The sequence below is a fragment of the Sphingomonas sp. Leaf231 genome (assembly GCF_001421995.1).
Classification (GTDB): Bacteria; Pseudomonadota; Alphaproteobacteria; order Sphingomonadales; family Sphingomonadaceae; genus Sphingomonas.
On sequence record NZ_LMLS01000001.1, the window covers coordinates 506806 to 618892 of the forward strand.

The 112087-nt window shown below is 67.2% G+C and carries 114 protein-coding genes, 1 tRNA gene, 2 pseudogenes and 1 riboswitch (2 of these 118 running past the window's edge); of the genes and pseudogenes, 35 read left to right on the forward strand and 82 right to left on the reverse strand.

Features of this window, described 5'->3' with window-relative positions; all coding sequences use genetic code 11:
• The 5 genes from ptsP to ASE95_RS02510 form a co-directional block, all read right to left on the reverse strand.
• Positions 1 to 1325 carry the 5' portion of a phosphoenolpyruvate--protein phosphotransferase gene (gene ptsP / locus ASE95_RS02490; protein ID WP_056630973.1) on the reverse strand. 943 nt of this gene lie to the left of the window's left edge, so the window shows 1325 of its 2268 coding nt (coding positions 1-1325); the start codon lies at positions 1323 to 1325; its stop codon lies beyond the left edge, outside the window.
• Between the two features lie 94 nt (positions 1326 to 1419).
• The gene (locus ASE95_RS02495; protein ID WP_056630977.1) at positions 1420 to 1752 is read right to left on the reverse strand and encodes a DUF3060 domain-containing protein; all 333 of its coding nucleotides are present in this window, start codon (positions 1750 to 1752) and stop codon (positions 1420 to 1422) included.
• 86 nt (positions 1753 to 1838) lie between these two features.
• On the reverse strand, positions 1839 to 2864 hold the full coding sequence (gene ruvB, locus ASE95_RS02500) for a Holliday junction branch migration DNA helicase RuvB (RefSeq protein WP_056630980.1): 1026 nt from the start codon (positions 2862 to 2864) through the stop codon (positions 1839 to 1841).
• 81 nt (positions 2865 to 2945) lie between these two features.
• Positions 2946 to 3230, reverse strand: coding sequence for a hypothetical protein (locus ASE95_RS02505; RefSeq protein WP_156347848.1), 285 nt, complete (start codon positions 3228 to 3230; stop codon positions 2946 to 2948).
• A 123-nt stretch (positions 3231 to 3353) separates the two neighbouring features.
• Positions 3354 to 4007: a hypothetical protein gene (locus ASE95_RS02510; RefSeq protein WP_443025428.1), complete on the reverse strand. Its 654-nt coding sequence runs from the start codon at positions 4005 to 4007 to the stop codon at positions 3354 to 3356.
• A gap of 106 nt (positions 4008 to 4113) precedes the next feature.
• Here ASE95_RS02510 and ispH point away from each other — a divergent pair, with 106 nt between their 5' ends.
• Genes ispH through rnhA form a run of 3 tightly spaced genes read left to right on the forward strand, consistent with a single transcriptional unit; the run spans position 4114 to position 6524 of the window.
• Positions 4114 to 5106, forward strand: a complete 993-nt coding sequence (ispH, locus tag ASE95_RS02515; protein ID WP_056630985.1) for a 4-hydroxy-3-methylbut-2-enyl diphosphate reductase — start codon at positions 4114 to 4116, stop codon at positions 5104 to 5106.
• Positions 5107 to 5112: 6 nt separating this feature from the next.
• Complete coding sequence (gene thrB, locus ASE95_RS02520; protein ID WP_056630987.1) at positions 5113 to 6066, forward strand: homoserine kinase; 954 nt, start codon at positions 5113 to 5115, stop codon at positions 6064 to 6066.
• Positions 6063 to 6524, forward strand: a complete 462-nt coding sequence (rnhA, locus tag ASE95_RS02525; protein ID WP_056630989.1) for a ribonuclease HI — start codon at positions 6063 to 6065, stop codon at positions 6522 to 6524. The genes thrB and rnhA overlap by 4 nt, the downstream gene beginning before the upstream one ends.
• Before the next feature lie 15 nt (positions 6525 to 6539).
• Here the strand turns inward: rnhA and ASE95_RS02530 are convergent, their stop codons facing one another.
• The 6 genes from ASE95_RS02530 to ASE95_RS02555 are packed head-to-tail and all read right to left on the reverse strand — an operon-like array spanning position 6540 to position 13821.
• On the reverse strand, positions 6540 to 7871 hold the full coding sequence (locus ASE95_RS02530) for an ABC1 kinase family protein (protein ID WP_056630993.1): 1332 nt from the start codon (positions 7869 to 7871) through the stop codon (positions 6540 to 6542).
• Positions 7872 to 7915: 44 nt separating this feature from the next.
• Entirely contained in the window at positions 7916 to 8755 is an 840-nt protein-coding gene (locus ASE95_RS02535) for an HpcH/HpaI aldolase/citrate lyase family protein (protein WP_056633012.1), read from the reverse strand.
• Complete coding sequence (locus ASE95_RS02540) at positions 8752 to 9204, reverse strand: MaoC family dehydratase (protein WP_056630997.1); 453 nt, start codon at positions 9202 to 9204, stop codon at positions 8752 to 8754. Before ASE95_RS02540 ends, ASE95_RS02535 begins: the two co-directional genes overlap by 4 nt.
• A complete protein-coding gene (locus ASE95_RS02545) occupies positions 9204 to 11057 on the reverse strand; it encodes an acetyl/propionyl/methylcrotonyl-CoA carboxylase subunit alpha (RefSeq protein WP_056633015.1) in 1854 nt (617 codons plus the stop codon). Before ASE95_RS02545 ends, ASE95_RS02540 begins: the two co-directional genes overlap by 1 nt.
• A gap of 5 nt (positions 11058 to 11062) precedes the next feature.
• The gene (locus ASE95_RS02550) at positions 11063 to 12658 is read right to left on the reverse strand and encodes a carboxyl transferase domain-containing protein (RefSeq protein ID WP_056631000.1); all 1596 of its coding nucleotides are present in this window, start codon (positions 12656 to 12658) and stop codon (positions 11063 to 11065) included.
• Positions 12655 to 13821, reverse strand: a complete 1167-nt coding sequence (locus ASE95_RS02555; RefSeq protein WP_056631003.1) for an acyl-CoA dehydrogenase family protein — start codon at positions 13819 to 13821, stop codon at positions 12655 to 12657. Before ASE95_RS02555 ends, ASE95_RS02550 begins: the two co-directional genes overlap by 4 nt.
• A 93-nt stretch (positions 13822 to 13914) precedes the next feature.
• On the opposite strand from ASE95_RS02555, the gene ASE95_RS02560 reads away from it, so the two are divergent.
• Entirely contained in the window at positions 13915 to 14760 is an 846-nt protein-coding gene (locus ASE95_RS02560) for a LysR family transcriptional regulator (protein ID WP_056631006.1), read from the forward strand.
• 25 nt (positions 14761 to 14785) lie between these two features.
• On the opposite strand, the gene ASE95_RS02565 is transcribed toward ASE95_RS02560, so the two are convergent.
• The 5 genes from ASE95_RS02565 to ASE95_RS02585 form a co-directional block, all read right to left on the reverse strand.
• On the reverse strand, positions 14786 to 15469 hold the full coding sequence (locus ASE95_RS02565; protein ID WP_056631010.1) for an alpha/beta fold hydrolase: 684 nt from the start codon (positions 15467 to 15469) through the stop codon (positions 14786 to 14788).
• The gene (locus ASE95_RS02570; RefSeq protein WP_056633020.1) at positions 15466 to 16503 is read right to left on the reverse strand and encodes an AbrB family transcriptional regulator; all 1038 of its coding nucleotides are present in this window, start codon (positions 16501 to 16503) and stop codon (positions 15466 to 15468) included. The genes ASE95_RS02565 and ASE95_RS02570 overlap by 4 nt, the downstream gene beginning before the upstream one ends.
• Before the next feature lie 85 nt (positions 16504 to 16588).
• The gene (locus ASE95_RS02575; RefSeq protein WP_056631014.1) at positions 16589 to 17890 is read right to left on the reverse strand and encodes a CitMHS family transporter; all 1302 of its coding nucleotides are present in this window, start codon (positions 17888 to 17890) and stop codon (positions 16589 to 16591) included.
• 58 nt (positions 17891 to 17948) lie between these two features.
• Entirely contained in the window at positions 17949 to 19427 is a 1479-nt protein-coding gene (locus ASE95_RS02580; protein WP_056631017.1) for an OprO/OprP family phosphate-selective porin, read from the reverse strand.
• Positions 19424 to 20494: an ABC transporter substrate-binding protein gene (locus tag ASE95_RS02585; protein ID WP_056631019.1), complete on the reverse strand. Its 1071-nt coding sequence runs from the start codon at positions 20492 to 20494 to the stop codon at positions 19424 to 19426. The genes ASE95_RS02580 and ASE95_RS02585 overlap by 4 nt, the downstream gene beginning before the upstream one ends.
• 101 nt (positions 20495 to 20595) lie before the next feature.
• Between ASE95_RS02585 and ASE95_RS02590 the strand changes: the two genes are divergently transcribed.
• Positions 20596 to 21261 carry a response regulator gene (locus ASE95_RS02590; protein WP_056631023.1) on the forward strand — a complete coding sequence of 222 codons (666 nt, stop codon included), beginning with the start codon at positions 20596 to 20598 and terminating at the stop codon, positions 21259 to 21261.
• Positions 21251 to 22642, forward strand: a complete 1392-nt coding sequence (locus ASE95_RS02595) for a sensor histidine kinase (RefSeq protein ID WP_056631026.1) — start codon at positions 21251 to 21253, stop codon at positions 22640 to 22642. Before ASE95_RS02590 ends, ASE95_RS02595 begins: the two co-directional genes overlap by 11 nt.
• 45 nt (positions 22643 to 22687) lie before the next feature.
• Here the strand turns inward: ASE95_RS02595 and ASE95_RS02600 are convergent, their stop codons facing one another.
• From ASE95_RS02600 to ASE95_RS02620, 5 genes are all read right to left on the reverse strand, one after another.
• A complete protein-coding gene (locus tag ASE95_RS02600) occupies positions 22688 to 23632 on the reverse strand; it encodes a glycoside hydrolase family 43 protein (RefSeq protein ID WP_056631030.1) in 945 nt (314 codons plus the stop codon).
• A 315-nt stretch (positions 23633 to 23947) separates the two neighbouring features.
• Positions 23948 to 24859, reverse strand: a complete 912-nt coding sequence (rsgA, locus tag ASE95_RS02605) for a ribosome small subunit-dependent GTPase A (RefSeq protein WP_235528146.1) — start codon at positions 24857 to 24859, stop codon at positions 23948 to 23950.
• A gap of 138 nt (positions 24860 to 24997) precedes the next feature.
• Complete coding sequence (locus ASE95_RS02610; protein ID WP_056631034.1) at positions 24998 to 25183, reverse strand: hypothetical protein; 186 nt, start codon at positions 25181 to 25183, stop codon at positions 24998 to 25000.
• A 224-nt stretch (positions 25184 to 25407) separates the two neighbouring features.
• Positions 25408 to 25626, reverse strand: coding sequence for a hypothetical protein (locus tag ASE95_RS02615; RefSeq protein ID WP_056631038.1), 219 nt, complete (start codon positions 25624 to 25626; stop codon positions 25408 to 25410).
• An 83-nt stretch (positions 25627 to 25709) separates the two neighbouring features.
• Complete coding sequence (locus tag ASE95_RS02620) at positions 25710 to 25916, reverse strand: cold-shock protein (RefSeq protein WP_056631040.1); 207 nt, start codon at positions 25914 to 25916, stop codon at positions 25710 to 25712.
• A gap of 773 nt (positions 25917 to 26689) precedes the next feature.
• Between ASE95_RS02620 and ASE95_RS02625 the strand changes: the two genes are divergently transcribed.
• Positions 26690 to 27826, forward strand: coding sequence for a metallophosphoesterase (locus tag ASE95_RS02625; protein ID WP_056631044.1), 1137 nt, complete (start codon positions 26690 to 26692; stop codon positions 27824 to 27826).
• A gap of 66 nt (positions 27827 to 27892) precedes the next feature.
• Here ASE95_RS02625 and ASE95_RS17190 read toward each other — a convergent pair.
• Positions 27893 to 28258 (reverse strand): annotated as a pseudogene (locus ASE95_RS17190) (TonB-dependent receptor plug domain-containing protein); the annotation flags it as partial.
• 17 nt (positions 28259 to 28275) lie between these two features.
• The gene (locus ASE95_RS02630; protein ID WP_235528147.1) at positions 28276 to 29154 is read right to left on the reverse strand and encodes a VOC family protein; all 879 of its coding nucleotides are present in this window, start codon (positions 29152 to 29154) and stop codon (positions 28276 to 28278) included.
• Between the two features lie 425 nt (positions 29155 to 29579).
• On the opposite strand from ASE95_RS02630, the gene ASE95_RS02635 reads away from it, so the two are divergent.
• Positions 29580 to 31064 carry an ATPase domain-containing protein gene (locus tag ASE95_RS02635; RefSeq protein WP_200918722.1) on the forward strand — a complete coding sequence of 495 codons (1485 nt, stop codon included), beginning with the start codon at positions 29580 to 29582 and terminating at the stop codon, positions 31062 to 31064.
• Positions 31061 to 33097, forward strand: coding sequence for a hybrid sensor histidine kinase/response regulator (locus ASE95_RS02640; protein ID WP_056631047.1), 2037 nt, complete (start codon positions 31061 to 31063; stop codon positions 33095 to 33097). Before ASE95_RS02635 ends, ASE95_RS02640 begins: the two co-directional genes overlap by 4 nt.
• Positions 33098 to 33265: 168 nt before the next feature.
• On the opposite strand, the gene ASE95_RS02645 is transcribed toward ASE95_RS02640, so the two are convergent.
• Entirely contained in the window at positions 33266 to 34606 is a 1341-nt protein-coding gene (locus ASE95_RS02645; RefSeq protein ID WP_056633032.1) for a glycoside hydrolase 5 family protein, read from the reverse strand.
• A gap of 257 nt (positions 34607 to 34863) precedes the next feature.
• Positions 34864 to 37353 (reverse strand): glycoside hydrolase family 3 protein, encoded by a 2490-nt coding sequence (locus ASE95_RS02650; protein WP_056631050.1) that lies wholly within the window; start codon positions 37351 to 37353, stop codon positions 34864 to 34866.
• Positions 37354 to 37642: 289 nt separating this feature from the next.
• Between ASE95_RS02650 and ASE95_RS02655 the strand changes: the two genes are divergently transcribed.
• Together ASE95_RS02655 and ASE95_RS02660 are read left to right on the forward strand one after the other, a co-directional pair.
• Positions 37643 to 39301, forward strand: coding sequence for a M28 family peptidase (locus ASE95_RS02655; RefSeq protein WP_056631053.1), 1659 nt, complete (start codon positions 37643 to 37645; stop codon positions 39299 to 39301).
• 11 nt (positions 39302 to 39312) lie between these two features.
• On the forward strand, positions 39313 to 40278 hold the full coding sequence (locus ASE95_RS02660) for an agmatine deiminase family protein (protein ID WP_056633034.1): 966 nt from the start codon (positions 39313 to 39315) through the stop codon (positions 40276 to 40278).
• Positions 40279 to 40458: 180 nt separating this feature from the next.
• Here ASE95_RS02660 and ASE95_RS02665 read toward each other — a convergent pair whose 3' ends face one another.
• The 3 genes from ASE95_RS02665 to ASE95_RS02675 form a co-directional block, all read right to left on the reverse strand.
• A complete protein-coding gene (locus ASE95_RS02665) occupies positions 40459 to 41976 on the reverse strand; it encodes a S10 family peptidase (protein ID WP_235528149.1) in 1518 nt (505 codons plus the stop codon).
• A gap of 107 nt (positions 41977 to 42083) precedes the next feature.
• On the reverse strand, positions 42084 to 43079 hold the full coding sequence (locus ASE95_RS02670) for a DUF1176 domain-containing protein (RefSeq protein WP_162234653.1): 996 nt from the start codon (positions 43077 to 43079) through the stop codon (positions 42084 to 42086).
• Positions 43076 to 44203, reverse strand: coding sequence for a DUF1176 domain-containing protein (locus tag ASE95_RS02675; RefSeq protein ID WP_082449469.1), 1128 nt, complete (start codon positions 44201 to 44203; stop codon positions 43076 to 43078). The genes ASE95_RS02670 and ASE95_RS02675 overlap by 4 nt, the downstream gene beginning before the upstream one ends.
• Positions 44204 to 44271: 68 nt before the next feature.
• Between ASE95_RS02675 and ASE95_RS02680 the strand changes: the two genes are divergently transcribed.
• Entirely contained in the window at positions 44272 to 45159 is an 888-nt protein-coding gene (locus tag ASE95_RS02680; RefSeq protein ID WP_235528151.1) for a 3-hydroxyacyl-CoA dehydrogenase NAD-binding domain-containing protein, read from the forward strand.
• A 69-nt stretch (positions 45160 to 45228) separates the two neighbouring features.
• A complete protein-coding gene (locus tag ASE95_RS02685; RefSeq protein WP_056631061.1) occupies positions 45229 to 46983 on the forward strand; it encodes a histidine kinase famiy protein in 1755 nt (584 codons plus the stop codon).
• A gap of 422 nt (positions 46984 to 47405) precedes the next feature.
• Here the strand turns inward: ASE95_RS02685 and ASE95_RS02690 are convergent, their stop codons facing one another.
• Complete coding sequence (locus tag ASE95_RS02690) at positions 47406 to 50198, reverse strand: valine--tRNA ligase (RefSeq protein ID WP_056633044.1); 2793 nt, start codon at positions 50196 to 50198, stop codon at positions 47406 to 47408.
• 105 nt (positions 50199 to 50303) lie between these two features.
• Between ASE95_RS02690 and ASE95_RS02695 the strand changes: the two genes are divergently transcribed.
• Entirely contained in the window at positions 50304 to 50696 is a 393-nt protein-coding gene (locus tag ASE95_RS02695; RefSeq protein ID WP_056631064.1) for a hypothetical protein, read from the forward strand.
• Between the two features lie 4 nt (positions 50697 to 50700).
• Here ASE95_RS02695 and ASE95_RS02700 read toward each other — a convergent pair whose 3' ends face one another.
• From ASE95_RS02700 to ASE95_RS02895, 40 genes are all read right to left on the reverse strand, one after another.
• Positions 50701 to 52737 (reverse strand): S9 family peptidase, encoded by a 2037-nt coding sequence (locus ASE95_RS02700; protein WP_056633047.1) that lies wholly within the window; start codon positions 52735 to 52737, stop codon positions 50701 to 50703.
• 597 nt (positions 52738 to 53334) lie between these two features.
• A complete protein-coding gene (locus ASE95_RS02705) occupies positions 53335 to 53964 on the reverse strand; it encodes a DUF2497 domain-containing protein (protein WP_056631067.1) in 630 nt (209 codons plus the stop codon).
• Positions 53965 to 53994: 30 nt separating this feature from the next.
• Complete coding sequence (locus ASE95_RS02710) at positions 53995 to 55524, reverse strand: TolC family outer membrane protein (RefSeq protein WP_056631070.1); 1530 nt, start codon at positions 55522 to 55524, stop codon at positions 53995 to 53997.
• Positions 55525 to 55535: 11 nt separating this feature from the next.
• A complete protein-coding gene (locus ASE95_RS02715) occupies positions 55536 to 56210 on the reverse strand; it encodes a protein-L-isoaspartate O-methyltransferase family protein (RefSeq protein WP_056631073.1) in 675 nt (224 codons plus the stop codon).
• Between the two features lie 338 nt (positions 56211 to 56548).
• Positions 56549 to 57619, reverse strand: a complete 1071-nt coding sequence (locus ASE95_RS17510; protein WP_156347849.1) for a hypothetical protein — start codon at positions 57617 to 57619, stop codon at positions 56549 to 56551.
• A 338-nt stretch (positions 57620 to 57957) separates the two neighbouring features.
• Positions 57958 to 58506, reverse strand: a complete 549-nt coding sequence (locus ASE95_RS02720; RefSeq protein WP_156347850.1) for a hypothetical protein — start codon at positions 58504 to 58506, stop codon at positions 57958 to 57960.
• A gap of 240 nt (positions 58507 to 58746) precedes the next feature.
• Positions 58747 to 59043, reverse strand: coding sequence for a hypothetical protein (locus tag ASE95_RS02725; protein WP_056631079.1), 297 nt, complete (start codon positions 59041 to 59043; stop codon positions 58747 to 58749).
• Positions 59044 to 59104: 61 nt separating this feature from the next.
• On the reverse strand, positions 59105 to 60517 hold the full coding sequence (locus ASE95_RS02730; protein WP_056631084.1) for an SGNH/GDSL hydrolase family protein: 1413 nt from the start codon (positions 60515 to 60517) through the stop codon (positions 59105 to 59107).
• 171 nt (positions 60518 to 60688) lie between these two features.
• On the reverse strand, positions 60689 to 61138 hold the full coding sequence (locus ASE95_RS02740) for a hypothetical protein (RefSeq protein WP_056631090.1): 450 nt from the start codon (positions 61136 to 61138) through the stop codon (positions 60689 to 60691).
• The gene (locus tag ASE95_RS02745) at positions 61135 to 61641 is read right to left on the reverse strand and encodes a TIGR02594 family protein (protein ID WP_056631092.1); all 507 of its coding nucleotides are present in this window, start codon (positions 61639 to 61641) and stop codon (positions 61135 to 61137) included. Before ASE95_RS02745 ends, ASE95_RS02740 begins: the two co-directional genes overlap by 4 nt.
• 17 nt (positions 61642 to 61658) lie before the next feature.
• Positions 61659 to 61982 carry a hypothetical protein gene (locus ASE95_RS02750; RefSeq protein WP_056631095.1) on the reverse strand — a complete coding sequence of 108 codons (324 nt, stop codon included), beginning with the start codon at positions 61980 to 61982 and terminating at the stop codon, positions 61659 to 61661.
• A complete protein-coding gene (locus ASE95_RS02755) occupies positions 61979 to 62593 on the reverse strand; it encodes a hypothetical protein (protein ID WP_156347851.1) in 615 nt (204 codons plus the stop codon). Before ASE95_RS02755 ends, ASE95_RS02750 begins: the two co-directional genes overlap by 4 nt.
• Complete coding sequence (locus tag ASE95_RS02760) at positions 62518 to 63117, reverse strand: hypothetical protein (RefSeq protein WP_162234654.1); 600 nt, start codon at positions 63115 to 63117, stop codon at positions 62518 to 62520. The genes ASE95_RS02755 and ASE95_RS02760 overlap by 76 nt, the downstream gene beginning before the upstream one ends.
• Positions 63118 to 63128: 11 nt before the next feature.
• Positions 63129 to 67322, reverse strand: coding sequence for a hypothetical protein (locus tag ASE95_RS02765; RefSeq protein ID WP_056631104.1), 4194 nt, complete (start codon positions 67320 to 67322; stop codon positions 63129 to 63131).
• On the reverse strand, positions 67310 to 67732 hold the full coding sequence (locus tag ASE95_RS02770) for a DUF6950 family protein (RefSeq protein ID WP_056631106.1): 423 nt from the start codon (positions 67730 to 67732) through the stop codon (positions 67310 to 67312). The genes ASE95_RS02765 and ASE95_RS02770 overlap by 13 nt, the downstream gene beginning before the upstream one ends.
• Positions 67725 to 68285, reverse strand: coding sequence for a hypothetical protein (locus tag ASE95_RS02775; RefSeq protein ID WP_056631109.1), 561 nt, complete (start codon positions 68283 to 68285; stop codon positions 67725 to 67727). The genes ASE95_RS02770 and ASE95_RS02775 overlap by 8 nt, the downstream gene beginning before the upstream one ends.
• Positions 68285 to 68851: a hypothetical protein gene (locus tag ASE95_RS02780; protein WP_235528152.1), complete on the reverse strand. Its 567-nt coding sequence runs from the start codon at positions 68849 to 68851 to the stop codon at positions 68285 to 68287. Before ASE95_RS02780 ends, ASE95_RS02775 begins: the two co-directional genes overlap by 1 nt.
• A gap of 20 nt (positions 68852 to 68871) precedes the next feature.
• Positions 68872 to 72096: a phage tail tape measure protein gene (locus tag ASE95_RS02785; RefSeq protein ID WP_056631115.1), complete on the reverse strand. Its 3225-nt coding sequence runs from the start codon at positions 72094 to 72096 to the stop codon at positions 68872 to 68874.
• A 6-nt stretch (positions 72097 to 72102) separates the two neighbouring features.
• Positions 72103 to 72360: a hypothetical protein gene (locus ASE95_RS02790; RefSeq protein WP_056631117.1), complete on the reverse strand. Its 258-nt coding sequence runs from the start codon at positions 72358 to 72360 to the stop codon at positions 72103 to 72105.
• Positions 72361 to 72386: 26 nt separating this feature from the next.
• Complete coding sequence (locus ASE95_RS02795; protein WP_056631121.1) at positions 72387 to 72911, reverse strand: hypothetical protein; 525 nt, start codon at positions 72909 to 72911, stop codon at positions 72387 to 72389.
• Complete coding sequence (locus tag ASE95_RS02800) at positions 72911 to 73378, reverse strand: phage tail tube protein (protein WP_056631124.1); 468 nt, start codon at positions 73376 to 73378, stop codon at positions 72911 to 72913. The genes ASE95_RS02795 and ASE95_RS02800 overlap by 1 nt, the downstream gene beginning before the upstream one ends.
• A 13-nt stretch (positions 73379 to 73391) precedes the next feature.
• Positions 73392 to 73799, reverse strand: a complete 408-nt coding sequence (gp17, locus tag ASE95_RS02805; protein ID WP_056631126.1) for a tail completion protein gp17 — start codon at positions 73797 to 73799, stop codon at positions 73392 to 73394.
• Positions 73796 to 74233 carry an HK97-gp10 family putative phage morphogenesis protein gene (locus ASE95_RS02810; RefSeq protein ID WP_056631131.1) on the reverse strand — a complete coding sequence of 146 codons (438 nt, stop codon included), beginning with the start codon at positions 74231 to 74233 and terminating at the stop codon, positions 73796 to 73798. The genes gp17 and ASE95_RS02810 overlap by 4 nt, the downstream gene beginning before the upstream one ends.
• Positions 74230 to 74550, reverse strand: coding sequence for a head-tail joining protein (locus ASE95_RS02815; protein ID WP_056631134.1), 321 nt, complete (start codon positions 74548 to 74550; stop codon positions 74230 to 74232). Before ASE95_RS02815 ends, ASE95_RS02810 begins: the two co-directional genes overlap by 4 nt.
• A gap of 2 nt (positions 74551 to 74552) precedes the next feature.
• On the reverse strand, positions 74553 to 74882 hold the full coding sequence (locus tag ASE95_RS02820; RefSeq protein ID WP_082449957.1) for a DUF2190 family protein: 330 nt from the start codon (positions 74880 to 74882) through the stop codon (positions 74553 to 74555).
• Positions 74883 to 74948: 66 nt separating this feature from the next.
• On the reverse strand, positions 74949 to 76988 hold the full coding sequence (locus ASE95_RS02825; protein WP_162234655.1) for a prohead protease/major capsid protein fusion protein: 2040 nt from the start codon (positions 76986 to 76988) through the stop codon (positions 74949 to 74951).
• A 17-nt stretch (positions 76989 to 77005) separates the two neighbouring features.
• Positions 77006 to 78511, reverse strand: coding sequence for a phage portal protein (locus ASE95_RS02830; RefSeq protein WP_056631144.1), 1506 nt, complete (start codon positions 78509 to 78511; stop codon positions 77006 to 77008).
• A 2-nt stretch (positions 78512 to 78513) separates the two neighbouring features.
• Positions 78514 to 78726 (reverse strand): phage head-tail joining protein, encoded by a 213-nt coding sequence (locus ASE95_RS02835; protein WP_056631147.1) that lies wholly within the window; start codon positions 78724 to 78726, stop codon positions 78514 to 78516.
• Positions 78726 to 80837 carry a phage terminase large subunit family protein gene (locus tag ASE95_RS02840; RefSeq protein ID WP_056631150.1) on the reverse strand — a complete coding sequence of 704 codons (2112 nt, stop codon included), beginning with the start codon at positions 80835 to 80837 and terminating at the stop codon, positions 78726 to 78728. The genes ASE95_RS02835 and ASE95_RS02840 overlap by 1 nt, the downstream gene beginning before the upstream one ends.
• Entirely contained in the window at positions 80837 to 81418 is a 582-nt protein-coding gene (locus ASE95_RS02845) for a hypothetical protein (protein ID WP_235528153.1), read from the reverse strand. The genes ASE95_RS02840 and ASE95_RS02845 overlap by 1 nt, the downstream gene beginning before the upstream one ends.
• Positions 81419 to 81740: 322 nt before the next feature.
• On the reverse strand, positions 81741 to 82385 hold the full coding sequence (locus ASE95_RS02850) for a hypothetical protein (protein ID WP_235528155.1): 645 nt from the start codon (positions 82383 to 82385) through the stop codon (positions 81741 to 81743).
• Positions 82386 to 82514: 129 nt separating this feature from the next.
• Positions 82515 to 85343, reverse strand: coding sequence for a phage/plasmid primase, P4 family (locus ASE95_RS02855; protein ID WP_235528156.1), 2829 nt, complete (start codon positions 85341 to 85343; stop codon positions 82515 to 82517).
• Between the two features lie 66 nt (positions 85344 to 85409).
• Positions 85410 to 85910, reverse strand: a complete 501-nt coding sequence (gene ssb / locus ASE95_RS02860) for a single-stranded DNA-binding protein (RefSeq protein ID WP_056631156.1) — start codon at positions 85908 to 85910, stop codon at positions 85410 to 85412.
• Positions 85907 to 86149: a DUF2312 domain-containing protein gene (locus ASE95_RS02865; protein ID WP_056633054.1), complete on the reverse strand. Its 243-nt coding sequence runs from the start codon at positions 86147 to 86149 to the stop codon at positions 85907 to 85909. Before ASE95_RS02865 ends, ssb begins: the two co-directional genes overlap by 4 nt.
• A gap of 257 nt (positions 86150 to 86406) precedes the next feature.
• Entirely contained in the window at positions 86407 to 86763 is a 357-nt protein-coding gene (locus tag ASE95_RS02870; RefSeq protein ID WP_056631159.1) for a hypothetical protein, read from the reverse strand.
• Positions 86763 to 87905, reverse strand: coding sequence for a DNA polymerase III subunit beta (gene dnaN, locus ASE95_RS02875; RefSeq protein ID WP_056631162.1), 1143 nt, complete (start codon positions 87903 to 87905; stop codon positions 86763 to 86765). Before dnaN ends, ASE95_RS02870 begins: the two co-directional genes overlap by 1 nt.
• The gene (locus tag ASE95_RS17920; RefSeq protein ID WP_162234656.1) at positions 87902 to 88534 is read right to left on the reverse strand and encodes a hypothetical protein; all 633 of its coding nucleotides are present in this window, start codon (positions 88532 to 88534) and stop codon (positions 87902 to 87904) included. Before ASE95_RS17920 ends, dnaN begins: the two co-directional genes overlap by 4 nt.
• A gap of 14 nt (positions 88535 to 88548) precedes the next feature.
• Positions 88549 to 88812 (reverse strand): hypothetical protein, encoded by a 264-nt coding sequence (locus ASE95_RS02885; RefSeq protein WP_156347852.1) that lies wholly within the window; start codon positions 88810 to 88812, stop codon positions 88549 to 88551.
• A 14-nt stretch (positions 88813 to 88826) separates the two neighbouring features.
• Complete coding sequence (locus ASE95_RS02890; protein ID WP_056631176.1) at positions 88827 to 89297, reverse strand: phage regulatory CII family protein; 471 nt, start codon at positions 89295 to 89297, stop codon at positions 88827 to 88829.
• Entirely contained in the window at positions 89294 to 89578 is a 285-nt protein-coding gene (locus tag ASE95_RS02895; RefSeq protein WP_056631179.1) for a carph-isopro domain-containing protein, read from the reverse strand. Before ASE95_RS02895 ends, ASE95_RS02890 begins: the two co-directional genes overlap by 4 nt.
• Positions 89579 to 89587: 9 nt before the next feature.
• Between ASE95_RS02895 and ASE95_RS02900 the strand changes: the two genes are divergently transcribed.
• The 11 genes and pseudogenes from ASE95_RS02900 (at position 89588) to ASE95_RS02930 (ending at position 94924) form a co-directional block, all read left to right on the forward strand.
• Entirely contained in the window at positions 89588 to 90358 is a 771-nt protein-coding gene (locus tag ASE95_RS02900; protein WP_082449477.1) for a S24 family peptidase, read from the forward strand.
• An 81-nt stretch (positions 90359 to 90439) separates the two neighbouring features.
• Positions 90440 to 90598, forward strand: a complete 159-nt coding sequence (locus tag ASE95_RS17515; RefSeq protein WP_156347853.1) for a hypothetical protein — start codon at positions 90440 to 90442, stop codon at positions 90596 to 90598.
• Between the two features lie 173 nt (positions 90599 to 90771).
• A complete protein-coding gene (locus ASE95_RS18415; protein ID WP_162234657.1) occupies positions 90772 to 90900 on the forward strand; it encodes a glycosyltransferase family 4 protein in 129 nt (42 codons plus the stop codon).
• Entirely contained in the window at positions 90900 to 91067 is a 168-nt protein-coding gene (locus tag ASE95_RS17520) for a hypothetical protein (RefSeq protein WP_156347854.1), read from the forward strand. The genes ASE95_RS18415 and ASE95_RS17520 overlap by 1 nt, the downstream gene beginning before the upstream one ends.
• A pseudogene (locus ASE95_RS18535) lies at positions 91067 to 91570 on the forward strand (DNA cytosine methyltransferase); the annotation flags it as partial. The gene ASE95_RS17520 and the pseudogene ASE95_RS18535, both read left to right, overlap by 1 nt.
• 238 nt (positions 91571 to 91808) lie before the next feature.
• Positions 91809 to 92240: a hypothetical protein gene (locus ASE95_RS18155; protein ID WP_235528219.1), complete on the forward strand. Its 432-nt coding sequence runs from the start codon at positions 91809 to 91811 to the stop codon at positions 92238 to 92240.
• 43 nt (positions 92241 to 92283) lie between these two features.
• Entirely contained in the window at positions 92284 to 92451 is a 168-nt protein-coding gene (locus tag ASE95_RS17525) for a hypothetical protein (RefSeq protein ID WP_156347855.1), read from the forward strand.
• 26 nt (positions 92452 to 92477) lie between these two features.
• On the forward strand, positions 92478 to 93149 hold the full coding sequence (locus tag ASE95_RS02915) for a hypothetical protein (RefSeq protein WP_156347856.1): 672 nt from the start codon (positions 92478 to 92480) through the stop codon (positions 93147 to 93149).
• Positions 93149 to 93649: a hypothetical protein gene (locus ASE95_RS02920; RefSeq protein ID WP_156347857.1), complete on the forward strand. Its 501-nt coding sequence runs from the start codon at positions 93149 to 93151 to the stop codon at positions 93647 to 93649. The genes ASE95_RS02915 and ASE95_RS02920 overlap by 1 nt, the downstream gene beginning before the upstream one ends.
• Entirely contained in the window at positions 93646 to 93927 is a 282-nt protein-coding gene (locus tag ASE95_RS02925; RefSeq protein ID WP_056631193.1) for a hypothetical protein, read from the forward strand. Before ASE95_RS02920 ends, ASE95_RS02925 begins: the two co-directional genes overlap by 4 nt.
• A complete protein-coding gene (locus ASE95_RS02930) occupies positions 93920 to 94924 on the forward strand; it encodes a tyrosine-type recombinase/integrase (RefSeq protein WP_156347858.1) in 1005 nt (334 codons plus the stop codon). Before ASE95_RS02925 ends, ASE95_RS02930 begins: the two co-directional genes overlap by 8 nt.
• A 5-nt stretch (positions 94925 to 94929) precedes the next feature.
• On the opposite strand, the gene ASE95_RS17530 is transcribed toward ASE95_RS02930, so the two are convergent.
• Entirely contained in the window at positions 94930 to 95586 is a 657-nt protein-coding gene (locus tag ASE95_RS17530) for a phosphoribosyltransferase (RefSeq protein ID WP_156347859.1), read from the reverse strand.
• Complete coding sequence (locus ASE95_RS17200) at positions 95583 to 96428, reverse strand: DNA-processing protein DprA (RefSeq protein ID WP_200918723.1); 846 nt, start codon at positions 96426 to 96428, stop codon at positions 95583 to 95585. Before ASE95_RS17200 ends, ASE95_RS17530 begins: the two co-directional genes overlap by 4 nt.
• Before the next feature lie 133 nt (positions 96429 to 96561).
• Between ASE95_RS17200 and ASE95_RS02945 the strand changes: the two genes are divergently transcribed.
• Positions 96562 to 96635: transfer RNA gene (locus ASE95_RS02945), tRNA-Cys, on the forward strand.
• 10 nt (positions 96636 to 96645) lie between these two features.
• Here the strand turns inward: ASE95_RS02945 and ASE95_RS02950 are convergent.
• The 4 genes from ASE95_RS02950 to ASE95_RS02965 all read right to left on the reverse strand — a co-directional run bounded on the left by ASE95_RS02950 (position 96646) and on the right by ASE95_RS02965 (position 99849).
• Complete coding sequence (locus tag ASE95_RS02950; protein ID WP_056631205.1) at positions 96646 to 97422, reverse strand: ABC transporter ATP-binding protein; 777 nt, start codon at positions 97420 to 97422, stop codon at positions 96646 to 96648.
• A complete protein-coding gene (locus ASE95_RS02955) occupies positions 97419 to 98381 on the reverse strand; it encodes a FecCD family ABC transporter permease (protein WP_056631208.1) in 963 nt (320 codons plus the stop codon). Before ASE95_RS02955 ends, ASE95_RS02950 begins: the two co-directional genes overlap by 4 nt.
• Positions 98378 to 99184 (reverse strand): ABC transporter substrate-binding protein, encoded by an 807-nt coding sequence (locus tag ASE95_RS02960; protein ID WP_235528159.1) that lies wholly within the window; start codon positions 99182 to 99184, stop codon positions 98378 to 98380. Before ASE95_RS02960 ends, ASE95_RS02955 begins: the two co-directional genes overlap by 4 nt.
• A gap of 99 nt (positions 99185 to 99283) precedes the next feature.
• Positions 99284 to 99463, reverse strand: a riboswitch (cobalamin riboswitch).
• A complete protein-coding gene (locus ASE95_RS02965) occupies positions 99463 to 99849 on the reverse strand; it encodes a (deoxy)nucleoside triphosphate pyrophosphohydrolase (protein ID WP_056631211.1) in 387 nt (128 codons plus the stop codon). It overlaps the preceding riboswitch by 1 nt.
• Before the next feature lie 391 nt (positions 99850 to 100240).
• Here ASE95_RS02965 and ASE95_RS02975 point away from each other — a divergent pair, with 391 nt between their 5' ends.
• The gene (locus ASE95_RS02975; protein ID WP_056631217.1) at positions 100241 to 100411 is read left to right on the forward strand and encodes a Flp family type IVb pilin; all 171 of its coding nucleotides are present in this window, start codon (positions 100241 to 100243) and stop codon (positions 100409 to 100411) included.
• A gap of 60 nt (positions 100412 to 100471) precedes the next feature.
• On the opposite strand, the gene ASE95_RS02980 is transcribed toward ASE95_RS02975, so the two are convergent.
• The 4 genes from ASE95_RS02980 to ASE95_RS17990 are packed head-to-tail and all read right to left on the reverse strand — an operon-like array spanning position 100472 to position 104206.
• The gene (locus ASE95_RS02980; RefSeq protein ID WP_056631220.1) at positions 100472 to 101422 is read right to left on the reverse strand and encodes an acetyl-CoA carboxylase carboxyltransferase subunit alpha; all 951 of its coding nucleotides are present in this window, start codon (positions 101420 to 101422) and stop codon (positions 100472 to 100474) included.
• 9 nt (positions 101423 to 101431) lie between these two features.
• Positions 101432 to 102328, reverse strand: a complete 897-nt coding sequence (locus ASE95_RS02985; protein ID WP_268795788.1) for a tyrosine-type recombinase/integrase — start codon at positions 102326 to 102328, stop codon at positions 101432 to 101434.
• Positions 102325 to 104088: a hypothetical protein gene (locus ASE95_RS02990; RefSeq protein ID WP_056631223.1), complete on the reverse strand. Its 1764-nt coding sequence runs from the start codon at positions 104086 to 104088 to the stop codon at positions 102325 to 102327. Before ASE95_RS02990 ends, ASE95_RS02985 begins: the two co-directional genes overlap by 4 nt.
• Positions 104069 to 104206, reverse strand: a complete 138-nt coding sequence (locus ASE95_RS17990; protein ID WP_200918724.1) for a hypothetical protein — start codon at positions 104204 to 104206, stop codon at positions 104069 to 104071. The genes ASE95_RS02990 and ASE95_RS17990 overlap by 20 nt, the downstream gene beginning before the upstream one ends.
• A 95-nt stretch (positions 104207 to 104301) precedes the next feature.
• Between ASE95_RS17990 and ASE95_RS02995 the strand changes: the two genes are divergently transcribed.
• The 3 genes from ASE95_RS02995 to ASE95_RS03005 all read left to right on the forward strand — a co-directional run bounded on the left by ASE95_RS02995 (position 104302) and on the right by ASE95_RS03005 (position 106874).
• Positions 104302 to 104865, forward strand: coding sequence for a shikimate kinase (locus ASE95_RS02995; protein ID WP_056631228.1), 564 nt, complete (start codon positions 104302 to 104304; stop codon positions 104863 to 104865).
• Positions 104862 to 105962: a 3-dehydroquinate synthase gene (gene aroB, locus ASE95_RS03000; RefSeq protein ID WP_056631232.1), complete on the forward strand. Its 1101-nt coding sequence runs from the start codon at positions 104862 to 104864 to the stop codon at positions 105960 to 105962. Before ASE95_RS02995 ends, aroB begins: the two co-directional genes overlap by 4 nt.
• Before the next feature lie 87 nt (positions 105963 to 106049).
• A complete protein-coding gene (locus ASE95_RS03005; protein ID WP_056631235.1) occupies positions 106050 to 106874 on the forward strand; it encodes an alpha/beta fold hydrolase in 825 nt (274 codons plus the stop codon).
• A 99-nt stretch (positions 106875 to 106973) separates the two neighbouring features.
• On the opposite strand, the gene ASE95_RS03010 is transcribed toward ASE95_RS03005, so the two are convergent.
• Both ASE95_RS03010 and eno read right to left on the reverse strand, forming a co-directional pair.
• Positions 106974 to 107288, reverse strand: a complete 315-nt coding sequence (locus ASE95_RS03010) for an FtsB family cell division protein (RefSeq protein WP_056631238.1) — start codon at positions 107286 to 107288, stop codon at positions 106974 to 106976.
• Between the two features lie 45 nt (positions 107289 to 107333).
• Entirely contained in the window at positions 107334 to 108614 is a 1281-nt protein-coding gene (eno, locus tag ASE95_RS03015; protein WP_056631242.1) for a phosphopyruvate hydratase, read from the reverse strand.
• 136 nt (positions 108615 to 108750) lie between these two features.
• Between eno and ASE95_RS03020 the strand changes: the two genes are divergently transcribed.
• The 5 genes from ASE95_RS03020 to ASE95_RS03040 all read left to right on the forward strand — a co-directional run bounded on the left by ASE95_RS03020 (position 108751) and on the right by ASE95_RS03040 (position 110838).
• Entirely contained in the window at positions 108751 to 109293 is a 543-nt protein-coding gene (locus tag ASE95_RS03020; RefSeq protein ID WP_235528160.1) for a hypothetical protein, read from the forward strand.
• 4 nt (positions 109294 to 109297) lie between these two features.
• Complete coding sequence (locus ASE95_RS03025; RefSeq protein WP_056631244.1) at positions 109298 to 109636, forward strand: phage holin family protein; 339 nt, start codon at positions 109298 to 109300, stop codon at positions 109634 to 109636.
• Positions 109633 to 109962 (forward strand): hypothetical protein, encoded by a 330-nt coding sequence (locus tag ASE95_RS03030; RefSeq protein ID WP_056631247.1) that lies wholly within the window; start codon positions 109633 to 109635, stop codon positions 109960 to 109962. Before ASE95_RS03025 ends, ASE95_RS03030 begins: the two co-directional genes overlap by 4 nt.
• Positions 109959 to 110420, forward strand: a complete 462-nt coding sequence (locus ASE95_RS03035) for a hypothetical protein (protein WP_056631249.1) — start codon at positions 109959 to 109961, stop codon at positions 110418 to 110420. Before ASE95_RS03030 ends, ASE95_RS03035 begins: the two co-directional genes overlap by 4 nt.
• Positions 110421 to 110610: 190 nt before the next feature.
• On the forward strand, positions 110611 to 110838 hold the full coding sequence (locus tag ASE95_RS03040; RefSeq protein WP_056631252.1) for a DUF4170 domain-containing protein: 228 nt from the start codon (positions 110611 to 110613) through the stop codon (positions 110836 to 110838).
• A gap of 906 nt (positions 110839 to 111744) precedes the next feature.
• Here the strand turns inward: ASE95_RS03040 and greA are convergent.
• Positions 111745 to 112087 carry the 3' portion of a transcription elongation factor GreA gene (gene greA, locus ASE95_RS03045; protein ID WP_056633067.1) on the reverse strand. It continues 134 nt past the right edge of the window, so 343 of the gene's 477 nt are visible here — the last part of the coding sequence; its start codon lies beyond the right edge, outside the window; it ends in the stop codon at positions 111745 to 111747.

Here is a 112087-nt window from a genome sequence, read left to right on the forward strand (position 1 = left end):
CTCGTCTCCGGCGCGACATCGCGCAGCGCGGCGTAGGCGGCCTTGCGCTTCTGCCGCGCGGCCAGTTTCGAATCGAAGGCCTCCTCCATCGCGCTGGTCGGGCGAACGGCGACGGTCCCCTCCGTCACGTCGAGCAGCAGCAGGTCGCCCTCACCGATCAGGGTGCGCACATCGCGCACGCGGCCCAGCACCGGCACGCCCATCGCGCGGGCGACGATCGTGACATGCGCCGTCAGCGACCCTTCCTCCAGCACGACCCCCTTCAGCCGCCGCCGGTCGTATTCCAGCAGCTCCGCCGGCCCCAGGTTGCGCGCGATAAGGATCGTGTCCTGCCGCAGGCCCAGTTGCGCGGCGGTGCCCATCTGGCCCGACACGATCCGCAGCAGCCGGTTCGACAGATCCTCCAGATCGTGCATCCGGTCGGCCAGCAACGGATCGTCGATCTGGCGCATCCGCTGCCGCGTGCGCTGCTGCACGCGTTCGATCGCCGCCTCGGCCGTCAAGCCGCTGTCGATCGCCTCGTTGATGCGGCGCGCCCAGCCCTCGTCGTAAGCGAACATCTTGTAGGTGGCGATCACCTCCTGATGCTCATCCCCGACGCCGAATTCTGCCTCGCGCGCGATCCGGTCGATCTGTTCTCGCATCTTGTCGAAAGCGGCGTAGACGCGGTGACGCTCGGCCTCGGTATCTTCCGCGACGGTATGCTCGATGTGGACGCGCGGCTGGTGGAAGACCGCGCAGCCCACCGCCATGCCGTCGACCAGTTTCTGCCCCGCGATGCGCGTGGAACCCGTCGATTGCGGGCGGTCGCGCGGGCTGCCCTGGTCGATCAGCCCGGCGTTCGCGATCAGCTCGCTCAGCACCATCGCGACGGTCTGCAACGCCTCGATCTCGACATCCTCGTACCGGCGCGGATCGGCATGCTGGACCGCCAGCACCCCGACGGCGCGTTCGCGGCGGATGATCGGGACGCCGGCAAAGCTGTGATAGCGATCCTCGCCAGTCTCGGGCTTGTAGGCGAAGTCGGGATGGCTGGTCGCCTCGTCCAGGTTCAGCACTTCGTTGTTCGCGGCGATGGTGCCGACCAGCCCTTCACCCAGCGCCAGCTTCGTGACGTGCACCGCCTCCGGCGAAAGGCCGCGCGTGGCGAACAGTTCCAGCACGCCCTCGCGCAGCAGGTAGATCGAACATACCTCGCTATCCAGCGCCTCGCCGATGATCTCGACGACCGAGTTCAGCTTGGCCTGCGCATTCGATCGCGCCGCCATCACGTCATGCAGGTTGACGAGGATTTCGCGGGCGGAGCGGGCGGCGGACACAGGCATTGCCTATGGCTATCAGACGGACGGCACGAGTGCCACGCAGCATTTCCGGCGTACGACCATCACGTCAGGCCGTGCGCCGGAACGGTGCCGATCCTTATTGCGCGCGGCGAATGCTGTTGCCGGCGCCGGTGCTGCTGATGCGCGGACGCGCCTTCTCCGGCGCGCGCCACGTGATGCGATTGCTGCTGCCCACCACCCGGATCGCCGATTTCGCCGACAGATCGACGCTGACGATGTTGCCGGCCCCCTCGACCGACAGCAATTCGCACGGCCCGTCGACGGTGATCCGATTGCTGGCGCCGGTGATGTGCGCCTCGCCGCCGTCGCAGTCCAGGCGCGATTCCTGCCCCGCGCCCTCGAACGTCGTCTGCGCCGCCGATGCGCCGGATAACGTCGCCGTGGCCAGCACCGTGCAGATAAGCATCATCGTCCGCATCGATTTCGTCCATTGTCATTGTCGGTGGCGCTTCATTCCACATCCGCCACGAAGTACAAAGCCGCGACACGGCGTGGTCAGTCGAACAGCCCGTCCTGCGAACCCGCCGGCGGGTTTAGGCCCAGGTGCTTCCACCCGCCCGCGTTCAGCACGCGCCCCCGCGCGGTGCGCGCGATCAGACCCAGCTGGATCAGATACGGTTCGATCACTTCCTCGACCGTGTCGCGCGGCTCGCTGAGCCCGGCCGCGAGCGTTTCGACGCCGACCGGACCCCCGCGATAGATGTCCGCGATCATCATCAGGTAACGGCGGTCCATCGCATCCAGACCCAGCCGGTCCACCTCAAGCCGGTCGAGCGCGCGATCCGCCATCTTCGCGTCGACCACCGCCACCCCGGCGACATTGGCGAAATCGCGCACCCGCCGCAGCAGCCGGCCCGCGATACGTGGCGTGCCGCGCGCACGGCGTGCGATCTCCATCGCGCCGTCGCGCGCGATGCCGAGTTCGAGCAGGTGCGCGGCGCGCGACACCACGCGCTCCAGTTCGTCGACGGTGTAGAATTGCAGGCGTACCGGAATGCCGAAACGATCGCGCAACGGGGTCGTCAGCAACCCTTGCCGCGTCGTCGCACCGACCAGGGTGAAGCGCGGGAGATCGATACGCACGCTGCGCGCCGACGGCCCCTCCCCGATCATCAGGTCGAGCGCGCGGTCCTCCATCGCGGGGTACAGCACTTCCTCGACCGCGGGTTGCAGGCGGTGGATCTCGTCGATGAACAGGACGTCGCCGTCCTCCAGATTGGTCAGCAACGCGGCGAGGTCGCCCGATTTCGCGATCACCGGACCGGATGTGGCGCGGAAGCCGACGCCCATCTCACGCGCGACGATCTGCGCCAGCGTGGTCTTGCCCAAACCTGGCGGGCCAAAGAACAACACATGGTCCAGCGCGTCACCGCGCCCCTTCGCGGCCTCGATGAACACGCGCAGGTTCTCGCGCGCCGCCTTCTGCCCGACGAAATCGTCGAGCGACTTGGGACGCAGCGCGGCGTCCACGTCCTCGACGCGGCGCGCGGGCGAGATCAGGCGGTCATCATCATCGGTCACGCTTCGTTCCGTAGCGATGCGTACGCGCAGGGCAAGTACGACGCACGATGCGCGGTCGTCGCCTGCCGCGGAACCCCGCGGTCAGGCGAGGCGATCGACGATCTGTCCCTGCCCCATCGATGGCGCGCCGCCGTAGGTGAGCGCACCGCCCCCCATGCTGGAGCGCAGCTTTTCCATGACGCGATCGAACTGGTCGAGTTGTTCGCCGGCGGTGCGGATCAGGCTGCCCGTGGAGCGCGTGCCCGGCTCCGCTGCGGCCGGATCGATCTTTGCCGGAGCCGGCGCGGCCGGCGTTTGTGGCGCCCGTGCGGGCGTCATCAGCCGCGTGGACGACATGGTGCCAGCGATGGAAGACAGGGTATTCACGTCCACGTTCCCTTGGTCACGTCGCGATGACGCGATCAACCCGCTACCTACGCCGCCAAACCTTTCACAAAGATTAGCGATTCAGGACAGATCGCCTGGCCTTGCCGCCGCAGCGACGTGCCGTCAGCGGGTGGCGTTGTAGCGTAGCTGATCCGGCGTCAGCTGGAAGCCGACCAGCGCCTCGAACGACGCAGAGGCCACCGCCTGGCGGATCTTGGGATCGGCGAGCGGGTCGACCGCCGCATCGTCGTCCCCCGCCTTGCGACGCCGGGTCAGGCGGTCGCGCACCTCCTGTGGCAGGGTCGCGGCGCTGCGGGCGACCGAACTGGTCGCCTCCGCGGTGGTGGTGGCCAGCCCCTGCCCGGCGTCGAAACGCAACCCGACCTGCGACACGCGCTTGGCGACCACCGCGCCGCCACCGCGGGTGACGACGATGAAATACGGCAGGGTGACGTCGCGAGGACCGTCGGTGCGGGTACGACGCGCACGCACGTCGAAAGTGACGCGGGTCACGACCTCCGCCCCCTGATCGTCGCAGGTAGAGCGGACGTTGCTGATCGTCGCGACGACGTCGATCGCGGCGGCAGCGCGACTGGCGGGCGGATCGAACATCGTCACGTCGCCCGTGCCGGCGGGGACGCCGACCGTCGGACATGCGGAGCGGACCGAGGTGATCCCGACGCCCCCGGACGTATCGATCTCCCCGCTGCGTGCGCAACCGGCCACGAGGAACAGGACCAGCGGAGCGGCGATATGGCGAGCGTTCACGAACACAATCCCGGGCAATGGGCACAAGCGATACGGCGCCGCAAAACGGCCCCGGGTCGCAGGCAGCATAGGAACCGTCTATCGCCGGAGCAAGCATTCGCGTAGAACCCTGCGCATGGCCGAACCCGTATCCGTGACCGCCGCCGACCCGAGCGCGACCGCGCCGCGTCGCCCGCTCGAACTGCTGATCGCCGCACCGCGCGGATTTTGCGCGGGTGTCGACCGCGCGATCCGGATCGTCGAACTGGCGATCGAAAAGCATGGCGCGCCGGTCTTCGTCCGGCACGAGATCGTCCACAACAAGTTCGTCGTCGATTCGCTGAAGGCGAAGGGCGCGGTGTTCGTCGAGGAACTGGACGAGGTACCGGACGGCGCACCCGTCGTATTCTCTGCGCACGGCGTGCCCAAATCGGTGCCGGCCGAGGCGCAGCACCGCGGCCTCGACTATCTCGACGCCACGTGCCCGCTGGTGTCGAAGGTTCATCGCCAGGCCGAACGGCTGGTCGCCGCCGGACGGCACATCGTGTTCATCGGTCACATCGGGCATCCCGAGGTGATCGGGACGTTCGGGCAGGTTCCCGAGGGCGCGATGACGCTGGTGGAGACCGTCGCCGACGTAGAGGCGCTCGCAATGCCGGATCCGGAGAACCTCGCCTTCCTCACGCAGACCACGCTGTCGGTCGACGACACAGCGGCGATGGTCGCGGCGCTCCACCGCCGCTTCCCGACCATCCAGGCACCCCATGGCGAGGACATCTGCTATGCCACCAGCAACCGGCAGGCCGCCGTCAAGGCGATCGCCGATGCGTGCGACGCGGTGCTGGTGATCGGCGCGCCCAATTCGTCCAATTCGCTGCGTCTTGTGGAAGTCGCCGAACGACAGGGCATCCGGGCGGCGCTGATCCAGCGTGCCGCCGATCTCGATTGGTCGTTCCTGGAAGGTGTGGGAACGCTGGGGATCACCGCGGGTGCATCCGCGCCGGAATTGCTGGTGCGCGAACTGGTCGATCGGCTGGCGACGCGCTTCGACGTGACCGAGCGCGAGGAAGAAACCACGCGTGAGACGGTCGCGTTCAAGCTGCCCCGCGGGCTGGAAGCCGCCGCGTAGATCGTCATGGCCGTCTACACGCACGTTTCCGCGGAGGCGCTGGGCGCCTTCCTGCGCCGCTACGACGTCGGTGAACTGGTTTCCGTCAAGGGAATCGCCGAGGGTGTGGAGAATTCCAACTACCTCGTCGATACCACGACCGCGCGGTTCATCCTGACCCTTTATGAAAAGCGCGTGGCGGCCGGCGACCTGCCGTTCTTCATGGCGCTGCTCGATCATCTCGCCGCACGCGGGCTGGCCGTGCCGCCCGCCATCGCCGACCGCGATGGCGGGGTGATCCAGACCCTGGAGGATCGCCCGGCCTGCCTGATCCGCTTCCTGTCCGGCGTGTCCGTGTCGCACCCCACCCCTGCGCAGGCGCAGGCCGCAGCGCGTGCGATGGGCGAGATGCACGCCGCCCTCACCGACTTCGCACCGACGCGCGAGAATTCGATGGGCATCGCGACGTGGCGGCCGCTGCTGGAAAGGTGCGGGCATGACCTCGACGCTATCCAGGCGGGGCTGTTCGACCGGATCGACGCGGCGCTGACGCGGGTCGAAACCGCATGGCCCGCCGACCTGCCGGTCAGCGCGATCCATGCCGACCTGTTTCCCGACAATGTGCTGATGCGCGGCGATGCGGTGACGGGGCTGATCGATTTCTATTTCGCATGCACCGACGTGCGCGCCTACGATCTGGCGGTGATGCACTCCGCGTGGACGTTCGACGCGCATGGCGAGAACGTGAATGCCGCCGTCGGCGCGGCGTTGCTTGACGGCTACGCCGCCACCTTCACGCTGACACCGGCCGAGCGGGCCGCGCTGCCGGTGCTGGCGGAGGCTGCGTGCATCCGCTTCCTGCTGAGCCGGGCGTGGGACTGGCTGCACACGCCCGCCGACGCGCTGGTCATGCGCAAGGATCCGCTGGCGTATCTGCGTCGGCTCGACTGGTATCTCGCCAACCCACGGGCATTCGCATGACCGAAATGACGCAGGTCGAATTGTTTACCGACGGCGCGTGCAAGGGCAATCCCGGCCCCGGCGGCTGGGGCGCGGTGATCCGATCGGGCAAGCACGAGAAGGAGCTGGCGGGGGGCGAGCCGCTGACCACCAACAATCGCATGGAACTGACCGCTGCGATCCGGGGGTTGAACGCACTGACGCGGCCATGTCGGGTGACGCTGTCGACCGACAGCCGTTACGTCATGGATGGACTGACCAAATGGATCCACGGCTGGCAGAAGAATGGCTGGAAGACCGCCGACAAGAAGCCGGTGAAGAACGCCGAATTATGGCAGGCGCTGCTGGAGGCGGCGAAGCCGCACCGGGTCGAGTGGCAATGGGTGAAGGGGCACGCCGGCCATCCGGAGAATGAACGCGCCGACCGGCTCGCCAGCGACGCGGCGGTGGAGGCCGGACGGACGAAAGCCCCGGTCTAGCCGGCCGGTCCGCGGTCAGGCGATCGCCGCCGCGGCCAGACCGCGCACATCGACCCGCGCCTTCAACCGCGCGGCGAGCAACGCGGTGCCGCTGACCTTGCGCTGGACGAACAATGTCTCGACGTGCGGAACGTGCCAGGTCGCGCGATCCGCGACCAGCGCCTTCGCCTCTTCGCGCACCACCGGCACGAACGCGCGATCGCCGAAGTCGAAGCGACCCGGGCGGTTGAGCGCTTCGTCGATCGCTAGGATGATCCGGTCGATCGCCGGGCGGTGCGCCGCCTCCGCCGCCGGCCCGATGAAGCCGGTTTCGACCGCGATGTCGCGAATGCGATCACGGTCGCGCGCGAGACCGGCCTGGATCAGCCGGCGATAGCTGTCGATCGTATCGGCGGGGATGGCGCGCGCCGCGCCGAAATCGAGCAATACCAGCGCACCTGTTTCCGCCTGCCAGCGGTAATTGGCGAAGTTCGGATCGGTCTGCATCACCCCGAACTCGAACAATTCGCGCAGTACCAGCGTGACCAGCGATGTCATCGCGGTGTCGCGTTCGTCCTGCGGCGCGTCGACCAGCGCTTCGATCGCGCGCCCCTCCACGAAGTCCATCGCCAGCACGCGACGCGTGGTCAGCACCTCGTGCAGCGCAGGGACGACGTAGCGCGGGTCACCGTCCAGCCGCTCTCGAAAGGCACGCAGCTGCGCGCCCTCGCGGACGTAATCGGCCTCTTCGGCAAGCTGGCGCTTCGCCTCCTCCAGCAACGGGCGCAGATCGAGGGTCGCGGGCAGCAGGCCCGACACACGCAGCAGCGTCGCGACGTTGTCCACGTCGGCACCGATGCTTTCGGCGACACCGGGATATTGCACCTTGATCGCCAGCACGCGTCCATCGGGCAGGGTCGCGCGGTGGACCTGCCCGATCGAGGCTGCGGCGATCGGCGAAGCCTCGAAGTGGCGGAAGCGGCGACGCCAGTCCGTGCCCCATTCCTGACGCAGAACGCCGTCAAGCTGTTGCGGCGGCATCCGGTACGCCTGGTTACGCAGCTGCGCGAGGATGGTCTGCAACTCGGGCGGCAGCACATCGCCCGCGTCCATCGAAATCATCTGCCCGAGCTTCATCGCCGCGCCGCGCAGGTGCGACAAGCGGTCCGCCACGCGCGCCGCATTGCCGGGCGTCAGGATCAGATCGCCGACCTTCGGCCGCTCGCCCGCAGCCAGCCGCCGCGCGCCCTCCGCGATCATGCCGCCGGCCACGCCACCCGCCAGCCGCCCGAAACCGCCGAGCCGGGCAAGGCGACCGCTGGGCACCGCCCGGTGGCGGGCGCGCGGATTGTCATCGTCATGCTGCATGCCGATACAGCGCGGGAAACGCGTGCGGAGTTCCGGCGACGCGGTCAGCCCCGTGCGAGCAGCCGGCGTGCCTGCGTCAGGTGCGGCGCATCGATCATCCGGCCATCCAGTTGCAGCGCACCCGCCCCCGGTGCCGCTGCGAAGGCGGCGACGATGCGGCGGGCATGTTCGACCTGTTCGGCGGTGGGGGTGAAGGCCGCGTTGATCGTCGCGACCTGCCCCGGATGGATCGCCATCATGCCGGTGAAACCGTCGCGCGCGGCACGACGAGCGAACGCGTCCAGCCCGTCGAGGTCGCGGAAGGCGGGATAGACGGTCTCGATCGCCGCCATGTCGGCGGCATGCGCGCCGAACAGCGTCAGTGCCCGCGCCATCTCATACGGTGCCGTGAAGCGGCCATCGTCTTCCCGGGCGGCGGCGGCTCCGATCGCGGCTGGCAGATCCTCCGCCCCCCAGGTGAGGCCGGCGAGCGCGACGCCGCAGCCGGCGTAGCTGCCAAGCTGGAAAATCGCGGCCGGGGTTTCGGTCGCGATCGGCAGGATCGGCGCATCGATCCGCGCGGCGGTGAGGCGCGCCGCCAGATCGCGGACGCTCGCCCCGCCCTCCGCCTTGGGCAGCACGATCGCGTCGGGCGACAGGCCGTGCAAGGCGGCAAGATCCTGATCGCAGAGGACGGAGCCGAGCGGGTTGATGCGTACCAGCAGCGACACTTCGCCACGCGGTGCCGCCAGCAGGTCCGCGATCGCCGCACGCGCGGCAGGCTTGCCGGACGGAGCGACGGCATCCTCCAGATCGAGGATCAGCGCATCGGCCCCGCTTTCCGCGGCCTTTGCGAAGCGGTCCGGCCGGTCGCCGGGAACGAACAGCAGCGAGCGCCACGTCATGCCGTCTTGCGCCGCAGCAACGCGGTGCGCAGGCATTGGCAGACGATCTCGTCGCGCTGATTGACCAGCCGGTGCGCGAAGGTGACGATTCCGGCCTCCGGGCGCGAACGGCTGTCCTTCAGTTCGTGCACCTCGGTTTCGGCGCGCAGCGTATCGCCGATGAACACCGGCCTGGGCATGACGAGCTTGTCGTAACCGAGGTTGGCGACCAGCGTGCCGAGCGTGGTGTCGCCGACCGACAGCCCGATCATCAGCGCGAAGGTGAAAGTGCCGTTGACGATGATCTGCCCGAACTCGCTGGCGCGCGCCGCCTCCGCATCGAGGTGCAGCGGCTGCGGGTTGTGGGTCATCGTCGAGAACAGCAGGTTATCGGTTTCGGTCACGGTGCGGCGAATGTCGTGGACGATACGATCGCCGACCTGCCATTCTTCATAGTGGCGTCCGGCCATCATTCTTCTCCAGCAACGATCCGCGCGAGCACCATGCCCTCGGTCACCTGCGCGCCCTCGACGGCCTTCAGTTCGGCGACGATGCCGTCGAAGGGTGCGACGAGCGCCTGTTCCATCTTCATCGCTTCCAGAACCAGCAACCGTTCGCCGCGCGCGACCTTCTGACCGGCGACGACCGCCACAGCGATGACGCGGCCGGGCATCGGGGCGAGCAACGCGCCATCGGCTTCGCTGGCACCGCCGATATGGTCGGCGCGGCGCGGGCCGAACGGCCATGCCTCACCAGCGGTGTAGAGGATGCCGTCCACGATCTCGGCATCGTCGAGCGTCGCCGGGGCAGCGACATAGGGGTTGCCGGCGACCTCCACCGCGATCTGCGGCGCGGACGGGGCATTGATGCGGAAGCCGCGCAGCGCGCGCCATGGATCGTCGGTGACCGCCGGCACGATCGCCGCTGCCGCCGCGGCGACGATCGCCGCCGATGGCTCCCCTGGCGGGACGAGCGTGTCGAGGTGGCGCGCGATGAAGCCGGTATCGACGCGCCCGGCGACGAAGTCGGGATGCGCGGCGGCGCGGGCCAGGAATGCGGCGTTGGTGCGCACCGGCCACACCTGCGTTCCCGCCGCCGCCGCCGCCAGCCGCTGCGCGGCCTGAGCCCGCGTAGCGGCATGGACGATCAACTTGGCGATCATCGGGTCGTAATAAGGCGTGACCGCCCCGCCCTCCTCGACACCGCTATCGACGCGGACGCCGGCCGGGAAATGCAGCCGGTCGAGCGGCCCGGTCGACGGAAGGAAACCGGTCGACGGGTTTTCCGCATAAAGCCGCGCTTCCATGGCCCAGCCGGTGATCGACAGTTCTTCCTGTCGCCGGGGCAGCGGTTCGCCGGAGGCGACGCGCAATTGCCATTCGACGAGGTCGATGCCGGTGATCGCCTCGGTCACAGGATGTTCGACCTGCAGCCGGGTGTTCATCTCCATGAACCAGATGCGATCGGCGCGCAGCCCCGCGGATGCATCGGCGATGAACTCGATCGTGCCCGCCCCGACGTAATCGACCGCCTGCGCGGCGCGCACCGCGGCCTCGCACACCGCAGCACGCGTGGCGTCGTCCATGCCGGGCGCCGGCGCTTCCTCGATCACTTTCTGGTGGCGGCGCTGGAGCGAACAATCACGCTCGAACAAGTGGACCACCTGCCCATGCGCATCGCCGAACACCTGCACTTCGATGTGCCGCGGCGAGAGGATGTACTTTTCGATGAGAACCCGGTCGTCGCCGAAGGAGGCCGCCGCCTCGCGCTGGCAGCTTGCCAGCGCCTCGGCGAAGTCGGCGGCGGCGTCGACCTGCCGCATTCCCTTGCCGCCGCCACCGGCGACCGCCTTGATCAGCACCGGATAGCCGATCGCATCCGCCTCGGCGCGCAGGCGATCGGGCGACTGATCCCCGCCGAGATAACCGGGGGTGACGGGAACGCCGGCGGCGATCATCCGCGCCTTGGCGGCGTCCTTCAGGCCCATCGCGCGAATACTGGCGGGCGGTGCGCCGACCCAGATCAGCCCGGCGGCGACGACCGCCTCCGCAAAGGCCGCGTTTTCGGACAGGAAGCCGTAGCCCGGATGGATTGCCTGTGCCCCCGTCGCCCGCGCGGCATCGAGCAGGCGATCCTGCCGCAGATAACTGTCGGCGGCGGCGGCGGTGCCGATGCACACCGCCTCGTCCGCATCGCGCACGAACGGCATCGTCGCATCGACGTCGGAATGGACCGCGATCGTGCGAATACCGAGCGACCGTGCGGTGCGGATGATGCGGCGTGCGATTTCACCGCGGTTGGCGATCAATAGGCTGTCGATCATCACGGTCACATCCGGAACAGGCCGAACTGCGCACGCTCCGGCACGGGCGCGTTCAGCGTGGCGGCAAAGGCGAGGCCGAGGACATCGCGGGTCTGCGCCGGATCGATGATCCCGTCGTCCCACAATCGCGCGGTCGCGTAGTAAGGATTGCCCTCGTCCTCGTATTTCTGGCGGATCGGCGCCTTGAAGCGTTCGGCATCCTTCGGCGTCCAGGTCTCGGCATCGCGATGAACCGTCGCCAGCACGCTCGCCGCCTGTTCCCCGCCCATCACCGATATGCGCGCGTTCGGCCAGCTGAACAGAAAGCGGGGACTATAGGCGCGGCCGCACATCCCGTAATTGCCCGCCCCGAAGCTGCCGCCGATCAGGACGGTGATCTTCGGCACCGATGCGGTGGCGACGGCGGTGACCAGCTTCGCGCCGTTCTTGGCGATCCCCTCCGCCTCATATTTACCGCCGACCATGAAGCCGGAGATGTTCTGGAGGAACAGCAAGGGAATGCGCCGCTGACACGCCAATTCGATGAAGTGCGCGCCCTTCAGGGCGGACTCGCTGAACAGCACGCCGTTGTTGGCCAGGATCGCGACCGGCATACCCCAGATATGCGCGAAGCCGCAGACCAGCGTGGTGCCGTACAGCGCCTTGAACTCGTGGAAGTCGGAGCCGTCGACGATCCGGCCGATCACCTCGCGCACGTCATAGGGCGCGCGCACGTCCTGCGGCACGGCCCCGTACAGATCCCGCGGATCGAGCAGCGGCGGGCGCGGGGCGGCGAGCGCAACGTCGGGAGCCTTCGGCCGGCCGAACGTGGCGACGATATCGCGGACGATCAGCAACGCATGCTCATCGTTCTCCGCGACATGATCGACCACGCCGGAGCGTCGCGCGTGGGTGTCCGCGCCGCCCAGTTCCTCGGCGGAGATGACTTCACCGGTGGCCGCCTTCACCAGCGGCGGACCGGCGAGAAAGATCGTGCCCTGATTGCGGACGATCACACTTTCATCGGACATGGCGGGCACATAGGCGCCGCCCGCGGTGCAGCTGCCCATGACGCAGGCGATCTGGGCGATCCCCTCCGCCGACATCTGCGCCTGATTGTAGAAGATCCGGCCGAAATGCTCGCGGTCGGGAAACACCTCCGCCTGATGCGGCAGGTTCGCGCCGCCGCTATCGACCAGATACAGGCACGGCAGGCGGTTCTCGCGCGCGATCTCCTGTGCGCGCAGATGCTTCTTCACCGTCATCGGGAAGTATGCGCCGCCCTTCACTGTCGGATCGTTGGCAACGATCATGCACTCGCGCCCGGACACCCGGCCGACGCCCGCGATCATCCCCGCGCCCGGCGCGCCGTCGTCGTACATGCCGTTCGCCGCCAGTGCACCGATCTCCAGGAAAGGCGCGGCGGGGTCGAGCAGGCGGTCGACCCGGTCGCGCGGCAACAACTTGCCCCGCGCGACATGACGGGCGCGGTGCTGTTCCGACCCGCCGAGCGCGGTGTGCGCGCTACGGTCGCGCAACGCATCCGCAAGCGCGCGGTTGTGCGCGGCGTTGGCGGCGAAGGAGGCGGCGCCGGTATCGACCAGCGAGCGCAACACCGTCATTGCGCGCGCGGCGCATCATGGCCGATCAGCTCGCGCCCGATCAGCATGCGCCGCACCTCGTTGGTGCCCGCCCCGATGTCCAGCAACTTGGCATCGCGCCAGTAACGCTCGACCGGCCAGTCCTTCGTATAGCCGGCGCCGCCCAGCGCCTGGATCGCCTCGCCCGCCACCTTCACCGCGCTTTCGGAGGCGAGCAGGATGCAGCCCGCCGCGTCGAAGCGCGTCGTGCGCCCGGCATCGCACGCCCTGGCGACGGCATAGACATACGCGCGCGCGGCGTTGAGCGCGACGTGCATGTCGGCCACCTTCGCCTGCATCAGCTGGAATTCGCCGATCGGGCGGCCGAACTGCCGGCGTTCCCGCACATAAGGCAGCACGGTGTCGAGGCACGCCTGCATGATGCCGAGCTGGATGCCGGACAGCACCACCCGCTCGTAATCCAGCCCGGACATCAACACCTTCACTCCGCCGTTCAGCGGGCCCATGACCTGCGCGTCGGCGACGAAGCAATCGTCGAACACCAACTCTGCGGTGGGAGAGCCGCGCATGCCGAGCTTGTCGATCTTCTGCCCGATCGAGAAGCCCGCGAAATCCTTTTCGATCAGGAAGGCGGTGATCCCGCGCGAACCGGCGTCCATGTCGGTCTTGGCATAGACGACCAACGTATCGGCATAGGCCGCATTGGTGATCCAGAACTTGGTGCCGTTCAGTTGCCATCCACCATCGACCTTCGTCGCGCGCAGCTTCATCGAGACGACATCGGAGCCCGCCCCCGCCTCCGACATCGCAAGGCTGCCGACATGTTCGCCGGAGATCAACGCGGGCAGGTACTTCGCCTTCTGCGCCGCATCGCCCCAGCGGCGGATCTGGTTCACGCACAGGTTGGAGTGCGCGCCGTAGCTGAGCCCGATCGCGGCGGAAGCGCGGCTCACCTCCTCGCACGCGACGACATGTTCGAGATAGCCTAGGCCAAGCCCGCCGTCCGCTTCGTCGACGGTGATGCCGTGGAGGCCGAGCGCGCCCATTTCCGGCCACAACTCGCGCGCGAAGCGATCCTCGGCATCCACTGCCGCCGCGATCGGCGCGATCCGCTCGCTCGCGAAGCGCCGCACCGTGTCGCGGATCGTGTCCGCCATTTCGCCCAGACCGAAATCGAGGTCCATCGCTCTCTCCTGACTTATCGTTGACGACATCCTAGACCGCGCGAACGGCCGGGCAAAATTGAAACCGACGCATGTTCGGCATAGATGCGGTCTATGATCGACCGCTATCACCTGCGCTATTTCCTGGCGGTGATCGACGCCGGGAATTTCTCCCGCGCGGCGGCCGCGTGCAACGTGTCGCAGCCGACGCTGTCGGTCGGGATCGCGCGGCTTGAGGCATCGCTGGGCCGAACCTTGTTCAACCGCACCAATCGCCGGGTGGCGCTGACCGATGCCGGGGCCGGGTTGCTGGCACACGCGCGCGCGATCGAGGCGGGGTTCGCCGCGGCCGAACGCGACGTGGCGGGGGCGGGCGCGGCACCGCTGCTGCGGCTGGGCGTGTTGACGACCATACCGCATGCGTGGATCGAACGCTGGCTGGCGGCGCGGACGGGTGACCGGGTCGAGATCGTCGAGGGGAACGAGCGCGATCTGCGCGCCCGGCTGGCACGCGGCCGGATCGACGTGGCGTTGACGATCCTGCGTGAGGGCGACGATCGTGGCGCGGGGCAGCATTTGCTGACCGAGGGGTATTCACTGGCGATCGGAGCGTCGCACCCGCTTGCGGACCGCGCGGTGCTGCGCGCCGAAGAGGTGGCGCACGAGGCGATGATCGTCCGCCGGCATTGCGAGATGCTGTCGGAGACCAGCCGCTTCTTCACCGCGCGCGGGGTGCGACCGTTCTTCACCGCGCGGACGACCAGCGACGACAGTGCGCTGTCGCATGTGCGCGCGCGGCTGGGCATCACGGTGATGCCCGACGGGTTTCACGCGGCGGGCGTGATGCGCGTGCCGCTGGAGGATTTCGACGCGACGCGGGACATCGGGCTGGTGTTCGCCAGCCATATGCCGCCCGACCCGCTATTGCTTGTCGCATTCCGCGAACGGTTGGCGGGGTGACGCGGCTCGTCTCCGCCGAGGGTGGTCAGGAAAGCGCGTTCGCCGATGGCGACGCTTCGCGCAACCAGTCGCGCAGCAGCATCGTCACTTCCCCCGGTCGCTCCATCGGCGCGAGGTGTCCGCAATGGCGCAGCTCGTGGAAGCGCGCGCCCGCGATGCGGCCCGCCAGTTCGCGTGCGTCCTCCGGCAGGCAGATGCGATCGCGGTCGCCCACCGCCACGAGCGTCGGCACGCGCACCGCCGCGATCGCCGGATCGATGTCGGGGCGGGCCAGCAACGCACGCTGCTGGCGTTCGAACACGTCGGCGCCGACGCGTTCGGCCATGGCCTGCACCGGGCCGCTGATGATCGAGGTCAACATCGGATCGGCATGCGGCGCGGTGGCGAGCAGGCCCTGTTCCACCACCGTGCGCGCGCGCATCCGCATCGTCGCGCGGGTGCCGAACAGCGCGATGCGGTCGACCCGTTCCGGGGCCTGCCGGATCATCTCCAGCGCGACATAGCCGCCGAGGCTGACGCCAGCGACCGCAAAGCGCGGCGGCGCATGGGCCAGCACGCGCGCCGCCATAGCGGCCAGCGTGTCGTCGACGGTCAGGTCACCCAGTTCAGGATGCGCCACGTCGCCCAGATCGACCACCTGTCGCGCCCACAATTGTCCGTCGCATCCCATGGCGGGCAACAGGACCAGCGGCATCGGCTTGCGGATCATGACGGTATCTCCTGAATGGACGGACGAAAGGCGAGTGGCGCGACGATCAGGACCATGACGACGCGGGCGAGATGGTGGATGATGACGACGCCGGGTTCGAGCGCGAGGCTGATCGCCACCATGCTCATTTCCGCAAGGCCGCCCGGCGAATAGGCCAGCGCCAGCAGCGCCGGGTCGAGGCCGGTCGCTGTCCCGAGGACGATGGCGAACGCGAAGGTCAGCGTGAGCAGGATCAGCGTCGATCCCGCCGCCAGCGCGAGGATGCGGGCGAACGCGCGCAAGGACAGCCCGCCGAACCTGCACCCGATCGTCGCGCCCAGCCCGACCTGCGCGGCCGCGAGCAGCCACGCGGGGACGCGAAAGTCGGTGATCCCGGTCGCATGCAGCGCCGCACTGACGGCCAATGGACCCATCAGATGCCATGCTGGCAGCCGCAGTGCGCGACCGATCAGCAGACCCGCCGTCATGCTGCCGCCGCCCCATAGCAGCAAAGCAGGGTCCGGCCAGCTCGACGCGACCGTCACCGGCGACGCGGGGATCGCGGCGGGTGCGTGGACGTGACGGATCACGAACGGCAGTACGAAGACGACGAGGAAGATACGCGCGGCGTGGATCAGGCCGACGGTGCGTTCGTCGGCACCGCGCTCGCCACCGATCAGCACCATTTCCGCGATGCCGCCCGGCATGCCGGCGAAGTACGCGGTCGCCGGATCGAAGCCGGCCACGCGTCGGAACCACGCCACGCAGAGCAGCGCCGAGATGGCGAGGAACACGGGCAACAGCATGAGCGGCAGCCACCATTCGCGCGCCAGCCCGAGCAAGCCGGGGTGGAAGGAACAGCCGAGCACCACGCCGATCACCGCCGCCATGGGTCGCCGGGTCGCCGCACCCGCGGCCACCGGCAATCGTGCGATGCTGGCGAGCGCGCAGGCGGCCATCGATCCCAGCACCCAGGGCAGCGGCGCGGCCATCGCCGCGAACAACGCGCCGCCCGCCGCGCCCACCACGATCGCGGCGACGAACCGTGCGACGATCCGCGTTGTATCGCCGCCCCGGCTCAGCCCCGCGTGCGGCGGGTCGGCGTCGCCCACCCTGCCCCGATCGTTCGCCCCCATCCGGTCAGCCGACGAACGGGAAGGCGAGGACCAGCATGCCGACGAGCGTCATCACGACGCACACCAGCGTGGCCGGGATCAGCGTGAAGCGCTGGTGATCGGCCAGATCGACCCCGGCCAGACTGACCAGCAGATAGGTCGACGGCACCAGCGGGCTGAGCAGGTGGACCGGTTGTCCCATCAGCGATGCGCGCGCGATCGCCATCGGCTCCACCCCGTAATGCGTGCCCGCCTCCGCCAGGATCGGCAGCATTCCGAAGTAGAAAGCGTCGTTGGAGATGAAGAAGGTGAACGGCAGGCTGAGCAGCGCGGTGATCGGCGCCATATAGGGGCCCAGTGCCGGCGGGATGAAGCCGACGACCTCCTTGCTCATCGCCTCCACCATGCCGGTGCCGGACAGGATGCCGGTGAAGATGCCCGCCGCGAAGATCAGCGACACGACCGACAGGACGTTGCCGGCATGCGCCGCGATCCGCTCCTTCTGCTCGGCGACCTGCGGATAGTTGACGATCATCGCCACCGCGAACGCCAGCATCATCAGCACCGACAGCGGCAGGATGCCCGATACCAGCCCGGCGAGCAGCACGACCGTCAACGCGCCGTTGAACCAGCGCAGGTGCGGACGGCGCGCTTCCGGGAATTGCGACACCGCCATGCCGCTGAACGCGGTTGGCTCGTTGGCCTTCACATGCCCGATCCGCTGACGCTCCTTGCGGCCGAAGAAGATCGCCAGCCCGACCAGAAAGGCCAGCCCGGCGATCATGCCGGGGATCAGCGGCAGGAACAGCGTGGCCGGATCGAGCTTCAGCGCGCTTGCCGCGCGGGCGGTCGGCCCGCCCCACGGCGTCAGGTTCATGATGCCGCTGGTCGTCATCAATAGGCAGCACAGGTACAGCCGGTTCATGTCGTACCGCTTGTACAGCGGCAGCAGCGCGGCGATCGTGATGATGTAGGTCGTCGATCCGTCCCCATCCAGGCTGACCATCGCGCACAGGGCGACCGTGCCGATCAGGATTTTCAGCGGATCGCCGTGGACGAGCCGCAGCAGCCGGTTGACCAGCGGGTCGAACAGGCCGGTATCGGTCATGATCGAGAAGAACAGGATCGCGAACAGCAGCATGACCCCGGTCGGCGCGAGGTTCTTGATGCCGTCGATCATCATGTCGCCGACCCCGGCGGCAAAGCCGGCGATCAACGCGAAGATCGTCGGCACGACGATCAGCGCGACCAGCGGCGTCATCCGCTTGGTCATGATCAACGTCATGAAGGTGGCGACCATCAGGAAGCCGTACAAAGCGAGACTCATGCGGGTCGTCCTTGGTTGAAGGCGAAGTTCGATGCGGTGGCGGTCGCGTGGCCGATCATCAGAAGGTTACCGCGACACGCGCGCTGACGGTCTCGCCGTCGTCCGGGCCGATATAGGTGCCGGTGCGATTGTCGGTGTTCCAGTGAATCGCATTCACCTGGATGCGGGTGAAGCTGTTCAGATACCAATTGGCGCCGATCGTCGCCGCCCACCCTTTGCCGCCGGTCAGCAGGTCGGTGTAATCGAGCCGCTCGTACCGGGATGTCAGTTCGATCGCGCCCGCGCCGCCCTCGAACAACTGGTTCAGCACCCGCGGCTGTCCGAAGCTGCCCAGTCGCGGATTGTACGGCGGCAGGTCGCCGGTCACGAACCAGCCGCCCGACAGGCTCCACGCCTTGCTGACGAAATCGGGCCGCCCGGCGTCGAGGCGGGCGTTGCGGCGTCCGGCCTCGGCCATCATCCAGACCGGACCGACGTACCCGCCGAGCTCCGCGCCATAGCCGGTGGTGCCGGTGCCGCCCGTCAATGGGCCGCTCGACACGCGCAGCGCGCCGTTGAAGCGGCCGCCGATCACCGTGTTGCGGGTCAGCGTGGTCGCGGCCGACGAAAGCGCTTCGTCGAAACCCCACAGGCCGAGGTGAAGGACGCCCCGCTCCGTCTTAATCGGGTTCCAGTGCACGCGGCCCAGCAACGTGCGGCTGTCGCTTACCGCCTGATTGCCGTCGACGCGGTCGCCGGTGACGGTCAGCGAGGCATGGCCGGTCTTCCAGAACAGACGCGGCATGATGCCGATGCCATAGAAGCCACGCTGCGGGATGATCGCGGTCGAGACGGTGCTGCGTTCCATGAACGGCGTCGAATCCGACCCGGTCGATCCTTCGAACGCACGATCGTTGAACAGATGTCCGGCGCGCACGTCATAGTCCAGGCCCTGACCGATCCGGTTCCGCCAGCCGATGAAGGCGGTGACGACGTCGACCTCGTTTTCGGAAAAGTCGCTTTCGAACTGGTAGAAGAAGTGCGTGCCTACCCCGCCTTCCAGCCCCAGCCGCAAGGCACGCATGCCGGTGGTGGTGATGTTGCGACCATCGTTCTTCGACCCGAAGCTGGAACTGACATCGGTCAGGATCCGGCCACGCGGCTTGAACGTGTAGACGCCGTCCGCCGAGTGGAACACCGGCAACCCCGCCCCCCATTCGGTCGTCACACCGGCGTCGTTCGCCTCACGCGCGCGGGCGACGTCGCGCTCCGCCGGGCCGGGTGGGACGAGTTGGGGCGCGAACGGAGCGGTGACCTGTGGCCTTCGCACCTGTTGCGCGACCTGCACCGCCACGGGCGGGACGATCGGGGGGGCCTCGACCGCCGCGACCGCGACCTGTGCGCCCTCCAGCCGGTCGAGCCGCGCCTTCAACGTGGCGATCTCGTCCGCCTGTGCGCGGACGAGCACGGCGAGATCCTCCTGACTGGGTGCCTGGGCAAGCGCGGGGGAGGCGAAGGCGAGCGCGACGATAGCGCAACCGGTACGCAGCAGGATCATTTCACGGAGGCTCCTTGAGCGAGCACCGCGTTCCATTCGGCCAGGAAACGGCGGCGTTTGATCGTATCGAGATTGACGAGCAGTTCCGGGCCGACGCGGATCGGCCGCGCGCGATCGGGCCCCAGTCGCGGCGCCGGAACGTCGCTGCGAACCGGCAGCAGCCATTGCCGTGCAAGCAAGGCCTGACCGGAGCGCGAAAGCAGGAAATCGAGGAACAGCCTGGCCGACGCGGGCCGCCGGGCGTCGCGGTTGATGAAGGCGACCCGGGACGCGACCAGCACGTAATCGCGCGGGAACACCACGCCGATCCGTGGATCGCGCCGCGCGCGGGTCAGGGCATAGGGGCCGACGACATTGTACGCGATCGCCGCCCGGCCGCTCGCCACCGCATCGAGCATCGGCCCGGTGGTGCGTGACAGCAGCGGGCGCGTCGCGGCGATCGCCTGCACCAGCGACGTCGTGTCGCGGGTAATCGCGTGATCGCCGGTCAGATAGAGGTAGCCGACATTGGAACGCGCCGGATCGTAGGTGGTCACGCGCCCGGTCAAGGCACCGCGCCGCTCGCCCAGCAGCCGTTCGAACGCCTCGTGCGTGCGCGGCACGCGCGCGCCGGACACCAGCCGCTTGTTATAGACGAACGCGACCGGTTCGGCGGTGACGCCGTAACCCATGTTCTTCCACACCGCGGTCGGCGGCAGCGCCGGCTTCTCCGGGCTTTGATAGCCCTGCGCATGGCCGTCGTTGATCAGCTTGGCCTGCAGGTCCATCGCCGACGACCACACGAGGTCGGCGGCCGGGCCATGCGTACGCGCTTCCGCCACCACGCGGCGATAGATCTCGCTCGATTCGAGTTCGCGGTACTGGACCGTGATGCCGGGATAGATGCGTCGGAATGCCGCGATGACCCCCGTCAACGCCGCGGCATCGGCATTGCCATAGACGCGCACGCCACGCTCGACCTTCGCCTCGGCCACCAGTGCATCGTAGGAACGTGGATAGCCGGCGGGGCGCTGCGCCGCGACGGGCGTGGCGGCGACGATCAGCAATAACGGCAATGTGCGGCGCATCGTTCAAGCTCCTCTCGCTTCCCGCCTCTGCGTTCGGGTAAGTCGTCAGGCATGGGCTACACGGACAAGCTGTCATCCACCTTTCACGGGCGCGCCCGGCGATGAGGATTCTGCTGGTCGAGGACGACGCCGCGCTGGCCCGCGGGATCGTCGCGCTGCTGCGCACCGCCGGCCATGCGATCGATCATGTCGCCAACGGTGCCGATGCGTTGATGGTAACGGCCGAGGATCTGTACGCGCTGGTGATCCTAGACGTCGGATTGCCCGACATCGACGGTTTCGCCGTGCTCCAGACGCTGCGGCGGCGCGGGCAGCGGGTGCCGGTGCTGATGCTGACCGCGCGCGATGCGCTGGACGACCGGGTTCGCGGCCTCGACCTTGGTGCCGACGACTATCTCCGCAAGCCGTTCGCGCCCGAGGAACTGGAAGCCCGCATCCGGGCGCTCGGGCGGCGGCGCGGCGGCGATCCGACGCCGGAACTGATGGTGGGATCGCTCGCGCTCAACCGCTCCACGGGCGAGGCGCGCGTCGGTGACCGGCTGCTCGACCTGCGCCGGCGCGAGTGGACCGTGCTGGACGCGCTGGCCACCCGCGCCGGCCAGATCGTCACGCGCGAGACGCTGCAGGCCGAGGTGTTCGGCTTCGACGAACCGGTCGGCCCCAATGCGATCGAGGTGAACATCACCCGGCTGCGCGGCAAGCTGGCCCCCGACGGGCCGGTGATCCGCACCGTGCGCGGCGTCGGCTATCTGCTCGATGCCGCCTGAGCCGCGCGCCCGTGCGCTGGCGCTGCGCACCCGCCTGCTGACTGCGATGCTGGTGCCGCTGCTGGCGATCGCGGTGCTGCTGGGGCTGGCGGGCGCGACGTTGATCGCCGACGTGGTCCGCCGCACCAACGATCGCGTGCTCGGCGGCGCGCTGGGTGCGATCGCCGAGACGGTGCAGGTGGAACGCGGCGAAGTGACGCTGGACCTCCCCGCCGCCGCATTCGGGATGCTGGAGAACAGCGAGCGCGACAACGTCTATTACCGGGTGGCGGTCGGCGATCGATTGCTCACAGGCTATGCCGACCTGCCCGCACCGGCCGGCGGAGCGCTGGCGATCGATACGCCACGCTTCCGTTTCGCCCGTTACCGGGACCAGAACATCCGCATCGCCGAGGTGCGTCGCGCGCTGCCGCGGATCACCGAGCCGGTGGTGGTCCAGGTCGCCGAGACGCTGGATGGCCGCGCTGCGCTGCAACGTCGCCTGATGATCGCGCTGCTGATCGGGGAGATCGTGCTGGTCGGCGTCGCGATCCTGATGATCCGCCCGGCGCTGGCGTGGAGCCTGCGACCGCTCGCCCGGTTGCGCGGTGCCGTCACGTCGCGGGACACACGCGCCACGCCCGACCTTTCCCCGCTGGAGACCGGCCCCCTTCCGGCCGAACTGCGGCCGCTGGCCGATGCGTTCGATCACCTGCTCGCGCGGCTGGACGCCGCCACGGCCGGGGTCAGGCGCTTCACCGCCGATGCCTCGCACCAGATGCGGACGCCGCTCGCCGTGCTGAAGGTGCAGGTTGCGCTGGCGCGGCGCGGCGAGCCACGCGCTCTGGGTGAGATCGCCGACGCCGCCGACCGGCTGGAACGATTGGTGACGCAGTTGCTCGCATTGGCCCGCGCCGAGGAGGCGGGCGCGTCGCCACCTCTTGAGCAGGTCGATCTGCGCGAAGTGCTCATCGCGGTTATCAGCCGCCGGATCGCCCAGGCGATTGATGCCGGGGTCGAGGTGCAGCTGGATGCGCCCGCGGACCACGTCGTCATTGCCGGGCACCGGACGCTGCTGTTCGAGATCGTGTCGAACCTGCTCGACAATGCGATACGCTATATCGGCGACGGCCAGATGGTGACGGTCAGCATAGAGCGTGATGCGCATGGCGTCACGATCGGCGTCGCGGACGACGGACCCGGACTGGCCGACGCCGATCTGGCGCATCTGGGCGAGCGGTTCGTGCGCCTTCAGAGCAGCGCCGGCCAGGAGGGCAGCGGACTGGGGCTGGCCATCGTCCGATCAGCGGCGCAGCGCCTTGGTGCGGCGATCACGTTCACCAACACCCGGCCGGGCTTTCGGGTCAGCCTGCGCTTCGCGGCGGCGGCGGCCGATGCTTGATCCGGCGCGCCATCGACGACGCAGGCCGGTCGGCCGCGTGGCGGATCATCCCGGTTCGGCGGCCAGCTTGTCCAGCAGGGAGCGTTCGGCGGCGATCATCGTGCCATGGTTCGCGCCAGCGGGAATCGTGATGCGATCCGACACGTCGCGCCATACCTTCCCATCGTTCGACGCGACCGCTCCCCAGCGCTTGTCCGTGTATCGGTCGAAGAAAACCCGCATCTCGCCATCGACGGCGATCGCGGTCGGCCCTTCGCTCCACGCGGGGGTGATGGGTTCGGAAAGCGGCCCGAAGCGCGGTGTCGGCGACAGCGTGGCGTCGCACCACTGGATCACCTTGCCCAACGGCTCCTTGCGCTCGTCCTTGACGAACATGATCGTGCGGCCGGCGTGCTTCAGGAAAGTGGCATCGATCACGCTGAAGCCGGGATCGTAGAATTTGGTCGTCGGCGCGAAGGTGCGGAAGTCGCGGGTGGTGGTGGCATACAGACGATGATCGCCCTCCTGTCCCGCCGGGCCGACGGTGCTCGCCCACACGATCAGGAAGCGGCGCGCCGTATCGTCCCACGTCAGTTCGGGTGCCCAGCTGTTGCGGGTGCCCGGAAACGCCGCCATCACCGGCACTGCCTGCTGCGCGGACCAATGGATCAGGTCGCGGGACGAAGCGTGACCGATCGTCACCCCGGTCCAGCTGGTCGTCCAGACCATGTGATAGAGCCCGGTCGCAGGATCACGCGCGATCGAGGGATCGCGCATCAGCTTGTTTTCGCCGACCTGCGGGACCAGCATCGGCGCTCCGCCCCGCACCGCACGAAAGTGCCAGCCGTCGTCGCTGATCGCCAGCCGCATCCCGGCGCCACCGTCGTCGGCATTGTGGAAATAGCTGAAGACGAACCCGCCCCTTCGCGGCGCCGCAGCGGCGGTGCCGATCAGGAACGGGGCGGCGAGTCCGGTCGCCAGCGTCGTGCAAAGGTCCCGCCGGTTCAGCATGCCTGATTCCGCCCCTGACGGCGCTTGCGCTGGTTCACGATCATCCCCTCGTCCGGTGTGTCGAAAAATGCCTGTTGCAGCGATGAACATCGCCAACCCGGTCAGCCGCACCAATCAAGGTTTGTACGGTCTATCAGTATTCATAGTGCCATGTACGAGTGGTCGCCGCAATGTGGTCTCGCCGCCGACATGCACCGGCCGTGTTGCGCCGCGGTGCCGGACGCCTTCGCCTCACACCGGCGAGCCGTCCTGCACTCGCATGGCGGCACCGCGTGTCGCCGACGACTGCGCCCCGGTGGCGCGGAAAAGGCCCGGTCACCGCTTGCGTGCGCCCTTGTCGAAGCGTGCGCGACGGGTCGCGACGGCATCGCTGTTGGCGACATCTTCGATGGCAAGCTTGCGCCAACGGTCGACCCGCGCCGGATCGAGATCGCCCGTGGCGATGGCGGTGCGAATGGCACATCCCGGCTCGTCGCCGTGGGTGCAGTTCGTGAAGCGGCATTCGAGCGCCACGTCCGTAACGTCGTCGAACACCTCGGCCACGCCGGTCGCCACCTCGGACATCTGGAGTTCGCGCATCCCGGGCGTGTCGACAAGCCAGCCGCCCTCGCCTGCATCACCGGTGAGACGATGCATTTCGCGCACGGTCGTGGTGTGCCGGCCCTTACCGTCGTCCTCGCGCACCGATTGCGTCGCGATCCGGTCCGACCCTCTCAGCGTATTGACCAACGTGGACTTGCCGACACCGGACGAGCCGACCAGCGCGACGGTCTCACCCGGACCGCAGAATTCCGTCAGCCGCGCGGCGCTTTCCGGGTCGCGCGCATCGATCAGCTCGACCCGCAGACCCGATTGAAGCGCGCGGGCGGCGTCGGCAAGCCGTTCCGGCGCGGTGGACAGGTCCGCCTTCGTAAGGATCACGACCGGCCGGACACCGACCTCACGCGTGAGAACGAGGTAGCGTTCGAGACGGGCGACGTTGAAGTCCTGATTACAGGATGCGACGATGAAGAGCGTGTCGACGTTCGCGGCGATCAGCTGCGTCCGGCGATCATCACCGGGTGCCGGTCTCTTGAACAGGCTGGTACGGGTCAGGATGCGGACGATGCTTCGGGTATCCGGGTCGACCAACAGCCAGTCGCCGACGGTCGGGCGATCCTCCGCCGCTCCGCGCACCGGCATCCGGGAGGATAGCGAATCCTCGCCCTCCTCGCCCAGCACGGTCACTCTTCCGCGATGAACCGACGTAACACGGACCGGCAGGCACGTGTGATCCTGCTCGGCGTTCACCTGATCGCTGAAGAACGGTCTCCAGCCGAGTTGCGCTAGTATCGGGTTGGATGCTGCCATGGTCGTGACCGGAAGTCAGGTATCTTCCGATACGTCGGGTGCTGTCGTACCCGTTCCCTGCCCCGCCGCGCGCTTGTCCAGCTTGGCCTGCGCCTTCTTTGCCGACTCCGCAGCCTTCTGCCTGTCGCGCTCGCGCCGTTCGAAGTCGTAGTTCGGTTTGCGTGGAATGTCGGTCGCTCCGTAGTTGACGATCGGGCTCAAGCGAAGCGCCAGGCCTTCAGATCCCGACCGATCGAATACACCGATCGGGCGCTCGCGCCTAGGAGCACGCGAGAATACAGGCGCCGGGCCTTGCGGCAGGCCGTTTAGGCATGCCCGATCTGATCGTTGCGCCTCACCCGCGAACCCTTATCGGCCCGCGGCGGCACCGGGGTAACGGCACGTCCGGTGAAATGGATAGCAACCGGAGCGTGCGGGAACTGCGTTTACGGCCTGCCGAGACGCAGCGACTGGCGGACGACGTTACCGGAAATGACCTTAGACCCGAATGCCTTTAGCATCGTCGCGGTATCCAGCGCATTGATCATGACCACACGGGTGCCGCCGGACCGGAGCGCCTCGATCGCGCTGATCGGGATGTTACGCTTGGCACACGCAGCGATGACGTGGCTCTCGGTAGCGTTGACGTTCAGGGCTCTGGACATAGGCCGTTCCTCTCTGCGAGCGACGACGCCCGCCTGTCGTGATGGATGACCAGGGAGCTTTGAGCTCCCTGGTCGCAACGGCCTCAAGCAGCTTGCAGATTCACCGCAGACATCTTGCCGCGCTTATCCTGCTCCAGTTCGTAGGAGACGCGCTGATCCTTTTCGAGCGACTGCATGCCTGCACGCTCGACCGCGGAGATGTGAACGAACGCATCGCCGCCGCCGCTCTCGGGTGCAATGAAGCCAAAACCCTTGACGGCGTCGAAAAACTTTACGGTTCCAGTGATCATGTGAACATCCTTGTCCAAAAAATATCGAACATACGCCAACGACGACGCATGTGAGCTTCAGCGACTAATGGGGACAAAGGGGGGAGCCAAAGCGGCCCGATATCCGTCGTATGCGACGTCAGCACTTCGTATATAACACATAGCGCGTTCATAGCAAACAGCCGATTTCGAGGAAATGCCGGCGCAACATGGTCGCCGGCCAAAACGCAACTTGGGCTGGCGGACATAAGCCATGCGGAACGACAACGATATCGCACCAAGGGCACCGGCTGCGATACGACATCGCTATCGCCGCGGCCCGACGGACGACGTTACTCGCCGGGTTTGTTGAAGAAGCCGGGCACGATTGTGCATTTGCGACTTCTCCGGGCAAAACGGGTCCATCGATCGAGCCAAGAACCGGCCCGCTATGCACCATTGTTGCCGCTCGTGGATTGGAGACAGGAGCGCTGCAGGTGCGTCGAACACCGGGGCAGCCACCTCGACGAAGCGAACGAAACCCGTTTCGGCTGGCGTGTCGACAGATCGGCTCTTCGTACGGCAAGAGCGCCGTCGCCCGCGAGAAATGTCCCGGGACAGCGGCACCAGCCTGCACGGCGAGCCGCAGCGACAGGAAGTCCAAATTCACAAGCGGCCGCCCGCACTGATCGCCGCGATACGGATTTGCAAGTTCGAGCCGCCCCTTCTGGAGCGTGCGCCGTGGCCAATCCGGCGCGCAGTCTCGCCTGGCGGATATTCGCGGTGTACGCCTCGTTCACACGCGATATGGGCGCGTGCCCCCTGGAGTTCGGATCATCTTCACCCTCGTTTTCGCAGTGCCGGCGCTGATCGTCGTAATCCGGTGGTTGTGGCCGTTGCCGATCCCGCTCTGGGCCAAGGTACCCGCGGCGCTTCTGATGATCGGTGCCTCGCAATTTCATCTGTGGAGCCGGTTGTCTTCCGGCTCGGTGTTCGCGCCCGAATTCCCGCGCCTGCTGGTAATCCTGTTCAACTGGGCGTTCGGCGTTTTGCTTCTGCTCGCGGTCCTGCAATTGATCCTCGACGTCGGCGCCGTGCTGACGATGATCGCCCGGCGAGAGGTGGTCCGCACGCCCGACTGGCTGCGCTACGCCGCGGCGGCATTGGCGGCAGTGGCGGGAAGCGTCGCCGTCGCCAACGCGCTGCGCGTGCCGCCGATCAAGGACGTGACCGTCAGGATTCGCGGCCTTCCGGCGTCCTTCGACGGCTATCGTATCGTCCAGCTCACCGATCTCCACATCAGCCGCCTGTTCACCGCCGGATGGGCGCGGGCCGTGGTCGATCGCTCCAACCAAGCGGGCGCCGACCTGATCGTCGTGACCGGCGATTTCATCGACGGCTCGGTGGAGATGCGCCGCGCCGACATCGCGCCGCTCGGGCAATTGCAAGCACCGGACGGCGTTTATGCGATCCCGGGCAATCATGAGTATTTCTTCAGTTATCCCGCATGGATGCGGCACCTGGCGGGGATGGGTTTTCGGATGTTGCCGAACGCGCATACGGTGATCCGGCGCGACGATGCCGGATTGGTGATCGCCGGTGTCACTGACCTGTCGGCCCCGAGCGTCGGCGAGGCGGCCCCGGACCTCGTCCGCGCGCTCCAGGACGCGCCGGCCGGTGCCCCGGTCGTCCTTCTCGACCATCAGCCCCGGCAGGCGCGCACCGCCGCGCAGCGCGGGGTCGCGCTCCAGCTTTCGGGGCACACGCACGGAGGAATGCTGGTCGGGCTCGATCGCTTCGTCGCGCGCGCCAACGCGGGGTTCGTGTCGGGTCATTACGAGCTCGGCGACATGACGCTCTACGTCAGCAACGGCACCGGCCTGTGGCCGGGCTTCGCGCTCAGGCTGGGCGTACCGTCGGAGATTACGCGGATCACGCTCCGCCGCAGGTAAGATGCCCTCCTTTCCGCCTGACCGGCCGCGACGACCGGAAAGCATGGATGCCCGTGCTCTGGACTGCGGCCCCAGCCCGCGGACGCTGACGTACAGCCCCTCGCCACGCGGACGGGTGATCGCGACGCCGGGTACGAGCTGGAGCGCTTCGGCGACGTTCTGGGCCGGGAATTTGCCGATGTCGGTCGCGTTGATCGCATCGACGCCGTAGCCGGACTGACGCTTGGTCTGCGTCGCGGTGGCAAGGTTTTGCGCATAGGCGCCGGTAACGACGATGTCTTCCGCGCTCTCTTCACCCGGTTCGGTGGCCGCTCCGCTGACCGGAGCCGCATCGGCAGCGGTCTGGGCACGGGCCGACGGCGTAAAGCTCAAAGCGGCGAGCGTCAGCGGCAGCGTGGCAGAGCCCTGTCGGTGTCCCCGCCCCGCTTCCATCGAAGCGTATCCTCTGATTAACGATCCGGGCTTTCGGCCGTAAACGGCGAGCAGCACGGCTTCGTGACCGGCTCGAACTCCATCAGCTCCACCCGGGTACCGTCAGGGTCGTACAGGTTGGCTTGCCATTTGCCGTCCAGCCCCATCTGCGGTCCGTCATGACGCGGACTGAGCCGATCTTCCCGGTAGAGCGTCGTCACCGCGGCCTGCATGTTCGCCACGCCAAGCGAGAGGTGGTTGAGAACGCCCAATTGTCGGGCATCGACCTTGTCCTCCGCCACGTCGGAACCCGGGCCGATCATCATATATTCCAGCCAGTCGCGGCTGTCAGGGGTTTGCTGCGAAACCCAATCCACCTTGTCCGGTTTGAAAGCGCCGAACCAATAAGGTCGGAAGCCAAGCAGTTGACGGTAGAATCCATCTTGCTTGGCACGGTCGCGCACGGCGTGCCCGACATGGATGATACGGCCGCTGATCGAGCCGGGCACCGGCGTGTCGACGTCACTTGCCGGCTGGACGAACTGCACCTCGTTGCCCTCCGGGTCGACTGTCGCGAACCAGATGTCACCCGCGGTCGCGCGACGGATCGGCCCCAGTTCCGCCTGACCTCGCCTTTTCAACCAGGCGCGCAATGCCGGCGCGTCGCTTGTCGTATAGGCGACATGCGCGAGCATGCTGGGGTTCCTCCTGGTTCCGGCGGGCAGGATCTCGACGAACTGACGGCTGCTCAGATAATAGCGCACGCCGCCCGGATGCTCCGGATCCATGCCCTTTTTTGCGCCGAGGACATGCGTGTAGAAGTGATCGGCTTTGGCAAGGTCGCGGGCGTAAACCGCCAGGTGTGAGATGCCGTTGATCGCCGGACGGGGTTCAGGCGCGGCGATCGCGCCGAGCATCGTCGCGGCGGTCAACCCAAGCGCCACGACCCGGCCCACCATCGCCATAACATCCTCCATTATTTTATTGTTGGTGATAGGCTTAGGGCGAACGACCCAGGCTGTCACCCGCCGAATCCCGCTGCGGCCAAACCGCTGCGTCGCCCCGCCGCAGTCCAGGGCGGCGACATCGATGCCGATCTCGTCGGAGCCTTCCCGCCACCCGGCGGGCGCACGCCGACGACCATCGCGCGTCTCCCGTCCCCCGCGACGCGTGGCGTGGCCATTCCGCGGATTTCGGCGGATGAGGTCGCCCGCGTTCGCGTCTGGCGATGACCCCGACATGCCGCCGTGTTTTACGTTGAAGAAAAAGGCTGTAGCGAAACGAGTGACGCGTCTACGCTGCCGCAGACGCCCGCCATGGGGCGAGCGGAGAGACGTAACGCATGATACAGGAACCCGAACAGGCGCCGATCGGGATCGTCGGTCTTGATGACGTACTCGCCGGCGGGTTGGCACGAGGCCGCGTGTTCCTGTTGGAAGGCTCTCCCGGCACCGGCAAGACGACGATCGCGATGCAGTTCCTGATGAACGGCGCCGACGCGGGCGAGCGGGTTTTGTACATCACGCTGTCCGAAACGGATGACGAATTGCGGGCCAGTGCAGCGTCGCACGGCTGGTCGCTCGACGGGGTGGACGTGTACGAGCTCGTTCCGCCGGAGACCCTGCTGGACGACGAGCAGCAGCAGAGCCTCCTCTATTCGTCGGACCTCGAACTCGGCGAGACGACGCGGAGGATCTTCGATGCCGTCGAACGGGTAAACCCCAGCCGGGTGGTGCTCGACAGCCTGTCGGAAATACGCCTTCTGGCGCAGAGCTCGCTCCGATATCGACGGCAGGTGCTTGCGCTGAAGCATTATTTCTCCCGCCTGCGAACCACCGTGCTGCTACTGGACGATCTGACCGCCGACGCGCACGACAAAACCGTGCACAGCGTGGCGCACGGGGTCGTCCGGCTGGAGGAACTCGCGCCCGATTACGGCGCCGATCGTCGCAGGATGCGCGTCATCAAATACCGCGGTCGACGCTTCCGCGGCGGCTACCACGACATGACGATCTCGACCGGCGGCGTCCGGATCTTCCCGCGGCTCGTCTCCGCGGAGCATCGGGGCGACTTCAAGCGCGACGTGCTGGTTTCCTCTTCGGAGGAACTTACCGCGCTGTTGGGCGGCGGGGTCGAGCGGGGATCGAGCGTGCTCATCCTCGGTCCGGCCGGTACAGGCAAATCGACGCTCACCCTGACCTTCGTCGTCACGGCGATCGGTCGCGGAGAGAAGGCCGCGATGTTCGTGTTCGACGAGGAGATTGGCTTGCTGATCGAGCGGGCCAGGGGCATCGGCATCGATCTGCAAGCCATGATCGATCGGGATCTGCTGGTGCTCGAACAAGTCGACGCGGCGGAGATGACCCCCGGCGAATTCTCGGAACGGGTGCGCCACTGCGTGCAGGTGAAGGGCGTGCAGACCGTCGTGATCGATAGCCTAAACGGTTATCAGGCGTCGATGCCGGGCGAAGCGGCGCTCGTCCTCCACATGCATGAGCTGCTGCAATTCCTGAACAGGCAGGGCGCCACTACCTTCCTGACGGTGGCGCAGCACGGGCTGGTCGGCGACATGCGCTCACCGGTGGACGTCACCTACCTTGCCGATATCGTTGTCCTGCTGCGCTACTTCGAGGCGCGCGGACGCGTGCGGCGCGCCATATCGGTGGTCAAGAAGCGCACCGGCGCGCACGAGGACACGATTCGCGAATATCGGATCGGCCATCTTGGCCTGACCCTGGGCAAGCCGCTCACCAACTTCCAGGGCGTCCTGCGCGGTGTCCCGTCGCTGGTCGGGAACGACCCGGAACTGCTTGAAGCGGGATCGTGAATACCAGACGTTCCGAACGCGCCCTGATCCTCGCGCCGCGCGGCCGCGACGCCACGATCGCGTCCGCGATGCTGCGCGAGGCGGGGATCGTGGCGGAGGCGTGCCCGTCCCTCCCCGCGCTGGTCGACGCGTTCCAGGACGGCGTCGGGCTGGTCATGATCACCGAAGAGGTTCTGGCGACCGCCGACACAGCTCCGCTGGCCATGTGGCTCGCCCGGCAGGAGGAATGGTCCGATCTGCCTTTCATCCTGCTCACGAGGCGTGGCGGCGGCCTTGAGCGCAATCCTTCGGCAGCCCGCTATCTCGGGCTGCTCGGCAACGTGACCTTCCTCGAACGTCCCTTCCACCCGACGACGCTCATCAGCCTGGCGCAGGCGGGATTGCGGGGTCGCAGGCGTCAGTATGACGCGCGCGGCCGGCTGGAGGAATTGCGGGAGAGCGCCGACCGGTACCGCACCCTGTTCGATTCGATCGACGCAGGCTTCTGCATCATCGAGATGATCTTCGACGGCGATCGACCGGTGGATTACCGATTCTGCGAGGTGAACCCGGCGTTCGTTCGTCAGACCGGCCTCGATCAAGCACTCGGCAAGCGCATGCGCGAGATCGCACCTGCCCACGAACAGCATTGGTACGATCTCTACGGCGGCGTCGCACGGACTGGCGAGCCGATCCGCTTCGAAAATCCCGCCGATGCGCTCGGCCGGTGGTATGACGTCTACGCCTTCCGCGTCGGCGAACCGGCGGCGCACCGGGTCGCAGTCCTCTTCAACGACATCTCCGCCCGCCGGCGCGTGGAGCAGGAACTGCGGGAACTCACCGCCTCGCTGGAACAGCGCGTGGAAGAGGCGACGGGCGAACGCGAGGTCGCGCTGGCCCAGTTGCACGAGGCGCAGAAGCTGGAGACACTGGGGCAGCTGACCGGCGGGGTCGCGCACGACTTCAACAACCTGCTCACCCCGATCACCGGCGTCCTCGATCTCCTGCAACGCCGCTACGGCAAGGACGACGATCGTGCCGAACGGCTGATCGGCGGCGCCCTGGAATCTGCCGAGCGCGCTCGCGTCCTGGTCCAGCGCCTGCTCGGCTTCGCACGACGGCAGGCACTTCAGACGCAGGCGCTCGATCTTGCGGGGCTGCTCGACGGCATGCGCGACCTCATCGCCAGTTCCGTCGGGGCCACCGTCGAGGTTCGCCTGCGGGTCGGCAAGGATCTTCCCGCCGCGCTTGCCGATCCGAACCAGCTCGAACTCGCCATCCTCAACCTGTGCGTCAACGCGCGCGACGCCATGCCGAACGGCGGCGTGCTGACCGTCGCCGCAGAGCCGGCGGCATTGGGGCCGGGCGATGTGCCACAGGTCAAACCCGGCCTCTATGTCAGATTGTCGGTGATCGATTCCGGCGTCGGCATGAACGAAGCCGTCCTGTCGAGGGCGATCGAGCCGTTCTACTCCACCAAGGAAGTCGGCAAGGGCACCGGCCTGGGCCTGTCGATGGTCCATGGGCTCGCCTCGCAGCTTGGCGGTGGGTTCCGGATCACCAGCGCGGTCGGTCAGGGAACGCGCATCGACCTGTGGCTTCCGATCGCGTCCGAACGCGCGGCGGACCACCGGACGCCATCCGAGGAACCGGCCCAGACGGTGAGGCCGCTCTCGATCCTGCTGGTCGACGACGAACAGCTGGTCCGCACTGCCACCGCGGAGATGCTGCGCGAACTCGGCCATTCGGTCGTGGAAGCGGGCAACGGTGCCGACGCGCTGGCCAGATTGCCGAAACAAGCGATCGACGTGGTCGTGACCGACTATAAGATGCCGCGGATGGACGGTGCCGAACTGGCGAAGCGGGTTCGCGAGATCCGGCCGGAACTGCCGCTGCTCCTGATCACCGGCTACACCGGCCCCGCGGACGAAGCTCCCGATCTGCCGAGGCTCGACAAGCCGTTCCGCCGCGCCGATCTCGCCGCCGCGATCGAGCGCCTCGTCGATCCGCCGCGCAACGTCGTGTACCTGCAGAGCCGGTCGAAGGACGGTTAGTTCGTCATCGCGCCGGGCCGGTAGCGATATCCAGCCAGTGGAAGTGCCGGTGGGCGCTCCTGCATGGCCACGGATCGGTCGGCGGCCGAATGACCGAACGGAACCACCCTGGCGCCAGCAGGGCGAGTCCTGCGCCAGTGGCACGCAAGGCGCTACGCGCGCCGGCGCTTACCCGGCGGCGGGCAAGCGGGCGACCGCCGCGGCATGGTCGGCGACCACGCGCACGGTCGTATCGCCGGTGAAGATGCCGTACCAGCCCTGTGGCTCGTGCGGCGGATCGCCCATGTACTGCAGGTCGCCGGGCTGGAAACGAAAGTCCGGGTGCTGGGCGCGTGCCTCGCCGTTCCACGCCCAGAAATTGGTGCCGGCCGTCGGCCCCCCGGCTGCCATGTCGCGCTCCGCGGCGGCATAGATCAGGCGGTAGAAACGATCCTTATATTGCGTCGCCACCGCCGGATCGTTGCTGCCCCCATCGCGGGGATAGCCGAACTCCTCGATCACCAGCGGCTTGTCGAGTTGGCGCGCAAAGCCGATGTGCTTGTCGATGTATTCCCGGCTCAGCGCCTCCCCGCGCGCATAGGTGCCGGGAAGGTCAGCCTGCCGGACCCAGGTCCAGTTGTTCGGCCAGATATGCGCGGTCAGGTAATCGACCTCGCTCATCGCATGTTCGGCCAGCAGTATTTCAGGCCGTTCGAGCGACCCCTTCAGCCCCTCCGATCCGGTGGAGACGAGGTGATGACGATCGAGCGACTTGATGAGGCGGGCGGTGCCCTGCACCCATGCGTAGAATTGCGGCAATACGGCGTGCGCCACGTCGCCCGCCGGTCGTGGCTCGTTGGCAAGCTGCCATGCCATGATCGTCGGATCTTCGGCATAGGCCGTGCGGGTCACGCCGTTGGTACGCGTCACCAGCTTCCGTATCCAATCGTTGTACAAGCCGACCGCGCGCGCATCGCCATAGAATTGCGCATTGAAGTTCGCGAACGCCGGCCACGGATGGGCTGGATCGTTCATGTCGATGTAGCGACCGCCGTTGACGTAGGACAGATACGTCATCATCCCGCCCGACCATTCCCAGAAATTGGTCAGGTACAGCACGGCACGCATATTGCGTTTCGCCATCTCCGACAGCGCGAAGTCCAGGCCGCCGAGCAACGTGTCGTTGACCGACGTCGCGGTGCGGAACCCCGGCTTGATCGCGTTGCGCAACGGCCCCTCCTCCGCAGAGGCGAGGATACGCAGGTTGGTGACCCCCATCGCCGCCAGGGCATCTAGCTCGCGGATCAACCTCGGGCGATCACCATAAGGCGCATCCGCGCCGAGATAGGCCGCATACCACATGTTCGCGCCGACGAACCGGTACCGTCGATCGCCGACCATCAGGCGCATACCCTCGCGCCGCACGAACGCGCGTTCCGCTCCGGTCGCGTCGCCCGGCCGCACCGTCGCGCACCCGGCAAGCAGCGCCGCGGAACCCAGCAGCGCGCGGCGATCGATCGTGTTGTTCATCATGCTCTCCCGGGACGCCCGACGCTCTCGCCCGGCGTAAGATAACGATGCGTGGCGCCGGCCGCACGCGCGTGGCAACCCTCTCCGCGATCCGGATCGTCCGCCAGGAAGGCGATGCCGCCACCGGGCAACCCGCATCATGCGGCGACACACCGGACCGCTCAATACCGACGCGACGGGGCGAACGTAAGTTCGCGCGCGCGCAAGCGGTTGACCGGACCGGCAAGCCCCCGGCCCGGTGGCGTCACCGCAGTCCCCTACCGCATCCCGCAGCTGACCGGTCCCGGCGGCGCGCTGGCGATCCGTACCGAAGAGATATCGATCCCCAGCCGGCCGTCGGTGGCGACAATCCACGGCTTCGTCACCTTGTCCATCGTCACGCCGCCATCGGCGAAACAGCGCAGCGGCACCGCCAGCTGTCGCCACTCGCCGATCGCGCCCTTCAGCGCCCCGGCGATCGGCACGTCGACACGCTTGCCGCCTTCCATGCCGAGCGTCACCGCAGCGGTCGGTGCGGCGGTGACGCGATAGTCGACCAGCACGCTCAACTGCCCGTTCGCCTCCCGCGTGACGTCGATGGCGCGCGCCTGCTCGACCGCAGCGCTCGCCATGCCTCCGCCGGCGAAAGCGAAGCGCAAGCTGTCCTCCTGCGCCGCGCGATCCACGCGGGTTTGCTGCACCGGCCCGGCGACATCCAGCCGCGCTCCCGCGACGATCCGTCCGCGGACGAACAGCGCGTTCTGATCCGATGCGCTCACCGCCGGCCGCGCCTCGCTGAGCACCGGCACCGTCGCCGGGCGTGCATAGGTCAGGCCGTAACCGATCGGAAACAGCGGATCATAGGCCGGGTCGCGCCGGTTCAGCACGAACTGGTCGAGCCGCTTGGGCCAAGAAAAACTCAGCTTGCCGTGGAAATCGTGACGCGCGCGGCCGTCGGCACCGGCAACCAGCACATCGGCGACGCCGCCGCCCTCGGTCCCGGGCAGGAACGCCGCGACGAAGGCATCGGCGGCATTCAGTTCCGGATTCACCCACATCGGCCGCCCCGACAGGAACACCGCCACGACCGGGATGCCAGCGGCCTTCAAACGCTTGAGCAGTGCCAGATCGGCCTTGTCGTCGGGGCTGTATTCCAACGTTGGCCGGTCGCCGGTGAACTCGGCATATGGCGTCTCGCCGAACACGACGACCGCCACGTCCGGCTTGGCGGCGTAGCGCCCGTCGACCGCCAGCGTCGCCTTGCCGCCGCCGGCGCGCACCGCCTCGTCGATGCCGGACCAGATCGATTGGCCGTTGGGGAAATTGGCGTTCGTCACGCCGGTCCCCTGCCAGGTGATCGACCACCCGCCTGCCTGCTGGCCGATATCATCCGCGCCGCGCCCCGCGACCAGAATGTTCGCGCCGGGCTTGAGCGGCAGCACGCCACCGTTGTTCTTGAGCAGGACCAGCGACTGGCGGACCGCCTGACGCGCGATGGCACGATGTTCGGGCGCGCCCAGCAGCGCAAAGCGGCCGGAGGTCGGGCGCGACGACGGCCGGCCCGCGTCGAACGTGCCCGCCAGCACCTTGACGCGCAGGATGCGGCGCACCGCATCGTCGAGCCGCGCCGCCGGGATCGTCCCGTCCTTCGCCTCGCGCAGCGTGTTGGCGTACAGCTGTTTCCAGCCCGGTCCCGAATACATGAACATGTCCAACCCGGCGTTGATGGCCGCGGCGCAATCCTCGTTGGTGCAGCCGGGCACCTGCCCGTGCGCGTTCCAGTCGCCGATCGTGAAACCATCGAAGCCCATGCGCTGCTTCAGCACGTCGGTCAGCAGGCTTTTGCTGCCCGTCATCTTGGTGCCGTTCCAGCTGGAGAAGCTTGGCATCACCGTCAATGCCCCGGCGACCAGCCCGCTGCGATAGCCCGCCGCATGCACGTCGCGCAGCACCTCTTCCGACACGCGCGTGTCGCCCTGATCGCGGCCGCCGGTTCCGCCGTCACCCAGGAAGTGCTTGATCGAGGAGATGACATGGCCGGGCTTCATGAAATCGGCGCCGACCGTGCCTTGCACACCCTCGACCATCTTGCCGGCATAGGATTCGACGATCGCGGGATCCTCGGAATAGCTCTCGTAGGTGCGGCCCCAACGATCGTCCTGCACCACCGCCACGGTCGGCGCGAAGCTCCAGTCGATCCCGGTCGCCGCGGTCTCGGCGGCGGTCGCCGCACCGATGCGGCGGATCAACTCGGGGTCGCGCATTGCGCCCAGCCCGATGTTGTGCGGAAACAGTGTCGCGCCGACGATGTTGTTGGCGCCGTGCACCGCATCGGTGCCCCAGATGAGCGGCACCACCGGTCGGCCGTCGCTGCGCTTCACCGACGCATCCCAGAACGCGTCGAACAGCTTCAGCCATGCGGCGGCGGGTGCGAACTCATCGTTGTTCGGAGCGGAATTGCCGCCGTTCAGGATCGAGCCGAGCTTGTAGGTCTCCAGATCCGCCGGAGTGATCGACGCGATGTCGACCTGCAGCAACTGGCCGACCTTGTCCTCGACGCTCATCCGCGACAGCATCCCCTGGACGCGCGCCTCAACCGCCGGGTCACGCCGCAGCTTCAGCGGCAGCTTCGGCCACATCTCCGGATGGGCGACCGCGGATGGCGCGCCCGGGGCCATCGAAGGTTGCGCCTGTTGCGCCATCGCGCCGCCCCCCGCGGCCATCACGCCCGCAGTCGTTAACAGCGCCAGCCGATACAAAAACACCATCGTCGATCCCCGCCCCTGTGGCTTTGCACCCGGCCTTGGCGGGTGCGCTGCCGCACTGTCAACAAAGCGAATTTTTTCCCACCCTGCTTTCGTCGGGCTTGCGGAAGGCATGTTGCGGCACCCGGGCGCCGACATGCGCCTCTCCCTGCCGATCGCTTCCGGGGCATCGATGCGGCGACCACGATTCGCGGCGCGCGCCAGCACCACGCCGCGAGCGCCGGCGTCCCTGTCGTGGACACGCGGCGCGGCGCTTGGCACAAGGCGCCACACACCCCCGCGGAGTCATTGCATGCGCCTGCGCCTTGCCGCCCTTCCCCTTCTCGCGCTCGCCGGCATGGTCGGCGCGCAGACGATCGTCGCGCCGGTCGCTCCCATCGCCGAACAGACGCTGAGGGAGGTGACCAGGGAATTGTCGTCCGACGCCTATGAAGGGCGTGCGCCCGGCACCGCTGGCGAGGAAAAGACCGTCGCCTATCTTGCGAAGCGCTTCGCCGCCGTCGGGCTGAAGCCGGGCAACAAGGGCAGCTGGTATCAGGACGTGCCGCTGGTGGAATTGACCGCACGCAACGTCTCGCCGCTGGTGTTCACCGGGGCGGGCGCGCCGCTCAGCCTCAACTACGGCACCGACATGGTTGTCGGCACCTGGCGGATCGCGCCTCGCATCGAGGTCAGGGACTCTCCGGTCGTCTTCGTCGGATACGGCATCAACGCGCCGGAAAAGGGCTGGAACGACTATGCCGGGCTGGACGTGCGCGGCAAGACGGTGCTGATCCTGGTCAACGATCCCGACTGGAAAACGCCGGGGCTGACGGGACCGTTCAACGGCCGCGCGATGACCTATTACGGGCGCTGGACCTATAAATACGAGGAAGCGGCGCGGCAGGGCGCGGCCGCGGCGATCATCGTCCACCAGACCGAACCGGCCGCCTATGGCTGGAATGTCGTGCAATCCAGCTGGACCGGCGCGCAACAGGTCGCCGACGCCGCCGACAATCATGCGGGGGACAGCGCGGCGATCGGCTGGATGCAGGAGGCGCAGGCGCACCGTCTGTTCGAACGCGAAGGGCTGGACTTCGACGCGCTGGCCGCTTCGGCGGGGCGCAAGGGCTTTCGCGCCCGGCCGCTGAACGGCGCGCGCGCGTCGGTGTCGTTCGATGAAACGGTGCGCCGCCACCAGTCGCGCAACGTGATCGGCATCCTGCCCGGCACCACGCGCCCCGACGAATACGTCCTCTATTCCGCGCATTGGGATCATCTCGGGCGGTGCGAGGCGGCGACGGACGGCGACGACATCTGCAACGGCGCGATCGACAACGCCACCGGCACCGCCGCGCTGGTCGCGCTGGCGGAGGCAAATGCGAAGGCCGGCGCGACCGCGCGCAGCCAGTTGTTCGTGGCGGTGACCGCCGAGGAGAGCGGGCTGCTCGGCTCCGAATATTACGCAGCCAACCCGGTCTACCCATTGGCGCAGACCGTGGGCGGCGTGAACATGGATGCGCTGTCGCTGGCCGGACCGGCCAGGAACGTCGTGGTGGTCGGCAAGGGCAAGTCGGAACTCGACGGCTATCTTGCTGCCGCACTGAAGACGCAGGGCCGCGTGGCGAGTGACGAACCGACCCCGGAGAAGGGATTCTACTATCGCTCCGATCATTTCAGCCTCGCCAAGCGCGGGGTGCCGATGATCTATTTCGATGCCGGCGACGATCTGGTCACGGGTGGCAAGGCGGCGGGCGCGGCGGCGGCGAAAGACTATGAGGAACATCGCTATCACGCGCCGAAGGACGAGTTCGATCCGAAGTGGAACTGGGCCGGGACGGTGAAGGACGTCCAGCTTTACTACGGGATCGGCCGCGCCCTGGCGGATAGCGACCACTGGCCGAACTGGACGGCGGGTGATGAATTCCGCGCGATCCGCGACAAGAGCCGCGCGGCGGCGACCGCGAAGTGAAAGGCAGCACGATGACCAAGACCCCACCCGCTGAATGGGCACCGCACGCCGCCGTCTGGATCGGCTATCCCAGCCACCCCGATCTGTGGCTGGACGATCTCGACGAGGCCCGCGACGAAGTCACCGCCTTCGCACGCGCGGTCCATGCCGACGGGCGCGGCGAGCAGGTGATCCTGGTCGCGGCGGATGAGGAAGCCGCAACCGATGCGCGCGCGCGCGCGCCGTTCGCCGATGTGGCGGTCGAGGCGTTCGGCGACATCTGGTTGCGCGACACCGCGCCGATCCTCGGCGGTGACGGCAAGGCGCGCGATTTCGGCTTCAACGGCTGGGGCGGCAAGTACGACCTGGACGGCGACACCGACATCGGCGCACGGCTGGCGCGGCATCGTGGGCTGACGGTGCTGCCCTGCGACTGGATTCTGGAAGGCGGCGCGATCGATGGCGACGGCACCGGGCTGGTCGTGACGACCGAGCAATGCCTGCTCAACCCGAACCGCAATCCGGGCCTGTCGAAGGAGCAGATCGAGCATCGCCTGGCCGACGATCTCGGGCTGACACGCGTGCTGTGGCTGGGCAACGGGTTGCTCAACGATCACACCGACGGCCACGTCGACAATCTGGCGCGCTTCGTCGGCCCCAATCGGCTGGCGCTGCCCCGCGCGGCGGAAAATGATCCGAACTGGCAGGTCTATCAGGATGCTGCCATCCGCGCCCGCGCCGCCGGGGTCGAGGTCGTGGAGGTGCCGTCGCCGGGCCGCGTGATCCGCGACGACGACGTGGTGCCGGGGAGCTACATGAACTTCTACATTGGCAATGCCGTGGTCGTCGTGCCGCTGTACGGGAGCGAGAACGACGATGCGGGGGTGGCGGCGATCGCGGCGCTGTTTCCCGATCGCGAGGTCGTCGGCCTGCGCGCCGATGCGATCCTGACCGGTGGCGGCAGCTTCCACTGCATCAGCCAGCAGATCCCCGCCTGACGGCCTCAGGCCGACCCATGGCGCGGATGGCCGACGAGCGACCTTTGCCCCCGCGCGGCATCATGCCGGCGGATCCGCCGAAGGTCCGCCGTCGTGCCCCGAACCGCCGTCGCGCGTCCTGTCGCCTGCGCAACGGCGAGAGCCCCGGGGCTTGAACCCCGGGGCGACAGCTGACCAGGCCTAGCGGTACATTCCCGCCGCATCGGCCTTGAACGCCGCGCCGCTGTCGTTGCGGCTATAGAACATGTGCCCGCCGGGGTAGACGCGCAACTGCACCCGCTCCGCCACACCGAACGCCGGCATCTGGTCGACGATCAGCCGCGATGCGAAGAACGGGCAGGAAAGATCGTCCCAGCCGTGGACGATCAGCACACGCATCTTGGGATCGATCGCGATCGCCTTGCGCAAGTCGCTGACCGGCGTGTCGGCGGGCTGGCCGCGATCCCACGCCGCATTCACCGCATAGGACAAGGCATTGTAGCGCGCGTCGGTCTTCCACCCCACCTCGCGCGTCACGAAATCGACCATGGCGCTGGTCGTCGGCGCAATCAGCGAATCGAGGATCGGATCGTTCGATTCCTGCCGTGGCGACCATGGGAAGGGGTCGAAGGCGGTCACGTTCGAATCGTAGATGCTGCCGATCGTGCCCTCGGCCCGGTGGATTTCGCGCAGGTAGGTGCGGCTGTCCACGCGCCCGCCCATCCGCTGCACCAGTGCGGGGTCCAGCCCGGTCAGCCGGGTGACGTTGCCGACGACGCGCTGCACCGCCTCCGCATTCGCGCGGCCCAGCAACAGGTCGCGCGCGAAATCGCCGCGCGTATAGGCCTCGACCTCGGCCATCGCCGCGGGGGTCAGCGCATTCTTGCGCTCCAGATTGGCGGCCGCCATCGACGGCAGGTCGATCATCCACGGCAGCGGCGACAGCGCGGTCGCGCCATCCCCCACGGCGGGATCGAGGTACGGCGACACCATGATCAGCCCGTTGATACCGACGCCGATCTGCGATTGCAGTTCATAGGCGATGCGCGGCGCGCGATAGCCGCCGTAGCTTTCGCCCATCACGTACTTGGGAGAGCGCAGCCGCCCTTCCTTCACCAGCCAGTCGTAGACGACCTTGGACAGGTATTTGATGTCCGGCTCGTTGGCGTAGAACGCCTTCCTGGTCTCGGCCGCGTCCACCAGGCTGCGGCTGAATCCGGTGCCGACCGGATCGATGAAGACCAGATCGGTCATGTCGAGCCAGCTGTTGGGATTGTCGCGCGCGATCGGTGCGTCGGATGGCGCATCGCCCTGCGCACCGAACTGCACGCGCTTCGGCCCGACCGCGCCGAGATTGAGGTACACCGACGCCGCGCCCGGCCCGCCGTTGAACGCGAAGGTGACCGGACGGGCGGCATCGCCGCCGGGCACGACATAGGCGGTATAGACGACCTGCCCGATCTCCTTGCCCTTTTCGTCGCGCACCGCGATCGTGCCGACCGTCGCCTTGTAGCTGATCGTACGACCGCCGATCCGCGCGGTCTGCGTGACGGTCTTGTCGGCGGGCAGCGGCGGCAGCGCGAGCTTGTCGCCTTCCTGCTTCTTCTCGGTGGTGGTCGTGGTCTTGTCGGTCTGCGCCACCGCGGGCGCGGTGGTGGCGAGCAACAGTGCGGCGAGCGACAGCGAACGGGCGATCATCGGCAAGGGCGTGTCCGGCATGCGGCACCGGCGGGCTGCCGATACCTTGATGCCGGCATGCTACAGCCTGCGCGATCCTGTGCAATCCGCTCCCCGGCCCGGATCGACGAACGGCACCGCCATCTCCGTCATTGCGGCGCCCGGGATGTCCGAACCTCGGCGCGCCACGTGGTGACCTCATAGGTCGCGCGCCGGCACTCGGCCACGATCCGCTCTTCGACCATCCGGAAGGCGACGCCGTCCCACGCGAAAGCACGCCGCGTGCCGCAGTCGCGCCCCGGTGTTTCGGGCAGCAGCACCGCGATGCGCCGCTGCGTCGGGTCCCAATTGCCCGCGAGCTGATGGGGGACTGCGCCGGGAAGCGAGGCCGGGGCATCGAAGGTCGCTGCCCGGGGATCACCCTCGTCGGGCAGGACATAGGCCAGCGTGACCGCGCCGGGCGTACCGCACGACGGCTCGATCGCGAGCAACGTATTCGCCGCATCCAGCCGGTACCCGCGCGACAGGGCCGACCCACACGCCTTTGTCGGCTTTCCGAACAAGGCGATAGATTGCTTGCGCGACAACTCGCGCGGCGGACGCGCGTCGACGGGCGGGGTAACGACGACCGGCACCGGTGGCAGCGGCGGCACCGCCGTTGCCCGGCCGCGCCTGACCAGCGCCCCGCGCGTCCCCTCGCGTTGTTGCGCGGCATCGATCGCGGCCAGCGCCGCGGAGAGACCGACCAGCGACGTCCGTGCCCGCACCCCGCCCTGCGCATCGACAAGCGTCAGCGATCGTCCGTGCTCGAGCGCAGCGGCCAGCGTGCCCGCGAACGGCAGCGAAAGGCCTGCCCCGCCACCCGGCGCGACCAGCTTCGCCATCACGCGCCCGTCCACCTGGATCGTCAACGACGTACCCCGTGCCGTCGCGGCGGGGATCGGCAGGTCCAACGCCGCACGCGCCGCCGCCGCGCCGTCGCGACGCAGCAGAACCAGCGGATAGTCCACCACCTCGCCGTCCGCCGGAACCCGCGCCCAGGCGGTGCAGCGCCGTTGCTGATCGCAGGCGACGGTCCAGTCGCCGTTGCCGGTCACGACCGGGGCGGCCGCCTGCATCGCCAGTGGGAGCAGCGCCGCGATCATCCGCGGTACGCCGCGCGCCACACGGTCAGATAGTCCGGGTTGCCGCGGCATTCGCCCATCGCGCGCTGCTCGACGAGGCGCAGCCGCGTGCCGTCCCAGACGAAGGCCTGCATCACGCCGCAATCGCCCAGCCCGCGGCCCTTGGCGTAGCTGTTCAGCACCCTGCCCTCGACGTTGCCGTTGATGACGCTGCGCACCGGCGTCTGCGAATCCGCTCCGGTGGCATCGAAGCCTGCCGGTGCGTCCAGCGTGGCAGGCACCGCCTTGCCGTCGCGCACGATGAAAAGCGCGTCGATCTCGTTATACGCGCCCGCCGAACAAGGCAGCAGCACCAACGTCGCGCCATCGGCCAGCCCGTGCCCACGCGGCGCGGTGCCGGACAATTGGTCGTCGCACCGCGCCGTCCGCCGCATCCCGGCGACCAGCGCCGGCGGCAGGGTGGCGGCGGGGCCGGCGAACGCCACCGCCTTCACGCGCGGCAGCGGGGGTGCAGCGGGCACCGCATCCACTCCGCGATCGCCACGCGCGACGATGGCGGTGACGGTGCCGGCCCGCCCCTGCTGCGCATCGATGTAGCGCAGCGCCGCGGCGGCACCCTTTGGAGAGATCGTGCCCACCGTCGCGCCTTTGCCATCCACCGCCGTGACACTGCGCGCATCGGCCAGCGCCCGTGCCAGCGCGACGGCCGCGTCGCCCGCCAGCCCGTTCGGCGACACCGGGAAACGACGTGCATCGACGCGAAGCGCGGCGGGCGCGGCCACATCGCCCTGTGGCACGGCCAGCATGATGTCGACACCACCCGCCGGACCGGCGTTGCGCGCGACCTGCATCGTCACCTTCGGAAAGCCGGCATCGGTACCCAACGACGCCATCGCGCAGGCACCGACATTGTCGCACCCGACCGCCCAGTCGCCGAACGTCTTCTGCTCGGCGAGCCGCGGCGTTACCCGATCGTCCTCGCGTCCCGCTGACGTGGCTGACGCGGCTGACGTCGCCGACGACGATGTCGCCGGTGAAGGCACAGGCGATGGCGTCGCGCTGCCCGACGCGTGGGGTGGGGTCGCTGCCGGTTGCTGCGAACAGGCGCCCAGCAGCACGCCGGCCCACACCATCACTCTTTTCATCGCGAACTCCCTGTCGGCTGGCACATCATCATGATCGCGGGTTAAAGGTGCATCAAGATGAACCGGAGATGGCGATGCAGGACGACGGGCAAGTGATTGGCGTGATCGGCGCGGGACAGATGGGAGCGGGCATCGCGCAGGTATCCGCCGCCGCCGGTTACCGCGTCTTGCTGGGCGACGTCGATCAGGCGCGGGCGGAAGCTGGCAAGGCCGGCATCGCCAAGCGGCTGGCGCGCGCTGTCGACAAGGGGCAGATCGACACGGCGGCGCGCGACGCGACGCTCGCCCGGATCGAACCGATCGCCGGTGCGGCGGCGATGGCACCATGCGACCTGGTGATCGAGGCCGCGACCGAGCGCGAGGATATCAAGCGCCGCATCTTCGCCGATGTCGGCGCGGTCCTGCGCGACGATGCGATACTGGCCTCCAATACATCGTCCATCCCGATCACGCGGCTGGCGCAGGCGGCACCGGATGCGGCACGTTTCATCGGCGTGCACTTCTTCAATCCGGTGCCGGTCATGGGATTGATCGAGGTGATCCGCGGGCTGGCCACCGCCGACACGACCGTGGCGGCGATCGAGCTTTATGCCGAAAGGCTCGGCAAGGCGGTCGTGCGCGCCAACGACGCGCCCGGCTTCATCGTCAATCGCGTGCTGATGCCGATGCTGAACGAGGCGTGCTTCGCGCTGGGTGAGGGCGTGGCGACGATCCGTGACATCGATCTGGCATGCGAATTGGGGCTAAACCATCCGATGGGGCCGTTGACGCTGGCCGATTTCATCGGGCTGGACACCTGCCTCGACATCACGCGCGTGCTGTTCGAGGGTACCGGCGATCCCAAGTTCCGCCCTGCCCCGCTGCTCGTCAAATACGTCGAGGCGGGCTGGTACGGCCGCAAGACCGGTCGCGGTTTCTACGATTATTCGGGCGCGGAGCCGGTCCCGACGCGGTAGCTTTCCGCGCGGGCGAAAGGTCGTTTGCCGATCGTTGCGGATCGGCAAGTCTATGATTAGGTGGGCAGGATGAGTGACAGCGTCCAGCCATCCGACCCCAACCGGCATGACGACGTCGATCCCACCGGACTGGCCGCCGGCCGGCCCGCGCAAGGGACGATGGACGTCGGCGCCAGGGAACCGCTCGAACGCCCCGGGCTGCACCATTGGCGCGAAAGCACGATCACCGACCCCGATCTTCAGGATCGCGGCGGCGTCTTCTTCGCCGCGATCGAGATGACGCGGATGCCGATGCTGCTGACCGACCCGAACAAGGACGACAATCCGATCGTCTTCGCCAACAAGGCGTTCCTCGACCTGACCGGCTATGAGGAAGACGAGGTGCTCGGCCGCAACTGCCGCTTCCTGCAAGGCGCGCAGACCGATCGTCATGCGGTGGAAGAAATGCGCGAGGCGGTGCGCACGCGCTCGTCCGTCGCACTTGAATTGCTGAACTATCGCCGCGACGGCTCGCCGTTCTGGAACGCGGTGTTCATCGGCCCGGTCTATGACACGCAGGGCACGCTGCAATATTTCTTCGCCAGCCAGCTCGACGTCACCCGCCGCCGCAATTCCGAGCAATCGTATCGTCAGGCGCAGAAGATGGAGTCGATCGGTCAATTGACCGCGGGACTTGCGCATGATTTCAACAACCTGCTTCAGGTCGTTAACGGCAACCTGGAGCTGGTCTCGCATACCCGGGACATGGAGCGCGTTCGCCGCTACGTCGCCACCGCGCAATCCGCGGCGGAGCGGGGTGCCAAGCTGACGCGGCAGTTGCTCGCCTTCGCGCGCAAGACCCGGCTGGAGCCGCGCCCGCTGGACCTGACGAAATTGGTGTCCGATCTGGGTGAGTTGATCGAAAGCTCGGTCAGCAAGCAGGTGGATGTTCACATGAGCCTGCGACGCGGGCTTCAGCATGTGGTGCTCGACGCCGACCAGCTGGAAATGGCGGTGCTCAACATCGTCAACAACGCCCGCGATGCGATGCCCGATGGCGGCGTGGTGACGATCTCGACCATGGCGCGTCACCTGAACGGCGATGCCGCCGCGCACGACCTGCCGCCGGGCGACTATGTGGTGCTGCAGATCGAGGATGAGGGCGAAGGCATGAGCCCGGAAGTGGCGGAGCGCGCGGCCGAACCGTTCTTCACGACCAAGAGCACGGGCAAGGGCACCGGGCTGGGTCTGGCGATGGCCACCGGCTTCGTGCGTCAGTCCGGCGGCCGGCTGGAGATCGAGAGCCGGCCGGGTGCGGGCACGGTGGTGCGGATGCTGTTCCCCGTCATGCAGGCGGGTGGCAAACAGGCCGCCCAAGCGCCCGCGCCACACGTCACCGATGTTGCCGACCGCAGCGGCACGCAGCACGTGCTGGTCGTGGAGGATAATGACGAGGTACTGGCGATCGCGCGCGAGATTCTGGAAAGCTCCGGCTACCGCGTGTCCACCGCGATCAGCGGCGAGGAGGGATTGACCTTCTTCGACGCCACCCATGGCGACGATCGCATCGATTTGTTGTTCACCGACCTGGTCATGCCCGGCGGAATGAACGGATTGATGCTGGCCGATGCGGTGGCCGAGCGCGACGACAGCGTCTCGGTGCTGATGACAACGGGCTATAACGAGGAATTGGTCGTCGGCGGTCCTCGCGCCCGCGCCACCGACGTGCTCAGCAAACCCTATCGCCGTTCCGAATTGCTCGACCGGGTCCGGCTGGCGCTCAATCGCCGTGGTGAGAGCGGCCAACGCCGTTCGCGTTCCGACTTCGGCGCGGTTCAGGCGTAGCGCGTCCAGCACTCGATCCGGACATGATCCGGGTTCCGCGATCTGGGACCGATCGACGATCGGCCGTTCCCGGCATGCGCCGTCATCGCGAGCATAGCGAAGCAATCCAGGGGGCCGCACATGTTGCTGGATTGCTTCGCCACGCCCGCAATCGCGGGTGGATGCAGCGCATCTGCCCGATCGTGCGGGCGCGGTTCGCCCGACGATGCCGAGCAACCCGGAACCCGTAAAACGCTGAACGTCGATCCAGCCTGGGAACATAGGCGGAAGGGCGGCCCGGCAAAACGACGCGGGGTCGATCGGGCAACCCGGCCGACACATCGGTTACGCATGTCGGAGCAACGTGCCACGGCCCCGCCCCCGAAGGCGGAGCGCGGCAGCCGGGCGCGTCACCTTCTGCCGCCCGACGGCCGCGCTGCGCTTTACCCCAGCCGCGCCAGCGCCGCGGCGAAACGTTCGGCGTCGGCGCTCTTCTCGGCGTGGTCGGCCCGTGCCTTCTCCACCGCTTCGGGCTTCGCGCGCTCGACGAAGCTGGGGTTGTTCAACCGCCCGGCCAGCGCGTCGCGCTCCTTCTCGGCCGCCGCCAGCGACTTCTGCAATCGCTGCCGCTCGGCGTCGAGATCGATTACGCCATCCAGCGCGAGCGCAAAGGTCTCCGCGCCCCACAGGATCGGCGCGCGTGCGCCCTGCGCCTCACCCGCGGCCAACGTCACGCGCCCCAATCGCTCGACATAGGGCGCGATCGTCGCGGGCACTTCACCATCGCCGGTATGCAGCGCAATTCGCGTGCCCGGCGGGACGTTCAATTCCGCGCGCGCACCGCGCACCGCGTCGATCAGTTCGATCGCGCGCCCAATCTGCGCACCCGCTTCGGGATCGAGCGCGCGTGCGTCGGCCATCGGCCAGTGCGCGACGATCAGCTCATGCTCGCGCGGGGCGAGCGCGTGCCACAATTCCTCGGTGATGAATGGCATGAACGGGTGCAGCAGCACGAGGATCTGGTCGAGAACCCATCCGGCGACCGCCTTCGTCTCGGCGTCGATATTGCCCTTGATGAGTTCGAGGTACCAGTCGCAGAACCGGCTCCACACGAATTGGTAGATCGCGTTGGCGGCGGCGTCGAAGCGATAATCGGCCAGCGCCAGATCGACCGCCTGCACCGCCTGCACGGTCTCGGCGACGATCCACTTGTTGACCGCCAGCGTGGCGACCGGCGGCTCCAGCGTGGTCGACCCGCCGATGCCGTTGGCCTGTGCGAAGCGGCTGGCATTCCACAGCTTCGTCGCGAAGTTGCGATAGCCCTCGACGCGCTTCTCATCCATCTTGATGTCGCGGCCCTGGCTCTCCATCGCCGCCATGAAGAAGCGCAGCGCGTCGGCGCCATATGCGTCGATCAACCCGAGCGGATCGACGGTATTCCCCTTCGACTTTGACATCTTCGCGCCGTCCGCCGCACGAACCAGCCCGTGCAGGTACAGCGTGCGGAACGGCACGTCGCCCATGAACTCGATGCCCTGCATCATCATCCGCGCGTTCCAGAAGAACAGGATGTCGAAGCCGGAGATCAGCACGTCGTTCGGATAGCGCCCGCCCAGCGTCGGATCGGCGTCGTCCGGCCAGCCCATCGTCGCGAACGGCCACAGCGCACTGGAGAACCATGTGTCCAGCACGTCGGGATCTCGCCGCAAGACCACCACGCCTGACTCATGTTGACCCCGATCCATCCAGTCCTGCGTAAGTCGGATAGCGACCCCTTCCGGATAGAAGGAGCGGGCCTGCGCGAGTGCATCCTCGTCTGTTAAGGCAACAAACACTTGCTCGGCGATGGGCTGCCGGGTGGTCTCCCGAAAGTTGGCGTCGACGCGTATGACGTCACCGTTAATGAGAGTGCCATCGGGACGCAGCCCGGGACCGAACCACGCCGGTATCCGGTGCCCCCACCACAATTGCCGTGACACGCACCACGGCTGAATGTTCTCCATCCAGTTGAAGAACGTCTTTTCCCACGTCTTCGGCACGATCCTGATCGCGCCCGATCGCACCGCCTCGATGGCGGGCTTCGCCAGCGTCGCGGCGTCGACATACCATTGGTCGGTCAGCCACGGTTCGATCACCACGCCCGAACGGTCGCCATACGGGGTCTGGATCGTCCGCGCCTCGGCATCATGCTCCGCGCCGTCCTTGTCGACGTGCGGGATCAACACGCCCTCGTCCTTCAGCCGCGCGACCACTACGCCACGCGCCTCGGCGGTGGTCAGCCCCAGGAACGCATCCGGAATCAGCCCGTCGGCGGTCTGCACCACCCGCGCCCGTGCATCGAGCATGTTGAGCATGTCGCGCGCCTCGATCCCGGCGCGACGCCCGACCTCGAAGTCGTTGAAGTCGTGCCCCGGCGTGATCTTCACCGCGCCGGACCCCAGCGCCGGATCGGCATGTTCGTCCGCGACGATCGGGATCAGCCGACCGGTGATCGGCAACCGCACCTGCTGGCCGACCAGCGCCCGGTAGCGCTCGTCCTCCGGATGCACCGCGATCGCCATGTCGGCCAGCATCGTTTCCGGCCGGGTCGTCGCCACCACGATCGTCCCCGACCCATTGGCCAGCGGATAGCGCAGGTGCCAGAACCTGCCCTGCACCTCGCGCGTCTCGACCTCCAGATCGCTGATCGCGGTGCCGAGGCCCGGGTCCCAGTTCACCAGCCGCTTGTCGCGGTACAGCAGCCCGCGCGCGTGCAGTTCGACGAACACCTTCAGCACCGCCGTGCTGAACCCGTCGTCCATCGTGAACCGCTCGTTCGCCCAGTCCATCGAACAGCCGAGCCGGCGAAGCTGAGCGGTGATCTGGCCGCCGCTCTCCGCCTTCCACTGCCACACCTTGTCGACGAACGCCTCGCGCGACAGATCGGTACGCTTTTCGCCCGATGCGGCCATCTGCCGCTCGACCACCATCTGCGTCGCGATGCCTGCATGGTCGGTGCCGACCACCCACAGCGCGTCCTTGCCCTTCAGGCGAGCATGCCGCGTCAGGATGTCCTGCAACGTATTGTCGAGCGCGTGGCCGATGTGCAGCGAACCCGTGACGTTGGGCGGCGGGTTGACGATCGTCCACGGCTCGGCAGTCGGGCGATCGGGGCGAAACAGCCCCTTTTCTTCCCAGTGGCGGTACCAGCGCGATTCGATGGCGGCCGGGTCGAAGGTCTTGGAGAGTTCGGTCATGGAACGGCTGTAGCCGGACCGTCGCGCAGTGAGAAGCCGGCCGCGGACGCACATGACTGCTTAACCTGGATGATGGTATCGGAAATATCGAAGGAGCATCACCACATGCCGGCCCGTATCTATCACAGGCACAAGATGCTGCGGACCGGAATGGTTCAGATCGCGGAAGCGGCGCGGTGCTGGCCCGACCTCGACATGGCGGCTTTGTTGCGTGCGCGGCTGACCTTTGCGAGGGCGCTACGCAGATATCTGGCGACGGAGCAGGAAATGCTCGAAAACCTTCCGCCGACGGCGTTGCGGCGCGAAGCGATCGACGATCTGCAGCTGTTGCTCGGCGAATACAGCGCCCTTGTCAGCCACTGGACGCCGGACCTCATCCAGGTGAACTGGTCGAGCTACATCGCCGCCTTGAAGAACTTCGATCTCCACCTCAACCAGCGGCTGCGATGGGAGGATCATGAACTGCTGACCACGCTCCTCGCCCCACAAGCCGCCTGATCTGTCAACGCGGCGGGTTGCCCGTCCAGCGATCCATCCACCCCAAGACCTCGCGATACCATTGCCGAGAGTTCGCCGGCTTCAGGACCCAGTGATTCTCATTGGGGAACACCAGCAACCGTGACGGTACGTCGCGACGCTGAAGGGCGGTGAACGCCGCCAAGCCTTGCGTATACGGAATGCGGAAGTCCTTCTCGCCGGTGATGACCAGCTGCGGCGTCTTCCATCTGTCGACATACTGAACCGGGTTCCACTTCTCGAACGCCTGCGGGTCTTCGAAATACGCCTTGCCGCCGTGCTCCCACTCGTCGAACCATAGTTCCTCGGTTTCATAGGCCATCGCACGCGCATCGAAGACGCCGTCATGCTGGACGATGCACTTGAAGCGATCGGGCCAGCGCCCCTCGATCCAGTTCATCATATAGCCGCCGTAGCTCGCGCCCAGCGCACAGGCATTGTCGGCGTCCAGCCACGCGAACTGTCCGGTCGCGGCCGCCAGTCCCTTTTGCAGATCCTCGAGCGGCCAGCCGCCCCAATTGTTGCGGATCGCATCGGTGAAGGCCTGCCCGTACCCGGTCGACCCATGAAAATCGACCGCGACCAGCCCGTAGCCTGCACCGGCGAACACCGCCGGGTTCCAGCGGTACGACCAGCTGTTGTTGCTCGATCCCTGCGGCCCGCCGTGCACCATGAATGCGATCGGCACCTTGCCGGCAGCGCCTTGCGGGCGCACCGCATAGCCCCATACCGTGTCGTCGTTCGCGCCCTTGAAGCTGAACCGCTCGACCGTCGGCATGTCGATGCCCGCCAGGTTCGCGGCATTGACGCTCGTCAGTCGTGCCACGTTGCGCGCCGCCCCGACGCGATAGAAATCGTCCGGCGCGGTCAGGCTGTTCATCGCCACGACGATCGCACCGCGCGCACCTACCGCCACCCCGGAAACATGCCCTTCAGCCGTCAACCGCGTGACCTGCCCGTTCGCGGCATCGACCCGGAACAACGGCGTTTCCTGAACATCGTCGGCAGTGACGTACAGCGATCGCGAATCGGGGGCCCATTGCAGCGACGCGATCGACCGGTCCCAGCGCTCGGTCAGCGATACGGTCTTGCCGGTCGCCAGATCGCGCACGGTCAGGACGAAGCGGTCCGCCTCGTACCCCGGCCGCCGCATCGCCAGCCACGCCAGCGTCCGGCCATCGGGCGACACCGTCGGCTGCGTATCGGTCGCCTTGTTCGCGCCGGTCAGGTTGACCGGCGCGGCACCGGCATCGGCCGGCACCGAGAAGATATCGAGGTTGGTCGATAGCGGCTCGATCCGCCCCGGCTCGCGCAGCGCGAAATAGACGGTCCGTCCGTCCGGGCTCCAATTCACCTCTTCCGCCCCGCCGAACGGCTTCGAAGGCGTATCGCCCAGCAATGCGGGAGCCAGCGCGCGCCCATTGCCGCGTGCCACGCCATCGACGATCGGCAGCACGAACAATTGCGAACGCGTGCCGTCAGCCCAAGCGTCCCAGTGACGCACGAACAACTGGTCGTACGTCCGCCCCACACCCGCGTTCGCGGGCTTCTTGTCGGTTGCCGGCTCCAGTGTCGGAGCGCCGGGGCGACGATCCGCCCACACCAGCACGCGGTCACCGCTCGGCGCGACCTTGTAGCCGCCGAACCCACCCTTGAAGTCGGTCACCCGCCGCGGCTCACCACCGGCGACCGGCACCGACCAGATCGCATCGTTGGCGGTGAAATAGACCGTCGTGCCGATCACCTGCGGATCGTTTTCGTCGCGCTGCGGATCGGCGACCAGCTTCACCGGTTGCGCTCCGGCGCGCGACAGGTCCAGCTTCCACAGATCGTAGCGGCCGCGATCCGCCGCGACGTCGGTCTCGCGCTGCGCCCACACCAGCCAGCGTCCGTCGCTCGACAGGGCGGGCGCTCCGACCCGGCTGAGCCTCGTGACGTCGTCGATGGAAAGCTGTCGCGCCGCGGCGGGCGTGGCGAGGACGACGGCGAGCGCGAGCAGGCTCGCAAAGGACGGCTTCTTCATGGCTGCCAGCATAGAGCAGAAGGTGTCGCCCGAGACAATCGGCGACGAAACGGGCGAGCGGGGTGGCGGGCACGCAGGAGACGATTCGGGCGATCGCGGCCGTGTGGTCGGTAGATGATGCGGCTCCGGTCCGCGTCGGAATGAAGAGTTCCGCACGTAGAACGCACTGTCCGATCTGCACCGCTGGCAAGAACGCGGCAGCACCCACCGATCGACCGCCTCGGCCGGAATGACGTTCGCGGTCCCGCGCGCGGGCCGCTGTTCCTGCCGATGCCCAGCTTACAGCAGCGTGCCAAAGCCGATCGACATACGGCCGTCCCTTGCAAGCCCCGTCATTGCGAGCATGGCGAGGCAAGCCAGTGTGTCGCGTGAAACGCGAGATGTCGATCCCGCCTGGGCACAACCCCGGAAAGGCTGGACGACGCCGTCGCATCGTCCGCGTCGAGACGGGTTCGATCGTCCCCCCGACCGGCTACCCCCGCGCGCTGTCATCCATCCGAGAGAAGCTCCCGCCCACAGCGGAGGGCGCCACGACGATCCCGCATGAGGCCGGCCGACGGCGTGGTCAACACTCGTGACCCCGCCTTCGTTCGGGCGTCAGCCCTGATTGGCGATGATCTTCGCGATCTCACGTGCGACCATCTGCTCCACCAGCGGCGGCAGATTGTGGTCCAGCCATTCGCTGAGCATCGGGCGCAGCATTTCGCGCACCAACCCCTCCAGCGTCCCGTCACTCTCCGGCTCCGGCTTGACGATCAGCCGCGACAAGGCACCCAACGCTCCGCGCGTCGCCTCCACCGTGGCCGGTGAAACCGCCGGTGCCTCTTCGGTTTCCGGCGCTATCGACGCGGGTGCGGCGGGTGGCGGCGGCGCGGGAGCGGGTGCCGCCTGGGTTTGCTGTGCCACCGGGCTTTGCTGTGCCACCGGGGTTTGCTGCGCGGGTGCAATCGGCGGAGTCGACGACTGCGGTGGCGGGGTCGCCGTCCGCGCCGATGTGACCGTCGGGTCGAGCCGCTCCTCCCACGGATCGGGCGCGGCCCACGCCGGCGGCGGCGGGGCGGACAACGGCTCGTTCAGTTCCAGGATCGCATCACGCGATGGCGGTTCCTCGTCGCGTGGTGGCGGCGTCGGTGCGCGCCGCGGAACCGGCGTCTCGCCTTCCTTGATGACACGCTTGATCGAGGCGAGGATGTCTTCCATCGATGGCTCGCCGCTCAAATCACCCATCGGGTCGCCCTCAAAACGCTGCCCCGTCCGTCACGGTCGTGGTGTGTCGACACCTGTCGTCAATGCGGGTGTCCTGTCAACATTGCTTTCGAGCAACGGATCCAGCGGCCGCGTAACGACCGCCGTTTGCGGGCGCGTGCCCGACGTGCTGCTGGCGACCGGCACGGCGCGCTGGCCGTCGTCGAAATCGTTCAGCTTGCCCCGCACCTTGGCGTAGTGGATCGTCGGATCGTACAGCGGCCCGCCGTCCAGCCCCAGATCCTCGGCCTCGGCATGCCCCATCGCCGCCAGCAGCGCGAAGCCCGCGACATAGGCGTCGCGGCGAGCGGAGACGAGCGTCACCTGACTGTTGAGCAACTCCTGCTCGGCATTCAGGATGTCGAGCACGGTGCGGGTGCCGACGCTGTTTTCGGCGCGCACGCCCTCCAGGCTCAGCTTGTTGGCGTTCACCGCCGCCTCTGCCGACGCGATCACCTCCAGCGAGGATCGCCACACCGCAAAGGCCGAGCGGGCCGAGGCGATCACCTGCCGCTCCGCCGCGGTCGCCTGCTCGATCGCCTGACCGCGAAGCTCCTGCGCCTGCCTTACCAGCGCGCCGGGACGCCCGCCCTGGAACAGCGGCACGTTCAGCGTCACGCCGGCCGCGGTCGCATTGCCGGTCTGCACGCTGCCCAGCCCCGCCGCGCTCCCTTGCCCCAGCGATCCGAGGAAATTGAAGTAGTTCTGCGAAAGCGTGGCATTCACCTGCGGTCGGCGGCTGGCGCGCGCGACGCGCACATCATAATCGGTCGCATCGCGCGCGCGCCGCGCGGCGATCAGGTTCGGATTGTCCTGCAGCGCCACGTCCACCGCGCCGTCCGGCGATTGCGGAAACTTCGGCAGGACCGGCGGCTGTTCCAGCGTGCCAGGAGGCGCGCCGACCAGCCGCACGTAATTCTCGCGGCTGGAAATCAGCGTCGCCTGCGCGGATTGCAGCTGCGCACGCGCCAGGCTGAGCCGCGCTTCGGATTGCGCGACGTCGGTACGGGTCAGGTCGCCCACCTCGAACCGGTCACGACTGGCGCGCAGGTTCGTCTCCAGCACGCGAACGTTCTGACTGTTCAGTCCGACGATCGCCTCGTCGCGGATGACGTTGTTGTAGACGCTGACCACGTCGGTGAACGTGGTCGCCTCCGCGCCCCGCAGGTTCGCCTGCCCGGCCTCGACCCGCGTCTCGGCCGCCAGCACGCCGTTGCGCACCCGTCCGCCCTGGTACAGCGGCACCTGCACCCCGATCTGCGCATCGAGCCGCCGCTCCGGCGTGGTGAAGCTGTTCCCGCCGCGCAGGAAATTGTCGGTGAACCCGCCCTGCGCCGCCACGTTCGGCCGCCCCTGCGAACGGGCGATCGGCACGTTTTCGTCGTTTGCGCGCTGCGCCGCCCGTTGGGCGCTCAGGGTCGGATTGTCGCGGTACGCGCGCACCAGCGCGTCGCGCAGCGTCTCCGCCCGCGCCGGGATCGCTCCGGCAAGCACCAGCGTGACGGCAACCGATGACAACAGCGACGCGGAGCGAAGGTGCAAGTGCGTGATCCTTAGAAGGTGAAGCTGCGCGGGCGCGCGAAGCCGGGAAGCCTGACCGAATCGATGTCCGCGAACGGGGCGAGCGCGGTGGCCGCGCCGCGATGCGCCCCGGCGGCGAGACGGAATACGCCGCGCTCGATCAGCCCGCTGACGATCCGACCGCCATCGACGACCTGCGACGCCAGCGTCGCGGGCAGTTCCTCGATCGCGCCGTCGACGATCAGCACGTCGTACGGCGCACCCTCGGGATGGCCATGTTCCAGCGCGCCCTCGACGATCGTGACGCTGGGCGTCGCGTCGAGCGCGCCGCGCGCGATGCGGGCGAGCGTCGGCGACGATTCAACCGCCACGACCTCGGCGACCAGCGACGCCAGCACCGCCGCGGCATAGCCGCCCGCTGCACCGATCAGCAGCACCCGGTCGCGCGGCAGCAACTGTGCCTGCACCAGCAGCCGTGCGGTGGCGAGCGGCGTGTTGAGCGCGCGTCCCTCCCCCAGATCGATCGCGGTGTCGCGATAGGCCATCGTGGCGGCGTGTGCCGGCACGAAGCGCTCGCGCGGTACTTCGGCCATCGCCGCCACCACCCGCGGGTCGCTGACCGCGGTGGTGCGCAGCTGGCTGGAGACCATCGCCTGGCGCATGGCGGTGAAATCGTCGGTTCGAAGGGCGTCGGCAGCACGGGTCATCGGCAGTCCTGTGGCATAGCTGTTATATCGATGCAACACACGTTGCGCTGCTCGGCTTGTATCGCGCGCGGAACACACTTTGCAATCGGCGGCTTGACATGTCGGCCACTCACCCGCATCTGCGCGCCCTCACCGCATTGAGGCGCGATGGCGGAGTGGTGACGCAGAGGACTGCAAATCCACCTTGAGCTGGCTGAATTCCTAAAAAGTTAGCGGTGTTCTGCCTTCGTTCGACGCACCCATTTTCAAGGTGTTGCCGTCAGCACTGCTAACGCCTTTCGCGCTTGCGAGCGGTAGATCACGCTGCCTTCAAGCCTCCGAACGGCACCATTTCTGCGTCAGGCGTTGCCTTGCTCGCCACCCAAATCAATGGGGCGTATCACCGCATCTTGTGGCAATCGCATCCGGTCTGAAAGCTTGCGGAAAAAGTCTCTCGTGAATTGAAGCCGCATTCCCTCGGGACTTACGGCCATATGGAAGCCGTCTTGCTCGGGCTGGCTTGTGTAAATGATACGCTGATTTTTTCGATCTAGATCAATTATAAGATGCACAACAAAGGTTGGCCTTATAACGCCGCGAGGCGGCCCGGCTAAACCCCTATTTAGAAGATCTTGAACAAAGATGGTACTAGGCGGAGTGTCGTTGTCAGGCCCCTCGCCCGTTATTGGAAATCTTGTCACATTCAGATGAAACCCGTTATACCAAGACATTAAAGCAGGGCCGCCGCTCCCAAGCACGCCACCCTGTTGCGACCAAAACTTGACCCCGTACGGAACTTTAGCAAAACTATTTCCTTGTCGACTAGCCAATTCGAACCAGCCGCCGTACATGTAGTCTAAGGTTTCTGTTCCAAGTATCTCACCCAAGTAATTATTTGCAATTCTTGAAACAAGACCTTGCACGACCTGAACATGAGTCGGCTCGGTATCAAATCTAGCCTGCATGTTAGCAAAGAAGTTCCAAACACCGCTTCCCTGACCTACTATATTTTCAAATTTCCCTTGATTAAGGTCAAGGCAGTTCCAAACCTGCCTGTTAATATAATTCCCGTTGGCGAAATGATAGAGAAACGAAACAGAGTCGAGCTCGCTTTGATTGAAGCCCATACTCCGGGCAAGTTTTTGTAAATCTATCCGTTCGGTGCCGTCAGCACTTTCTTCTCGAAAGCGTTCTATTATAGCCTTCGCGACAATAACTGACCCGGCAAATGAAATTAATGACCTATTTATTATACAGGTTTTCTGAGTGAGCCCCGCGAGGGAAGAACCAGCATTGCTATGGATTAGCGGCCCGTCCCTGACCGGGAGCTGCAACTCTTCTTTGTCGTAGCGCGACGGCCTCGACGTTATAAGATCCGAGGCTACCAACAGCCCGGTTTGGTCGCTTATATGTGAAAATATGAGAGTCACTATGATCGCCCGCGAAACGATAGTCGAGACATTTACGCATAAAGAGCGCGCGCGTGTAAGCGATTACCGGAGGTATCCGATTGAAATCGAGCTTTCACTGGCGGTTTAGATAGTGATGCAGCTTGGAAGGCTGCTGTACTACCATTGTACTATACCCGCAAACCCGCAGAAAAGCTGGCTTTTCTAACCGAGCGATAGGATTGTTTTGCAATCCTGTTTTGCACTGGCATCCGATAGCGCAGCGAAAAGACGTGGTCAATCGCCGCCGAGGTATCGCACGCTGGGCTTCGAAAGACATGCAGATCGGTTCGTGGGATCAGGCGGAAAACGCCGCCCGATCACCGAAACTCCGCCCAGACTGCATGACCTCGCTTCACCAGTTCGGTCACGATCCAACGGTGCGCCTGATGGCCGTGGTTGAAGGCTCGGTCTTTGCGTTCAGTGATCTCGGTCCAGAATGTCACGAGCAGCGCACGATCGGCGAGGAACGGGCGCAGAACGCGAAGAGCGAGGCGGACGGCCGGCGTTGCCACGTCGTCACGCGAAGCCCGCTGCGCGGCGTCCCTCAGCACGCTGAGTGCCAGGTTCATCACCAGCGTGCGTCCGCGCTGCTCGCGCATCTCGCGCTCGTTGCGGCCGAACGGGATCAGTTCGACCTTCACGTCCCCGTCGGTGCCGACCGGGCATCGCGCGCAGATCATTTCATGCTGGGTCGTGCGCCAATCCATCGTCGCGCGCCTGAAGGTGCGCGAGGCGATCAGTTCCTCTAGATCATGGACCTTCACTGCCTTGCAGGACCGGCAGGTGACACGCACGGACGCTTCCACCTTTCGCAGGTCGTACAGGGTCTTAGGATCGCCAACCATTCGCCCATAGTGGCGGAACATTGTGCGAACAAAAAGGCTGGATTGTTTCAGCGCGACGGGGCATCAGGTCGCCATGTCCGTCTGCGAGAGCCTCGATCGAGTCGCCGGCATCGGCCATAACCGCGCCGGGTGCCCGCTCTGCGGAAACGACGATCGTGCCGCGTTGGTTGAACACGTCGCCCAGACACTTTGGAAAAGCCGCGAGCCTGACGGCGGCTGGCCGTGGGAACATGCAGGCGACCACTGGCATCGCATCTTCCGTCAGTTGGCGGAAACGGCCATAGACGCCGTGCGGACAAGCTCCCACCCATAGCCACGCCGACTGACGATCTGCACGTCGGCGCCGATCCGGCGCAGCTTAGCGCGGATCTGCGATATGCGGACGTGCGCCAGGGAATTATCGTTGCCGTCCTCCGCCAATGGGGCGAGCAGGCAGACGCGCTCGATCGATATCTGCCCATAACGCACCAGTTCGTAGGCGACCTGCGCCTCGGACGCGTAGAGGGGCACACGCTGATCGCGCCAGAACAGCGTGTGAGGCTCGTCGATCGCGACCAACGAGCCTCGCTCTACCCGCTTCTGCCGCGGCGCACCGCAGCAGTCGCATACGGACATCCAACTACCGGCGTAGCTTAGTGGTGGCCACACGAATGCCGGCAGCGGACGCACGGGCAAGATACTCCATACCGCCGGTTCCCGGGACCGACGCACCGAACGTCTCGTGGATCAAGTCAGCCTGCATGTACGCTGATGCAGTTCCAGTCGATCCATCCCCGAACATCACAGGCGTCGGTGCCGCAGTCGAGATCGGAACGAAGCTGACCAGCTGGTCCGCCGAAGCGTTCACTGCGGCCAGCATCGCCTGCTCGGCAGCCAGCACCCCGGCCGCCACATTGTAGCCGGAGCCAAGACCTCCGCTATCTACGCCAATGACGAAGATCGGCACGGCCGGCCCAACGATCGCACGGATCGCGACGATGTTACCCGCCAACTCGGACTGGATTAGAGCGGGTGCCTTATCGCGGTCGTTGATCGACCCCTGGACGAAAACGGCATCCACGCCGCCAGGCAAGGCCTGAAGCAAGGCCAAATCGTTCATGCGGGCGCCGTAGCGGAGACCGAGCGATGGATTGTCGCTTGCGATGCCGGTCCCTGCGACGCCGAGCTGCAAGGCGTCGGTGACCCCCAGAACACGCATCGTGATCGATGCATAATTGTCGTGCGCAAAGCTGTTGGGCGTGTTCGACTGAGTGCCGTATGCGGCCTTGCTGTCACCGATCCACGCGGCCCGCAAGAAATCCGCTGGGGTCGGCCGCCATACACGCGAGGTAGGCGAGACATAGACCCCGCGAAACGGGAGGTTAAGTTCGCTCTCGAAACGAATGTGCCGACCCTTGGCGGATTTCGCACCGAAATCGATGATCAGATATTGAAAGCCACCGGAATTGGCGTTGCCCATGACCGCTGGCGTGCGGCTGACGAATTGTCCGTCGACCAGGATGCGTACCTGCGCGACTGGATTGTAGTTCAGCATCAGCGCCGGTGCAGCATCGTCGGTGATGATCTCAATCGCCCAGCCAACAGCCCCGCGACCCGAACCACCTACCGGGTTCGCGACCGCCGATGCCACTACAGGGAATCCGAAACTCGCTCCGGAGACCTGCGTCGGAATGCCGCCATAGAAAGCGCCCCAGCTGTTGTCCGCATCATTCATAAGCCGCGCTTGCGTCTTGCCGGTGCCGGCGGTCGCAGACCACGTTAGCGTAGGTGCCGCCTTGCCGGCGGAGGGGCCTGAACCATAATCAGGAAGATCGTATGCGTTGCTACTGAGCGCGCGCTGTTGCTGGCGCACCAGTTTGTCGACCTGCGGACTGATCCCTCTTGACGCGAGAAGCCCCGCCATCGTCGTCGACTTCGTCGTCCCGTTCTGAACGACCCGGATAACCTCGCTGCCGGACAGTTGCTGCGCGAGCGCAGGCAAGGAAAGGAAGGCGAGCGCAATCGCGCCCATCCCGCGGATGAACTTCATCATGTCAAAAGCCTTTCGTGGCTTGGTGGAGAAAAAGGTTGTCAGCGCGCCTTGCGCTCGGCAGCCGGCGCGCTGCGCGGCCAAGCGTCGAGCAGCAGTTGCCGGATGTCGTCGCAGGCCTTCAGGTCGAAGCGCCCGTTACGGATCGTTGCGTCGTCGTCGGCGGCCGTCGCGCTACCGTCGGCCTGATGATGCTGCGGCGTCGGCCGGCAGGGCACCATCGCCGCGGGCGGAGGGTCCGGGATCGTCGGCGTAGAGGGCGGCATCGAGCGCGGTGATGTCGCGCACGCGCTCAGCAGCGCGGCAATGGATGCGGCCAGCAGCAGTCTGGGCATATTCCCTCACGGTGTTCGTGGATCGAAGGATGATCGGCTCGCGCGCGGCGAGGCGATCGGCGAAGGTTGTCGCCGCGGTGGCGATCTGGCGGGCGAAACCGCGCTCCTGCTCGGCACGCACCCGGTCGGCGCGCTCGACCGACGCGGTCCATGCCGACCGCTCGTTGGTCAGGGTCTGCCGCACATCGTCGCGCTGCGCCCGGAAGATCAGCGCCAAGCCCGCCAGCACGACGATCGGGATCGCGGGCCAGAACCGCCGCACCAGCCCCGCGACCGTCAAGGCGGTCATGCCTCGTTGCTCGATAACGAGACGCCGGTTGAAGCGACCTTCACCGGCTGTCCGGTGAGGGGAACGCCGAGAGGCCAGCGCCGCGCGATGCACCGCTTCTTCTCGATCCACGCGCGCGTGACCGCATCGCCCTGATTGCCGCCCAACACCCGATATGCGGTTGCGTTCTCACCGTCGTAGAAGCCTACGTGCCCTCCACCTGGACGCTCGAACACCAGCACCGCGCCGGGGGCGAGGTCGTTGGGCGCAACAGGGCTGCCCCAGTCGGCCCATGCCTTGGCGCGCACCGCAATGGACACTGGCTTGATGCCGACCTCATGCAGGCAGGCGGCGACGAACACGCCGCACCACGGCACGCTGTCGGCGTTGTAGGCAATTCCCAGCACCTTGGTGCCGAGGCGCTTCGCCCAGCCCATGATCGTCGGCGAGTTGGCGACGCCCGGCGCTTCACGCGTGCCAAGCTTCGCCCGCGCGGCGGCAAGCCACGCAGGTTCTTTCGTCATCTGCTATTCCTCGTTGGTTAAGGGGTCGGTTCGCTCGTGCCGCCCAGCAGGCGCGCGAGGGGCGCCGGCAGCAGCGTGGGCAGCATCCGCAGGATGACGCGGATCGTGCCGATTCCGGTCCATCCGGCGCAGATACCAGCCAGCAGGATCGTCCATGCCGGCCATTGGAAATGCAGAGCCGCCGCCCCGCCGAGCGCACCGAACGCCGGCAGTAAGGTGCACAGCACAGCGATGTCGCGCCACGTGACCGGCTTCCCGGCTTCGATCTTGCGCCCGATCTTCAGAACCTGCCCGGCGGCGACGGCAAACGCCGCGAGCGCATAAGCCTGCCAGTCCCTCATAGCGTCACCACCGCGATCCCGAGGCCGGTGAAAACCAGCACGCCCGATACGAGGAAGCTGGCGGTGCGATGCCGGGAAAAGCCCGCCATCACGAACGCCATGCCGGTCACCGACAGGACAGCGGCCAAGCAATCCGTCGCGATGTCGAAATCCGTCCAGGCATCCGGACGCGTGCTGATCAACCGGGCGGCGTCGCCCATTGAGCCGAGGCTGTACGCGCCGCCGATCAGGACACAGCCGATGAAGAACAACGTGGCGCTCCACGGCGTCTTGATGGCGGAGACGAGATCGACGTGCAGCTGGTCGACCGCCGCCCGGAACCGCGATCGGCACGCCCGTTTGTCGCCCCGGCACCAGCCGAAATGCCAAGCGGCCGACATGATCGGCACCAGCCAGTTGCCGGCGGCAACCGAGAAGCGGACGCCGTAGAGCATCATCGTCCAGATAGAGACGACGCTCAGGATATGGCCGAGCGGGGTCATCGCGCGGCCCCAGGGGCCGCGACGTTCATGCTTTCCATCAATTTTCTCCGGGATCAGGCGGGCCAGTTCACCGCCACAGCAGCCGCCTTCTTGGCGGCGATGGTCTTTGCGACGCGGACAGCGGCGCAAGCTGCCGCCTCGCGCGCCGCGATCTCAGGCACGGTCGATGAGGTGGTCATACCCACCCGAAACCGCGCGATTGCCTTGTCGATCGTGTCGCCGAACGCCTTTGCGTCCGCGAGTGCATAGGGGAACGTCGCCACCCGGCGAGCCGCAGGCCACGCGCTAATCGCGGTAAGCGTCTGCGCCACTGTCCCGACCAGCCCGCCCCCTAGCGCCGCGTCCCATGAGGCCACCTCCGCCGCCTTCGCCGGGTATTCCGCAGACTTGGAGGGCAGCGCCGTACCGATCGCCATCTTCAGGCCATCCGCCTTCCGCTTAATCTCGGCGATCAGCGAGGCCTCCACCTCCGCGATCGTCGACGCGGGCTTCACCACCGCAGTCAGGCTGGAGCCGTTCCACCACCATTCCCCCGGTCGCACCTCGACGCCCATGCACGGATGCGGTTCGTGCCCTTCCGGGCAATTGAGCATGACGTTTTCGATGGTGTCTGCATCGACCAATTGCGTCACCATCCCATCGGCTAGCGCCACGATCGCGAACTTCACTTCTTATACTCCGTAGCATTGATCTTCGTGTTGAAGACGGTGCCGTTCCGCTGAGCGACAGACAGGGTAATGCGGACAAAGTAACGGGCGATGCCAGCGCTGGGCACATCGTTTTCCCAAAAGCTGAAATATGGCCCTTCACGAAATGGCGTAGACCCAACGAGACGTTGCTGGCCGTTTTGCTCGCAATACAGCGCCAAGAACCACATGTTCGGAGCAGTCATCCCGCTCTCGCCATCGACGTAATTTGTCGAGAGCCGGACGTCGATACGGACGTATCCGGTTCCCGCGATTGAGATGGTCAGCGTGCCAGTGTCCGCTACGGTGTTCTGCTGGAAGCCGTACGTGCCCCCTGTGGTTGTGAGGCTGTTCGTGATCGACCCGTTCTGGATAGTCCGCGACGTGACCGTGCCGGTCACCATCAGGTTGCCGTCGATCAGCGTGTTCGCGCCGATGTAGAAGAGCGGCGACGTGCCATCCTTCTTCGTCAGCGAGATCTGGGTGGCTCCGTCGTTTGTCGTGCCAGTGACCCGCCAGTAAACCTCGGTGCGGCCGTCGATGCCGGTGATCGAGCCGGTCTGCTGTTCGACGACGCCGATGCGCCCATTGTACTCGGTGCGGAGCGTCTCAACTGACCGTGCCACGACACCAGTCTTCGCGTCTGCAATAACGGTCGCAGCTTGCGTGATCGTTGACGTAAGATAGTCCGAAAGCCCGCTGCCTTGCGTGCCCGCAACCTGCGCTTGAAGCGTCCGCACCACTTCCGCCGCGGCGTAGCGGTTCGGCAAGTCGGCGAGCGTGTCTTCTGTGGCTTTCACCCGTGCAGACACCGCTGGGATGGTTTCGGTGATCGCCTTGCGTGCGGCAATCTCCATATCAGAAGCAGGTCGCAGCAGCGCGGAGATCCACCGCAAGGTCTTATCGTAACGTACGGGAGCGAAGCCCTCCCAGTTGGTCATCAAGTGAAAGTTGAGATAGCCGTTACCGCTCTCCGGGACGTAAAACAGTTTCGCCCATTTCCGCACGCCACCGCCGCGGTCCACGTCGCCAGCCACGCCGTTGATGTCAGGATCTGCCGCAAAGCTGAGATGGTACATCCCGTGTAGCGTGAGGCCCGAACCCAGCCATGTGCCGGCGGTCTTCCAGACCTCGGCCTCAAAAACGTACCATCCGCCGGAGGTGTAAATCGGCGTTTGTATGAAGCCAGAGTTGATGCCGGCAGCAGTATGTTCGAGCATGTAGCCGGTCGGACGCAGTGAAGCGGGAAGCCGGCTATAAAGCCCGACTTCACCCCAGCCGGCGTATGCGTCAGGCGGCAGGTAAGGATTCGTCCAATACGCAAAGTCAGGGTTTGCGTTCATTGCCGATCCCGCGGCCATCGCTGCCGCTTCAACCGCAGACGTGCGAGTGCCGAGGGCGCGATCTGCTTCGGTGAACGCGGTCGTGACGTCCCTAGCGCTGGCGCTGACACGCTCGCCCATGCGCGCCTCGATCGCCACGCTCTCGCGAGCCAGCGCGGCGTCCTTCTCGACTAGGGTCGTGACCTCGCGGGTAACCCGCGCGTCCACGTCGGCAGCTCGCTGCTCACCCTCGGCATCCTCAAAGCGAACATAGTCGACGTAGGTGTTGAGCGGGGTGTCGCCCTCATGGTTGAGCAAGATGCAGAGCCGCACCTGCTTCGTACCGGGGGCAAATTTCTGCCAGCTGTCGTTGCCCTCGCCGGTCATCACCTGCGCGAACTCACCCATCGCGCTCGTATTTCCGATGCGTACCTCGACGAGGCACGAGTACCGGTAAGATCCGTAGCTTCCGTGATCGAGCAGGTTGCCGGAGTCGTCCAGGCAGGCGACGCCGATGAAGACCTTGCTGCCGGGGGTGAAGGGTTCGCTTGCACTGTACGCGCCGATCCGGGTGGCGATCCTGTAGCGACGGTTCGTATCGACCGGGTAGGTGGCGACACTGAAGGCCGCGACCCCGCCAGCTCGTGGCTCGGCTATCAGGCAAGATGCCCCGTCGTAAGCTGAGCCAATGAACACTCCCTCGCGATCGAGAGCCGGCGCTGACGCCTCCGGCCCGATCTTCCAGTGATCGGCGAGGGGATACTCGGCGGTGAACTCTCCCGCCTGATGGGCGCCGGTACGCAGCGAACTGCTGAAGGTCTCGACGCTGCGGGTGACCGCTGCGTCGCGCTTGATCGCCGCCTCGTCGACGCGCTTGATCTCGACACGCGCCACGCTGTCGACGCCCTCGCTGCCGCCGCCACCTTCGGCGATCAGCGTGTCGACGCGCCGGTTGACCGTGTCAGCATCTTCTATTGCCTGTCCCGCGCGATCGTACGCGTCGTCAGCGCGCCCCTTCGCGGCGGTGATGCGCTCGCCCGCGTCGGTAACCGCCTTCTCTACGGCCGGGATCGTCACCGTCTCGAAGTGGTTCTGCTGCGCCTGAGCCGCATCGAACGCTGCCAGCACGTCAGTGACCGGCCGACCGCCGATGTTCGTGCCTTCGGGCGCGCCCACGGTCGCGTTGTCCTCGGGCTTTGTGCCGGTCGGGTCGGAAATCGTGTCCCACGACACCGGGCGCTCCAGCGCGATCTCGTCAAGCGACGGCGTCGCGACCAGCGCAGGCGTCGGGGGCGGCGTGCCAGTGCGGCCGAGCGCGAAGTCGTGCTTCGCCATCGTCTCGCCGCGCAGCACCAGCGTGACACCCATCGTGGCGGGGTCGAGCGTACGGCGCAGCACCACGGCCGGCTGGTTGACCAGCCCGACGTCAGGCAGGTTGATGGTCAGCAGGTCGCCCGGCCCATAGCGGCGCATGCGCGGCTTGCAGGGCAACTCGATCTCGCCCAACTCGCGGCGATCGAGCAGTTCGTACGCCGCCAGCTGGCGGGCCTGCGCGGGGTCCTGCACGAGGTCGTACTGACGCTCTTCGCGCTTTTCCTCGCCATCCTCGGTCAGATAGGTTGCAATCTGGACGGGATCGGTCGCCACATATTCCCAGCGGTGCGTCTCCGAACGGTACTTCGGCACGATGGTGTTGAGCCGCTGCTCCCATCCCTGCATCGCTCCGACGACGATTTCGCCTTCGGCCAGGTCACTTGCCGTGATCGTGTCGAGCGCGATCCGGGGCGCGTTGACGCGCACGCCAAGTCGCCCGCCGATCCAGCAAGGCTCGGCACCGCCGGCCGCAAGGATGCGCTTCAGGTTGTCCCACTTGCTGCTCGACGGCTCGAACAGCATGCCGTCGCAGTTCCAGCGGTTCGCGGTGCACACATTGTGCAGGTGCACGAACTGCTCGACGATCAGGCCGTCGAGCGGGATGCCGGCGCCGAAGGTCTTTCGATACACCGAGCCGCCGACACGGGTGTCGCGCTCGTAAATGCCGAGCGCGTACCGCAGCGCCAGCAGTCCCGGCGAGCGGGTGAACGACCACGTCGCGCGCGCCGCATCATGGCCCGCGGTGTCACCCGGAGGCGCCCAGCGGCTTGCGCCGGCACCGCCCGGATAGGTGCTGTCCTCAACCGGGTTCCAGCACCGCGCACCGCGCCACACGGCGCCCATCTGGGCGAAGCCTGACGCGAACACCTCGCCGTCGCGGTCGAACAAGCCGTTGTAGGCGATAGCGGCCTTGCCCGACAGGCGGGCATCCGCGCCCCAGCCAGGTGCGCCGGGGAAACGCAACGGGAGCGCCGCGGCTTCGACCTGCTGCCCCAGCTGGAACGACCGCCACAGATGCTCGCGGAAGTATCCGTTCGTGCCGGCCACCGGCCCTTCGGGGCGCATCGCGATCGGCGCGAGGTCGGCGTAGATCGCCTCCAGCCCGTCGACGGGACCGCCGACCGAATGGACGTCGGCCGCGAGAAGATAGGGGTTCTTCACCTTCTTCAGCGTGGCGCCGTAGCCGACCAGCTGCACGCGCGCGCCGCCGTAGTAGGTGCGGCCGACGATCCACGGGCTGTCCTGATCGCTGCCGATCGTCGTCTGCGAGACCGATCCCTGACGTGGGGGCGTCGAGGCGGTCAGCGATGCTCCGACACTCGCAGCGGTGGACGCGAGCGCGGCATAGGTCGCCACCGATTTCAGCGCCACGACGCCGATCGTCGCGACGCCTGCCGTCGACAGCGCCAGCGCCGCGAACGCCACTACGCCGGCAATCTTGCCGACCGTGCCTGCTACGCCGCTCACAGCCGCCACGCCGCCTTGTAGGGCTGCGTCACCACCGGCTCGATCGCGACCAGCCCTCGGGCGAGGTCATCGCCGTGATAGCCGAGCACCTTGCCGCCGGCCGCAATCACGACGGCGTCGAACGCGTCGTCACCCTCCATCAGGGCGAGATCGCCGATCAGCATGCCGGCCGGCGCGATCCGCGGCAGAAGGCTGTCGAGCAGGTCCATGATGCCGGCATGCCCGGTCGCCGCCAGCGCGCGCTTGGCGCCGAGCGCCGAACGCAAGTCGGGCATCTTCGGGGGCTTGTGCCCGAGCGCCACCATCTGGGCACGCGCGAGGTGCAGGCAGGTGCGCCGGCCGGTCCACGAAAACGGACGATCCCGGAAACGCGCGACCACCCGCTCGGTACGCACGCGGCGTTGCTCCAGATCAAGCACGCGACGACGCTCCGCGCGGAGCCGCCGCGGCGCCCCATGCCACGTCGGTGGTCAATCCAGTCGCGTTGTCCAAGCCAGCTTCTCCGGGATAAATCATGCGGTGGAAGGAAGGCGACAGCGTGTTGCCCTCGTTGCGGAGCATCAGCCGTTGCCCGTGCGTGACGCAGCCGATCTCCAGCACGCGCGTGCCGCGCCCGATGCGCAGCCGCATGCTGTCGACCTGCCAGTCGACCATCTGGTCGGGTTGGCCGATGACGCCGCCGTTTCGTTCGTCGATCTCCGCCACCCACAGGCGCAGCCGCGCGCCTTGGTTGCCCGGCGCCGTCAGCGCCGCTGCGGCGGTGGTGGTCGGCGGCGCCATCGTCAGCATCCCGGCCGGGGCTTCGTCGCCGACCCCTTCGGTCAGCGCATCGAACCCGGTCAGGATGCCGAACTCGGCATCTTCGGCCTGATAGGTATCGCCATTCCAGCGGACGAAGCCGCCGTCGCAAAGCGTGATCGCGCGAGATGGCAGTTCCAGCTTCATCAGGCCGGACAGAAGCACCCGCTCCATCAGCGCGCCTCCTCAATGGCGAACTCGATCGACGTCGTTCGGTCGACGGCGAGGTTCCATGCGCGCGAATTGCCCTCGACGATCCCCTCGACCATCGGCGTGGCCAGATGCACGGCAGCGCCGTTCTGGAACGGCACCCGCAGCATCTCGGACAGCGGCAGCACCATGCGCCCATCGGCGCCGGCCACCGCGTCATCGGCTACGTTGTGGAGGTAGTGCTGTCCGGTCGGATCGACGATCGACAGCCAATAGCCTTCACGCGCGACATAGCCGGGCGCGAGGCCGCGCAGGTTCAAGGTCAGCCCGCTTTGCGCCGCGCCGTCGGTCACCGGCGCACCCGGCTCCCCCTGATCCACGAAGATCGGGTAGGGCACCCTCAACCCGACGCGCTGCCCGCGGATCAGGCGGGAAACGACGACGCGGCCCTGCTCGGGCTCGTACGGCGGGAAGCCGAGCGACACGCGATAGTGCGAGCCGAGCCGGTTTACCTTCAGCGCCGCCGTGTTGAGCGGCGAGCGCATCACCCCGCCGGCATCCACCAGCGAAGGCGTGGCGGCGTTCGGCACCGCCCAGTCAGGAAGCTCGATCACGCCAGCCGCTGCCGCTGCCGGAGCGCGCCCGCGCGGTTGCCTTCACGCACCGTCTGCACAGAAACGCTCCCTGAAATGCCGGCCACGCGTGGCTCGAACATCTGACCCTCACCGACCACCAGCTGCACGACGGACTTCGATTGTTGTGCGCGAAGCCCGCCGTTCGGGATGATGCTACCGCTCATCCCCGGCGCGAAGATTTCGGGACCTTCCTCGCCGACGACGAACCACTCGTTGGGCGTGATCGCGCCACCGTTCTTCCGGAAGCCGCCGAACGACGACGACGCCATGGCACTGCTCAGCGCGCCGCTTGCCTGACTCGCGATCGATGCGCCGAGCGCCGCATCGCCCCCACCGCCGCCCGCAAACAGCATGTTGGCGAGCGGCTTGATCAGCTGCTGTTGAATGGCGATGTCGATCAGGCTCGCCATGATCCGCTTGCCCATGTTCACGAAGGCATCGCCCAGCTTCTGCGTGCCCAGCACGGCGTCCGTCAGGTCCTGATTTAGCCCCTTCAGGGCATCGACGCGCATCGCCTCGACGTCTTCCCGAATCGCGGCGCTCGACCGGCCCAGCTGGCGCATGAAGGTGTCGCCGGGACCTTCGTTCTGCCGATCGACACTGGCGCGCCGCTCGGCATAGACCTGCGGCAGCATGTCGCGGCGCTTGCGGGCGTTGTCCCACTCCGCCGACGCCGTGCTTTTCGTGGCAAGGATCAGGTCGAGGTCCGCCTCTTCCTGCCGACGCTGGAGGTCGAGCAGGCGCAACTCGCCATCGCGCCGGCCGGCGATGCTGTCGGCAAGGTCGATCTCCGCGCGCACACGCTCCTGCGCGCGCTCGTTGTCGGCCCCAGCGAGGTCGTATTCCTGCTGCGCCAATGCGGTCGAACGATCCCGCTCGACGATGCCGCGGCGGATGGCGAGTTCGGCATCTTTCGCAGCCAGCAGTTCCGCGCGACGCGCTGCGGTCAGGTTTTCATCGACACCGTTCTGCCGGATCGTCGACGCGCGCTCTTCGTCGAGCGCCGCCATATCGGCCCGGTAGCGCGCCTCAATCCCGCCTGTCAGGTCGGCTTGCGCCTGCAACTGGGCGACCCGCGCGCGGCCGATTTCGTCCAGGTACTGAGCGTCATTTTGAGCGCTGCGGTCCTTCGGGGCACGGGTCTTGCGGGCCTTGCTGTCGTCGTCCTCGAATTTCACGTCGCGGGTGACGCCGGTGTCTTTCTCGGCAGCCGAGATCGCCTTGTCGAGAATGTCGAAACGTTTCAGCGTTTCGGCCTGAACGGCTGCCATCTTCGCGAAGTTGGCAGCGGCCTGATCGCGATTATCAGCCGGCTCGAATCCGAAGAAACCCAGCACCTTCTTGTCGATCGACCGTTCCCAGTCGTTGCTTCCAAATGAGACGGCTTCGTACGCCTTCTGCGCCACACTGGTCGACGCAGCCCGCGCCCGCATGCTCGCCGCACGTGCCGCTTGCAGGTCCCCGCGCGCGGCCTTGACCGCCTCGATCGCGCGAACGCGGTCGGCGCGCGCCAACGCCAGCGCTTCCTTACGCGCCTCGCCTTGCGCGAACGCCAGCTTCTGCACGATGTCGACACTGTTCGCGGTCGCGGCGCTCGCCGCGTCCATTGCGCCGACGTACTTCGCCGAGGCCTGACGTTGCTGCGTCAGCAGCGGCAGCAGGATCGATAACGCGGTGACCGCCAGGCCGACCGGACCTGCGAAGCGCAGCATTGCAGCACCTAGCGCACCGATCGCCGTACTGGCGCCCGCAGCGAGCAGCAGCCGTCCCAGCATCGTCACGAGGAAGCCGACCGGGTTCAGCAACGCACCAGCTGCCGTACCGATGATGGCGAACGATCCGCCCAGGGCCGTGCCACGAATGGCGAGCAGGGCCAGCAGCGGCAACAGCTTCGTGCCGATCAGCACCATGGGGCCGAGCGCGGCTGCCGCCAGTCCGGCCGCGGTCACTAGATAGAAAAAGGCGGGCGGGGCCGACGCAAGGCGCTCGACCAGCGCCGCGACGCTATCCTTCACGAAGGTCACGACCTGAATGAGGCCGGCCTCACCGATCGCAATCTTCAGCTTCTGCCATGCCGCCGAGAGGCGCTGTGTCGCCGCAGCCTCACCATCGAGCAGCACGGCGATCTTCTGGTCGGCGCTCGCTTTGTCGATCGACGCCTTGACGTCGGCGATGCCCTTCGCGCCCGCCTGCATCAGCGCGATGGCGACGCGCATGCCGTCGGTGCCGAACATGCGGGTCAACGCATCCTGACGGCTACGCGCGTTCAGGCCGGCGAGCCGGGTATTCAGCACCTCCGCGGCCTCGCCGAGCGTCTTCATGCTGCCATCGGCGTTGAAGAAGCTGATGCCGAGCTTTGCCATCGTCCGCTCGGCATCTTTGGACGCCGGCACGAGCGAGAGCAGGAACGTCTTGAACGACGTGCCGGCATCGGAGCCGCCGGTCATCAACGGGATGACCGCCGCGAGTGCGGCGTTCATGTCCTCGAACTGGTAGCCGAGGCCACCCGCGATGCCGCCAACTTGCCCGATCGCGTCCTTATAGCCGTCGAACGACAGCTTGGACGCGTCCAGCGCGCCGCTGACCTTGTTCACCACGTCGGGCAGGTCGCTCGCGGAAAGGTGGAATTGCTGGAGGATATCCGTCGTCGCGTCGGCCGCGTTGCTCAACTCGGTCTGACCGAGCACGCCCAGCTTCAACGCATTCTCCAGCCCACCGCCAAGAATGCTGGCGGCGCTCATACCGTTCTTCGCCAGCGCCTCGATCGCGCCCGCCGCCTCGATCGCGCTCTTGCCCATCGCCGGGCCGAGCCGCAGCGCCGCCTCGCGCAGCTTGTCCAGTTGCTCCGGGCTGGCGTCCAGCATTGCCGCGTGGACGTTGTTCATCGCGGCTTGGAAATCGGAGGCCGCGGCCTTCGACGCTGCGCCGATCGCCACGGTCGGCAGGGTTAGGCCCGCGGTCAGCAGCAGCCCCGCGCTCTTCACCTCGCGGCCGATGTTCTGCACGCTGCCGATGATGCGGACGGCCGCTTCGTTGACCTTGTGCGCGGCGCGGTCGATCGACGCCGCCATGCCCTTGCCGGACTTGTCGAAGTCCTGCTCGGTCCGCTTGGCCTCTGCCCGCGCCGTGCGCATTCCCGCCTGAAACGCGGCATCCTTCACGCCCATCGAAATGACGAGCGAGGCCAGCAATGCTTGCATCTGGCGTCATTCCTTTCGGCGGCGAGGTGGTGGACCGTCCAGCACCTCGATCTTGATGGGAGCGCCCGCGGCCTGAAGCGCGCGGAACGCCAGCGCCCGCTCGGCGGGCGTCTGAGGGCCGCTGGCCTTCGCTGCCGGCTTGTCCGCCGACAGGTACTGCCCAACGGGCCTGATCTTGTCCTGACGGGCGAAAAACTCGCACCGCCAGGCACCGTAGGTGGCAAGGTCGTGATCGTCGCGGCGGCGCTGCACCCATCCGCGCATCGCCGCCGCGTACCCTGCCGGCGTCGTCAGCCAGAAGGCGGGTTCGTCGAACCCGGCGCGGGACCATTGCGCGAGGATGCCCTCCCAGTCCGTCCGCGCTTGGGGGTCGAAGGCTTTCCCGGGGCGGCCGGTCGACCATCCCCCTTCCGCCCTTCGCCCTGACCCTGCGCCGCCCGGATCGCGTTGCCGATGATCTCGCCGAACCGATGCTGGCCCAGTTCGTCGGCGATATCGCTGACATCATCGAGCGTGACGTCGTGGTGGTGGCGCTGGAGGCCGTGCCACGCGAGATCGCGCAGCACAGACAGGCGGACACGGCGCATCGCGTCCGCCATTTTCTCCATCGTGCCCGCCGACAGGTTGGGCACGGCGCCGGCCGACATTGCCGAGGCAATCGCGAGCGCCGTCTCCGTATCGATGTCCGGCACCGCGTCCGCGACGACGGCGAAGAACCCCTTGCCGTATTGCTCCTCCACCGCGCACTGCGCGGCGTTGCCGAGGAACAGCGTCCAGCGCTGCCCCGCGGCGTCGAACACCTGCGCCGCGAGCATTACGGTGCGATCACGCGCTGCGTGGCGGCGACCACCTCTTCATCGTCGCCGGTGAAGCGGACGGTGACGGTCTGCGTCATGCGATCGTTGATCGGCACGCCGCGCCCGCGCGACTTCACGATCAGGAAGCCGCTGATCTTCAGCCACTTGTTCTCGGGCGCCGGCAGATAGGTCTCATACGCGCAAACCTCGCCGCTCGCTCGCGCCGCTCGCAGTTCGGTGTCGGTTTCCGAGCCGGGGATATAGTTGATCTCCAGCGTGCCTTCGCCGTCGTCGGTCAGCCCGGTGCGCCATTCCTTCTTCTTCTTCGGCGACTTGAAATGGGTCACCTCGTATTCGTCCGCCGACTGCTCGGCCATCGGGACCTGCGTGACTTCGTCGATCTCGATCCACGGCCCATTGCCGCGCTTGAGGAAGAAGCCCGTGCCGTAACCCGACTGGGCTTCACTGTTGCCGTTTGCGTCCATGTTGCGCCTCCTCTCAGGCAGGTGTGTGCGTGAAGATGATGTCGATCGACTCGCGCGCGATCTCTTCGCGGAACCGCTGCGGTTCGCCCGACTGCTCGGGCTCAGCGCCCGCGCGAACGTTCGCGATCACGGCGCGCTGGAACCGCACGCCCTCGACCACGTCCGCCTTGATGAATGTCGCGATGCACCGCTCGCGCAGTGCCGCGGCCTCGCCGGCCGTCGCCGCCCAGACGTCCACCTGGACGGTGGTCTGCCGCGGCTGGAAACCCTTGAAATGCTCCGGTCGCGGGTCGGCGACGGTCTGGAACGTGATCTCGGGCAGCCCGGTCAGGCGACGGGTCCACCCGCCGGCCGCGCCGATCGCGTCGGTCAGCTGCACGTCCGCGCTCGCGCGCGCGGTCAGCGCCACCTCAAGCGTCATCGCGTCAGCGCCTGCACGTCGGACATCAGCAGACTCGCGACCAGCCGTTCGGCGGCAGGGCGCTTTGCGGCGATGGCCGGGCGCATGAACGGGTTGGCACCCATGGTGCGCGTCCCGAACTCTTGAAAACGGGCGTAATAGACGTCCCCGTCTTCGGTCGACCCGACCGGCCCGACATAGACCTGCACGGTGCCGTCATCGACGCGCCGGCCGAGCGTCCCATAGATGCGGGCGTCGTTGGTATCGGCGACCTTGATGCTGTCGCGCAGCAGGCCGGTGTCGAACGGGGCAAGCCGGCGGGCTTCTTCGGCGATCAGTTCGCCGCCGACATGCAGCGCCGCGCGCTTGCGGGCCTCCGGCACGCCCTTGGCGAGCGCGGCCAGCTTGCGATCGAGGTCGCGGAAACCGCTGCTGCGGAACGTCATCGCGCTCATAGCGTCCGCCTGACGGGGCAGTCCCATACGCCCTTCGTGTCGAGCATGACGCCGTCGCCGACGACATAGTGCGCGTTGCCGCTGTCAGGTCCCAACGTGACCTCGTCGCCGGGCTTCGGCGCCTCGACCTCCCAGCTGCGCACCCGCAGGATCGTGCCGCGGCGCTTCAGGCTGATACTTCCGAAGCGATCGTCCTGATCACCGCTGCGCAGCCGGATGGTAACCGTGGAGGGCTGCCCGCTCCACGCGGCAGGCTCTCCGAACGTGGCGAACGCGATATCGACGATCGCGCGCCGATGTCCGGAGAACCCGCTCATGGTCAGACTGCCGGCAGCAGCTTGACGTTGCCGACGACGTCGGCCGCGGCCTTGGGCGCGGCCGTCATGCCGATCTTGGTGTTGCCCGCCGCGGTGGTGGTGACACGGGAGTTCGCCGCGTCCCAGTAGAGCGCGAGGCCGTTCTGCGCCCATGCCTGCGCTTGGCAGGGGAGCTTGTAGACGCCCGCGATCCAGCCCGAGAAGGTCTGGCCGGCCGCAGCATTGGTGGCGGGAATGACGAGGATGCCGTTGATCAGAACGGGCACACCCGCCTTGACCGCCGCGTCATGGACGTAATCGAGGGAGTTCCCCTCTTGGACGAAGTTCTTCATGGCATACGTCTCCATCCGGTCAGGGCGTGCCCGCCCTGCCGGTCGTTAGAGGTCGAGGTGGTGGGGTCAGGCCTTGCCGGTGTTCCGGAAAGCGCCGCGGTAATCGACGGCGCCGGTGTAGAAGTCCTCGGTCACCCGCCACGCCATCCCGTCGACGTTGAACGTCTCTTCGGAGATCACGCGCGGTCCCGGCGCATCGGCGAGATAGCCGTAGACGAACGTCGGGAGGTCGGACGGGTCGGCATAGAGTTCCCATGCCTTGCCATCGATCGTCCCATCGACGGTCGGGGTCAGCCGCCCGGCGAACGGGTTGATATCGCCCGACAGCACGGGCTGGAGCGGCGCGACCAGCTGCTCGGCGCGCGTTTCCAGCGTCGGGCCGACCAGCATGCGGGTCGGCGCGACGTTCAGGATGTTGTCGTCCATGTCCTTCTGCTTGCGGATCGCGGCGCGCGCGACGCCCAGCGACTCAATCTCCATGTCGGTGCCGTCGGCGCCGCTCAGCAGGTTACCGTGATCCTTGTGGAACAGCGTCTTGCCATCCGACATCTTCGGACCAAGGCCACCGTTCTGCGCCTTCATGGCGTAGAAGGTGTTGTTCTCGAACCGCGCGATCATGCGGCCGATCGATCCGAACACCTGATCGAAGGCGCCCAGGTCATCGTTGACGATCGCCTGCCGCGACAGCCGCAGGATGCGCCCGTACGAGCCGAGCATCACCGTTTCCTTGCCCTCACCGATGGTGCCGGCCTTGATCTCGCCGTCTTCGGCGTAGGGCAGCAGCGTCGGGAAGTCGCCGACCCGCAGCAGCGCCGTCTGCTTGAAGTCGGTCAGGTCGCGCCGGGCCGCGATATCGCGGTACGTCGGGGCCGCGGCGTTGTAGCGCGCGAGCAGCACGCGGTTGCCCGCGCTCTCCATCAGCATCGGGAAATCCGAGCTGGTGTGCGCGGCGCGCAGGATGGTGATCGGGTCACGCTCGCGCGGCGACAGGCCGGCGCGGCTGGCGGCGATCTCCAGCAGGCGCATGCCCATGAACTCGCGCGCGGCATCGCTCGGCTGCTCGCGGAGGGTCCGCGCGGCCAGCGCATCGGCGATGGCGTTGCGCGAGCCTTCTTCCTGCTGACCGTTCGCGCCGAAGCCCGGCGTGCCGCGCACGCCGCCGGTCTGAGCGCGCTGCGCCTCGGCCGCGGCCTGCATGATCGCAGCGCGGGCCGCTTCGGTGCCGATCTCGCCGCGGCTGTTCTGATCGACCAGTTCGCGGGCGCGGGTTTCGACCCCGAAGCTGCGTGCCTGATCCATGAAGTCGACCGCGTCGGTGGCCGCGAAGCGGCTGACGGACGGGGCCGGTGCGGGGGTCGGCGTCGGCGTGCCGGCGCCGCCCGGAAGGTCGCGAACGAACATTTCTTCTTCCTCATTGGTGGCGTCATCGCCGGTGACCGGGGTATTTCCATGCGGGGCAGACCGAACCCCGGCGAGCCGGTCTGCGGGAACGGGAACAAGGCTGACCTCCAGCAACTCCCAGCGCGTGGCGGTCCACGTCTCGGAGACGTCGGTCCGCTCGGAAAGCGTCCAGGTGCTGACATCGTAGCCAATCGAAATGCCGGTCAGTTCGCCGCGCGACACCTGACCCTCCGCAGCGCGGCCAGCGTCCGTGTCGGCAAATGCGATGGTGCCAACGAGCAGGTCGCCCTCGATGCGCGCCGCGATCACGCGCCCCAGCGCATCCTTGACGTCGCGAGAATTGTGCGCGTTCAGAAATGGGCAGAGATTGGAGGCGACCCGCGTCAGGTCGATCGCGTCTGCCGACACCTCCAGTTGCTCGATTCCGAACCAACGCGTCACCGCCGATCCCGCCGAGAACACCGCCTCGACGGTGCGGGCGGTAGGATCGTACGAAGAGCCGGTGAACGCCGCCTCACGCACACCGCGCGATGGCGGCGGTGCGCCCCGCTCGCGCTGCCCCGGAGTGGGCGCTTCGCGCGTCATGTGCCGTGCCGGACCGTCCGGCTGCGGCGCGCGGCGGTCGTTGCCCGCCACGCTCTCACCTTTCTTCACCTCGCGCGCGGGCACCGCCCGCTTCGGCTCGGCCGAGCGATCGTCTGTCATCACCATGCTCCTTGAAATCAGGCGCTCTTGGCGCCCTGCTTGTCATCTCTCGAAACGAGGTAGCCCGCGGCCACTTGCAGCACGCCGCTGTCAGTCACCCGGCGCGGATCGCTGTCGAGCGCTAGGCCGAGATCGTCGATGATGTCGTTCAGCCGCTTAATCTCGCTAAGCTGATCGTCCGTGTTGATGCCACGCTCGGCAAGTGACCGGCTCAGCGTCTTCAAGCCCGCGCGGATCTCGATCAGTTCGCCCATGAGGTCCTTGATCGGATCGACGAAGCGGCGAACCGGCAGCGCGTAGCCGACCTTCATCGCCAGATACCGCTTGTCGCCGGTCAGCAGCGCGAGCCGCGCCATCCGCCGATCAACCGCCGGCCGAACCGCGTGCGGGATGATCACGTTCTGCTGCCAGTCGTCGAGCAGCGACCAGTGACCCAGCATCGCCGCGCGCAGGCTGGAATAGTTCGCCTGACTGACGTCGCCGGTCATCAGGTGGTAGGGTGCCATGTTGGCGGACACCGCGGCCATCTGCTGCCGGATGAATTCGACCGCGCCACCCGACTGGCTGGGGTTGATCGTGTTCACCGTCTCGCCCGGCCGCGCTCGCACGATCATGCCGGGGGCGAGAGACTCGATCCCGCGTTCGTCTTTCGCCTCGCCCTCGCGAGGCGCGGCAAGCGGCGACCCCGAGTTGCCCTCGCCCGGCGTGATGACCAGACCGAGACACGCCTGCACCTTCTGCTGCATGCGGACGGCGTCTTCGATGTCACCGATATCGCGCAGCGTCATGGCGACCGAGGACAGCCAGGACACGCCACGCGTCTGCCCGAAGCGCAGGCGCTCGAACACGTGGTCGACATGCTGCGCGGCGATCGGCGCTGACATTTCGGCCCCGCCGAACAGCACGTCGCCGGGATGGTCGGCGAACAGCCAGTATGCCGACCGCGCGCGGTCGCGATCGAACTGGACGCCCTGCACGATCCGCCCGCCGGCAGTCGTCGTGCCCGTGCGGGAGTGGTCGAGGTAATCGCCCTCCAGCCCCTCGATCCGACCGTTCGGGCCGTCCGCATCGGCGTGCCACGCCGTCAGCGTCTCGCCCCCCACCACCACGCCGCGCGCGGTCAGCTTCTGGTGCTCGTAGAAGTCGCCGTTGCCGTCGACCTTACTTTCCGCCCAGCGGTCCCACTCTTCCTGCGCTCGCTTCTGCACGATCGGATCGTCGTGCTTCAGCTGCACCGCGATCCCGTCGCCGATCATGTTGGCGACAATCTGCCGGACGCCTGCCGCGGCATATTTGTTGTTGCGGACCAGATCGTGCGCGCCGTTGCGCAGCATGACGATGCCCTTGGCATTCTCGCCGTCCGCGGAACTGCTCGGGCGCCGCCAGCCTTTGGTCCGCCGCCCCTTCGTCGCGGCATCGTACTGGCGCACGGCTGAGAAGCCAACGCGCGCCGCCTGCCGCTGCGCCGCCCAGCCCGGCGCCCACGGCTCGATCAGGCCGTCGATGAGATCGCCGAGCGCCATGATCAGTTCGGGTCGTAGGCCGCGAGCGTCGTGCCCGACCCGTTGTACGTGGCGGGCGTCTCGGCCGCGCGCTGCCGAAAGTAGCCGAGCGCCTTCGTGATATCGCCGACGCCACGATACGTGACGCTCTCGCCCTCGCTCTCGATCCGGGCGACGCCCGAGCCAAGGCCGCGCTCCAGTTCGGCAATCTCGGTCGCGAAATCGGGTGCGGGCATCACAGCCATCCTTCTGTCTTTTCGACGTAGCCTTGCCGCTCAGGGGGCGGTGCCGGCGACGGCTGCGGCGCGGGGGCCGCTGGGGTTTGCGTCAGGTCCGGCGCGAACAGGTCCCGGAGGCCGTCCTCGCGCGGTGCGTAGCGGTCGGCGCGGAGCGCCGCCCAATCCATCTCGGTCAGCGTGTCGAGCATCAGCTTTTCAGCCGCCGCAAAATTGTAGACCCGGCAGTCGAGGTAGTGGTTCTGCCGGCTGGGCATCACCATCCACCGGCGATCCGGGAAGCCGTTGACCATCCGGACTTCGATCGTCTCGGCCGTCGCCTGCTCGAACCAGTCGGCGGGCGTGTCGCGCGACAGGTGAACCCGGCCGACCGGAGCCACCTCAGCCGTGCCGCCTTCCTCCGCCGCGTTGAACGCCTGCATCGTCGTGCGCAGATAGCCGTACCAGCTGAGCTTGACGTTGCTGACGCCGACGATGTGCGCCTTGTCCTCCGCCTTCGATCCGGCACGACCGGCGCGCCGGCCCTGCTGTTCGTAGCCGATCGCTTCGCCGCGCCCGAGTATCGGGCGACCCCAGCCGGCGCGTCCGAATACTGCCAGACGCCGGGGGCGCTTGGCGCAGTAAGCCTGCGCGGCCGGTGTGTGGTAGCCGGCGTCGATGCACTCCCAATCGATCGGCAGCACCTTGCCGCCGGGGAAGGCGGTGCCGCGCTGCGAATATTCGTCGAGCGCCTTCCACGCGCCCTCACCGGGCACGTCGGTCGCGCCGGGCAGGAAGCGGGCGTCAAGCTGCCACGTCTCTTTGCGCGGGCCGTGCCCGACCTTCTCGACGTAGATGCCGTCGCCCTGCACGTCGCCGCCCAACGTCACGACCAGCGGACCGATCGGCATCTGTCCGATGCCCCAGTGCTGCTCGCGCAGCTTCATCAGCTGCTCGTAGTCGGGCGTGTCGGTCGCCACCTTGAAGGCGATGCCGCGCTTCAGGTTCGTCCACGTCTTAAGCTTGGACACGTCGCCCTGTGCATCACGGAAGCCGACCGCCATCTCGCCCCACGACTGGAACGTCGAGATTTCACCAGCGAGGTGGAAGCCCCGCTTGCGGCTGGGCTGCATCCGGGCGCGGAATGCCTGAAAGGCTTCCTCGGTCAGCACCCGCGGCACCGGCTTGTCGTCGATCCGGTCGGACAACCACCCGTCCGGCCGCTTCATCTCCGGCTTGCGCCAGTGATCGATCGGGACGCCGCAACATGGCGGCACCAGATGCGCATGCTCGTGGTCGCCGTCGCCCCACTGGATATCGCCCCATTCGATCAGGAAGCGGTCTGTGCATTCCGGGCACCGCAGATAGTAGCGGCGCCGGTCGCCCTTTTCGTACGCGGCGGCGATCTTGCTGGACCCCTCGATAGTGGGGGTCGAAATCTTGAGCCGTTTGGAAAGGCCTCGCGAACGCCACACCTTCAGGCGTTCGTCGATCATGCCTTCCGGGCTGCCCTGCCCATCGAGATCGGACGGGAACTGGTCGAGATCGTCCTCGACCGCGTACCGCACCGTGCGCTGCCGAAGCCCCGCCGCTGAGTTGGCGCCGGCCAGCAGGATGTACCCGCTCGACCGGCTGAACAGCACCTTTTTGGACGTCGAGCCGTCGCCGTTTGCCAGCCCCTGCGCGCGGATGGTCCCGCGGCGATCCGGGTTCAGCTTCGGCGTGGCCTCGACCATCGGCCAGAACTTTTCCGCTGCCCAGTCGAGCGCGGCCTGAAAGGTCGCCTGGACGAAAAGCACCGGCCCCGGCGCGAGGTCGCTGATGAAACCCAGCCAGTTTTCCGCCGAGGCGGAGCCGCCTGACTGGGCGCACTTCATGACGGTGACTTCCTCGCACGGATCGTGCGGGGAGAGCGCGTCCATGATCTCGACCAGTTCCGGCGCCGTGTCGTGGCTCCAGTCACCGGGGATCGGTGCATCTTCGGGGAACTTGCGGAAGTCCGCCGCCCACTCCGAAACCGTCATGCGAGGCGGTGGCCGAAGGGCATCCGCCAGCGCCTTGTTGAGGCGACGGACATTGCGGCGCAGGGCGTTGCCGCCGACCGTGCCGAAGCGCCCGTAATCGAAGCCCATCACGCCGCCTCCGCTGTCACATCCTCTTCGTCGTCATCGTCGAGCGCACCGCCCGCGATGGCGCTCGCCAGCGCGGCGAACGCCTTGTCGGTTGCTTCGTCGAGCAGCGCCATGATCGCGCGCGGCTCGCGCTCGGCAGCCAGCCGCTCGGCACGTGACCGCAATTCCGACTGAACCCGTTCGCGCGCCATTCGGCCGAGATGACCGAGGCGACGCTCCGCCTCGACGGCCGGCACCAGTTCGCGGGCAAGCTCCGCGTTCTTCATTCGCTTGCCGACCAAGTCTTCCTCGGCGACCTCCGCGCGCACTCGCGACAGGTTGCGCTGCGAGATCAGCGAACCGTCGTCCGGCTCGGCCGCAAGGGGCAGAACCGGCGACGCCTCTGGAGCGGTCGCAGGCCGACCGCGCGTCGGATCGAGGCGGGCGTTCAGCCTCGCCTCGGTCCGGCCCGCGTCGACCATCATGCGGCCGGCGGCATCCTCGGCAAAGACCAGCAGGCCAGCCTTCTTCCAGTTGCTGACGGCCGACTTCCCCACGCCGCGGCGCTTCGCGAAGTCGGCTTGTGTCAGCAGATCGGCCACAGGCTCCCTCGTGCACTGGCGTGAACGGTTCAGTTCACGGGGTTCATAATCATAAATCGCCCTTGAACCCTGAGGTGCTGCGCTCAGCACCACCGCCCGACCCGGCACCCCCCAAAAGGGACCCGTCGGGGGTGGGGGTATGATCGGCCATGCGCCAGCGGCCGGCACGGTGGATCATACCCGAAAGCACGAAGGGCGCCCGAGCCGAAGCCAGAGCGCCCTTCGTGAAGGTTCGGGAGGGGATGCTGTACGGAACCCGAAGGCCCAACCCAGCGTGACAAGAAATAGCCTCAAATCATGCCATAGGCGAACAGGGAAAATGTTAATCGGCGCACTTTGTGAGGGTTGACACAAGTTCCCGTGGATTTCCGCCATTCTTCGCAGCCGCAATCGCGGCAATGGCGCGACCGTACCGCATCCGCATGCCATCTGCGCCCCGCGCGCCGCCCATCTTGCGCACCATCTTGATCCAGGACACCTCGCGCTGCCCGCGTGCCAGCTGGGTGATAACCATCGCCACTAGCCGCCGATCGTCCGCGGGAACGTGGCCCATCCAGCCGAACGCATCCTCCATCTCATCGATCTCGGCGCGGGTCTGCGAAGCCGGGCGCAGCGTCACGTCACTGCTCGTCCCATCGCCGCCGCGCGCATCGTAGTCGCCAGCCGCCAATTCGCGCATCGCCTCCGGCCAGTTCGACCGCACCTGCTGCCACCCGCGTTCGCGATCCGGTGTGCGCCAGCAGGTGATGACCGCCTCGACCAGCCGATCCTCGATCATGTCGAAGGTCCAGCCATGCCGTGGAAGGCGCGCGCCTTCCACGAGGAAGGAGGTCGAGGCGGCGTCGGCTTCCATTTCGGGGCGGTTGGTCACGGCTGAAATCCTCGGTTTTCTGCGGTTTTTTGGAAAGGATGATGTTCGATTGAGATCAAATGGAAGGGCTGGAAGGCAAATAGAGAGTAGGTTCATGTGTGCGCGCACACATGCGCGCATGGTGGGAGTTACCTGAAAGCGCCTTCCAGTCCTTCCAAAGGCGCAGAAATCCACCGTTTTCGGCTTCCAACCCGCCCTTCCACGCGGAACCCTGTCGGCTTCCAATCAATGCGGCATGTCCTCGTAAGGCGAAGCATTCGCCCCGGAGCCGCTCTGATCGCCGTCGAAATCGCTGACGGACTTCACCATCTCGATGTCGAGCCACTGGATGCCGTTCGAGCGTTTGTTCTCGAACCCGCGGTCTTCCATAGCCTTGGTGAAGCCGACTTGCTGCCACTCGGCTGCGCCGTTCGCCTTCGCCCAGGCGGTGAAGAGCGCGAACAGCTCCGACGACTTGGCGCGCGCACCCTCTACCGGGTCCGTGCATTCGTCAAGGAACCTTCCCAATTGATCGCTCTGCTCGCGATACTTGGCCGTCGCCGCGATCACGCCTTCCGGCTCAATCAGGCCGTGCTCGCGCCAGTCGAGCAGCCCTGCCAGCAGCGTGTTGAACACGCCGGCCGCTTCCTCGCGCAGCTTGTCGGGCAATTTTCGGTCGACGTCCTCCTTCGCGATTTGGATGTCCCATGGCACAAGCATGACGCGCCGCCAGATCCCGTCATCGTGCCCGGTGATCTTCGGCTTGTGGTTGCCGGACACCGTGACCTTGAACGACGGCAGGAACGTGAAGAACCCCTTGTTGAGGTAGCGCGCGTCGATCGGCTCGCCGCCCGTGATCAGCTTGATCAGCGCCTCGGCGAGCTTCGCCCCCTTCTCAGGCTCGGAGGTCCGGAGGAAGCGGATGCCCGGCAACCGCGCCAGATCCGGCGTGGCCTCGCCGCCCTTGCGGCCCTTGCCTTGGTCGAGGAACGTCTCGATCGCGACCGAACCACCATAATCGCCCGCGATATGCGCCCACAGGTCGACAAGCGTCGATTTGCCGTTCCGGCCTTTGCCATGGAAGAACGCCAGCTTCTGCTCGCTGATATCGCCGGTGAGCGACAGCCCGCCCCACTGGTGGAGGAAGCGCCGCATCTTCGGGTCGGGCTGCACCGTGGCGAGGAAATCTTCGTACACGTCGCATGCCGCCCCCGGCTTGAACTCGACATGCGCCACCTTGCTGATCAGGTCTGTCGGCCGGTGCTCCGTCAGGATCGCGCCCCAACGATCGCCGATCGTGATCTGCTTCATGACGCCCTCGACCACTGACCAGCGCTTCCCGGACTGGGTCAGCCGCAACGTGCCGTTCAGGACGTTCACGGCCATGCGGTCGGCATCCATCGCGTCCGATCGGATCGCGATTGCGTCGAATGACTTCACTAGGTTGGCGATGCAGCCAAGCCGCGACGCGCCCTCACTCGACTCCGCGTGTCCGCGCAGCATCTCGCTGAAATAGACCGGCACCTTGTTGTCACCGGCGCCCTTCCATCGATAGATGAAGTCGAGCGCGGCGGCGCGCACCTCTTCCGGCGCGTCTTCGGGCACTTCCTCGCGCAACCCGCTCGCCAGGACCAGGTCGGCCTCGTGGCGGATCGCGCGCACCGTGTCGAACACGGCGAGGCTGACCTTGCCGGGGATCTTGTCCTTTTCCTCGGACAGCAGCTCCCAACGACGCCCGTCCCACGCGAACCAGCCAAGCTCCGGACAGAACCGGAATCGCCAGCCGTGCCGCCGAAAGAACCGCTCCGCGTTGCCGAGATCCGTCATCGCCAGCTTGGCGCACGCCCGGTCGACGTCCGCGTCTGCCACCGGCGCGATGCGGCCCCCTGACCCCGTCGAGGGCATGGAAAGCGCCGTGCTTCCTGATTGGAAAGGCTCCGCTCCGCCCGCCGCCGCGGGTCCGGGCGCGGGCGACCCGGTGAACTCGTCGGAATAGGCTTCGACGGGCGGCAGTGGCGGAGGCGAGGAAGGCTCAGTGGAGCCGGCGCTGCCGCGCCGGCGCGCATGCGTGCCGATGCCGCTCAGGTCGTGCGGGGCGCCACGACCGCCCTCGATGCCGTTGTCGATCGCGGCGAGGTGCTTGTCGAACGCCGCAGGATCGAAAGTGCGAATGACCTCGATCAGCGTACTGCGGACGATCGCGGCCGAGATCGCGCCCGCGCCGATGAATCCGCCCATGTTGTATGCGGCCTGATAGGCGCCCTTGTTGCGCCCGCCGTGCCGGCCACCGCCCGGCGGCGTCGCGGCCAACTCGTTGGCCGTGCGGTCTAGCGCCGCCATCGCATAGCGGCGATGCGCCTCGTCGACGTCGACGGGGAACACGTCGGAAGATGCGCGCGGGAGCGGCGCGCTAGGATCGGCCGGCGCCTTGCGCTTCGGTGTCCGCAGGATCGACACCAGCGGCGCCGGCAGATCGACGATCGCCGCGTCGGCATCGCCGCGTAGCCAGCTGTATCCGCCCGGCGCGCAACGCTTGCCGTCGCCCTCGCAGTAGCTGGGCGGCGCGATCACGTAACCACCCTCGCCTCGCACGTCGATATGATCGGGCAGGCTGCCGACGTTGCCGATCGGCGGCCCGTCCGGCATTCGGAAATAGACGTGAACACCGCCTGATGGCGTCCGCACCGCGAGGCTCACCGGCAGCGCGCAACCCATCTGCGCCTCCAGCTCGCCCTTCAACCGCTCCAGCGTCCAGACCTCTTCCGTGATCTCGCCAGTGATCGGGTCGGCGACCTCGTCGACGCGCGGGTCGAAGTCGATCACCAGCATGCCGGCGCGCCCGACGGCGATGCCGATCATCGCGCGCGGCCACTTCGACCACCAGGCGCGGATCTGCGTCTCGTAGGTGCTGGCCTTGGAAACGCCTCCCGACCGCGGGATAGGCTTGTTGTCGGCGTCCTTGTCGCGCGGCAGCAGCGGCGACTTGTCGCGCACGTTGCACGGGAATACCGGCCAGCCGCGGCGCGCAAAAAGGAGGGCCGCGTCGAGCATCGACGAGGCTTGGGTGGTGATCACGCTCTATACCCCTGAAGAACCTTGGCGGCAGGCGGCTTCCCGGCCTGCCAGCGGGCCGGGAAGCGGTCAGAAGGGAACGTCGTCGTCCAAGTCCTCAAAGCCGCTCGTCGTCGATCCGCTGGTAACGCTGCCCCGCCGCTGCCCGGCCGAGCCACCGGCAGCACCGCCGCCCGCCGTGTCGGTGTATCCGGAATAGTCGCTACGCCCCGGATCGCTCTCGCGCTTGTCGAGCAGCGTCAGCGCCGAGTTGAACACACCCAGCACCACCTCGGTCGAATATCGCTCGACGTTCTTCTGGTCTGTCCACTTACGCGTGCGCAGCTGCCCCTCGACATAGACCTTACTTCCCTTGCGCAAATACTCCATCGCGACCTTTTGCAGCCCTTCGTTCAGCACCACGATCGAGTGCCATTCGGTGCGCTCTTTCTGCTCGCCCGAACTGCGATCTTTCCAGCGCTCGCTCGTCGCGATCGAGAAGTTCACGACCCCGCCGCCATTCTGGAAGCTCCGGCTCTCCGGGTCTCGCCCGAGGTTGCCGACCAAGATAACCTTGTTGACGCTGCTCATGCCATCATTCCTAATGCTCGCATGTAGACTTCCATGATGGCCGTCTCTTCTTGCTGCTCTTCCGGCTTCCGCTTGCGTAGGCGCAGAATGCTGCGGAGCGCCTTGATGTCGTACCCGCGGGACTTCGCCTCAGCGAACACGTCCTTGATGTCGTCGCTGATGCCCTTGCGCTCTTCTTCAAGCCGCTCGGCACGCTCCAGCAACAGGCGGACCTCATCCGCCGCGACACCCTCGACCACCTCGCCGCCGTTATGGCCAACGACGGGCCGATTCTCGTCGCCATCCTCGACCGGCGGCACGTAGATTACCTGTCCGCCCCCGATCGGCTTCCCGATCCAGCCAGCGCTGGCCAGCGCCTTCGTCATGCACTTCAGCGAGGGATTGGCAGCGCGGATATGCGCCGGCAGGCCATCTGCGACCTCGCCCAGCGTGATCCCGTCGCGCCCGACCAGCATCGCGCCGACAGCTGCGGCGACTTGAGTGTCGAGCCGCTGCTTCACGTCAGCGCGCGCTCGGCCGCGGCTAGCTCGGCGCCCTCGAACACGCGCGCAAACATCGCGACGGCTAAACCAAGCTCACCCGAGCGCACGTAGCGAATACCATCTTCGACCTCGCGATCGTTGCCGCCTCCGCACGACATGTCGCGATAAGCCGCGGCGATCGTCTCGGCATCGAGCTTGTCGAGGACTTCATCCTCGTCGACCGTGACGCCGAGCGTGACATTCTTGTCGACGTCGTCGACCTTGCCCGAGATGATGCGCTCCAGCGTGTCAGAACGCGAGAAGCCGGCGTCGAGCAGCGCCTTGGCCAGCTCCTCCGGCCCAAAATCGTTGTCGAAGGTGTACGTCTTCATCATCTCGCCTCACCAACCCCGATCGACTGGATGACGGCGACGAGGTCGGGGTCCTTGTCGGACGTCAGGCGCACCGGCGTCGGTGAGTCACCGACGAAGTGCATGGTCAGCTCACCGCCGTCGGCGAAGGTGCCGAGGGCGGAAATCAAATAGCGTTGGTCGAGCTCGATGCTGATCGCTCCGCCGTCGACTGCGGCCTCTACTTCGTCGACGGCCGCCGATCCGGCCGTGTCGCGCGCACTCAGCGTCTGCACCTCGGCATCGGGCGTCAGGTCAAACCGGACGCGCCGCGACTTGCGCTCGCCCTCGGCGTCCATCACCGCCGTGACGCCGTTTACGGCGTCGAGCAGCGCATCGCGCGCCACGACCATGCGGTGCGCACCGTCGGCCTCGGCCGGGATCACCCGCGCGTAATCGGGGAAAGTGCCATCGACCGTTTTGAAGATCAGCCGCATGCCGCCCGCGCTCACCTGCACCGCGTTCTGCGCGACGCTCAGCGCGATCTCGCCCGACGCCTTGCCCAGCATCTTGCGCAGCAGCGCCACCGCCTTACTCGGCAGAATGACCTGCGGCATGCCTTCCGTGCCGTCCGGAGCCGAAGCCTGCGCCCGGACGAGCCGCACACCATCGGTGGCCGCGGCCGACATTTTCCCATCGAGCAGGTGCAGGTAAACCCCGCAGAGATAGTAGCGGGTCTCGTCGGTCGATTGCGCGACGTGGCACGCGGTCAACATCCGAGCCAGCGTGGCCGCCGCCATCGTGAACGACTGCGCCGCTTCCGGCTCCTTGCGCTTCGGGAAGTCGATCGCCGACAGTGACCCGAGGGTGCGCACGCTGCGCCCGCCCTTGATCGTCACCGCACCACTGCGATCGGTCGTCGGCGCGATCACCACCCTGCCCGGCTTGAGGCTGGCAATGCCGGCCACCAGCTTGCGGGCGTCGACGGTCGTTTCCAGATCGCCGGCCGCAGGCAGCGAGGCGCTGGCCTCGATGTCTAGGTCTGTCCCGGTGACGGTCAGCTCGCCATCGCGCGCGATCAGCAGGATATTGCTGAGCACCGGGATGGTGGTGCGAGCCTCCACAACATCGGCCACCTGACGCAGCGCGCTCAGCAGCGCGTCGCGCTCAACCTCGATAGTCATTTGAAAACGTCTCCGGTCTGGTGGCCAGTGGCCAGGATCACGACGCGTCGCAGCGTCGGCCGGGGCGCGGCGAACACACGGATCAGCCCGGCGAGAACCAGCACCTCGATGCCGCCCGCGACCGCCTCGACCGTCAGCCCCGTTCGCTCCGCCATTTGCTTGTCGGTGGGGCATGGCCGCCCAAAGCGAGCCGCCCGGTCGAGGATGGGCATCAACGCATCTACGGTCGCCGCCTCGGCATCGATCAGGCACGCACTCAGCGTACCGCGCACTGGCTTTCGCAGCACCGACGGCACGGTTGTGCGGACTGCGGTGTAGTTGAAAAGCTCAGGATTGCTTGTCGATCGCGGTCGCACCAGCAGGACGAGCTTACGCTCCGCCAGTGACCGCATCCGAGCCGCCCCAGGAGAACGAAACGGCAGCATTGCGCGCGTGGCATAGACGAACCGATCGCCGGCCTCGGCAACCTCCATCCATGCATTCACCCGCTCGACACTCGCCACGATCCCCGGCGCTTCGTCGGTTTCGACAAAACCCGAGGAGGTGGGCGGCAGGGGGTTAGACCGCCGCACCTCCTCGGCACGCGCGCGCCCGTCAGCAGCGCTCGTGATCTCGTTGGAATGGAGCACCCCCGCCATCCCGCTCAGGCGGCGAGCTGCTGGTCGACCGGCTCGAAGAACCAGCCGGCGAGCGCATCGCGGTTGAACATGCGCGCACGGACGCCGCATGACTTGAACAGGCTGGCGCCGAGCGCCATGCCCGGAGTGATCTCACCGTCGATCACGCGCTGGACAATCGCCCCGGTGACCCAAAGGCGAGCGGCAGCGCGATCCAGATCTCCGCCATGCTCGTGCGCTACCCACTGAGCCAACCGGCGCGCTCCTTCGTTCGGCGCACGCGCCGCCAAGTGCATCTTCATCTTCACGCTTCCACTCCCTCGATCGCCGCCAGCTCGGCGTTCATCGCCGCCAGCAACTCCATCAACTGCATGATCTCGCACCGGACCTTCCGCGCTTCGGCGGGCTGCACGACGCCATCTTCCAGCGCCTCGCAGAGCGCGACGGACACATCGGCACCTTCCTGAACCTTGCGAGCGAGCAGCTTCATCAAGTTCGCGCCCGCGGCGTCGACCTGGGGGAGCTTGACGAACACGCCGCCCATTTGATGACACAGGCCGCGCAAGATGTGCGGAGAGCCGGATCGCTCAGCGGTCAGCCGCTCCAGCGCGATCAGCACGTCAATCGGCAGGAAGTCTTCTGCCTTGTTCTCGTTCTGGCACTCGCCAAGCCGGCTCTTGCCAAGTCGGCAGAACCCGGCGGCAGCCTCCAGCCCGCCAACACCCTTGATCGCCTCTTTCGTGCGATGCTTCAGGTCGAGCAGCTCCGGCGTCATGCCGCTACCCGCCCGGAAATTTCGCGCTCGTTTCCAGATGACGTTGCGCCATCGGAACGAGCATCAAGCTGCCCATGAGCTTCTACGGTGCGCCCCAGCGGGAAAACGACGTCCTCGGCCGTGATGGCGATGCGCAGCTCTGCCGCCTTCTCCAGCACACGCTGTTGCTTGATGGCCGGGACGCGCCCCGTCGTTTTCCAACTTTGCACTGTTGAGGGAGGCTCATCCAGGTGCTCAGCCATCGGCCTCACGCCACCGAATTTGTCGAACAGGGTTTCCATGGTGAAGCTATGTGCGACAGGTTCGTACAGAAGTCTACGACTTTTTCGCACGGACAGCGTGCGATTTTTTCGCCACACAGCGGCATGCCCGATCTTGGTCCCGTCACCGCTCGCCTGAAGTCGCTTCGTGAGCGCGGGGGGCTTTCCATCCGCGCGATGGCGGAAGCGCTGGAGATACCCGCGTCCTCATACGCGGCCTACGAAGATCCCAAGAAGTTCAAGAAGGCGCTACTGCCGGTGCCTATGGCGACTAAAGTCGCTGACGTCTTAGAAGGTCACGACGTGGCTCGGCACCTGGTGATGGCGCTGGCTGGTATAGCGGCCACCGGCGAGCTGATGGCAGATCCAGAGGATCTCGCCGACAGGTTAGATGCCGTTCTCCTCGACGAGATCGAGGTTGGATACTCCATGGGCGGCGGCGCCGACGTCGCCGACTTCCCAATCGTGCAGCAGGTGCCGTTTAGCCGATCTTGGCTTAGCTCTCTAACGCAGTCTCCGGCATCGGAACTGTTCGTCGCCAGAGGGGACGGCGACTCCATGATGCCCACCCTTCTCGATGGCGATATCGTCATCATCGATCGCGGGCAGCGTACTCTGCGCCAGCAAGACCGGATCTGGGCGGTGTCATACGGCGGCTTCGGGATGATCAAGCGGCTCCGCGCGCTGCCTGATGGCACGCTCCAGATCAACAGCGACAATCCTGCGGTTACCCCCATTACCGCCGTCGATGGGGAAGCATTTCTGATCGGTCGAGTAGTTGCGATCGTTCGCAAGATGTAACTGTACGAAAAACTCGTTTGACAGCGTGCGACGTTTTCGCACATAGGATCGCCCACCGGCCTCTGCCGGAAGGAGCATCCTATGCGTCGCTTAATCCTCGGCCGGATTCTTCCGGCGCTGTTTCCGGTAAATGACACGGGCGAGCAAATCGAAGCCGCTTGCCTGATCCTCACGGTGATCGGCACCGGTTACTTCACCGCTCACTTCATCGTCGCAGGCGTGCGGGCGGTGCTCTCGTGAGCCACCGCGCTGTTTTCATCGCCGCCATCGCGCTGTTCATCGCTCCCGCCCTAGCTGGGGGGCACCTGGTTGACGCACCCGCTACCGCGGTCGAGCCGATCACGATCTATGTCGACAATCGCGCGCCATGCTTCGGCGGTCGGATCGGTCAGGCTCGCGAGAACAACGCGCGCATGACCGCCAACCAGGAAGCGCGCCGCCTGCGGAAGCTCGGCTACCGGGTTCGTGTCGTAACGCTCAGCGCCGGCATGGACCGCACCGCGACGGACATCAACGCCCGCATCTTTACGGCGATCTGCTGATGACCGGGCCTCGCTCCGACGCGCGGCGGGACGAGCCGTTGCTGTTCGTGGAACAGATCTTCGCGTGGCTGTCCTTCAACGATGGACAGCCCGTCCAGCAGGTTGCGCTTCATCTGCGGCGTACGGTTAAGCAGGCACGCGCCATCCTGTTTGGAGGGAAGCTGTGATGCGGCACCCAAATCAGGCTCGGGAGGTTCTGGATCTCTTCAGTGCCGCGGCTGGCGGCTGGTCGCTCGGGATGCACCGCGCTGGCTATCGCACGCTCGCCGCTTGCGAAGTCGAGGCATGGCGCCGCGCCGTCTACGCTGAAAACAATCCTCACGTCAGGCTCTACGACGATGTCCGCACCCTCACCGCAGACCGGCTTCTGGCAGATCTTGGGCGTCTCCCCCGATACGTCGTCGGAAGTCCGCCCTGCCAAGACATCAGCTCGGCAAACACAAAGGGCAAAGGCGTCGGAGGTTCGCGCAGCGGCCTCTACTTCGAGGCCATCCGCATCATCGGAGAAGTCCGCCCTCGTTGGTTCGCTCTTGAGAACAGCGCTAATCTCCGAACTCGGGGCGCTGACGCCGTCATCGATGCGCTGGAGGCAATCGGCTACGCCTGCTGGCCGTGCGTGGTTCGTGCTGGAGACATCGACGCGAACCATGAACGTCCCCGGGCGTGGCTCCTCGGCTGCGACCTTGCACAAGTTACCGACGCCAATGGCCTCGGACGGGATGAAGGACGGAGCGGGGGGCGGCTCGGGCTCGACTTGGCCACTGCGTCAGATCCTCAGCACGCCTCGGGCGTCCGACATGAAGGCGGGTGGCCATGGCGATACGGGTCGGATGGGGTCGGCGCGGCATCAGCTTCAGGTCGCAATGCTCCCAACACCACGAGCCTCGGACGCCGCTCATGGAGCGGAGGTGGCGAAAGCCTCGACGCCGGGGGCGACGGGCGTCTCGTTGGTGACGACGATGCACATGGCACAGGAGACGCTTCCGACGCCGACCAAGCGCGACAAGCGCGACAAGCGCATGGATGCGTGGAGTCCGGCGTACGACAAGCGGAAATCGCCGACGATGGACGCGGTGCTAGATGGGGCGCAGACTGGGCGCGCGCCGGACAAGTGGGCGTACGCCCGCCAAATCGCGGCGCTGCTGACCAAAGCGGGCCTAACTGGTCCCTCGCACACCTTGCCGATCACCTACGGCTGGATGATGGGCTTTCCGCCTGGCTGGCTGGCCAGCGCGTTCAGATCGGCGATGGCAAAGGGCAGTCTGCTGCCAGCCTCATCGTCGAGGCGTTCGGCGACGCCGTCATCCCCCAAATTCCCGAAGCGATCGGCAACGCCATAGCACGCACGGAAGCGGCGCTGGCGATTGTTTACGGACGCGCGGCATGACGCCCGACGACGTCGCCACGCTCGCCCAGCGGATCGCCGAGGAAGAGATCGGCGGCCCGCCGCCCCGCTGCACCGGCCACAAGGCCGACCGCTACAACGCCGCCTACAACGCCGTCGTGAAAGCGACCCTCGCGCTCGGCGGCGAAGGAAGGCTGATCCTCTGATGGCGCTAGTGTATCACGGCACCCCGTTGACCCCTCGCGGCGCGCTGATGGCAGTGGCGGGACGAGCGTTCTGCGTCAGCTATTTTCGCGCGGACAACGTGCATGACGTGGAGGCGATCAGCCCTTTCGTCATGTACGACAATGGGGCGTTTTCCTACTGGATGCAGGCGGTGCGGGCGGGAGCTGACCCGATGAACGCCGGTCGGCTTGATTGGACCAGCTATTACGAGTGGCTGGAGGATCGGCTCTTCGTGCCTGGGCGATGGGCGGTCATCCCCGATAAGCCGGCTGCGCCGTCACAGATGAACGATGGTCTGCTGAACGAGTGGCCGTTTGGACGGTCACTCGGAGCGCCCGTTTGGCATATGGACGGCCCGCTGGATCGGCTCGCCAAGCTCTGCGAGCGCTTCGACCGTGTCTGCCTCGGCTGGATCGGTGATCCAAAAAAGGAGCCAGTCGGCTGCGACGCTTACCGGCGCCGCATGGACGAGGTTGCGACGTTGTTCGGCAACCATTGGCCGGTGGCGCATATGCTGCGCGGAGTGTTGGTGGGCGGCGACTACCCGTTCGCGAGCTGTGACAGCACCAGCCTCGCGCAGAACCACCGTCGCTACCGCCAACCCCTTTTCGCTGGCTTGCCCGACGAGTGGGGCGGCGTGCGTGCCTATGCGGAAAGACTTGAGAGGACCGCCGCCTGATGGCTGATCCACCCTTCACGGGCGACTGGCCGTATTGCGCCTACTGCGCTCTAGAACTGCTCCAAGAACGCCGCGCATCCGTGGCGGCGCAGGTCGAGGACGGACGCATGTCGCAGGCCGAGGCCGACGCCAGCATCGCAGCCGCCCGCGCGATCGTGATGGAGTGGCACTGGATGCTCGACCCTCGCCTGCCCGCGCTGCCGGCCAGATGGGGAGCGGATCAGGACGCCATGCTCGCGCAGCTGCAACGACTCGCGCCATGGGCGCGTCGCCAGTGGGACGCCGCGCCCGAGAACAAGCACCGCCGCGAGCGTGCTCTGCTAGTTGAGGCGCTGCTGTGGCATCAGGATCTGGCCGGGGGCGACATGCCGCGCATCGTGCATTTCGGGCTGCTCGCCCGCCGCAACCCGTCGTGGCGATGGAAGATCGACCCGGCTGAGGACGCCGGCATCTTTCGAGCACTCGGCCTGCCGCTCCGGGCGGAGGTGCTGGCAGCGTGATCCAGGACAACGAAGCTCCTCGTCGTACGATCGTCGCCGCATGGCCTCGACTACTGTCGATCGAGCTGGCGGCGCAATACCTCTCGCTGAGCGCCTCAACGCTGCGCGCGGAGGGACCGGAGCCTAAGCGGCACGGCCGACGCGTGCTGTACGATATCCACGATCTCGATCGATGGGCCGACCGCCTCGACGGTCAGCCACTGGACGATCGCGCCGAAGAAGACGAAGCTGCCGCATTCGAGAAGCGGTGGATGGACAAGAGACGTGCCCGTGGCTGACGTTCCCTACACCTATGTTATTCGCAAGCCGAACGGCCGTGAATACTGGCGCTTCCGACGCGGCCAGCTGCATACCGCCCTGCCCGGCAAGCCCGGCGAGGTCGCATTCCAGAAGGAATACGCACGGCTGCTGGAGCTTTCGCAGGCGCCCGCGCCTACGCCGGCAGCAGAAGGGTCGTTCGCTTCCCTCGTCGCGGCTTACCGGGCGAGCGCCGAGTTCAAGGCGCTACGCGATGCCACGCAGACCGATTACGAGAGGACGCTAACCCTCCTAAAGGATGAGCTGGGCGAAGCGCCCTATCGTCTCGTCACGCAGTCGATGGTGAAAGCCATCCGCGACGACCTCGCCGCGACCCCTCGCAAGGCGCACAAGGTCAAGCAGATGATCAGCCGGCTCTACAGCTGGGCTGGCGAGGAGAACCTGGTCAAGGAAGGCCACAACCCGGCCGCGAAGATCAAGCGCCTGAAGGTGCGCGCCAAGACGATCACCCCGTGGTCCGATAGCGAGATCGCGCTCTTCCTCGCGCACGCACCAGCGCACCTCCGCATGGCCGTCACCTTGATGCTCTACACCGGCCAGAGGGTCGAGGACGTGGCGTCGATGGAGTGGGCGCAATATCAGGGCCGCTTCGTGCGCGTCCGCCAGTCGAAGACCGACGAGACGCTGGAGGTGGCCGTGCATCCGAAGCTCGGCGCCGTGCTCGATCCGGTCAAGATCCGCCGCGGCAGGATCTGCAAATCGGCGAAGGGTCGGCCGTACACGGCCAACGCTCTCCGCAAGGCGATCAGCGACCAGTGCGCGGCGATCGACGGCATGCCCGCCCGATCCTCGCACGGACTGCGCTACGCGGCGGCCGGCATGCTGGAGGAAGCCGGATGCACCGTCGGCGAGATCACGTCGGTGATCGGCCACCGCACCTACCAGATGGCGATGAAATACCTCACCGCGCGCCGCAACAGCGCCGCCGCGATGGCCCGGCTAGGCGAGCGGGCATGAGCGGGCTACCAAAAGTAGTGGAAAGGCGCCTCAGCGTCCCAGCTGTCGATTTTGAACATCCCGCTCGCAGGTGGGCTTTTGACAGTTCTTGCGGCGGCTATGACATGATCAACTTCATAGCCGGCAGATCGTAGCGTTCGGGCGCAAGCGACCGCGTGACCTCCGCCTGTGATCACATCATCAACCAGCACAACAGGGCGCTTAGGAAGGTCGCGCCCTATTTTCACGTTTTCAACGAGAACATCGGGGTCACGAGGCCCTCCATTTCGGGCCTTTGGCCATTCTTCTATCCAGTGAAGCGCATCCACTGCTTGGAATTTCGGCGCATGAATGACAATCGCTTCGGCTAGCGCGCGACCCTTCGCATCCGTTCCAACGGCTACACAGCTAGCGGAGGGGATCGGTACTAGCGATGCGCCGTCTGGATATATCCCCGTCAAAACCGAAGCGGCCCAGCGGCCCCATACATCAAAAGCGTTTGTGGCAAGCGCCGTTGAGATCTTGACCGTTCCGCCAGATGGACGAGGCAGCCAAGCATGCCCGTTTGCTTGCTCGCCTTTTAAAATCTGGATGAACTTATGAGCAACATGTTCAGGGTCGCGCCATGGATGCTCACCTTCGTAGCTGGCATAACCTCCGAATACATGCGCACTCAAAGTCATGAGGGATAAATCTCACCCAGAAGCGATGAGGTTGATTCAAGGATCAACGTGCGCGGCTGGCCTACAAACTTCTCAGGCCATGTTAGTTCTTGGTTCTCAACTACGCTTTTAGCGATCACGAGCCATCGCCCAAGCCTTTGACATTCCGCGGCTTGGTGGAGAGTGCCAGAAGTGTCGGATGCTTCGATGACCACACTTGCATCCGACAACGCCGCCATCGTCCTGTTCCTAGCCGGAAAATTCGAAGGGAAGACCCTCGTACCCGGCTGGAATTGAGAGATGAGCAGGTGGTCCCGGTAGATAGCTTCTTGCAAGGCTTTGTTCTTTGCAGGGTAGGCTTGATCGAGCGGCGTGCCAATCACCGCCACAACCGAGCCTCCCGCTTCGATCGCGCCCGTCAGAGCTTCTGTGTCGATTCCTTCAGCAAGGCCGGACACCACAACCACCCCAGCAGCGGCGAGCTGCCGGCCGAGTTGCCGCGCACGACGTCGTCCGAGGTCGGACGCTTTACGGGCACCGATGACGGCTATGCAGCGATTTGCCAGCAAGGCAACGTTGCCGGCGCAGAACAGGTTGGCCGCAGCGTTCAAGAAATCCATCTGCTTCGGAGCGAGCGTGTCGCGCCCGCCGATCGCAAGCAAGTCGCCGATTGCACGCTGCTCAACGGATACCGGCGGCACGTATTTAGGGCCGCGCGGTCCGCCAACGGCGGGCGCACGGCGAGGCCGATGTCCCTCGCTGTCTACCGTCATGGTGCTGCCCTCAAACACGAAATGATGTTGCCCGCGCAACGCCCGATTGACAAGCCGATCTTTATCCAAGGTGGAGCGATCGAACCGCACGACCAGCGAGCTAACGCTAGCGGAACAAAGAGCGCCCACTGCTAACCGCCGTGGATCAGACTGCTAACTCATTTCCGACAGGGGTTGACGGGATCGCAAAACCCCAGCATTTGCGCGCCCTCACCGGCCTCGAGGCGCGATGGCGGAGTGGTGACGCAGAGGACTGCAAATCCTTGCACCCGGGTTCGATTCCCGGTCGCGCCTCCAGCGGCCCTGCTCAGGCGGGCCGCGCCACCGGGACGATGTACCGCTGGCCCGATGCCGTGACGCCGGTCTCCACCGTCAGTCCATAAGTGTCGCCGACCAGCGCCGGGGTCAGCACCGCGTCTGCTGCGCCTGCGGCGATCACGCGGCCGTCGCGCAACAGCACGATGTCGTCCGCCAGCCGCGCCGCCAGGTTCAGGTCGTGCACCACCAGCACCACGCCGCTGCCGCCCGCCGCCACCGCCCGCAGCTGCGCGCCCACCTCCAGCTGGTGCGCGGGGTCGAGGCTGGCGAGCGGTTCGTCGGCCAGAAGCCATTCGGGCCGACCGGCCAGGACCCGCGACAGCAACGCACGGGTGCGCTCACCGCCCGACAGATGCTCGACACCGCGGCTGGCCAGTTCGGTCATGCCGGTTGCCGCCAGCGCCTGCGCCACCGCCGCGCGATCCTCGGCCGTTTCCCCCCACCGCCCTCGCCACGGCAGCCGCCCCAGCCCGACCAGCGTCGCCACGTCGATGTTCCAGTGCACGTCGGCGACCTGCGGCAGGAAACCGATCCGCCGCGCCCGCTGCTGCGCGGGCAGTCCGCGCACCCCGTCGCCACCCAGCATCGCATGTCCGGTAACGGGGTGCTGCAATCCGGCAAGACAGGCGAGCAGGCTGCTCTTTCCCGCGCCGTTCGGTCCCAGCAACGCGGTGACGCGCCCGGCGGCGAACGAGGCATTCACCGCGTGCAGCACAGGCTTGCCGCCCAGCGTCAGCGACAGGCGGCGCGCCGCAAGATCGTTCATGCCAGCCGCCTCCGCATCGTGATCAGCAGGTACAGGAAGAACGGCCCGCCCAGCATCGACATCGCGATCCCGAGTCGCAGCTCGCTGACGGTCGGCGCAAGTCGGACGAGGCTGTCGGCCAGCGTCAGCAGCAGCGCACCCGCCAGTGCCGACGGCAGCAAGGTCGCCGAGGGCCGGTGACGGGCGAAAGGACGGACGAGGTGCGGCACGATCAGCCCGACGAAGCCGATGATCCCGGCCGCCGCCACCGACGCGCCCACCGCCAGCGCGACGCCGACGATGATCGCCAGTTGCAGGCGACGCGGATTGATCCCCATCGATCGAGCCGCCTGCTCGCCAAGCGTCAGCGCATCCAGCGCCCGCCCGGTCCGCGCGAGGACAGCGATGCCGATCGCGATCAGCGGCAGGGCGACGCGGACGTCGTCCCAGCTGCGATCGGTCAACGCGCCCATCAACCACGTCACGATCTCGGAGGCGACGAACGGCGTCGGCGCCAGACTGATCGCCAAAGCGGTCAGCGATCCCGTGATGCTGGTCAGGATCATGCCCGCGAGCGTGAACAGGATCAGGCTGCCCGATCGTCCGGCGATCAACGCCAGCGCGCCCATCGTGACGCCCGCCCCGGCGAGCGCAAAGCCGGGCAACAACCACGCCTGCGTGGCGTAGCCGAAATACAGCGCGCACACCGCCCCGAACGCCGCCCCGGAGGAGACGCCGAACAGTCCGGGATCGGCAAGCGGATTGCGCAGATAGCCTTGCATCGCGGCGCCTGACATGCCGAGCGCCGCGCCGACCGCCAGCGCCAGGATCGTCCGCGGCAGGCGCAGTTCGACGATGATGATCGATCGGGGATCGGACGCCGTCCACGCGTCCAGCGGCACCCACACCTTGCCCGCACCGATCGACAACGCCGCGGCGAGCAGCACGCCGGCGAGCAGCCACCAGCCGAACCGCGTCATCGCGCCGCCTCGGCATGGACGTCGCGCAGCCGCGCCATTGCCGCGATGATCGCCGGCCCACCGCAATTCATCAGGCGCGCGGCAAACGGGGCGACCATGATTCGCCGGCCCAGCCGGACGAGCGCCGGATGGCGCTCTACACGCTCGCCACCGCCCTCCGCCGCGGCGACCGACAGCAGGACGCGCGGCGGCCGGGAGATAAGATATTCAAGCGGCAGGACGTCCCAGCGCTGCAGCCCGTAGATCATGCTGGCGTTGGCGAACCCCGCGCGGCGCAACAGGTCGTCGGGCAAGGTGCCGCCACCGGGTACCAGCCCGCCCGCGCCATAGATCAGCGCCGGGATGCGCCGCCCCGTCGCCGGGCGCGCCGCGGCGAGGATACGCGCACCGAGCACCGCACCACGATCGGCATGACCGACTGCGGCGGCGACGTCGCGCACCTGCTGCGCGCTTTCCTCGACGGTCGCCGACACGGGATATTGCACCAGGTGAACGCGCAACCGCGCCAGTGCCGCGACCGTCGCCGGCGCGACATGCCCGCCCGCCACCACGATATCGGGGCGCAACGCCACCACCTCCTCTGCCGTACCGGAAGTCGTCGCGAAGCGTCGCGCCTGCGCGAGCGGGATCGAGGTGGCGCGCGGATCGTGCGAGTAACTGCTGATCGCCACGATCTGAGCATGGTCGGCCACGTGCATCAGGATCGCGTCGAGGCAGGGATTTATCGAAACGACCCGCGGCGCACGCACGGGCGCGGCTCCCAGCAGCAGCGGCATCGCCGCGCCCAGCACCCATCGGGCCACTATCCCTGCCTTGCGCAAACCATCATCCCCCGCCGACCCGACCCGTTCGTCGTCGCGCGGGAATATCCCCCCGCTCGCCCGGCACACCCCGTCCGCGCGAAGGACAACCGCGATCAGGCAGGTTTCCTGGCTTCCGGGTCGCCACCCTTCGCCCGGCCTTCCCGGACCGCGAACGATCCAGTGGCGCACGTGGGAGCGAAGGGCTCGCCGGTCACAGTTGCGGGGGCAGCTCCGGATCGTCACCTACCGGATTCCCTAACCTGTTCGCGATCAGGCGATTACCCGGCCCGCACCGACCGGGCAAGCGCCGCGAGCAAGGGCACGTCGACTGGCGGCATCGGCAGCGTCGCCAACGCCGCGCACGTGTCCCATCGCAACGCCTCCGCCGCCAGTGCCTGTGGCTCCCCGCGCCACGCAGCGCATCTATACAGCAGCATCGTCACCGGCATGTCGGTGGCGAACCCCACCGGCTCCAGTGCCTGGTGCGCCACGTCGATGGCCAGCTCCTCACGCAATTCGCGCACCAGCGCGGCGACGGGATGCTCGCCCGGCTCGACCTTGCCGCCGGGGAATTCCCACAGGCCGCCGTGACGTTTGTCGTTCGGCCGCTGCTGCATCAGGCAGCGGCCGTGTCCGTCGATCAGCGCTGCGGCCACTACCAGCATCCGGGTCGATCCTTCCTTAATACTTGCCCGCTATTCTGGCGGCCATGCTCCGTCTGTCCACCACCCGTTCGTCTCAGGCGCGCGCGCCATTCGGCTTCGTCCGTTCGCTGCTGCGCCACCGGAGTGCGGCGCGACCGCCGGAGCAACGAATGACGCTCGCCGTCGTGACGCTCGTCGCGGTCGCCGGACTGCCGTTGCTCGGCGCGTGGCTGACGGGCGCACTCGATGCCGCCGGCAGCTATCTGCTCGCCACCCGCTGATCGGGACGGCTGACATTCGGACATGTGATTTAAGCGTTTATCAACCCTGTGGAACTAGGACAGTCGTTGATGGCCCTGTGAACAGGACGTCGGTGGGTACCGAAGATTTCACGTAGTTACTGGAGGTCGACATGCAGAAGATTCGTTCGTTCCTGAAGAACAGCAAGGGCGCCACCGCGATCGAGTACGGCCTGATCGCCGCCCTGATCGCCGTCGCCGCGATTGGCGCCATGAAGGGCATCGGCGGGCAGCTGGGCACCACCTTCAACAACGTGTCGGGAAGCCTGAAGAACTCGGGCTGATCCCGACAGGCTGATCCCGACAGAGGGCGGCGGAACTCCGGTTTCGCCGCCCTTCTTGCGTCAGCCCGCGCGGCCCATCTTCAGGAACTTCGCACGACGATCCTGACGCAGCGCGTCGGCGGTCAACGAGGTCAGCTCGCCCAGCATACGATCGATGCTGTCACCCAGCGAGCGGATCGCGCCGGCGTGATCGCGGTGCGCACCGCCCAGCGGCTCGGGCACGATCGCGTCGATCACGCCCAGTCCCTTCAAATCCTGCGCGGTGACCTTCATCGCCTCGGCGGCATCGGGTGCCTTGTCGGCGGTACGCCACAGGATCGATGCGCAACCCTCCGGCGAGATCACCGAATAGACCGCATGTTCGAACATCAGCACGCGGTTGCCGCTGGCCAGCGCGATCGCACCGCCCGAACCGCCCTCGCCCACCACCGCCGCGACCATCGGCACCCCCAGCGCCAGACAGGCCTCGGTCGACCGCGCGATCGCCTCGGCCTGCCCGCGCTCCTCGGCCTGGATGCCGGGGAAGGCACCCGACGTATCGACCAGCGTCACCACCGGCAACGCGAACCGGTCGGCCAGTTCCAGCAGCCGGATCGCCTTGCGATAGCCCTCGGGCTTGCCCATCCCGAAATTGTGGCGAATCCGGCTGACGGTATCGTGGCCCTTTTCATGCCCCAACACCATCACGCGCCGCCCGCGGAACGTCGCGAAACCGCCCAGGATCGCCTGATCGTCACCGAACGCGCGGTCGCCCGCCAGCGGAACGAACTCGTCGAACAGGCCGGCGACATAATCCTTGAAGTGCGGGCGCTCGGGGTGCCGCGCCACTTGCGTCTTCTGCCATGGCGACAGTTTGCCGAACGTGTCCTTCAGCAGCTTGTCCGACTTCGCTTGCAGCTTGGCGATCTCGGCGGAGATGTCGACGGTGCCCTCGGCCCCGGTGTCGCGCAATTCGTCGATACGCGCCTGCAGCTCGGCGATCGGCTTCTCGAAATCCAGAAATATTCGCATCTCGCGCAGCTAGGCGCGCTTTCGCAACGCGTCAACGAGCGGGTGGCGCTCATTGACCAGCTCGACCAGCCGGCGGCTGTCGACATGGGTGTAGATCTCGGTGGTCGCGATATCGGCATGTCCCAGCATCGTCTGCAACGCCCGCAGGTCCGCCCCGCCTTCCAGCAGGTGCGTGGCGAAGGCGTGGCGCAGGACGTGCGGGCTGATCCGGTCGGGCGCGATCCCCGCCTCCGCCGCCAGCGTGCGCACCAGCTGGAACAGTCGGACGCGCGACAGATGCGTCGCCCCGGATGGGAACAGGAAGGGCCGATCCGCCGTAACATGCGCGCGCCACGCCGCTACCGCAGCCCGCGCGCGGTCAGAGATCGGCACCAGCCGCTCACGCCCGCCCTTTCCCTTCAGGATCAGGAACGGGCGGTCGGGGTGGATCGCGCCGCGCGGCAACGACACCAGCTCGGTCGCGCGCAATCCCGAGCCGTAGAGCAGCTCGAACAACGCCGACAGCCGCAGGTCGGTCGGGATCACCGGATCGCGCGCCAGCCGCGCATCGATCGCGGCGAACAGCCGTTCGACGTCGCCGTGATCCAGCGTGCGCGGCAGACCGCGCTTCATCCCCGGTCGCGGCAGCGCGGGCGAGGGATCGTCGGCGCGGTCGCCATCGTCGACCAGATAGCCGAAGAACCGCCGGAGCGCCGCGGCCTTGCGTGCCACCGTCGCCTTGGACAATTCCGCCCAGCCATCCGCCAGCCGCTCCAGCGCGGCACCATCGGCGGTCGCCAACCCACCCTCCAGCGTCGCGGAGGCGAGCGTCAGGTCGCGACGATAGGCTGCCAGCGTATTGACGGCTGCACCCGCCTGCGCGGCCATCATCTCCAGAAAGCGTTCGATCGCGGTCGCGTCGCTCACAACCGTGCGATCGCCTCCGCCGCGATCATCCGCGCCTCGCCGTCCAGCCCCACTGCACGCAACGCCGCGACGATATGGAACAGCGCGGCGGGTGAGACATGCGCCCAGTCGTCCGCCTGCATCCCCACGGCGGCCAGCAGCAGCACGGTGCCCGGCTGCCCGTCCCCCGCCGCAGCGTCGATCGCGCGCGTCCAGCTATTCTGTGCGGCCACCGGCACGCCCAGTTGCTCGGCCAGATCGTCGATCGCGCCGCCGGGCAGCCGCCCCAGCCCCGCCATGCCGGCGAAGAACATCTGCCGCTTGCGCGCCGCCAATCCGCCGGACGGCGCGTAATCGGTGACGACGGAGGCGGGCAGTTGCGCAAGCGCGTCCGGATCGGCGAGCAGCAGCATCGCCCAGCCGTCGCTGCCGCCCGGCACCGATCCCTGCCAGCGCTGCGCGCTGCGATCCAGCCCGGCGGTAAGCATCGACGCGATCATCCGGTCGGCCTGCGGCTCGTTCGCGGCGGCGGGCAGCCGCGCCGCGGCGCGCGCGGTCAGTACCAGCCGGGCATGACGGGTGGCCGGGGTCTCGGCGGCATCCCACAGTTTCGCCAGCGCCGCGATCCGCGTCGCCCGGTCGTTGCCGACATAGGCATCGCGCAACGTCGCCGCCGTGTTCGCCAGTGCAGCCGGCGCATCGCCGCCATCCGCCAGCGCGGCATACATGTCGACCAGCGCCGCACTCGACAGCACGCCCATCGCCGCCGCCTGATCGGCGACCGCCGCACGCTCGGCCAGCGGGATCGCGGGGGCCAGCGCCTGCCATCCGCGCACCTGCGGGCCGACCGTGGCATAAAGTTCGTCGGGCACGACCACCCCTGTCGCCGTCGCCAGGCCGAAGCGCCACGTGGTCAGCTGGCTCACCGGTGCCCATTCGATCGTCACCGCCTGCCGACTGTTCAGGCCCGCGCCCATCACCTTCTGCGCCAGCCGCAGGTCGATCCCGCTGGCGATGCGCCGGCGGCGGATATCGACGACGAGCGGCTGGGTGCGCGCGGACCCGGTCAGCCCCGCGCACATCGCCCGCGCGACGATCCACGCGCGCGCCGCGTCACCCGCGCCCTCGGCAAGCGGGCACAATCCCGCCGGATCGGCGCTGGCCAGCGCCGCCTGCATCCACACGTCCCGCAACTTCGGCGTCACCCGGTCGCTGTCGACCGCCTGCGCCACCGCCCGCGCCGACACCGATTCGCCCATCCGCAGCAGCAGCCACGCACGCTCGGCGGCGAAATCCGCACCGTTCACCCGCGCCGGCGTCTCGACCTGCGCCACCAGCAGCCGGCGCAACGAAATGGACAGCCAGCGCGACGGCAGCGGCGCGGAAAGATATCGCATCAGCCGCTCGACATAGCGGCCGTCCGCCGCGCCGAACGCTTCGCGCGCGAAGCCATCGGCAGCACCGACCGCGGTCAGCGACCGGCGCGCGAACGCCGGCAACACGTAACGCGGCGTCGGGCTGGCGGTCGGCGACGGGAACGGCAAGGGGGGAAGCGGCGGCAACGGCCCCGCCGGGCTCACCGCCTGCACGCGCGGCGCGGCCGCCGGAGCACCGCCGGTCGGCGCAGGCGTCGGAGCCGGCGCGGAAGGTGCCGCAGGCGCAGCCTCGCCGAAGCCGGGCGGCAACAGCGATTCGGGGCGCTCCTGCGCGACGGCAGCCGCGGCGAGGCCCAGCGCCGCGACGCCGGCCAGCGCCGCGCGTTTACCCGGCGAGGTTGCCAAGTTCGACCGCCTTCTCGACGCGCGTGACCGGCTGCTCGGTCGCGCGACCCGCAAGGAAGAACAGCGCACCCAGCACGATCACCAGCAGCACCACGACGGAGACAATCAACCGAGTCATGGAATTCCCAACCTGCACACGCGCCCTACGCTGCCCCGGCCATGCGCGTGCGTGCTGTTGCCGGGGACGGAACGCGCTGTATAGCCACCCGGACGATGTTGCAAAGCCCGCCCGTCCGCTCCCGTCGCTCCGCGCGCCGGCCGCTCCGCTGGACCGGCCGGCCGATCGTGCTGGTCGGCCTGATGGGCGCGGGCAAATCGACGGTCGGGCGGCGGCTGGCGATCCGGATGGCGCTGCCGTTCGTCGACGCCGATACGGAAATCGAGGCGGCCGCGGGCATGTCGATCGCCGATATCTTCGCACAGTTCGGAGAGGAATATTTCCGCGACGGCGAACGTCGCGTCATCCAGCGGTTGATCGACGGCCGTCCCAAGGTGATCGCGACGGGCGGCGGCGCATTCGTCAATGACGAGACGCGCGCGCTGATCCTGTCCGACGCGCTGGCGATCTGGCTCGACGCGCCGGTCGAGGTGCTGGCGGAGCGCGTGCGCCGGCGCGATACCCGGCCGCTGCTGCGTGGCAAGGATCCGGTCGCGGTGCTGCGTGAACTCGCCGCGATCCGCAACCCGCTGTACGCGCTGGCGCATCTGCGTATTCCCAGCGCCAATGCGCCGCACGACGTGACGGTGCGCACGATCATGGAGGCACTCAGGAAATGACGACGGTGACGGTGGCGCTGGGCGACCGCAGCTATGACGTGCGGATCGAGGCCGGGCTGCTGGCGCGCGCGGGTGAGGCGCTGGCGCCGATCGCGGGCAAGCGCCCGGTGGTGATCGTCGCCGATGCCAATGTCGTCGGCCATCTCGCCGCGCTTACCGCCTCGCTCGACGCCGCAGGTGTCGGCCACGCCGAGATCGTGCTGCCCGCCGGCGAGGGATCGAAAAGCTGGGCGACGCTGGAGCGGCTGACCGACGAGCTGCTCGCGCTGGGGGTGGAGCGCGGCGACCATGTCGTCGCGCTGGGCGGCGGCGTGATCGGCGATCTGGTCGGCTTCGCCACCGCCATCCTGAAGCGCGGCTGCGGCTTCGTGCAGATCCCGACCACCTTGCTCGCGCAGGTGGATTCGTCGGTCGGCGGGAAGACCGGGATCAACGCGCGCGCCGGCAAGAATTTGATCGGGGCGTTCCACCAGCCCAGACTGGTGCTGATCGATCCCGACGTGCTCGACACGCTTCCGCCGCGTCAGGTCCGCGCCGGCTATGCCGAGGTCGTGAAATACGGGCTGATCGACGATGCGGAGTTCTTCGCGTGGTGCGAGACGAATGGCGGGCGGTTGCTGGCCGGGGATGCCGACGCCCGCACCCATGCCGTCGCGCACGCCGTCGCCGCGAAGGCGCGGATCGTCGCGGCGGACGAATTCGAGACGACCGGCCAGCGCGCGCTGCTCAACCTCGGCCATACATTCGGCCACGCGCTGGAGGCAGAGGCAGGCTTCTCCGACCGGCTGCTCCACGGTGAGGCGGTCGCCGCCGGCTGCGGTCTGGCCTTCGCCTTTTCCGCCGCGACCGGGCGGTGCACCGCGGAGGATGCCGCGCGCGTCGCGGCGCATTGGCGCGACAGCGGCTTGCCGGACGGGCTGACCGCATCCGGCATCGTCGCACCCGCGGCGCGGCTGGTCGATCACATGCGCCACGACAAAAAGATGGACGCGGGCACCCTGCCCTTCCTGCTCGCGCACGGCATCGGGCGCTCGTACCTCGACCGGACGATCGCGCTCGCCGACGTCGAAGCGTTCCTCGCCCAAACCGGACGTTGACCGCCCCACTCCCGTGCCCGCCGCTGCATCGTTACGGGAACGTCGCGACACAACGCCCGTTACGGCTGTTCTGCCAAGGAGAGCCATATGCCGTATGTGAAGACGCGCGACGGGACCGACCTGTACGTGAAGGACTGGGGTGAGGGTCGCCCGGTCGTCCTGCTGCACGGCTGGCCGTTGTCGTCGGACAGCTGGGACCCGCAGATGAAGGCGCTTGCCGACGCGGGCTTCCGCGCGATCGCCTACGACCGTCGCGGGTTCGGCCGTTCCAGCCAGCCATGGTCGGGCTATGACTATGACACGCTGACCGACGATCTGCACGACGTCATGCAAGCCGCGGGTGTTACTGACGGGGCGACGCTGGTCGGCTTCTCGATGGGCGGGGGCGAGGTGGCGCGCTACCAGAGCCGCTATGACGGCAAGGGCGTGGTCTCGGCCGCGCTGATCGGCTCGGTCGTGCCGTACATGCTCCGGACCGACGACAATCCCGATGGCGTGCCGGAGGAGACGCTGGCGCAGATCGCCGACGGGATCCTGAGCGATCGGCCGAACTTCTTCCGCAATTTCTTCAAAGACTTCTTTGGCGTAGGCTATGTAACCAGCCCGGTCAGCGAAGCGCTGCTCGACTGGGCGTGGGGAATCGCGATGCAGGCCGGTTTGCAGCCGACGCTGAAATGCGCCGAAAGCTTCGGCCACACCGATTTCCGCCCCGACCTGCCGGCATTTCGCGTGCCGACGCTGGTCCTGCACGGCACCGCCGACAAGACCGTGCCGATCGGCACCAGCGGTCGTGCCGCCGCGGCCGGAATCGCGAATGCGCAACTGGTTGAATATGACGGCGCGCCGCACGGCCTGTTCGCAACCGAGGGCGAACGCCTGACCCAAGACCTGTTGACGTTCCTGGGTCGATAACCGGCGCGGCTCCGCTATCCCGCTTCTGCTATCAGGATGATGTACTGGCGGGATCGCGGGGCAAACCCGCGATGATTTCCTCGAAAAAGGCTGACGTCCTCACCGCAGCGGGACGATGACTTCGTCCGGGTGCGCGACGTTGAGTTCCTTGCGCACCAGTTCGTCGACCATATCGGGATTGGCGTGCCGTGGATCGAGCAGGCCGACCCGGTTCTGCAGCATCGCCCGCCGGTGATCGAGTGCGGCATATTGCCGCTCCCGTGCGACCAGCTGCCGCTTGTAATCGCCCAGCGCGATCAGTCCGTTGGGACCCAGCACCGCATAGGCGCCGAAGAACGCCATCACTGCCACCGCAAGTGCGGGGAAGGCGGCGCGACGCAGCGTCTGGGTGAGGCGGTTGGGCGTACGGGACATGACGACCGCGATTCTCGCGAGTCGTCACGCCCTTGGCAAGCGTTATCAGCGCACGCGAAGCACGTCGCGACCCGCATAGCGCGCCATGTCGCCCAATTCCTCCTCGATGCGGATCAACTGGTTGTACTTGGCAAGCCGGTCCGACCGCGCAAGGCTGCCGGTCTTGATCTGCCCGCAATTGGTCGCGACCGCCAGATCGGCGATCGTCGCATCCTCGGTCTCGCCCGAACGGTGCGACATCACCGCGGTGTAGCCGGCGCGTTCGGCGATGCGGATCGCCTCCAGCGTCTCGGACAGGGTGCCGATCTGGTTGACCTTCACCAGCAACGAATTGGCCAGCCCCTGCGCGATGCCGTCCTTCAACCGCTTCGGATTGGTGACGAACAGGTCGTCGCCGACCAGCTGCACCTTCTTGCCGATCGCGTCGGTCAGCGCCTTCCAGCCCTCGAAATCGTCCTCGGCCATGCCGTCCTCGATCGAGAAGATCGGATAGCGCGCGGCGAGATCGGCGAGGTAATCGGCCATTGCGCCCGGCTCCAGCGTCAGGTTCTCGCCGGAGATGACGTACTTGCCGTCCCTGAAGAACTCGGTGGCCGCACAGTCGAGCGCCAGCATCACGTCCTCGCCCGGCTTGTAACCGGCGCGCTCGATCGACGTCATGATGAAGTCCAGCGCGTCGGTCGTGCTCGCCAGGTTCGGCGCGAAGCCGCCCTCGTCACCGACCGCGGTCGCCAGACCCTTCTCGCTCAACCCCTTCTTCAGGGTGTGAAAGATCTCCGAACCGCACCGCACCGCTTCCGACAGCGATTCGGCGCCGACCGGCACCACCATGAATTCCTGAAAATCGATCGGATTGTCGGCATGTTCGCCGCCGTTGATGATGTTCATCATCGGCACCGGCAGAACGTGCGCCGCGACCCCGCCGACGTAGCGGTACAGCGGCAGGCCGCGCGCCTCCGCCGCCGCTTTCGCCACCGCCAGGCTGACGCCCAGGATTGCGTTTGCTCCCAGCCGCCCCTTGTTCTCGGTGCCGTCCAGTTCGATCATCACCTGATCGATCTCCAGCTGATCCTCGGCGTCCAGCCCGATGATCGCGTCCGCGATCTCGTCGTTCACCGCCTCGATCGCCGCATCGACGCCCTTGCCGGCCCAGCGGCCCTTGTCGCCGTCGCGCTTTTCGACCGCCTCGTGCGCGCCGGTCGATGCGCCCGACGGCACCGCCGCACGACCGAAGCTGCCGTCGTCCAGCAGCACATCGACCTCGACGGTGGGATTGCCGCGGCTGTCGATGATCTGGCGCCCGTGAAGGTCGATGATTGCGGTCACGAAACGATCTCCTAAACTGCTCGCCCCAGCGACGGGGCAGGCCGCGTCCTAGCGGGCGGTGACGGATGCTGCAACGCGATGGAACCGGGGAGGATGGCACCGGGTTGTCTGACCTCGACCAGAGAAGGAATGAATCATGGCCGAAGAGCAGGATCGCGATACGCTCCAGCAAACCAGTGCCGCGGACGTGACCCCGCCGCCAGCGGATGCGGCCTTCACGCCCGCCGAACCGCTCAAGGACGCCGGCGTGTCGTTCACGCCGGAAGCGGAAGGCGAAACGAAGACCGCCACCGGCAGCACGCTGGCCGATGCGAAGCAGACCGTACGTGAGCAGATGAACAAGGGCCGTGGCCAAGCCGCCGACAAGGCCCGTGGCCTGGCCGAGGACGGCAAGGCGAAGGCTAGCGACGCCCTGACCCAATTGTCGCAATTGCTGACCGATGCGGCGGCACAGGTCGATGAGAAGCTGGGTAGCCAATATGGCCAGTACGCACGATCCGCAGCCGATCGCGTGCAAGGCTTCTCCAGCGCGATCGACGACAAGACCGTCGACGATCTGCTCGCCGACGCTCGTGATCTCGTTCGCAAGAGCCCGGCGGCGGCGGTCGGCGTGGCGGCGGGGCTCGGCTTCGTCGTGGCGCGTCTGATCGGCTCCGGCCTCGACCAGCGCGACGCCTGATTCGATGGACGTCCGTGACCGTGTGTTGCCGGAAGGCATCCCGCATCTGGTGACCCAACTCGCCACCGACGTGCGCGACGTGGCGAAGGCGGAGATCGGCCTGGCGCGTGCCAAGGCCGGTTTCGCGGTGACCCGCTACAAGGCTGCCGCGATCCGGTTCGCCGTCGCCGGCGTGCTGGCGCTGGCGGCGTTGATCGCGCTGCTCGTCGGGGCGATCTTCGCGCTCGCGACGCTGATCGGCCCCGGCTGGGCTACGGTGGCGGTGGTCGGCGTCGTGCTGGCGATCGCGGGGCTGATCGCCTTGTCGGGCAAGTCGGCATTGTCGAAGGGAGCCGGCGAATGAGCGCGCATGACGTGGCACTCGCCGAAGCCCGCGCCGCGGAAGCGCGTCAGCGGCTGGACGGCACCGTCGAGCGGTTGCAGGCCGAACTGGAGCCGCGCAAGCTGGCGCGCACTGCGCTGGCGGAGGTGACCGACAGCGGCGAGCGGGTCGCCCGCGCGAGCGCCAATGCGGCCCGTCGCAACCCAGGCGCGCTGGCGGGTGCGGCGACCCTGTTCGTCGCGCTGCTGGCGCGAAAGCGGATCGCGGGCGTTTTCAGGAAGAAACGGCACGATGCGGTGCCAACCCCACAGATTTCCGCCCAACCGGCTGAAAGGATTGTATTATGACCGACCTGCACAAGGATCATAACGGCGCCGACGACCAGCACGGTCGCATCCGCGAGGGCGTGGATCAGGCGCGCGACGCCGCCGCGCACGCACTCGACAGTGCTCGTCACCGGGCCAGCGATGCGGCGCACGCCACCGCTGAGACGATCGAGACGAACCCTCTGGGTGTTCTGGTCGGCGGTCTCGTGCTCGGCGCGATCGTTGCGGCGATCCTGCCGCGCAGCCAGCGCGAGAAGGAGCTGCTGTCCGGCGTCGGTCGCAAGATCAATGCCGCCGCGGTCGCTGCCGTCGCCGCCGCCAAAGACGCCGGGCGTTCGGAGCTCGACGGACTGGGCCTGACCCCGAACGCGGCGCGCGATCAGGCGAAGTCGCTGTTCCAGGGCGTGCTCAAGGCGGCCAGCACGGCTGGCACGGCTGCGGCGCAGGCGGGCAAGGAGCAGGTGAAGAGCACCTCGTGAACCCCTTCTAACCGGGCGCGCGCCGCGCTAAGGGGTCCGGACACCGGACGCCGGATTGCGGCGCCGATCCGAGCCGGATGGGAGAGCCGACGTCACGCGCGCCTGCGCGGGCGTCGGCTTTTCCGCGACACGGATAGGCGGGGCCATCGGCGCGCCGGTACCGGTTCAACCCTCAAGCGGGAGTGCGTGCATGAGCAAGCTTCACCTGGTATTTGGCGGCCGCGTCAGCGATCCGCGCACCGTCGAGTTCACCGACCTGTCGTCGATCGACATCGTCGGCGTATTCCCTGACTATGCCAGCGCCGAAAAGGCATGGCGCGCCGCCGCGCAACGCACTGTCGATGACGCCGAGATGAAATACGTGGTGGTGCACCTGCATCGCCTGCTCGAGCCTGAACTGCTCAAGCGCGAGGGTTAGAAAAGCTCGTCGAGCGCGGTGCTATTCGCGCCGACGCTCGTCCAGCCGTCGATGCCGGGTGCGCTCGGAAACGCACGTCGCGGCTCCTGGCCGACCCGCCAACGTCGCGCCAGCCGATGAAGGCACCCCGGTAGAGCTCCCGCGACCGACTTGGGATCGACATTCGGTCGTCCCCTGCAATCTCCGTCATGGCGAGCGTAGCGAAACAATCTAGAAGTGGCGCGGACGGATGAACAATCCACGATGGCGAGCAACCCGGCACCCGTAGAACGCCGGATGTCGACCCGCCCGGAACCTACGCACCCCACACGACGTCGTTATCGTCGCGCGCGATCGGCATCGCCGCGCGAGAAGTCGCCGTACGCGACCACTCGTCCCCCGGCGTATGCAGCGCCAGGTTCTCGACCTGGGAGAGGACACGCGACGCGCTCCAACCTCGATGCTCCCGGTCGACTCATCGGCGTCGACATGCCCGTCACTGACCAGCCGCTGCACGATCCGCAGCCATGCCGCAACGCTTGAGTAGGGCGGGCAATCATCGACAGGTACGGCGTAGAGCCGCGTCAGAAACGCTGCGTGCCGTTCCGTGACTGCAATGGCACGCCCTCGCGTTGCTCTGATGTACGCGCCTGCGGACATCGCGCGCGCAGCCGCGGTCAGCAGCCACGAGGTCCGGTCCCCATCCACCGCCGCGATACGCGCGGGGCGCAGACACCCTGCGGGCCAGCCAGTCGAGCCGCTGTTTCATCCGACACCAGACCGGCGGCAGGACCAGCGCCCATCGTCAGGAAATAGTCGGTGCCCGCTCCGCGAGTGCGGAACACGGCGGCACCTGGTTGTCCCGCTTCGACCCGGGCCAGACGCCGATCGCCGATATGCCCGGCGATCGAGTCCGGCATGCGGATGTCAAATGAACTCGATCTTCGACACCAGATAGTAGCGCTCGCCCGCCGGCACCGACACTTCGATCTCGTCATCCACGCTGCGCCCGATCAACGCACGCCCAAGCGGCGAATTGTAGCTGATCCGGCCCGTCTTCGCGTCCGCCTCGGTCTGGCCGACGATCTGGTACCGGACCGGCTTCTCGTCCTCGTCCTGCAACGTCACGGTCGCGCCGAACACGATCTTGTCGCCCGACAGGTCGCGCGGATCGATGATCTGCGCGCGGCTCAGCTTGTCCTCGATGTCGGCGATCGACGCCTCTACCTGACCCTGCCGCTCCTTGGCGGCGTGATATTCGGCATTTTCC

Excerpts from the sequence above, each read along its gene's own strand:
- ASE95_RS03020 (WP_235528160.1), top strand. The coding sequence starts at position 108,751 with ATGGCCGAAGAGCAGGATCGCGATACGCTCCAGCAAACCAGTGCCGCG.
- ASE95_RS02600 (WP_056631030.1), bottom strand. The coding sequence starts at position 23,632 with ATGCTGAACCGGCGGGACCTTTGCACGACGCTGGCGACCGGACTCGCC.
- ASE95_RS02745 (WP_056631092.1), bottom strand. The coding sequence starts at position 61,641 with ATGACGAAAGAACCTGCGTGGCTTGCCGCCGCGCGGGCGAAGCTTGGC.
- ispH (WP_056630985.1), top strand. The coding sequence starts at position 4,114 with ATGGCCGAACCCGTATCCGTGACCGCCGCCGACCCGAGCGCGACCGCG.
- ASE95_RS02800 (WP_056631124.1), bottom strand. The coding sequence starts at position 73,378 with ATGGACGCAAACGGCAACAGTGAAGCCCAGTCGGGTTACGGCACGGGC.
- ASE95_RS02650 (WP_056631050.1), bottom strand. The coding sequence starts at position 37,353 with ATGGTGTTTTTGTATCGGCTGGCGCTGTTAACGACTGCGGGCGTGATG.
- ASE95_RS03030 (WP_056631247.1), top strand. The coding sequence starts at position 109,633 with ATGAGCGCGCATGACGTGGCACTCGCCGAAGCCCGCGCCGCGGAAGCG.
- ASE95_RS02670 (WP_162234653.1), bottom strand. The coding sequence starts at position 43,079 with ATGATCGCGGCGCTGCTCCCACTGGCGATGCAGGCGGCCGCCCCGGTC.
- ASE95_RS02830 (WP_056631144.1), bottom strand. The coding sequence starts at position 78,511 with ATGGCGCTCGGCGATCTCATCGACGGCCTGATCGAGCCGTGGGCGCCG.
- ASE95_RS02810 (WP_056631131.1), bottom strand. The coding sequence starts at position 74,233 with ATGAGCGCGATGACGTTCCGCAGCAGCGGTTTCCGCGACCTCGATCGC.
- ASE95_RS02635 (WP_200918722.1), top strand. The coding sequence starts at position 29,580 with ATGATACAGGAACCCGAACAGGCGCCGATCGGGATCGTCGGTCTTGAT.
- ASE95_RS02530 (WP_056630993.1), bottom strand. The coding sequence starts at position 7,871 with ATGCAGCATGACGATGACAATCCGCGCGCCCGCCACCGGGCGGTGCCC.
- ASE95_RS02870 (WP_056631159.1), bottom strand. The coding sequence starts at position 86,763 with ATGAAGACGTACACCTTCGACAACGATTTTGGGCCGGAGGAGCTGGCC.
- ASE95_RS03005 (WP_056631235.1), top strand. The coding sequence starts at position 106,050 with ATGCCGTATGTGAAGACGCGCGACGGGACCGACCTGTACGTGAAGGAC.
- ASE95_RS02750 (WP_056631095.1), bottom strand. The coding sequence starts at position 61,982 with ATGAGGGACTGGCAGGCTTATGCGCTCGCGGCGTTTGCCGTCGCCGCC.
- ASE95_RS02720 (WP_156347850.1), bottom strand. The coding sequence starts at position 58,506 with ATGTTCCGCCACTATGGGCGAATGGTTGGCGATCCTAAGACCCTGTAC.
- ASE95_RS02645 (WP_056633032.1), bottom strand. The coding sequence starts at position 34,606 with ATGAACAACACGATCGATCGCCGCGCGCTGCTGGGTTCCGCGGCGCTG.
- ASE95_RS02545 (WP_056633015.1), bottom strand. The coding sequence starts at position 11,057 with ATGATCGACAGCCTATTGATCGCCAACCGCGGTGAAATCGCACGCCGC.
- ASE95_RS02655 (WP_056631053.1), top strand. The coding sequence starts at position 37,643 with ATGCGCCTGCGCCTTGCCGCCCTTCCCCTTCTCGCGCTCGCCGGCATG.
- ASE95_RS02700 (WP_056633047.1), bottom strand. The coding sequence starts at position 52,737 with ATGAAGAAGCCGTCCTTTGCGAGCCTGCTCGCGCTCGCCGTCGTCCTC.
- ASE95_RS02820 (WP_082449957.1), bottom strand. The coding sequence starts at position 74,882 with ATGAAGAACTTCGTCCAAGAGGGGAACTCCCTCGATTACGTCCATGAC.
- ASE95_RS02675 (WP_082449469.1), bottom strand. The coding sequence starts at position 44,203 with ATGAAAAGAGTGATGGTGTGGGCCGGCGTGCTGCTGGGCGCCTGTTCG.
- ASE95_RS02975 (WP_056631217.1), top strand. The coding sequence starts at position 100,241 with ATGCAGAAGATTCGTTCGTTCCTGAAGAACAGCAAGGGCGCCACCGCG.
- ASE95_RS18415 (WP_162234657.1), top strand. The coding sequence starts at position 90,772 with ATGACCGCCAACCAGGAAGCGCGCCGCCTGCGGAAGCTCGGCTACCGG.
- ASE95_RS02950 (WP_056631205.1), bottom strand. The coding sequence starts at position 97,422 with ATGAACGATCTTGCGGCGCGCCGCCTGTCGCTGACGCTGGGCGGCAAG.
- ASE95_RS02535 (WP_056633012.1), bottom strand. The coding sequence starts at position 8,755 with ATGACGTGGCGCTCGCTGCTGTTCGTTCCCGGCGACCGGCCGGACCGC.
- ASE95_RS02730 (WP_056631084.1), bottom strand. The coding sequence starts at position 60,517 with ATGATGAAGTTCATCCGCGGGATGGGCGCGATTGCGCTCGCCTTCCTT.
- ASE95_RS02660 (WP_056633034.1), top strand. The coding sequence starts at position 39,313 with ATGACCAAGACCCCACCCGCTGAATGGGCACCGCACGCCGCCGTCTGG.
- ASE95_RS02685 (WP_056631061.1), top strand. The coding sequence starts at position 45,229 with ATGAGTGACAGCGTCCAGCCATCCGACCCCAACCGGCATGACGACGTC.
- ASE95_RS02580 (WP_056631017.1), bottom strand. The coding sequence starts at position 19,427 with ATGATCCTGCTGCGTACCGGTTGCGCTATCGTCGCGCTCGCCTTCGCC.
- ASE95_RS02895 (WP_056631179.1), bottom strand. The coding sequence starts at position 89,578 with ATGGAAACCCTGTTCGACAAATTCGGTGGCGTGAGGCCGATGGCTGAG.
- ASE95_RS02835 (WP_056631147.1), bottom strand. The coding sequence starts at position 78,726 with ATGCCCGCACCCGATTTCGCGACCGAGATTGCCGAACTGGAGCGCGGC.
- ASE95_RS02560 (WP_056631006.1), top strand. The coding sequence starts at position 13,915 with ATGATCGACCGCTATCACCTGCGCTATTTCCTGGCGGTGATCGACGCC.
- ASE95_RS02665 (WP_235528149.1), bottom strand. The coding sequence starts at position 41,976 with ATGCCGGACACGCCCTTGCCGATGATCGCCCGTTCGCTGTCGCTCGCC.
- ASE95_RS02695 (WP_056631064.1), top strand. The coding sequence starts at position 50,304 with ATGCCGGCCCGTATCTATCACAGGCACAAGATGCTGCGGACCGGAATG.
- ASE95_RS02785 (WP_056631115.1), bottom strand. The coding sequence starts at position 72,096 with ATGCAAGCATTGCTGGCCTCGCTCGTCATTTCGATGGGCGTGAAGGAT.
- ASE95_RS03040 (WP_056631252.1), top strand. The coding sequence starts at position 110,611 with ATGAGCAAGCTTCACCTGGTATTTGGCGGCCGCGTCAGCGATCCGCGC.
- ASE95_RS03025 (WP_056631244.1), top strand. The coding sequence starts at position 109,298 with ATGGACGTCCGTGACCGTGTGTTGCCGGAAGGCATCCCGCATCTGGTG.
- rnhA (WP_056630989.1), top strand. The coding sequence starts at position 6,063 with ATGACCGAAATGACGCAGGTCGAATTGTTTACCGACGGCGCGTGCAAG.
- ASE95_RS02825 (WP_162234655.1), bottom strand. The coding sequence starts at position 76,988 with ATGACAGACGATCGCTCGGCCGAGCCGAAGCGGGCGGTGCCCGCGCGC.
- ASE95_RS02995 (WP_056631228.1), top strand. The coding sequence starts at position 104,302 with ATGTTGCAAAGCCCGCCCGTCCGCTCCCGTCGCTCCGCGCGCCGGCCG.
- ASE95_RS02850 (WP_235528155.1), bottom strand. The coding sequence starts at position 82,385 with ATGAACCTACTCTCTATTTGCCTTCCAGCCCTTCCATTTGATCTCAAT.
- ASE95_RS17530 (WP_156347859.1), bottom strand. The coding sequence starts at position 95,586 with ATGACTTTGAGTGCGCATGTATTCGGAGGTTATGCCAGCTACGAAGGT.
- ASE95_RS02630 (WP_235528147.1), bottom strand. The coding sequence starts at position 29,154 with ATGCTCGGCGCGATCGCCGCGCCTGAACCCCGTCCGGCGATCAACGGC.
- ASE95_RS02550 (WP_056631000.1), bottom strand. The coding sequence starts at position 12,658 with ATGACGGTGTTGCGCTCGCTGGTCGATACCGGCGCCGCCTCCTTCGCC.
- ASE95_RS02705 (WP_056631067.1), bottom strand. The coding sequence starts at position 53,964 with ATGGGTGATTTGAGCGGCGAGCCATCGATGGAAGACATCCTCGCCTCG.
- ASE95_RS02790 (WP_056631117.1), bottom strand. The coding sequence starts at position 72,360 with ATGCGCGGATGGGTGCAGCGCCGCCGCGACGATCACGACCTTGCCACC.
- ASE95_RS17520 (WP_156347854.1), top strand. The coding sequence starts at position 90,900 with ATGACCGGGCCTCGCTCCGACGCGCGGCGGGACGAGCCGTTGCTGTTC.
- ASE95_RS02540 (WP_056630997.1), bottom strand. The coding sequence starts at position 9,204 with ATGGCCGGACGCCACTATGAAGAATGGCAGGTCGGCGATCGTATCGTC.
- ASE95_RS02980 (WP_056631220.1), bottom strand. The coding sequence starts at position 101,422 with ATGCGAATATTTCTGGATTTCGAGAAGCCGATCGCCGAGCTGCAGGCG.
- ASE95_RS02690 (WP_056633044.1), bottom strand. The coding sequence starts at position 50,198 with ATGACCGAACTCTCCAAGACCTTCGACCCGGCCGCCATCGAATCGCGC.
- ASE95_RS02890 (WP_056631176.1), bottom strand. The coding sequence starts at position 89,297 with ATGACGCCGGAGCTGCTCGACCTGAAGCATCGCACGAAAGAGGCGATC.
- ASE95_RS02740 (WP_056631090.1), bottom strand. The coding sequence starts at position 61,138 with ATGACCGCCTTGACGGTCGCGGGGCTGGTGCGGCGGTTCTGGCCCGCG.
- ASE95_RS02495 (WP_056630977.1), bottom strand. The coding sequence starts at position 1,752 with ATGATGCTTATCTGCACGGTGCTGGCCACGGCGACGTTATCCGGCGCA.
- ASE95_RS02715 (WP_056631073.1), bottom strand. The coding sequence starts at position 56,210 with ATGACCCGTGCTGCCGACGCCCTTCGAACCGACGATTTCACCGCCATG.
- ASE95_RS02620 (WP_056631040.1), bottom strand. The coding sequence starts at position 25,916 with ATGATCACTGGAACCGTAAAGTTTTTCGACGCCGTCAAGGGTTTTGGC.
- thrB (WP_056630987.1), top strand. The coding sequence starts at position 5,113 with ATGGCCGTCTACACGCACGTTTCCGCGGAGGCGCTGGGCGCCTTCCTG.
- ASE95_RS02590 (WP_056631023.1), top strand. The coding sequence starts at position 20,596 with ATGAGGATTCTGCTGGTCGAGGACGACGCCGCGCTGGCCCGCGGGATC.
- gp17 (WP_056631126.1), bottom strand. The coding sequence starts at position 73,799 with ATGACGCTTGAGGTGGCGCTGACCGCGCGCGCGAGCGCGGACGTGCAG.
- ASE95_RS02955 (WP_056631208.1), bottom strand. The coding sequence starts at position 98,381 with ATGACGCGGTTCGGCTGGTGGCTGCTCGCCGGCGTGCTGCTCGCCGCG.
- ssb (WP_056631156.1), bottom strand. The coding sequence starts at position 85,910 with ATGAGCAGCGTCAACAAGGTTATCTTGGTCGGCAACCTCGGGCGAGAC.
- ASE95_RS02615 (WP_056631038.1), bottom strand. The coding sequence starts at position 25,626 with ATGTCCAGAGCCCTGAACGTCAACGCTACCGAGAGCCACGTCATCGCT.
- ASE95_RS03010 (WP_056631238.1), bottom strand. The coding sequence starts at position 107,288 with ATGTCCCGTACGCCCAACCGCCTCACCCAGACGCTGCGTCGCGCCGCC.
- ASE95_RS02775 (WP_056631109.1), bottom strand. The coding sequence starts at position 68,285 with ATGGAGCGGGTGCTTCTGTCCGGCCTGATGAAGCTGGAACTGCCATCT.
- ASE95_RS02965 (WP_056631211.1), bottom strand. The coding sequence starts at position 99,849 with ATGCTGGTAGTGGCCGCAGCGCTGATCGACGGACACGGCCGCTGCCTG.
- ASE95_RS17990 (WP_200918724.1), bottom strand. The coding sequence starts at position 104,206 with ATGACTCGGTTGATTGTCTCCGTCGTGGTGCTGCTGGTGATCGTGCTG.
- dnaN (WP_056631162.1), bottom strand. The coding sequence starts at position 87,905 with ATGACTATCGAGGTTGAGCGCGACGCGCTGCTGAGCGCGCTGCGTCAG.
- ASE95_RS02595 (WP_056631026.1), top strand. The coding sequence starts at position 21,251 with ATGCCGCCTGAGCCGCGCGCCCGTGCGCTGGCGCTGCGCACCCGCCTG.
- ASE95_RS02795 (WP_056631121.1), bottom strand. The coding sequence starts at position 72,911 with ATGCTCGCGGCGCAGGTGTTCGACGCCGCGGGGCAGCGCTGGACGCTG.
- ASE95_RS02680 (WP_235528151.1), top strand. The coding sequence starts at position 44,272 with ATGGCGATGCAGGACGACGGGCAAGTGATTGGCGTGATCGGCGCGGGA.
- ASE95_RS02840 (WP_056631150.1), bottom strand. The coding sequence starts at position 80,837 with ATGGGCTTCGATTACGGGCGCTTCGGCACGGTCGGCGGCAACGCCCTG.
- ASE95_RS02555 (WP_056631003.1), bottom strand. The coding sequence starts at position 13,821 with ATGGACCTCGATTTCGGTCTGGGCGAAATGGCGGACACGATCCGCGAC.
- ASE95_RS02575 (WP_056631014.1), bottom strand. The coding sequence starts at position 17,890 with ATGAGTCTCGCTTTGTACGGCTTCCTGATGGTCGCCACCTTCATGACG.
- aroB (WP_056631232.1), top strand. The coding sequence starts at position 104,862 with ATGACGACGGTGACGGTGGCGCTGGGCGACCGCAGCTATGACGTGCGG.
- ASE95_RS02920 (WP_156347857.1), top strand. The coding sequence starts at position 93,149 with ATGGCTGATCCACCCTTCACGGGCGACTGGCCGTATTGCGCCTACTGC.
- ASE95_RS02900 (WP_082449477.1), top strand. The coding sequence starts at position 89,588 with ATGTGCGACAGGTTCGTACAGAAGTCTACGACTTTTTCGCACGGACAG.
- ASE95_RS17515 (WP_156347853.1), top strand. The coding sequence starts at position 90,440 with ATGCGTCGCTTAATCCTCGGCCGGATTCTTCCGGCGCTGTTTCCGGTA.
- ASE95_RS03035 (WP_056631249.1), top strand. The coding sequence starts at position 109,959 with ATGACCGACCTGCACAAGGATCATAACGGCGCCGACGACCAGCACGGT.
- ASE95_RS02585 (WP_056631019.1), bottom strand. The coding sequence starts at position 20,494 with ATGCGCCGCACATTGCCGTTATTGCTGATCGTCGCCGCCACGCCCGTC.
- ASE95_RS02815 (WP_056631134.1), bottom strand. The coding sequence starts at position 74,550 with ATGAGCGGGTTCTCCGGACATCGGCGCGCGATCGTCGATATCGCGTTC.
- ASE95_RS17525 (WP_156347855.1), top strand. The coding sequence starts at position 92,284 with ATGACGCCCGACGACGTCGCCACGCTCGCCCAGCGGATCGCCGAGGAA.
- ASE95_RS02565 (WP_056631010.1), bottom strand. The coding sequence starts at position 15,469 with ATGATCCGCAAGCCGATGCCGCTGGTCCTGTTGCCCGCCATGGGATGC.